Consider the following 115,343-nt stretch of genomic DNA (forward strand, 5'->3'; position numbering starts at 1 on the left):
TCCAGTATGCGGTGGGTAGCACATCGGATAAGAACAATAGTGCCTCGTCCTCCAATTCACATGATTCAGGAATAACAAATGGCATGAAATTCCCATACGGTACACGCAACAGCTCTGCCTGCCCTCCGGGATAATTACCGTAACGATCGGTAAAGCCGAGATAACCACCGGTATGAATTTCCGGATTCTGATTGGAATTATCGCATTGGCTCTCCATGTCGTGGTTGCAATAGAAGCAGTCTCCGCAGGAGACGTTAAAAGGCAAGACGACGCGATCTCCTTTTTTCACCTTCGTTACTTCGGAACCAACCTCTTCCACAATGCCCATGGGTTCATGACCGATAACGTAATCCTTTTGCGCGGGGAGAGCCCCCTGATAGATATGAAGATCAGACCCACATATTGCGGTGGAGGTAATGCGAACGATAATGTCATCCTTTTGTTCCAAACGTGGATCTTCAACCTGCTTCACCTGAATATCCTTAATACCTTGAAACGTAACAGCTCTCATTGCAAAATTCCTCCTTAAAGTTGATTTCTCTCTTCTTTACCCAATAATTTCTAATCTAAAAATAATATGATCGTTTAGACGACAGGCCATTTCTGTTTACGTAAAGCATCGAGCAGTTCAGCAGACGCATTCAGATTATCACGCACCAGTTCCCGCGGGGTTAAGGCCATCCATTGATTAAGCGAAATATCTTCGAAACGATCACTTCTGAAAATCTCCAAAAACCATAGTGTGTCCTTACCCGTATTTTGGATATAATGCCCCATGGCTACAGGAACATACCCTACATCGCCAGCCCGATAGTCAAATGTTCGAGCAATACCATTGCCTGCAAAAACCGTCATTCGTCCTTGTCCGGTCAAATAATACTGCCATTCATCTGCATTAGGATGCCAATGAAGCTCACGCATGCCTCCAGGCTTAATCTCAACAAGTGCGGCAGCTACCGTCGTGGAGATCGGGAAGTTGCTCGAATCCACGATACGTACACTTCCTCCAGGAGTGATGATCGGTGTCTGAGATAACAAGCGATGTTTGAAGGACAGAGGAACGGTGCCATAAGGTGACTGAACTTCCTGACTTGCGAGAGAACCGGGAACCTGATCTTGAAAAATGTACACCTGTTCTGCTGGCATGCCTTCAAATGCGGCTTCAGGTACACCGAAATTAAGAGACAATACATCAGGCGGTGTGTGTGCAAACCAATCGGAAATGGATAATGTGTTGAGATCTGAGAAGGCTCCATCATCGAATACGAGTAAAAATTCACAGCCCTCATCCAGTCCCTGAATGGAATGAGGTACACCCTTAGGAAAGAACCATAGATCGCCTGGACCAACATCAGCGATAAAGTTGCGCCCGTTCTGATCAACCGATGTAATCCGTGCGGTGCCTAGAATCATATAAGCCCACTCCGATTGTTGATGCCAATGCAGTTCCCTTACTCCTCCAGGGGTAAGACTCATATTTACTCCTGCAAGTGTAGTTGCAATAGGAAGATCCCGAACCGTGATCTCACGTGACCAACCGCCATGATTCAACTGCATATGTGTATCGGAGAAAGACATTCTCAGATTAGGTAACAATCCGTTATCTGTAGATGGAGGTACGAGCATATCCGGATTCTGCAGGTCTCGCACAACATCGCGCGGCCCCAGATCCGGCCCGCCTGCGCCATCTTTTCGTATCGGCTGAGGTACAATGAATGGCTTACCATGCTTCGGTGTTCCTTTGTTCATCACGTACAATCCCTCCTTGAAGTAAGCACATGGAAATGAAACGCTAAGAACCTCATATTCATCTGCTCACCATGTCTTTCTTACACCTATGAAGGAGAGCTTGTTGATTATGTAGGACATGAGTATAAGAATTGAGACACTGACCTCCGTAAAAAAAGTAGAGTTTACCCCAAATGTGATATATTAAGAAGGGACTCGAGCAAGGTTTAGATCGTATGTAGCAAGTAGATTGTAGACGGACAAGAATTCTAGAACAGAAGGGAACAACATCATGGATTACTGGGGCATACTTGGCATAGAACCTACCGAAGATTTGATTGCAATTAGGAAGGCGTACACGGCGCAATTAAAACACAATCATCCAGAAGACAATCCAGAAGGCTTCAAGGAGCTGCGGGCAGCTTATGAGCTGGCGAGAAAGATTGCATCTACGGGTATGATTGCTGCAACAACAGATACATATTTAGAACATGAACATAGAGATCATGTAGATTTAACGACACCAAATGAAGCACATTCACAGCAAAATATACATACGGAAAACCATTCACATGGCAATGTGAAGCAGGAAGATTCCTTGGTGGAAGCGGTGCATCAATTCATTGATCGAACGATCACGCTTTACGAAGATTTCGATTCAAGACTTCGCTACGATCTATGGTTGGAGCTAGTGGAAGATGAGCAATTCTGGAGCATTCAGATTCGGGAAATTTTGCACACGGAATTGTTAATGGTACTGAGTGAACGTAGCTGGCTGCCAATCTCGGTATGGAGGCTACTGGATGAGACGTTTGAATGGACAGAAAATGAATTTCAGTTAACTGAGCGATTTTCCTCGTCGTTCCTCAGTCATGTTTATTACCAGTGTCATAGCCCTTACGACTTGCAGCTCGAACACTTGCAACAGGCAGTTGCAGAGGGGCTACAGGTAGATGAATATCTATATCTCCGTGAATATGCAAGGCGGGCACTTATCCATCAAGACTTGAATATTGCGCATGAAATGCTGGGCAGAGCATACGAACTGTACGAACAAGATCCCGTATTGTTACGCTTAATTGGAAGATATTCGATCAATGTAGAGGACTGGGAGACTGCACTCCATATGTATTCTAGACTGGCTGTCACATTCCCTAATGATTTGCAGATTCTGCGCCTCTTGGCAGACATGTTACTGAAGAGTGGGCACACGGAAGAAGCATTATCTGTAAACATGCAATTATCCGAGGCCGCTGAGCCGGCAATCTACAGTCCTGCATTATCATCTGCAGCACAATGCCTGATTCTATTAGGGCGCCATCGTGAGGTTATCAATGTATATCAAGCAGCGTTAGAACGCTTCCCGGCGGATCTGGAGCTGCGAACTCGTCTATGGCTGGTTCGAAATGAATATGAGCTAGAACGCATTGCAAATTTGGAAGCTGAGCTTCAAGATAACCGTTTCTCTGTAACGGAGCAGGTTGAGGAGTTAATTGAGCTTTACCTTGAACGCAAACAATCAGATAAGGTTTTATCGATGTTTACTCAGTTTGGCTCCGAGGTGAAGTTGAGTAGTAATGCTTGGTTCCTGGCTGCTCGAGCTGCATATGCTACGGATCTTAATCTTGCTCTAACGTATCTCAATCAGGCTATACAAATTGCTAATGCGCAAGCTGTTGTCCATAAGGAAGCTTTGTATTTGCGAACAAAGATCAATTATAATCTTGATCGCTATGAGGAGATGATTCCTGACGGTTTAACTCTGAAAGAATACATGCCAGAGGAGCCGGAAATCTATTTTCATCTCGGTGAGGCCTATCGTATGGTGGAGCAGTATGAAGTGTCTATCACGAATTATTTACAGGCAAAATCAATCAAGGGTGGCGCAGGCTACGATTATGGGTTAGCGTTCAGTTACTATCACTTAGAACAGTATGATCATGCTATATCTTGTTTTGAGTCTTATAGGCATGAATTTGATGTGAGCGCTAGCCTGTATCATTATCTTGGAGTTTCATATATGAATGTTGACAAGTTCGAGGAAGCTGAGGCGTGTTTCGAAGCCTGTCTGAATATCGAAACTTATCCAAGCACGTTGTATCATTTATTCAATGCCTATAGAAGGCAGGGAAAGATTGACTTAATGCTGTCTACGATTGATCAATATTTGGAAACGGGAGACACTTCTTATCGAAGTGAAGCTCTTGGTGCAGCGGCAGATTTACAATTTGCGAGGAAAAACTGGAGCATTGCCCATGATTTCTTCATTGAATTTCATCATGATATCCCAGAGAGTCTTTATCTTCAGAAAATGATTGCGGTTTGCCTGCTTGCAGACCGTAAATTTGATGAAGCTGCGATATGGCTTCGAAAGATCCAACATCAGGAGCCTCAGAATCCGTGGGCACTCCTGCAGATGCTCCGCATTTTAGCGGAACAGAAACGTTGGGAAGAGTTTGATCATGCAATCGTGCATTATTATAAAACGGTAGAAACTACTAAGTTCGACGGTTACAGCTACTTTTATGGTGGCTTACACTTGTATGAGGCACGTAAATACGATGTTGCTCGAAAAATGCTCACTCGTGCATACGAATTTGGTTTGCGAGGGGATACCTGTAGTTTGCTGAGCCTAACCTATATGCATCTTGGACAAGGAGAACAAGCGCTTGCTTATGCGCAAGAGGCTGTAACGGATCGACCGCATCATGCGGATTATATTGCACGTCTTCAGGATATTGAAGAACGTCTGAGTCAGCGTGGAGCCTGGTTCAACAAGCTGAAATTCAATCTATTCCAGGGTGGACTGAAGCAAACGGAGCCTCTGCAATTCCCGGATCTTTTGAATGATGAAGAGCTTAGACCGTATTATAACGTGGAGGTATTCAACGATGCATTCTTTGCTTGATACAAGACAGCAGTGGACATTGGCAGCAGGCGCCATTTTGCTAGAAGCGAACCATTTGGAATTCGCTGCAGGATACGACATTGATTTGTTAGAGGGAAAAAGAGAAGGGATCACCGAAATGCTTGATCGAGCATGGAGCAGTCGAGATGAAGAATCATTTCGCAGGCAAGTGGAAAGTTTCCGTGAGAACAGGGGGCACGGGGCTGACTTTGACCAAGATCGAGCATTGCTATCTGTCATGAACTACGAGGAGCAGGAAAATTATATTGGTGGCATAATTGATGAGAAGCGCGCTGCACAATTTAGAGTGATACAATTCTATGACAGCCGCCTGAATACAGCAGGAGTCAGCGCTTGGGATTGGGGCAGAGCGATATCGATTACTCGAATGGCAATGCAGATCGGTTATATGGATGAGGAAATGGCCTGGGCATTTATGTTTGAAATGGCGCAGCGGATTCAACGGGCGTATTCAAGCTGGACAGAATTTGCACTCGCATATATCATTGGCCGTCAATATTGGTCAGAGGAGTTCGATGAGGATGGCGCCTTAGAGCACTTCTCTCTGATTGAACATTTATTTGAGCGACCAGACAGTCCTTGGAATCTGATGCATTGGGAAGAGGAGAGTATTGCTCTGCCGTTTGAATTAGAAAGAGAGGGGTGAAGCGTTGACACTTCAACAATTAAAATATGTGATTGAGGTAGCCACGCGTGGCTCCATGAACGAAGCGGCCAAACGCTTGTTTATATCACAGCCAAGTCTATCGAATGCGATCCGTGACCTGGAACAGGAACTGCGAATTACGATCTTTGAACGAACCAATAAAGGCATCTCATTATCCAAAGAAGGCGTCGAATTTCTAAGTTATGCGCGCCAAGTCGTGGAGCAGGCGGAATTGCTGGAGAATCGTTATCTTAATGCGAAGCCCTCTCCACAGCATTTTTCTGTATCCACTCAGCACTACGCATTCGCTGTGAACGCATTTGTTCATCTGGTTCAGCAATATGGTCAGGAGGAGTATGAACTAGCGTTACGGGAAACGAAAACATACGAGATCATTCAGGATGTCAAAAGTCTTCGCAGTGAAATTGGTATTCTCTATTTGAATGAGTTCAATGCGAAGGTCATTAATAAACTGTTGAAGGATGCAGGTCTCGTATTTACGAGCCTGTTTACTGCGAAACCACATATCTTCATCAGTGTGCAGAACCCGCTTGCGAAGCAATCCTCCGTTGCGATTGAACAGCTTCAGGACTACCCCTATCTGTCATTCGACCAAGGCGAGTACAATTCATTCCATTTTTCAGAGGAGATTCTGAGCACGTTATCTCATCCAAAAAGCATACAGGTTAATGACCGTGCTACGTTGTTCAATTTGTTGATTGGCTTGAATGGATATACGATCTCGACGGGTGTGCTTAGTGCGGACTTAAATGGTAATGAGATTATTCCAGTTCCGTTAGAGTGCGAAGAGACAATCAATGTGGGTTGGATTAGTCACAAAAGTACCTCCTTGTCTAATCTGGGCGTTGCATATGTGCAGGCATTACACGAAGCCATTGGACAAAATGAAGCTTAAGGTTCATGTAGGCGCTAAAACACCGTTACCGGAGCTTATCCGAGCGGTGTTTTTTTGTCTTTTAGTTTACTGGATTCGTGCGTTATCGTGATTTGATCTATAATAAGTATTTTATAGGTAATGGAAGGGTGGATATGTGGTGAGAGTTTTGTATCGCAATAAAAGTGAACAACATGAGCTGAAGGTCTACGACACGAAGCGTCTATATGAAGAGCAAGGACATTTTCGAGTGCTGGAGTTCTCCAACGAAGCTGTACAGGGGGCAATGGATCTTGATCAGCCTGCACGAATAGTGCTGGAATATCCAAGAGCTATGGTTCACCTGATGGAACATAATGCATCTAGCTATGAATCAGTGTATATCATTGGACACGGGATTGGTACGTTGCCTTCATATTTGTCGGGTAAGCAGGTGAAGGTAGCAGAGCTTGATGAAGAAGTGGTAGAGATTAGTCGGACGTTCTTTGGTTATGAGGGGGATCAAGTAAGTGTAGGTGATGGACGAGAATTGTTGCAGCAGGAGCGTTCTGGAGCATATGATTATATCATTGTTGATGCTTTTACATCTGAAGGAACTCCCAAACAACTCATCTCCATTTCTTTTTTTGAGATTGTTAAGATGAAGTTAAGTGCAGAGGGTATGGTCATAATGAATGTATTTGGCCGTGCAGGCAATGATAGGCTCGTGAATGCAATCCATACAACCTTATGTGAGTTATTTGAGTATACTCGTTCATTTGCATTGCCAGTTGAGACAGAAGACGAGCAGCAGAACAGAATCCTCGTAGCTAGTGATCAGCCAATTGCCTTTCAGGCCAGACACATGGCGGGATTTGTTGAACAGGAACTGGGAGAAGGATACGTGATTCAGGATTAGATTGAAGCCGCATGATCCATTCAATGATTGGATTGGGTTCATTAAATTGTCACTCATTCGTGAGTTATTGTAATTTCTTCACAAACTTTTTATTTCTTCTTAACATCATTCGTATAGAATGGTAGACATATGTCTTTTCAAGAAAAACCGGGGGAAGTAATAATGACCGCACAGAACAAAGTAGCAACATGGAGAAATAAAATAAGAAATGTGAAGAAAATTAGCCTGACGGCCTTATTGGGTGGGCTTGTTACCATTGCTGTTCTAATGACGCTAACCATCATATTTATTTCTTTTTATACATCTCAGAAACAGTCGCTAATTGATAACACACTGGCTAGTAATTATTCTAGTGCTACACAGATGAGTCAGACGCTTGATTCGTTGTTTCAATCGATGCAAAGCAGCCTGGAGTATGCAGCGCAATCGTTCTCGGATGTAGATTATACGGACACTGCTAAAATCGGAGAGACACTTGATCTGATTCGGGGCAGCAGTAACTACTTCAACTCGTTGACGTTTGTGGATGAAACGGGACTTGTTCGAGGTGTCTCGCCAATGGGAGCCAGACTGGGTCAACATATCAGCTCTACGGCAGCTAAGAATGCATTACACGCCAGAACGCCATATGTATCGGAGCCTTATGTCACGCCAATTGGCCAGCGCAGAATTGTATTTCTGAGTCAACCGATCTTTGGTTCGGATCGAACTTTTGAAGGTTATGTGAGTGGAAGTATTTATTTGCAAGAGGGCAACATTTTAAGTCATTCGTTTGGAAGTCAGTTGAAATCCAGCAACGGCTCCTATTTCTTTATCGTGGACTCGAAGGGCACACTTCTATTTCACCCCGATACGGAGCGGATTGGTGAGAATATCAGTAACAATACGGTTGTACATAAGTTGTTAGATGATCAACAAGGGAAAGAACGATACAAGAATCTGTCAGGTCTCGACTCACTTGCGGGTTATACTAAAGTTCCGACTACGGGCTGGGGAGTGGTAGTAGTTTCGCCAACCAAGATTGTATTCGACCAGCTTAGTCATCATATTCGCATGTTGCTGATCTATACATCAGTTCCTTTTGTGGTTCTGACTTTGATTGTCATTCGTGTTGCTCGTAAATTGGCCAGCCCTTTCGTCATTCTTGCAGATTTGGTTAACCGGGTGGATCAAGGCAAAGTGGACTTACCTGTGATGAAGCCACACTGGAATCGTGAGGCGGATCTGCTTACACAAGCTGTACTCGGTGCACTTGCGAGCTTTCGCAAGCAGACGGATCAGCTGACGTACGACGCTAGAACGGATGTACTAACAGGCATGACGAATCGCAGAACATTTGAAGAGGTCATTCAGCATTGGATCGATGAGGAGATTCCTTTTTCACTTATCGTTATCGATATAGACCGATTTAAGTCGATTAACGATACTTATGGGCACCATACAGGGGACATCGTTTTGAAGCATATTGCTGATCTGATCCGACAGGCGGTACGACCTCAGGATGTATGCTCCCGCTTCGGAGGAGAGGAGTTCGTTGTGCTGCTGCGACAAACGAACTCCAGTACTGCTTACCAGGTGGCTGAATATATTCGTTCCAGTGTAGAGAATAGTGCAATGCCTATCGATCGGACTGTCACAATATCGGCAGGTATAGCGGAATATCCTATTCATTCTGCGGCGTCGATGGAGTTATTTCATTTGGCGGACACGGCTTTATATCAGGCCAAAGAAGAAGGACGGAATCGGACGATCACTATTCAATCCGTAGAGAAATAATGCAAATAAAAGAAGCTGCTTCGTATATACGGAGCAGCTTCTTCGTTATTCCGCTTGCTGTGATTTGGCGATAACTTCGTTCGTGTATTGTTCTCCCCAGTCTCGCATGCTGTAAATAATCGGTTGTAGTGTTTCACCAAAGGGAGTTAACGAGTACTCCACTTTAGGGGGACTTGAGGATATACTTCTCGGTGTACGATACCGCTATTTTCGAGCTCTCTTAACTGTAAGGTGAGCATTCGCTGTGTGATATCAGGGAATAATTTGCGTAACTCATTAAATCGTAATGAGCCTGAGAACAGGTGATATAAAATAGCGCCTTTCCACTTTCCCCCAATGACACTAAGTGTGACTTCTACAGAACAGCCATATGGCTTGGGACAAAGGTTAGCGGAATTCTGTTTCATGGATTGCACCTCCGATTCAAGGTTGACGATGCAGTATCTATATTGATACTACAACCTTAAATAGACTGTATACTTCTAATGACAGCATATCATGGTTATGACACATTATAAACCCTATGATGATATTAAGAGAATGAAATGCTCCCCAATAAAACGTAGAAAAAAAGTCGAATAAACCTCGAAGATCGCAATGCGAAACATCGAGGTTTATTGAAAAGTTAGCTCTTAGTTGATATTGGTTTTTCATTGTTTTGTCCTTAATGAATAGCGTATAAACGTTATTTTAATGCAACAAGGATCGCGTCACATAAGTCCATGGTTTTAATATTATCTTGACCATTAGAACGTGGCTGAGAATAATTGCGGCAGCATTCCACAAAGTGCTCCATCTCACCGACAAACCCTCTTAAATAAAGGTCTCGATAGGCACCGGACATGGGAGAAGCAGAAGGGGTGTACACGATATCCTGCTCCGCTAGAGATTTCCAAGGCAGATTGTCGAAGGTCTGAGAGGAATGGATCGTAAGTTTAGCAAGTTCATCTGCTGACGCAAATCCGTTGTCGAAAGTTACTAGTACGTGTTCACTTTCACGTGACCATGCACTCATGCCGGCAAAATATGCACTGCCTACGATTCCGTTATCAAACAGGAAGGAAATACTCTGATTGATGTGCTCGCCATCCCTGAACGTTGTACCCGTAACCTGTACCATTTCACCGAAGAGGAACCGCATCAGATCTACCATATGAATAGCGGCGAGTTTGATGAACTGCTCTTCATCTTTGCAGAAGGGAGTGCTATCGACAGCGAATTTCATCTGGAATGACCGCACTTTCCCTAGATTCTCGCCATCGATCAATTCTTTTAATTTCAGATACACGGGGCATAACGTTTCATAAACCCAACCATAAGCAGTACACCTGCTTCATCGGCTGCGTCCGAAACCATCTTGGCTTCTGCAGCATTCCATCCCAGTGGTTTGTCCACATAGAAGTTTTTGCCTGCGCGGATACACGCCAGCGCTAAAGCGACTTGATCCTCTGGTTGTGCCACGACAACAACACCGTCACAGTCCTCATGCTCAAGCATAAGTTGTACATCGTCATAAGCCTGTCCCATGCTGCCGAAGCGAAGAAGAGCGGCCTGAGAACGCTCCAAACTCCGGGTTGCAATGCCTTGGATAACGGCTCCGGCTTCAATAGCAGAAGGATAGATATTAGTAGATGCATGAAATCCTGCACCGATAAAACAAAGCTTTATTGGATTCAACGTGACTCTCTCCTTCGTCGTAATTATGAATGCCCATATCATTAATGGATGGATTGGAATGAATTGTACGAGCTAATTCTGTCTTAACGATAGGAGATTCTATTCATTTAAAAAAGGACATATGTCCCAATAACTAGCCAAATGAAAACGTATTGCATTCTACTTCCATAACATGTATACTCTACATTACGGCACAACATCTTGTTGTTCGTCCGATTGCTTTTCATTGATGATGAAAAGATACATATTATGCGGTCGTGGCGGAATTGGCAGACGCGCACGGTTCAGGTCCGTGTGGGCTAACCCCCCGTGGAGGTTCGAGTCCTCTCGACCGCATCTAAGTTGATAGAAAGACCCGATCATTGCGATGAAGCAATGATCGGGTCTTTCTATGTTATGAGGCTGAATTCAGCCTTTTCAGCCATTCATACGATGCCTAGACTTGGCGATGACTAGTCCGGCAATGGCTCCAATCATTCCGAAGATTGCGACACTACCCATGACACCATAGCTTTGGAGACGAAAGAGAAATGCGACACCACTGCCAAATGTCGTTCCTGCTAAAAATCCGAGAGAAATACCAATATCCTTATCTAATTTCATTTGATCACCTGTGTTTTGAGAGTTGTTAGGGTATTGTGTGGATTTTCCAGTGAATCTATACAACGGATCTATCCAGAACAGGAAAACATGTTAAAAAGGCTCTGTATTCCTTAAGGAATAACAGAGCCTTTTGGTTGCTCGCTAATTTTAGTTATTGTGACGTTCTTTCAAGATGACATCTGCGAACAAAATGGTCTTCGGAATGCGGAAAAATTGCTCCGCTTGTTCTTGAAACGCGGCAGAAGGCAGCGTTCCCTGATGCAGCCATTTGCGGAAAGTGCCGGGGTGAACCCCGATCCAGTGGCTGACATCTGTCACCGACAAATCATGGACCATACACAAGCCTGTCAAGATACGGTTACTTACCGGAGAACGGGTCACCGTACGCTTCATGAAACGGGAAGGCTCGGGTTGACAAATAACTGGACTTTGGCGCACAACCTCTTCATTAAAAAGAATGTGTCGTGGATATCCAAGTAATTGACAAGCCTTGTCCAAATTCGTACTGCCGGGTATCCGCCCTTCATACACCCACGCGCTTACACTGCGTGAAGAGATGGACAAGTCTTCGGCGAGCTGGGACAACTTAATATCATTGGCCATCAGCACAGCTAGAAGAACACGGTTGCGGATTTGACAGCGTGTCGGTTTGCGGAACCGTTTAACACGGACGCCTTTTCCCAAATATTTACGGTTGATCAGAGACCACGCCTGGATGGAATGTTGTTCTGGTTGATTAGGCATATTTCCTCCGATTTTTTTAACCAAATACTACAATAAGAGTTGGGGTACTTTCAAGTGTCTGTTGAACTGAATCGATTTTGAGAGGAGAAAGAGTTGGTCTGGAAGGAGGAGTTACGAACTAGTGGGTGTGCAAATTGCATCCTAGTATATTCCTAGATTACAATGATTCACTAAATTTACGAGAACAAATGGAGTGTATTGAATAATAAAGTGATTCTTAAGAACTATTTATAAGACTATTTTACTTTTTCCTGTATTTTGTTGATGCGGTGCGGTTTATTTACCTTATTTCCCCAAGATTATTGGATTTTCGTTAATGACTTGTTTCAGCAATGTGCACAAATCTGAAATGGAAATCCGCAAGTTTAACTAGGTGGTTGGCTTGTCAAAATCTCGTATTCTTACATATCTTGTAGGATGACTACAGGGGAGAGAGGTGGGAAACGTGTATCCAGCCGTTAATACACTTGCTGCAATTTCGGGAGCGTTCGTGACGTTTGCTTTTGGAGGATGGGATCAATTGCTTAGTCTGCTTGCGATTGCGATGGCTGTCGATTATATAACGGGTCTCGCAGCCGCCGTGAGAACAGGGACAGGGTTAAACAGTAATATTGGATTCTGGGGCTTGCACGAAAGGGTTTGATGCTAACGGTTATTCTATTAGCGCATCGGATCGATCTTTTGATGGGAACGGATATTATTAAAGGCGGCGCGATATACTTTTATCTAGTGAATGAACTGATCTCGATTACTGAAAACTATGCCAAGATTGGTCTTCCATTACCGAACAAACTTAGACAGGCTATTGCTATACTTAAGAAACAGGAAGAGTTGTCTGATAAGGAGTGGGCGAAGCCTCGCAACACAGATAACCAGGAGCCCAAACCGGAGCAAGAGAAGCAGGATAAACCTGTCGATTCCGCCGATGAACCCAAAGAAGATCAATCCACAAAGTAAACATTGCTAGATCGTGTACTGCTTTATTTGACTCGTTCATCTAGAGAACGTTTTCAAGTATCCTTTCGTAATAGATGACGTTATGATATATTTTGAATACATGAAAAAACATTTATTCCACTAATAATTCACAAACGAGGTGTTTGTTCGATGATTAAACATATTGTCCTGTTCAAAATGAAAGATCGTTCACCAGAACGCATTGAAGAAGCTGCCAATGTGCTTCGCAATTTGCAAGGTAAAATCGATGTTCTTGTATCGCTTGATGTAGGTGTAGATGTGCTTCGCTCAGACAGATCTTTTGACATTTCACTAACTGCGGAATTTGCATCTCTTGATGATCTACAAGCCTACCAGGTACATCCACTGCATCAAGAAGTAATTAAATACATGAATGAGGTTAGAGAACAATCAATTGCTGTTGACTACGAATTTTAATTTAGGTATCTCATTCTAAGAGCGGTTAAAGGAGAGCGGGTATGAGCGATTTAAGAGACGTTATGGAATTTTTATATATTTTTATCGTGTTCCTGATCGCTTGTCCTGTGATGATATTTTGGTTGAAACGAAGAGGCAAACGGAACCGATAATTCACTGAACAGGAAGTGAAATGTATTGTATTACGTAAATAGAGAGCAGATTGCCCATCGGCTTGCTGCGGTACCGGAAGTAGCTGAGGGGCTACGACTTTCAACACAAGCCTGGGATGGCGGTCTTATGATGGGATTAGTGCAAGAACGTTGTCTGCATCTGGCGATTGAGATCGTCACCGATGTAGGAAGTTATCTCATCGATGGTTTTATTATGAGAGATGCAAGCAGCTATGATGATATTATCGAGATTAATCATGAAGAGAAGGTATTTGACTCCTCGATATACGAGGTGCTTCGTCAGCTCGTTTCTTTGCGGAAACCACTCGTACAAGATTATTTCAGTTGGAATCGAGCAGAACTGCATCCACTGAGTTCGGACCTACCCGAAATACTTGAACGCTTTGCAGACCAAGTGAGCGCTTATGTAGATCGAGAACTCGATCCTTTTACGAATCAGGCAGATCGAGGGACAGAGTAAGGAATGAGGGGAAGCAGCATGACAGATATTCAGAATGAACAATATAAAGAAAATGACAAACAGAATGCGCCGTCCGGATTTCATCCGGTTTATATGGTGGAGTTGTTGTTTAACAAGTTACCGGTAATTGATCATGTTCGTTTGCAGGAAGCATTAAGTCGTTATACGGGACAAGTTCGAGTGAATGTGAAGCAACAAACTGCAGACACGAATCGGGACAAGCAAACGCAAGAAACGAATCCGCAGGATGGGACAAGTGCTGTAGCTGAGGCAACTGCAGAAATGCTGGTTTTCTACCATCTGGATTATAAGGTTTCATTTCAGGAAGGGGACATCCCGGCACAAACCTGTATGCTGGCTGCCTCTGATGTGAAGGATCTCTCGCGCTTTGCAGGTGCACTTCAACAAGCCTGGCATTGGACAGAGGCGGAGCAGGTTGTGCGTGAAGCTAAGTATTCGATTAGGATTCATGATATGTTTACTGCAGCTATGCCACGCAAACAGCGTTTAGGGCTATTTCAGAAGATGTTGCAGGCAGTGCTTGAGGTCTTGCCGTGTGAGGCAATGTATTGGTACGGCAGTGATAAACTTGTTGAGCCAACAGCGTACAAGCTATCACAGGAGCGTGAAGAGCATCTTTACGCTGCGATGAACGTTAGAATGTACCAAGCTGGTGGAACAGAAGAACTGCGTGAACTTGTGATGGATACGGTTGGACTGTCCGCGCTCGGGGTTCCTGATGTCCAATGTCATTTCACTGGTCTTGACCCAGATACAGTGGCTCAAACCTTGCTTGGAGCAGCATACTACATATTCGATCAAGGTGATGTGCTACAGGATGGACAAACGCTCGGTTCCTCAGGAGGAAGACGCTGGCGATGTGAACATCAGGCCGCACTGATTGCTCCAGGACGTTATGTCATTGATCTTGATCCCGGGGATACTGTTGAAAATTCTCCGTTGGAGCCAGCTCAGCATAACCGTTAAGCATGACGGTAAGAGTATGACCATGAAAGTTTTTTTGAACTGAGGTGTGTCAGGTCAAGCCCTTGCTGACTATACTGCATCAACAGAGTAGGCATTCGCCCGGTTACTCAGTCACGACACCAGTGGTTGTAAACCGGACTTAACTCGAAGAAGAGGAGAGATGTTGCGTGAAGGATTCAAACAAAAGTTTATTGTGGGGCGCATTAATCGGCTCAGTTGTTGGTTCGGTAACCGCGTTATTGCTGGCACCAAAATCCGGACGTGAGCTTCGTCAGGATATTTCCGAAGGTGCACGTCAGGTGACGGAGAAAGGTCAGGAGTTGGCTGTCAAAGTTGGCGAGCAGAGCAGTCAGATCGTAACCAAAGTGAAAGAAACAGCTGACGTTGTCATCCAGGACATTCAATCATGGCGCAACTGTGCAGACGGTAAGGAGTTACGGGTTTCTGCTGTTATTACAGATTCGAATGCTCCAATTCAGTCTGACAGTGACATCGTCGCAAATGAAGCGGACAGCGACGTCGTAGCTAAATTGACTACAGATGATTCTAAGGACGATAATTAAGCCACGCTTGACATAAGCAGCAGGCTTTCCTCATGAAGATGGAGGAGAGCCTGCTTTGTTGTGTGCGCTAATCGCGAGAGAGGTGCACTGTGGGGTTTTTATTTGAACCCAGTGATAAAATCGGGTAAGATGGTGGTACCTTTTTGCCTGAAATGTCATACGGTAGGAAGAAAGCAATGGAACTTTATTAGATATCAGAACCAATTCAATGAAGAAGGAAGCGGTGTGTTCGTGCAGCAAGCAATCGCTATATTAGACTCAGGTGTAGGGGATTAACGGTCGCTAAGGAAGTGATGCGTCAACTCCCGCGGGAAAAGGTCATTTATTTTGGAGATACTGCCCGGACACCGTACGGACCCCGTTCGTCCGAACAAGTTAAACAATTCACGGAACAAATCGTAGATTTCTTAATCCAATTTGACCCGAAGGTTATTGTTATTGCCTGTAATACGGCTACAGCAGCAGCGCTCGACTATATTCGGGCGAAAGTGAATGTTCCAGTGATCGGCGTCATTCATCCAGGAGCGCGTGCCGCTATTACAGCTACACGCACAGGGCGCATTGGTGTCATTGGCACTGTAGGGACGATTGGAAGCGGTGCTTATACCTCCGCACTTAAACAACTGTCACCCTATATTGATGTAGTCAGTCAGGCTTGCCCGGCACTTGTACCATTAGTCGAGCAAGGTGAATTCCGTTCTGAACAGACGACATTGACGGTAGAGCATTCCTTAAGTCAGATCAGGCAACAGCCGATTGATTGTCTCATTCTAGGCTGTACCCATTATCCATTCTTGATGGATACGATTCAGGAAGTGATGGGACAGGAAGTGAAGCTCATCAGTTCGGCAGATGAGACGGCGAGGGAAATCAGCACGATTTTGTATGATAAACGGAAATTGGCGAGTGGAGATGAAACTCCAGTACATCAATTTTTCTGTACAGGGGATCCGCGTATGTTCCAAAATATTACAAGGCAATGGCTCGGTGAACAAATCTCAAAAACGCCTGTTGTATGGCAGGTCACGCAATTATCCTGATTATTTTCAGTGTAATCATATTTACATGACCAAATATAGTTTCTTATTCATCCCAGAGGCCGATGGCTCTGGGATTTTTGTCATCTATGGAGCGGTGAAGAAGACTGCGAAACATGTCACATGACGGACGAGCGGGTGAGCATACATATAACATGATCAGGACATAGAGGGAGAACAGCAGTCGTGAGAGTAGAAGCAAGAGGAATAGATCTGGCTCAGAGAAAGGAGATTGCCCATGGAAATACAGTGGATCATTGTTCAGCCTGGAGACACGTTGGCTCGTATTGCGTCAGCACATCACATGACGAACGAACTGCTTGCTGGACTAAATCCGGAAGCGGCGTCTCAGCCTTATTTGCTGGCTGGACAGATGTTACGAATCTTGCCCGGCACTGGGCGAAGATATGCGGTTCAACCAGGTGAGCAAGTAAGTACAATTGCAGCTCGTTTTGGTCTGAGCGAAGATGAATTACGTCAAGACAATCCTGAAATCGCCAACGTGATTGATTGGTGTGGTCGGTGCATTCATATTCCTGAATTCGGAGGAAAAACTATTGTCAGGTTGAAGGGAGAGTATGGCTTCCGTGAATTACATCGGGATATTGCATTACTGAGCAACCATTATCCCTTTGTGGAGACAGGTTCGATCGGCACAAGCGTGATGGGTAAACCTTTGCATTATTTACGAATTGGTCAAGGTTCGAGACATATCCATGTCAATGCTTCTGTACATGCCAATGAATGGCTAACCACAGCTGTTGTGATGCGTTTTATTGAAGAGTATGCTAGAGCCTACAGGACTCATACGCCGTGGCACCGTTTTGATCCTCAGCGTTGGATGAAGGAAACGACACTGTGGGTGGTTCCAATGGTTAATCCAGATGGCGTTGAATTGGTGCAGGAAGGTGTTGTGAACCAACATCCACACGCTGAACAACTGCTCGCTTGGAACGCAGATCGAGCTCACTTTACTCATTGGAAAGCAAACATAAGGGGGTTGATCTGAATGATCAATTTCCAGCTCACTGGGAGGAAGAGGCGGCGAGAAGGGGAATCACGTCACCTGGCCCTCGTGATTATGCAGGAACGGCTCCATTATCTGAGCCGGAGGCGCTGGCTCTAGCTGAGTGGACGGAGCAACATGAGTTCGATGTGGTTGTATCCTTGCATAGCCAAGGGCAAGAGATCTACTGGAACTATCGGGATTTGGAGCCTAGAGAGAGTGCGCCGTTGTCCAGAAGGCTCGCGAAGGTATCCGGATACAAGGCTGTAAAATTAGGTGGTAGTGATGCGGGGTATAAGGACTGGTTCATCCAGGAGTACCGCAAGCCTGGTTTTACAGTAGAAGTTGGCCTTGGAGTCAATCCACTACCCGTAGAGCAATTTAATGATATTTGTGTAGAGGTTGGTATGTTGCTGGCAGAGCTGCTATCCTATGAAACTAGTGATTGAGCCGACAGGAAGTGAAACGATAAGGTTGTACCGTTCGTATAACAGACACAGGTGTCGTTACTTGGCCTGTTTGCTAAGTTTGCTATAGAGTTAATTTCCGAAAAAAGTCCGCTTTTTGGCATTCGTTGTTCCTTCGGTCAATGGCTTCGGATCGAAGGAATAGCCATTGTGTCAGAGTTTTCACCTGTAATAAATAGTCAGCATGAGGAGGGATCGTATGAAGTGGAGAAGGTTGTTGTCATTTAAACGATGGTCGGAAGTGTTTAGAAGGCTACCGCGTCTATTACGGGCATCAGAAATTCCTTTACGTGAAAAGTTGTTATTTATTATTCCTGCGTTATTATACTGGGTTCTACCTGATGTGATGCCGTTCATGCCAATTGATGACATTGGGGTCACACTTATATTGATGAACTGGTTTGTAAGCCGTGCTGAACGTAAATATCCAGTGCTTCCGTCCAGTACACCATCATAAAAATATGAAAAATAGATCATTCTAGCACCTGTCTAGAATCATTGTTATTGCGAAGAGCCAAAACTTTCTTTACAATAGATGCTGGAGTTTAAGAATGCTGAAATTGTTGTAACCAGCAATTACGATATAGGAGATGAAGCACATGAACTGCAAAATCACTCGCAATGCTGCTAAAGTATTGAAACTTGAATTGGACAAGCCTGAGAACGAAGGCAAAAAATTGCGTGTTGTAATTACACATGCACACGGGGATCATGCTCACTATGGACTTGATCTGGATACGCCAAAAGAGAATGACACTGTGGTATCTACGGATAAAGACATCGATGTCATTATCGAGAATGATCAACCGTTGCTGGATGGCGTGAAAATCGATTACCTGTATCTTCCTCAAGAAGGCTTCGTTATTACGAATCCATCCAAAGGCAATCACGGCGATCACTAGGAACTTGAAGAAGGGGAAATCATGGCTAACGATATCCGCGTATGCGAAAAATGTAACCACATTCGGTTGAAATCAATCGTGCCTAAGCTGGAGAAAATGGCTCCAGACACAGAGATCAAGATTGGATGTAAATCCTATTGTGGTCCTTGTGCGAAACGTGCCTTCGTTTTCATTAACGGTCGGTACATCAGTGCTCCTTCAGAAGAAGAAGTGCTGGCAAAAGTAGCGAAGTTCGTCAAATAAACGATGTATAATTATGCGAGCATAATATGCTTGTTAGAGAGAGGCCACTGGCCTCTCTTATTTTTGTTTAAACTTGAAGTCCGGCTTCATTTCGTGTATTTCGAAGGTGTCTTCACGGATCTCAAGAGCAATCACACGATCTTCTTTTTGCAAAAAATGCACATGTCCTAATCGTTCGTTTTCGATTTCGCTCCAGCCTTCTTCGGCTAGTTTCTGAAAGTAATCGGATGGAGGATAGAGACCTTGTTCTCCGCCTATATTTTTCAGTTCATATGTAACAGCTACATTGACGTTCGGATTTCCTGAATTCGTTGTTAGTTTAATTTGTTTAGCATTGGCTGGAACGGGAAATTGGGCATTAATGGATGAAGCTGTATATCCGGTGATCTCATACCCTGCCCGATTGCAGGCAGTCATTAGACCCACAAGACATACGAAGATGAGCAACATAAGCCATTTACGCAAAAGTGATTCCTCCTCCTAAGGCGACTTATTGTCAATAACGGAATGAATAAGTATAAAGTTACGGTATTTCTACGTTTAAAAAGATTGTTTGTCTTAAGACAAAAGAAAAAGTGTATCCCTTTTTGCATGTGCCTGAGAAAAAGAGAATAAGGGAGCCTTGGGTTAACCATCCTATAGAGGTAACAGGAACATGATCCCAAGGAGGAATAATTATGCCGAAGCGTTATGATTCCAGTTTGCAGGCGGGTACAACCGTATCTCAGGCGCAGAATGCGGTGAACAAACTTCACTATGCTGTTTCTCAAGCAATGTCTCATCCAACAGAACAAACCATTGAACAGGCAAGTCGTCGTTTGGCTCACACCGAACAGGCGATGCGTCAAGCGGAGCGTTCCCTTGGTGGTCAAGGCGTAGAATTGGCGGAAGAAATGTTCGCCGAGGAGAAGAGAAGGTTGAACTCAATCCAGAATCACAAGCAGCCAAAGGATTTCTAGACGTTCCTGTCACCAAACGAACTCGCAGAGCCAACCGCTTTGCGAGTTTTTTTGTATGTAATCTCCGATTATTCCGCTTGAAATTTTGTCAGAAGGTTAATAGACCATGAGCAGGCAAATTCCAAACGGGAGGTAGACGATGACAAAACATATTACAGACTGCACGATACTGAACAACGGAGTGACCATGCCATGGCTGGGATTCGGAACATATAAAGCAAAGGGAAAAGAAGTTCAGCAGGCGGTTGAAACGGCTTTGGAGGTAGGATATCGGAGTATAGATACGGCTTCCATTTACGGAAATGAAGAGGAAGTAGGACAAGCCATTGCGAGCAGTGGTGTTGCTCGGAATGAATTGTTTGTCACTACCAAACTTTGGAATGAGGATCAAGGTTTTGACTCAACCCTACGCGCATTTGAGGCGAGCCAGAAGGCTTTAGGACTTAATGTTATTGACCTATACTTAATCCACTGGCCTGGCCGAGATCAATATAAGGATACGTGGAGAGCATTCGAACGTTTATATAGTGAGGGAAGTGTACGTGCCATTGGCGTAAGTAATTTTCAGGTACATCATTTGCGCGATATCATAGATGAAGGCGGCACAGTACCGGCCGTGAATCAGGTGGAATTACATCCCGGCTTGATCCAGCAGGAATTGCAGGACTTCTGCGGGGAGCAAGGTATTCAGCTTGAGGCATGGAGCCCAATTATGAAAGGCAAACTAAATAATGAATCCACGTTAAAAGGCATTGCCCAAAAGTATGGCAAAACGCCTGCGCAAGTAATTTTGCGCTGGGACATTCAGAATCAGATTGTGACCATTCCGAAATCCGTGACACCAGAACGTATTCGTGAAAATGCGGACATATTTGATTTTGAATTAACGCCGGATGAGCTACGACAGATTGATGCCCTTGATGCGGACAAACGAACAGGACCACATCCGGATCAACTTTTCTGGGATTAAGGAGTAGGCTCGGTTGTAATACGAGTGTTTAATCATTAGTTAGTGAGGATATGGAACGGATCGTTCTTCCGATCGCTGTTGTCTCCTAAGTTTCCTGATTATAGGTTTTTAGAGGTTGAAATTTGGGAGACAAAGGCGAACGCTTCGCTTCTACAGAATCGATTCCGTTTCCTTTTCCTTTGCTCTAACTGTTTACTAAAAAAAACTTATTACAATGAGCTGTGTGTATGTTATATATAAAAAGCAGCAGGATTGGGAGAATTCCCTTCATCCTGCTGCTATTGTGTTTATTTATTATTTTGAATCGCGTTGTGGAACTTCGCAGCCTTCTTCTGTACATACTCCGCTATTTTCATGGTCTGTTGCACTTGACTCAACCATCGTGAACGGGGAACGCTCGTCCCACGCTTTCTGAATCGCATCAAGGAACACCTCATCAGGCTGTGCACCGGAGATAGCGAATTTACGATCCAGCACGAAGAATGGTACGCCGCGGATGCCGAGCTGTTCGCCCTCAGCTTGATCTGCACGAACTTGTTCGGCAAATTGATTGCTCTCCAAGTTGACAGCAGCTTCGCTACGATCTAATCCTACTTCTTCAGCCAGTTGGAGTAATACTTCATGATCTCCAACATGTTTACCCTCGATGAACACAGCTTGGAATAACCGCTCACTCAGCTCAAGTGCTTTGTCTTGAGATTTAGCCCAGTGTGTCAAGCGATGAGCAGCGAAGGAATTGGTAGGAACCATTGCATCAATGTTGTACTCCAAACCTGCTGTACGAGCATTGGCATTCATCTGTGCATTCATGCCTTGTGCTTGTTCTTTACTAATGTTGTATTTAGATACTAAATAGTCGGTGTTGGTTTTGCCTGTGTGTACTTCAGCATTAGGATCAAGTTCGAAGCTCTTGAACTCGAATTTCACTTCATTCCGGTGTGGGAACTGCTCCAATACATTCTCTAGACGACGTTTACCAATATAGCAGAAAGGGCACATAAAATCAGACCATATCTCAATATTCATTCGAATAACCTCCATTTTTCTGTAAATCAGCTTTAAATGAAACTATCATAGTTACAATTATATAGCGACTTTATATTTTTCGCAAGGATGCATTTTGTATGGGATAAAAGAAAGAAGTGCCGAAGACGTATATACTCTCGCATCAGCACTTCCGTTTTATTTTACAGCTCCTCACGCAAGCGTGCGATTAAATCATACGTAATGACTGTGTCCGACACACGAAGTCGTTTCGAAGCTTCATCATGTCCTGCTCGGCAGGCAGTAATGTCCGTTTCCCCACGGGTGGACAAGTCATAACAGGAACCGTGCTCATAGATGTAATCATCAGACGGAATGTAGAACACAGAACCATCCGTAAACGCACCATTACGCAACACCACAGTACGACTAGAGCCATCGTAAACATCATTCCCCATATGGTAGTAGGATTGATCGGATAAGCCCAGTAAATGGAGTGCAGACGGCGTGATATCAAGCTGCCCTGCGGGTTCATCAATCGTTCCAGCTTCGGCTCCATCCGGTAGATGTACAAGCAGTGGCACCTCATTCATAATCTGCTCCATATCAAGCTGATTTAATGATCTGCCTAGAAATTTTTCGTATTGTGCCTGCTCCTTAATGGAATTATCGTGATCGCCATAGAACATAAATATGGTGTTATCCCATAATCCGCGATTTTTTAAATCCTCCACCAGACCACCCAGAGCTGAATCTACATAATGAACCGATTGCAGGTAATTCCCAAACATGGTCCCTTGGAATTCCCCACATCAAGCTGCTGTTTATCAACAGGTAGGGCATATGGATGATGACTGGAAAGTGTAATGAGGAAAGAGTAAAAGGGCTCGGAAACATCGTTATCCATTTTCTCAACAGACTGTCTGAAAAAAGAGACGTCGGATAAAGACCAGCCAAGCGGATCATCCTGTGCAAAATCATTTTTGCTATAAAATTTATCGTATTTCATCTGTTGATACATCGTATAGCGATTCCAGAATCCACTCTCATAGGCATGAAAGACATTCGTGCTGTATCCAGTGTCCTTCAGAATTGAAGGTAAAGAATCATAGGTATGGTCGGCGTAACGTACAAATGCTGAGCCAATAGGCAGGGGGTGTAACGAAATGTTAGCTCCAAAATCGGCATCCGATGTCCGACCCTGTCCTGTCTGGTGATAGAAATGACTGTAATACTGGCTTTCCTTCATCAATTCGTTGAAATGTGGCGTAATCTCCTGACCACCGATACTTTGGCCAATCATGAAATTCATAAATGCTTCGCCTTGAACAACGATAACGTTACTCCCTTTATATTTACCGAACAGTGGGCTATCAGTCTGTGGTAGTTGATTCTGTCTTTCGGCAAAAAAAGATTTGACCAGATCTACATCAGCAGGATCAGCCTCAGGTCCTGACCCAATCCGATCTTTGGCAAAGTTATAGAGATCATAACCGTGAAAAGCCAACAATCCAGTTACGTTGTACATGGATACATTCCACCAGTTATTATCGAACAGCCCTTTAGCCCAGGTTTTGCTGTAATAATAGATGGGACCGACCGCAAGGGATAATCCAAGCACTAGAGTGATGCCTCCGGCTGTAAACCGACGGCGTGTGCGAGCCTTGTTGCGAGTGTGTCCGTAAGGTTGATTACTGTATCCATACAGGCTTGTGCGGTTCGCACGTGTACGTCTGGTTAGGAGGCGTGCAACGCCATAGATTACGAATGCAATCCAGTCTGCAAAGAACAGTAGGTCACCAGGTTGAAGTAATGTGGCGATACTATCTCCTAGTGCATCCACCTGTTTAGCTTGCAGAAGCACGGGGATGGTAAGGAAATCCTGGAAATAGCGATAATAAACCATATCTGCATAGATGAGTGCTGTAAGAATTAGGTTTAGTGCGATCAGCGAGATCTTAAAGCCTTTACGAGGCAGCCACCATGTCCAAAAGGAGATGAGGAGCAGGGAGCCGATCGCGATAATTTTGTCCAGCAGTCCCATCGTAATGTTGTAAGCATGCAGGTTGTGGTGTAGCCACATTAATTTGAGCAGCATGAGTGCAATGAATAACAGATAGAGCGATAAAGGATGATGTAAAAGTCTGCGTAGCATGCTGCTACGTGAAGACGAAGTGAAAACCATGAATGATGTCTCCCTTTGTTAAAGTTTTGTTATCGGAATGTAAACGGAGCTTCATTCATTATAGCGTGGCTGGGTTGCTTTTCAACCAGAGGGGTTTGTCTAACCAGTGATTAAGACTAGTATTACGTTGTGTAGTATGGAAATTTCTAAGAGAAACCATACAATTAAGCATAAAAAAAGAGCGTCCACTCCTGAAAGGAGCGAACACTCAGATAACACATTTTGATTAAGCTTGGGTATATTTATTACGTGGAGGGAGTGGTCCCAAATACTGATAATATTGGGTCTCAATTCGTCCATTAAATAGTTTGCGGCGCTTGTCCGCTTTGTGCCCGAAATAATCTTCAAATGCTTTGGTGGAGGTGATTGCAAAGAACGACCATGTTGGCATCTCCAGGTAAGAACGTCCAAGGGAACGAAGTAACTTCTGCACTTCTTTTTCTTCACTCAAGCGTTCACCGTAAGGTGGGTTGGTAATGATTACGCCATATTCCCCTTGTGGTTTTGCGCGGTGGGCTGGCAGTACGCTGACTTCGATATCTTTGGCAAAGCCTGCACTTTTGATTGCCGCTTGTGCGACTTCAATCGCTTCTGGGTCGATGTCGCTTCCTGAAATCTGAAGAGGGACATCATCACGTACTGCATCAAATGCTTCCTCACGTGCTTGTTCCCATAGTTCAGCAGGAATTACGTCCCAATTCTCAGAATTAAACGTGCGACGAAGCCCTGGTGCGATATTCCAGCCAATCATTGCCGCTTCGATCAGCATCGTGCCTGAACCGCAGCATGGGTCGTAGAACGGGCGGGAAACATTCCAGCGGCTAAGCTGAATCAGAGCAGCTGCCAGTGTTTCTTTCAGCGGCGCTTCGGTAACAAGTTTACGGTATCCACGTTTGTGAAGTCCGGGTCCTGTTGTGTCCAGCGTAATGAGGGCGCGGTCATTCAGTAGAATAACTTCAACCACATAACGTGCTCCATTTTCGGGGAACCATTCGGTGTGATGCGTCAGCTTTAGTTTTTCAACAATCGCCTTTTTGACAATACCTTGTGAAGCTGGCACACTGCTTAGTTGTGATTTCTGCGAGCGTCCTTCCACCGGGAATTCACCATTTGCGGGAATCCATTCTTCCCATGGCAGTGCTTTGGTGCCTTCAAACAATTCATCAAATGTGGTTGCAGGGAATTCACCCATGTTAACCAGCACGCGATCCGAACTTCTCAGCCACAGGTTACAACGACAAATATCAATATAATCTCCTGTGAAAAATACTCGGCCATTATCGACCCTGGCATCCTCATATCCCAGCTGTTTCAGTTCCCGGGCAACAACGGCCTCAAGTCCCATTGCAGAGGTTGCGATCAATTGCAATCGAGCCATATGAATTCATTCAACTCCATTTCGAGCCGCAGGGGCTTGTCCTCTGGCGGCGATATAGTAACGGTGCGGCCTTGCCGCTTGCCGTGAAAAAACTTACAATGAGTAATGCGGTCTAACCCGCATAGACTTCAATGCAGATCATTCGTGTGTAATGCATGTATTACACTGTGTTGAATAACAAACATTCATTATAAAACATTGGCATCCATATGGAAAGCTATCCAAGGGCATTTATATGGAAAGCAGTCCAAGTATGCAAGGAGGAACTTCGTGGTGAATCTGACACCTGACGAATATGTAAATCAATTATTTCAAGAGGATGAGCTCTTGTTAAAAGTAAAAGAGGCCATTCGCGCGAATGGCATGCCGGAGGTTTCGGTGGCTGCGGCGTATGGACGCCTACTGACCTTCCTGGCAAAAACCTCGAAGGCGGAAGCTGTACTCGAAATTGGCGTGCTGGGCGGGTACAGCGGCATATGCCTGGCTCGTGGCTTAAGCGAAGGGGGAACCTTAACTTCTCTTGAGCTGAAAGAAGAGTACGCAGCGATGGCTCGCGGACATCTGGAGGAGGGTGGCTTCGGCGGGCAAGTCGAATACCGAATTGGTCCTGCGGCAGACAGTCTGGAGCAATTGGCTCAGGAAGAGCGTACCTTCGATTTCTTCTTTATTGACGCAGATAAGGAAAATTATCCGGTGTATCTCGATTATGCGATTCGTCTTGCACGTCCAGGTGCGGTTATCGTAGGGGACAACTGCTTCCTGCGTGGCCGTACACTTAATCCGGACAAGCAAGGTCCGGCTGTGCTTGCTGTACGTCGTTTTAACGAGCAGATGGCAAGTGACCCACGTCTTGTCACGACGATGCTGCCAGACTATGACGGCTTGGCGCTGGCTTGGGTGAAATAGATCCATTGAACTCAGTTGAAATTTGGTTGAAAGCGCAGGAAAAAAAAGGCTGAAGCAGGATGAACTCTGCTTCGGCCTTTTTCACGTACATCTGGCAAATATTCTTTTTGCTGACTTTTATACCTCTGGTGTGCCGTATGTTTCGAACCATTTTTTGATCGTGTCAAAATCATCACTGAAGGATAGTCCAAGCATTAATAGAATCCGAGCTTGTTGTGGGCTGAGATTATCCCCGGCAATAATGCCATTACCGCCGCCATAGACACTGCCCGAGCCTGTCCGTGTCGTCGTTACGAAAATAACTCCTTCTTCGATCGCTTTTGTACGAGCTTGCCCCATCGCTCTGGAGATACCGCCCGCCCCTGTACCCGAAGTAACGATACCTTTCACTCCGCTCTTCACGAAGCCTTCAATAGCTCCGCCGCCTGCTTCCTGATAGGAGATGGCAATCTCCACTTTGGCGAGATCGGTTTTAGTGATTTTACTTAGGTCGAATACAGGCTTCGCTGTACCATCCGGTTTCATCGCCCGAGCAGGAGCTCGGTAAATCCGAATGTTTTCTTCATCAATATAACCTACAGCACCAAGCATTGGCGTTTCAAAGGTGTCTGTCCGATAATCATTGCTCTTTGTTACACCGCGTGCGAGCTGAATGGTATCGTTAAGCATCAACACGGTGCCGAATGATTGGGTTCGACCGCTTCCGGCCAGTTTGATGGCATTGTAGAGATTCGCTTGGGCATCAGAGCCAATTACCGTCCAAGGTCGCATCGAGCCTGTGATGACAACGGGTTTATCGCTTTGAACCGTCATATCGAGGAAGTAGGCTATTTCCTCCATTGTGTCAGTGCCTGTAGTTACCACCACGCTATCATATTGAGCAAGGGCTTTATCTACAGTCTGAGACAAGTCGTACAGATCAGCCATGGTATAGGAGCCTGAACCTGAATTGCCAAACTGTAGTGTGTTTACATCCGCTATTTTCTGTTTGTCCGGCAAATCTTTGACCATGTCAGCAATGAGAAGTGTGCCTGCCTTGTAATTTTGGAAGCTGGTTGCGTCTTCCGATTGTCCGGCAATTGTTCCGCCTGTACCGATCACAAGCACATTAGGGAGTGAAGATTGTTTGGCAGATTCGGGTACTGCCGGGATGGTGGTATTGCGTGCTGGCGTGGCTGGAGCGCTCTGAACAGCGCCTGTTGTGCCGTTTACCTCTACCGTAGCGGCCTGAGCAGCATAAGTTCCAATAGGGGACAGAGTAAGGGTTAGTGCGGTTAATGCGGCAGTACTCCAAACGGCCCAAGGGCGAAGGTGAGATTGTTTTTTCATGCTGACACGCTCCTTCAAGTGATTTTGTGTGAGGTATTCTCTTTTTTTTATGTAAATAGATTGAGATGATTTTATTTTATGTTAGATAATATGACAAATAAAGGTTTTGGTAGAGATAACGATTACATTCATAGAATTATAGAGTAATAATGGTTTTTTGTACGGTAAATGACATAATGAAAAGTATTTAATTCCGGATAATGAATAATATTAGCTAGTTTATATATTTGATTTTGAGATATTAATGTTAATTAATATTACATATAATCTTTTCGACAAAATTAAGGTAGTTTGGAGCAGGAGATGGGACGAGAGGCTTATTTACGCTATTTGAGTTGGAATCGATATCCAGTTGTGGTTATAATGAAGATGAACATATATGTAAATAAATATATATTATTGATTGGAGGAAACACGATGAAACAAGCGCCCCGAAAATATGCCAACTATATTCCTATTCGGGAATTGCACAGCAAGGAGCGGCAACTATTTCCCTTTCAGGTGTATGCAGAGCTTCGTGAGAACACTCCAGTCCGATACGATGAGCATCGTGAATGCTGGGATGTGTTTCAATATGAAGATGTACAGTATGTATTAAAAAATCCTAAGCTGTTCTCTTCTGAGCGTAACCGCGCGAGTTCCAGCATGTTAACGACAGATCCTCCGAAGCACAAACAGCTTCGTGATCTGGTCAATCAGGCTTTTACCCCGAAGGCTATAGAGGCGCTGGCGCCGCGCATTCAGGTAATCACAGATGAGCTGCTGGCTCCGCATTTGTCCAAAGGAAGGATGAATCTGATTGATGATCTCGCAACACCGCTACCTGTCATCGTCATTGCTGAACTGATTGGGGTTCCGGCTACAGATCGGCGTGAATTCAAGCATTGGTCTGATGTGCTTGTGAAGGGCGCAAGCGATGACAGTGAAGAGGCATTTCAGGAGTTGGCCAAAGAGAAACAGCAGAATATGCAGGAGTTATACGCCTATTTCACAGACATTATGGAACAGCGCCGTTTAGAGCCGCAGGACGACCTAATCTCCTTGCTACTCGCTGCAGAGATTGAGGGTCAGAAGTTAACCGAGGAAGAAGTGGTCAATTTCTGTATTCTCTTGCTGGCAGCCGGGAATGAGACAACAACCAACCTCATCGCAAACGCAGTGCGCATCCTCTCTGAACAACCCGAATTACAGGTTGAATTGCGTGAGCATCCCGATCGGGTCGTGAGTGCCGTAGAAGAGACGCTGCGTTATTATCCGCCGATTGTGGCGATTGGACGTGTGGCGAAGGAGACGGTAGAACTAGGAGGCCATAGGATTAAACCCGGTGAACAGGTTATATCCTGGGTTGGTGCTGCCAATCGTGACGGTGCGCGGTTTGAACATGCGGATGAATTCGTATCGAATCGTAAGCCGAACCGACATATGGGATTTGGATTCGGAATTCATTTCTGTCTAGGTGCACCGCTGGCTCGGCTCGAAGCGAGAGTTGTGCTGCACACGCTGCTTCAGCGTATGGAACAGATACAATTAGTCCCTGATACGGTATTGGAGCCAATTCAAAGCGCCTTTGTTTTTGGCGTCAAGGAATATCCGATTCAATTTCACGAACGAAGATTATAAACGAAAATAAAAGAAAAGCCGCTCCCAGGCCTGAAATGGCGCTGAAGCGGCTTTTTGCTGCATGTTGTGCTCACATGCTGCGAACACTGCACATGGCTCTGCGATGCTACTGTACCAAACTTATATTATGTTCAGCTCTGTTCAATACGGACAGGTCTTTTGTACAATTTGAACCGCACCCAGACCATGTTGAGAAGTAGCAATCCACCAGAGACGATAAACAAACCTTCGATGCCGATAAATCCGGCCATGAAACCACCGATGATTGCACCTAGCATGTTTCCAAGCGCAAGTGTACTCGTATTGAAACTAAAAGCACGGCTGATCATCCCATCTGGTGTGTACGAACGTATCAGGGCATTCACGCTTGGTAACAATCCACCCATAAATACCCCCATTGCAAACCGAACTAAGATGAGCTGCCACACGCTCTGCACAAAGGCTTGGGGAATTAACATAAGCCCAGTCCCGATGAGAGAGAAGGTGAGCACCTTGTGTGCCCCGATCCGGTCACTTAATTTGCCTAGGAATGGTGACATCACCATATTGGACATGCCGGTAACTGCCCCTACAAGTCCTGCCCAGAACGCAACATTTAGAGCCGAACCATGAAGCTCCTGCACATATAGCGGCAATAAGGTCATTGGGCTAATCATGGCAAATTGTAGCAGGAACGTTACGGCGAAGAGCACAGGTAATTGTGGTGATTTATTCAGCTCCTTCAAACCGGACAATACGGATTGTTCAGGCAGCTTGGCTGCTTCTTGGCGATCAAACTTCTCTCTTACAAGGAACATAGCAAGCATAGAAGCGGCGAAGATTAATCCGCCTGTAATATAGAATATAGGCCGAAATCCTACAGCATCAGCTAACAAACCGCCCATGAGTGGACCTAAGATTGTGCCGGCAACTTGTCCAGACTGACTGATTCCCATGGCGAATCCCATACGATCTTTGGGTGTTGTTCCCGAAATGAGGGAGACTGCGGCAGGGTTGAAGCCTGAGATTGTACCGTTCAGAAGGCGTAATAAGAGCAACTGCCAAGGGTTTTGTGCAAGACCCATCAACGCGATAACGATCGCCATCCCGAACCCTGAGCGCAGTAGCATAATTTTGCGCCCGTATTTATCGGACAGCTTGCCCCATAAGGGTTGGAACAAAAAGGACGTGAGGAAATTGGCTGCAAAAATAAATCCCGCCCAGATGCCAATTTCATGCTCGCCCACCACGCCCAGATCCCTTGCGAGGTAAAGGGACAAAAATGGGGTAATCATGGTCATGCCCGAGTTGACCAGAAACTGTCCAAACCAAAGCACAATGAGATTAACTTTCCATGTTTTCAAAGTGCTTTCACTTCCTTTCAAAGCTTTTTCTGTAATTCTCGAAAAACACCATCTAACTATTATAACACAATTGGCATATGGATGAGGGGTGTAACGAATGTCATAGTATTGTCATTGGAACACATCTATACGAGGTTGTTACAGAACTTCAAAAAGGGCATAATGGTAATTATGAGTCCAAAAACTATTGGAGGCTTCTTACATGAGCTATAATGATCGTCTGATTCGGGCGAGTTTCAAACAACAAGTTGACCGTGTTCCAGTATGGTACATGCGGCAGGCTGGACGTTACGATCCCGAATATCGCAAAATTAAAGAAAAATATTCTTTGCTCGAAATTTGCCAGCGGCCCGAGCTCGCGGCTGAAGTAACCCTCATGCCCGTCCGTAAATTAGGCGTGGATGCGGCTATTTTGTATTCAGATATTATGAATCCGGTTGCTTCGCTTGGCATTGATTTTGATATTGTCAAAAACATTGGACCGGTCATTGATAATCCGATTCGGACAGCGGCTGATGTGGAGCGTTTGCGTCCCATTGACGTTGAAGGTGATCTGTCACATATATTAGAAACTATTCGAATTTTGGATAAAGAATTAGATGTGCCGCTCATTACGTTTGCCGGTGCACCGTTCACGATTGCTAGTTACCTGATTGAGGGTCGACCTTCAAAAGGCTACATTCGAACCAAAACGATGATGTATAGTGAGCCGCAAATGTGGCATCAATTGATGCAAAAATTAGGTGATATGGTAATTACATATGTTCGTGCACACATTGCCAACGGCGGTAAGGCATTCCAGTTATTTGATAGCTGGGTAGGCGCCCTTTCACCAAATGATTTTAGAACCTATGTGTTGCCTACGATTACTCGTATCTTTACCGAATTGTCCGATTTGAATGTACCGAAAATTTATTTCCCTGGTGTAGCCTCAGGCGAACTGCTGCCTACTTTGGTAGATCTGCAAGCAGATGTTATTGGATTGGACTGGAGAGTATCTATCTCAGAAGGCCGCAAAAGATTAGGTGGTAAGTTTGCCGTACAGGGTAATCTGGATCCGTATGTGTTAACTGCGCCGATGGAATTGCTTAAACAACAGGCAAAAGTAATCATTGATCAAGGTATCCAAGAGCCGGGTTATATATTCAATCTGGGACATGGACTCTTTCCGGAAGCATCGCTTGATAAATTAAGAGAGCTGACAGCATATATACATGAGTATTCAACAGAAGCTTTAAAAACTGAGGTGACTATTACTAATGACTAATACTGTAGGCGTACTCGTGATGTCGTATGGCACACCTGAAAATATGGAGAGCATCGAGGCTTATTACACACACATTCGAAGAGGCCGTGCACCTGAGCCGGAGCAATTGAAGGAACTTAGTGATCGCTATGAAGCAATTGTGGGGGCGTGTTCCCCCTTCGGGAAAACACCGACAATCAAGTTCGGGCGCTGCAAGAGACATTGAATAAGGACGAGCGTGCAAGTCAGGTAGAGTTCAAGTGTTATCAGGGGCTCAAGCATGCTTATCCTTTCATTGAAGATGGTGTGGAGCAGATGGCAAAGGACGGAATTCAGTCGGCTATTGGGATCGTACTTGCTCCCCATTATTCCACAATGAGTGTAGGCAGCTATATTAAGCGTGCGCGTGAGAAGGCGGAAGAAATGGGCATAAAGATGTCCTTTGTCGAGAGCTATCATCTGCATCCGAAGCTGATTCAGGCTCTGTCTTCACGCGTAAGTGCGAAGTTGGATATGTTCGAAGAGGCAGGAGCCAAACGTGGGGATGTTCGTGTATTGTTCAGCGCACATAGCTTGCCAGCACGGATTGTAGATATCGGTGACCCTTACCCGCAACAGCTATTGGAAACGTCTGAGGTCATTGCTTCCCGTTTGGGCATCACGAACTGGCAATTCACTTGGCAGAGTGCCGGTCGTACAGCAGAGCCTTGGCTTGGTCCTGATATTTTGGATACACTTCAGGAGCTTTCCCGTGAGCAGGTGGAGGATGTGTTAGTCGCTCCAATCGGTTTTGTATCAGATCATCTGGAAGTGCTGTATGATCTGGATATTGAAGCCAAAGCAATTGCTAAAGAGATCGATATGCGCCTCATGCGTACGGATTCTCTGAACAGTGATCCACTCTATATGGAGACGCTCAGTGACGTCATTCTAAGCCAGTGGCAGCAAGGAACGGATGTGTAATGGAAGATAAGAAACGGCGTGTCGTCGTTGTAGGCGGCGGACTAACCGGCCTCAGCGCGGCATTCTATATACGGAAACATTATCGGGAAGCGGGGTTTGAACCCGTGATCACTCTGGTGGAGAAAAGTTCCTCCATGGGCGGTATGATTGAGACTCTTCACCGTGACGGATTTGTTATCGAAAAGGGACCTGATTCGTTCCTTGCTCGCAAAACTGCGATGATTGATCTGGCTAAGGAACTTGAGATGGATCATGAACTCGTCAGTCAAAATCCGGAGTCCAAGAAGACATACATCATGCAGCGCGGCAAGCTTCATCCGATGCCGGCAGGACTCGTTCTGGGTATTCCAACGGAGCTTAGACCTTTTCTGCGGAGTGGTCTGGTATCCCCTGCAGGTAAACTGCGTGCGTTAATGGATTTCTTCATTCCTCCCAAACGTACAACAGAAGATGAGTCATTAGGCTATATGATTGAACGACGTCTAGGCACAGAGGTTCTTGAAAATTTAACAGAACCATTACTTGCAGGCATTTATGCAGGGGATATGCGCCGATTAAGTCTACAGGCTACTTTTCCTCAATTCGGAGAGGTTGAGAGGGACTATGGCAGCCTGATTCGAGGTATGATGACAGGTCGTAAGCCTGCAGAAACTCACACAGGCACGAAAAAAAGTGCTTTCCTTAATTTCCGTCAAGGCCTTCAAAGCCTGGTTCATGCACTTGTACATGATCTACAGGATGTCGAGCAACTGATGAATACTTCAGTACAAGCATTGAATGTTCAGGCTGGAAACGACGCTAGATATACGGTGCAATTGGACAATGGTAAGAGCCTTGATGCGGATGAGGTTGTAATTACAGTGCCTACGTATGTAGCATCATCGTTACTGCAACCCCATGTGGATACGGCAGCACTTGATGCGATCAATTATGTATCTGTAGCCAATGTGGTACTTGCCTTTGAGAAAAAGGATGTAGAGCACGTATTCGATGGTTCGGGTTTCCTCGTTCCGCGTAAGGAAGGCCGCAACATCACTGCCTGCACATGGACATCAACAAAGTGGCTGCATACTAGCCCAGATGATAAAGTGTTGCTGCGCTGTTATGTTGGCCGTTCCGGGGATGAGCAAAATGTGGAGCTTCCGGATGATGCACTCACTGAATTGGTGATGAAGGATCTTCGAGAGACAATGGGCATTGAAGCCACGCCGATTTTTGCTGAGATCACTCGACTTCGTAAATCGATGCCACAATATCCGGTAGGTCACTTAGAGCATATCTCTGCATTGCGTGAAGAGCTTGGCAAACAGTTGCCTGGTGTTTATATCGCGGGTGCGGGTTATGAAGGTGTGGGGTTACCTGACTGCATCAGACAGGCAAAAGAAATGTCGATGCTAGCGGTACAGCAACTTGCCGCGAATTAACAGAGATTGAATGTTCGAAAGAAACTCTTTTGAACCATCTCATAAAGAGCTGTCTTGAGCGTAGATTTTCTACAGGAAAGACAGCTTTTTTTATACCATTCCATACCATGGCTGGTATAATGGTTAAGATTGCTGTATAGAAGAGGAGTTGCCTATGTATCCGCCAAGATCTCAACGAAGTGAAGTAAAGAAAAAAACGAGACGTACTCGCAAACGGATCGTTTGGGTCATTAATTTGTTGCTGATAGTTATGATCGGACTTGTATGCTTGTATTATGCCATTGAAATGAGAGAGCAGGCAGATCGTGCGGTGGAGGAGACAACGGTCACTCCAGAGTCCTCCGGTGAGGTTGAACCTCAAGGAGGTGACTCGTTAACGACACCTGAGGCAACCCCTGAGACGGATGATACGGCAGAAGAGGAGCCGGCTGTGTCCAATGACCAAGATGCTGAAGAGACTAGTAATGACCAGACGGACAACACGGAAGAAGCCGCCAACACGGATACGAATAATACGTCTGGAACGGACGTAAAGCAGCCGGCCAAACCGTCTAAGTCAGACAGCTCTACAGGAAATGGGAGCTCGGCAGCAGCACCAGGGAACCAAGAGCCTGTTCATTCAGCTAATGATGTAACGATTCATTTTGTCGGGGACATACAGTTCTCGGGAAAAGTAGCTGAGCTGCTGGAGAAGAATGGATACGATTACCCCTTTCAGAAGTTAGGAAACCTCTTTAAGGATGACGACCTGACGATTGGAAACTTGGAAACACCGGTAACGACTGGTGGTACAGGTGCAGCGAACAAAACATATGTTTACAAATCCTCGCCCAAAGCGTTAGCGGCTATGGCAGATGCGGGATTTGATGCGGTTAATCTCGCGAACAATCATATTTTGGATCAGGGTGTAGAGGGTTTAGTGGATACGCTAGGTTATTTGAAGGAATATGGAATCGCTCACACCGGAGCAGGCATGAATCAGGATGAAGCATTTGCACCGGCATATTTGGAGCGTAAGGGAATGAAGATTGCATTACTTGGCTTCAGCCGTGTGGTTCCTGAAACCAGTTGGAAGGCGGAAGGCAATCGAGCTGGTGTAGCTGAAGCCTACAGTTCCACTGCCGCAGTAAAAGCCATTCAGGATGCGCGCAAAAATGCAGATCTCGTTATTGTCGTGGCGCATTGGGGAGTAGAGCGAGTAAGTACACCTAATGATGACCAGACGCGCTTGGCACATGAATTTGTAGATGCAGGAGCAGACCTTGTTATAGGGGGCATCCGCATGTGTTACAAGGTATGGAATACTATAAGGGTAAATGGATTGCATATAGTACAGGGAATTTTATTTTTTCCAAATCAACCACAGAGGAAACGTGGAAAACGGCTGTATTTCAAGCTCGCTGTAGTGCAGAAGCTAAATGCAGCATGAAGGTGATTCCTTACGAAGCTGCACTGGGTCAGGCTATTCCTATGCTAGGTGAAGCTAATAAGTTACTGCTACAGCAGATGACGGAGCTTTCGCCAGGTGTTCGATTTGATGCTAGTGGTATTGCTACCCCAAGTTAATTAGTATTGAGCATATTGATGAATGTAACTGTAAGTCATATATGAATGAAGCTAGAACGTTGCGGAGGAGTGGATCAGATTGAACAATAGCTGTGTCGCGCATCGTGGGTTTTCTTCCATTGCACCAGAGAATACGATGGCAGCCTTTGAACTGGCTATGGAGCAGCCACAAGTGCAATGGATCGAACTGGATGTACAATGTTCACGTGATGGTGTTCCTGTTGTCATTCATGACTTTACCTTCAATCGAACTACAGATGGAGAGGGTCTAGTACGGGAGACCGATTGGTCTGAGATTCAAAGGTTAGATGCAGGATCTTGGAAAGGAAAAAGTTATGCAGGAGAACGGATTCCCTCACTTGGCGAGGTGCTTGATCGTTGCTGTGGCAAGGTTCGACTGAATATTGAGCTGAAAACGCAAGGTGATATGTATCCTGATCTTCCTGCCGCCGTCATTCATGAAGTGCGACAAAGACATATGCAGCATGATGTGGTGCTGACTTCCTTTGAACCGAAAGCATTAGCTAAAGCGAAAGAGATCGCACCAGAGTTTCAAACGGGATTGATCATTGATGCTCGTCCAGGCGATCTGTTAGCTCGATTGAAACAATTGCAGTGCAGCTTCCTATCCATCGGTTATACGAATGTGGATAAATCCTTGATGCGTGAGATGCAACACGAGGAGATTCAGGTGATGGCTTGGACAGTGGATGACAAAACGATTATGAAACGCCTCGCGGCAATTGATCCTACGCTGATGTTATGTACGAATTGTCCTGATGTGTGGGAAAAGGCGTTCCACGAAACGACGCGTCATTTCTTCAGACCCTAATTTGCAATCATTTCGAAGTGAATTATAATATGTATTTATATGAAATAGTAAAATACATTCTTAATCTGTGCTAATGAATCTGGTAAAGGTGGTTATCTAAAGATGCTGACAAATATTCGTAACGTATACTGTGTAGGACGCAATTATAAACTGCATGCTGAAGAATTGGGTAACGCGGTACCAGATGAGCCGATGATTTTTATGAAACCTTCTCATGCGGTTGTGCCGCTTAATGGAGAAGCAATTGCATTGCCTTCTACCAAAGGTGAAGTACACTATGAAGCCGAATTAGTAATTCGGATCGGACAGAACTACCAGCCAGGAAGCTCTATTCTGGATCTGGTTGATGCGTATGCTTTCGGTATCGATTTTACATTACGTGATGTACAGTCGGTGATTAAGAAGAAGGGTCACCCATGGACTGCGGCCAAAGGTTTCAAAAATTCAGCGCCGATCACAGAGTTTCAAACCTTCACAGATGTAGATTCATTACAAAAGGCTGATTTTACGCTGAGTAAAAATGGTGAAGAGGTTCAGCGCGGTAATATTCGTAATATGATTTTCGATCTCCAGACGATTGTGGACTACGTGGGACAACACTACGGTCTTGGAGAAGGTGATGTCATTTTCACCGGTACACCTGAGGGTGTCGGATCAACTGTAGCTGGCGATGTACTTGAACTCACTTGGAATGGCGAGTCGGTTGGTAAGTGTACGATTGTAGCAGCTAATTAAACATAGAGCATTTGATTGAGAGTAACATGAATAACAAGAGGGGCGTGCAAACGCTCCTTTTTTATATGCCAATGAGATTGGGAGTGCTGTTCGAGCCCGCTAAATGTTTGCTGCACTTATATGGATAGGTATGAGGTATTAGCGCTCTCAGTTACCAATGATATGAGTTCTGATTGTTGTGCAGTATACTGTTCCAAACTGATACTTCCATTCGCAAGTCGCTCATCCAACTGTTTGCTAAGCTGGGTAACTTGTAGAGCGATGACCGCATCGATATCACCATCGTTTTCCTCAGCGATCATTCGTAGCGATTTACCGGCATACAAATCTCGAACGAATTCGGCGTCCGTAGTTTGATTAAGAGCATGAAGCAATGCATCCTCATTCTGTTCACTCTGATCCGTTGCATTCATACTGATAATAGACCATTTGGCAAGGGGAATCGGTGTAATGGCGGACTTACTCCAAGCTGTTCCGGCAAAAGACATCGTTACAATCATCGTACCAACAATGATTACACGTTTCATATTCATAAAGGTCATCCTCATTTCAATTTGGAATTATAGTTCATTTGGTATGTACTTGCTCTAGATATAGTGTAATTGAAGAACCTGAACTCAAACTTAAATAGAAATAAAACCTGTGTGGTAATGAATTCCATCTCGTGACCGAAGCTTCATCACGTAATTAGCTGATGAGTTCGTATTTCGGCATTAGGATCAAACCGTGGTATAATTAGATTTCAAAAATATAAATGACGTCATGTGGGCGCTGTGAGCTACCATGTGCAGGAGAATGTATGAACTGGATCATTGGCGCGGTGTGCGCTTTAATCGTAGCTGGAGCAGCCTACCGAAAAAAATCACTCACCCAATCTGGCAGTCTTGCGGCTGTGTTGATGGGAACGATTTATTATGGGGCAGGTAACCTGTTCTGGTTTGGAACGCTGCTATTATTTTTCATCACCTCAACGCTACTCTCCAAATATCATAAGGATCGCAAGCAGGAGCTGGAGAAGTCCTATGCCAAAACAGGAAACCGGGACGCTGGTCAAGTGCTGGCTAACGGTGGGATAGGCATGGTGCTATGTCTAGCAAACTGGATTGCTCCACATCCATTCTGGATGTATGCATTTATCGGTGTAATGGCTACCGTTACATCGGATACATGGGCGACGGAGTGGGGAAGTTTGAGTCGTAGACCACCACGCTCAGTAGTGACATGGAAGGTACTTACACCCGGTACTTCGGGAGGTGTATCCTGGCTAGGAACTATGGCTGCTGCTGTGGGTGGAGCCTTAATTGGATTAGGTGCGTTTTTCTTTTCTTGGATTGCAGGACTGGAAGGACTAGGCTTGTTCGGTTGGATGAGTGTTGGACTAGTCGGTGGTCTTGGAGGCGCATTTGCAGATTCTTATCTAGGAGCGACGCTCCAGCATATGTACCGTTGTACAGTGTGTGGACGCGAGGTGGAGGTTGCTGAACATTGCGGTCATTCTACAGTGCATTCACGTGGATGGTCATGGATGAGTAACGATCTGGTAAACGTGCTAAGCTCGCTTATTGGCGGATGTTTGGCTATTGTATTAGGGATTATTTTGGCGTTGTAGGGAGGGAGTACTGTTGAGTACTGTTCAAGGAGACAAATCAGAGGCTATTTTGGATGCGGCTTATGGTATCTTTGGTTCAAAAGGATTTTATGAGACCAAGATGTCCGATATTGCAGATGAGGCCGGCATTGCAAAGGGCACGATTTACTTATATTTCAAAAGCAAGGAACAATTATTTATTGCTGTATCGAAGCGGGACTGTAATAGCTTTATTAGCCGTCTTGATTATGCTTTGAAATCCAATGATAATACGGGTGACAAGCTTGGTGCTATCGCGAAAACGCACTTAACTTATTATTATGAGCGGCGTAATCATACGAAACTATTTTTTATGGCACCTAATAATGACCCTGATCTGATGAAGTTTATGAAGGGGTTCATGAATGAATATATGAGTATGGTATGTGAGGTGCTGAAAAGCGCCAATGTACCTGAGCCTGTGCTCTTAGCTGAGGCTTATATAGGAATTCTGGATCGGCTGAAAATGGACATTATGCTTAATCCTGAGTTTAACGAGGATGATCTGAACAAACGCATTTCCTTTGCGGCTGCACTGTTCTTGGATGGCTGCCGTTCGTTTATTCAAGTATAGAACGTAGTAACAAGATATATAGAATATCAATTTACAGAGAAGTAGGTACAAACGATGAACATAATGACTGTAGAGCAAATTTCCAAAAGCTATGGCGAAAAAATATTGTTCAAGGATGCCTCATTTGGTATGGGGGATCAAGATAAAATTGGTGTCGTTGGGGTAAATGGAACAGGAAAGTCAACGTTTCTACGTGTAATAGCAGGTATTGAACCTGCGGATGGTGGACAGATTGCCATCGGGAATGATGTACGCATTCAATTTCTCGCGCAAAATCCTCAATTTAATCCAGACAATACCGTACTGCAACAAGTATTTGAAGGCGATAGCCCTGAGATGAAGACAGTGCGTGAATATACCGAGACGATGGAATTACTGGAACTTAATTCTTCTGACCCAGCTTTGCAAGAGCGACTGATGCGTTTGAATCAACAGATGGAACACCTCCAGACTTGGCAGATGGAGAGCGAAGCCAAAAGCATTCTATCCAAGCTGGGCATTCGACAATTCGACGCACGTATGGGCACATTATCTGGAGGACAGCGTAAAAGGGTAGCTCTAGCTTCTGCGTTAATTCATCCGTGTGAGCTGCTTATTCTGGATGAGCCGACCAACCATATTGATAATGACTCTGTTGTGTGGCTGGAGCAATATTTGCAAAAACGGCGTGGAGCTCTCTTGATGATTACGCATGATAGGTACTTCCTCGATCGTGTTGCTAATGTGATGCTTGAGCTAGACCATGGACGATTATTCCGGTACGAAGCGAACTATACGCGTTTCCTAGAATTAAAAGCGGAGCGAGAAGAACGTGAGTCTGCATCAGAGCAGAAGCGGCAAAATCTGCTGCGTACAGAGCTTGCTTGGATTCGACGCGGTGCAAAAGCTCGTACGACCAAACAAAAAGCGAGAATTGATCGCTATGAGCAATTGAAGGATCAACAAGGGCTGAACCGCTCCGGTTCGATGGACGTTTCGGTTGGCTCGACCCGTCTAGGGAAGAAGATTCTGGAGATTGAGCATTTATCCAAATCAGTAGGTGGACGTAAACTGATCGAAGATCTGAGTTACATCGCTGTACCAGGAGATCGAGTGGGGATTGTTGGTCCAAATGGTAGTGGTAAATCGACGCTGTTACAGATGATTTCCGGTAAGCTGGAACCGGACGCAGGTGAGGTTTCTTTGGGGCCAACCGTTAATCTCGGTTACTTCACACAGGAACATCAGGAGATGGATGAAACATTGCGGGTTATTGAGTACATCAAGGAAGTTGCCGAGAACGTGAAAACGGCTGATGGCTCGCTAATTACCGCTTCGCAGATGTTAGAACGTTTCCTATTTACGCCAACAGCTCAATGGACGCCAATCTCTCGGTTGTCGGGTGGGGAGAAGCGTAGACTATATTTGCTTCGTGTATTAATGGCTGCACCTAACGTTTTATTGCTCGATGAGCCAACGAATGACTTGGATATTCAGACATTGGCTGTACTAGAAGATTATCTGGATGATTTCCCTGGCGTTGTCTTCGTCGTATCCCATGATCGATACTTCTTGGATCGTACGGTAGATAAGGTTCTCTCCTTTGAAGGTGAAGGTGCTGTAAGGGTTCATGTGGGCGACTATAGTGAGTATGCAGAATGGATGTTAAAAAACGTGACATCTAATACGGCTGCATCCTCTCAGACAAAAAGTGGGGCGGAGAATGTTGATTCCAAATCTTCAACGGATGAGCGTAAGTCGGCTACTTCTACAGCGAAGCCTAAGCTGAAATTCAGCTTCAAGGAACAACGTGAATATGATCAAATTGATGAGAATATTGAGAAGGCTGAAGCTAATCTGGCTCGAATTAATACCGAGATGGAGGCAGCCTTCAGTGACTCCGCCCGTCTGCAGGAGTTAATGGCGGAACAGGCAGAGGCTGAGCGTCATTTAGAAGAACTGATGGAACGTTGGACGTACTTGAATGAATTGGCAGAGCAAATTGAGCAAAACAAATCGTAAGATTGCTTTGCTTCTTAACTAGAATGGTAAGTGCAAGCTCATAGCTTGAAAGTTCAAACAAAAGTTGAATTAAACCCTGAAACTGTAGCCTTTTTTCAAACGCAACATGATGTTGCCTGTGAAAAAGGGCTTTTTCTATTCAGGCTAGGTTATTTAAGTCGGTTTAATTGTTTCATTTCCTTTTTCAGCTGATCTTTAATGCGAACGCATTTATTCAAATGTAAAAAATTATGTCTTGTCGCTGGCATTAGTACAAGTCCGGCGATTGTTTTCTTGCTCCAATATTCAGCAATATCACTTGCTTCTTGAAGAATAGCCTTTTCATCAAACAACTTTTTAATCCTACTATCTTGTACTTTATTTCTAAACTCGCCTGGCTGCAGTGACGAAACGATTTGTCGGGTTTGTTTTCCTACGGCGATCCTATATTCTAACAATGATTCTATATTGATCAGTGAACTTAATTCTGCAATATCATCATCACTCATACTGTTTCCGCTATGGGAAAAACGGATGTTCATTTTTTGTAGCCATTGATCAGAATGAAGTACCTGTTGACTGTCAGCAACTAAAATATTCATTGTTATGTCCTCAACTCTTGCGATATGCCAGAGATGCCATACGATTGAATTTTTTGTATCTCGAGCGCGTACGGGATACTTCCTTAAGTTACTTTCATGCATATGTTCTAGAACAATGTCCTCTAAGGTATGGATACGATCCTTACTCATTTTCGATGAGTATAACAAGGCATGGTGATCGAGAAAAAGCTTAATCGTTGGAACATGTTCATTTGCATTTAAAATGATTTCGGTTAATTGCTTATGGTTTTCGTTCCAAGTCCTTCTTTGCTCAATATTCATTAAAATTACCTCCAGAATAAAGTGGGAAGAAATTCAGTTGCTTCACAAGCAAACGATACCTCACCAAGAGCTGACCAAGATCGTCTCTATTTCAAGAAACAAACAGGAAGAAACTAACATATTATTTTTTTATTCGACGCTATGTTTCGTATTCCTTGCTGTCTAAATAACGAAATCATGACAAGTGATTGGCTGAATAATTGGCTGTCACACCGTTTAAGTACTCATCCATCGTTATAGTCGGAGGTGATCATTGTCCGCATTTTTGGATGAACTTATTTGATCTCTCCGAAAATGTGAATTGCATTATTATGAAACGTTTCTCCTTTCATTACGTTGTAATAAGTAAAGAATTCCATAGGAGGGAGCCGGTACCACATGAATTATAAAGAATTGAATGAGCAATTGGCGATTCTGAAGGAAAAGGGGAGAATTTACGAGAAGTGGAAGAGCAGGCTTGCGAAACTAAACGAGGAAGAGAACGAGTGGAAAGCCAAAGTAGAGCGACGCTTGGAGCATTTGAAAAAGGAACAAAGCGATGTAGATCGTTTAAATAGCATGACATTGTCGGCATTTTTCTATAACTTTATTGGTAAGAAACAGGAACGGTTAGAGAAGGAAGAGCTGGAGCTTATGGAGAGCAAAGCTGAGTATGACACGGCATGCCGCATGTTACAGGATGTGCAAGAACAGCGTTTACAGGTACAGCGTGAGCTGGATGGACAACGTGAACTTCAGTTCTGGGAAAGTGATTACAAGCAGCTATGGGGCAAGAAGGAACACCATTTACTAGCCAGAGATCATGAACTACAACAGATGGCAGAGGATCGCGAACATGTCATCGGGGAGTTGAAGGAGCTACATGAGGCGGAGCGAGAAGGTAAACGTCTAATGCTCGCCTTGGATCGTGCTGCAGAGGCTCTAAAGTCGGCAGGGAACTGGGGAGCGTATGATATGATGGGTGGTGGTATGATCTCCACTCATATCAAGCGTAGCCGAATGGATGATGCACAATCTGCCATCAATGAAGCTGGAAGACATCTGAAACGTTTTCAGAAGGAGCTGGATGATGTCAAAATGGCGGTCAAAGCCGACTTAGAACTCGGAGGTTTGTTATCGTTCGCTGATTATTTCTTCGATAACCTCTTCGTGGATTGGATGGTTCAGGACAAAATTCGTAAAGCTGAATCTCAGGTGCAGGAGGGACAAAGTACGATCCGCCGTACTATGCATGTTCTAAAAAATGAAATACGTGCACATCAGGCAAGCAAGGAGAGCTTGGAGCGTCGTTATCATCAACATATTGAGCTTGCCGATTAGCTTCATGCTTCTATATCCTATAAAAAAATCTAAAATAGGGTACGCCCTGCTATCCATGAAGTTATGGTGCAAGACGTACCCTATTTACGTTAAATGCCGGTTACTGATTATTCAACTTGATAAGACGGACAGAAGATGGTAAGTGCTTCTTTTTACATTATGAAATTGCCTATTGTATGACGTTTAGCTTATTTGGTTGTTATATATGCCGTGAGCAATCGCGCGGTGTTTAACACTGCGTCTTTATGCGTACGCTCCATGGAGTGAGAGGCGTGAACCCCTGGGCCAATGAGTGCAGCTCGAATGTTGTTGCCGGCACGTAACGCAGCGGAACCGTCTGATCCATATTGTGGATAAATGTCGATGACATAATCCATGTTGCTCACTTTTGCTAGCTCGATTAAGCGGCTTGTCATCTCATAGTCGTATGGACCCGAAGAATCCTTGGCACAGATCGATACATCGGTTTCTTTGCAGCTGAGATCATCACCCATAGCTCCCATATCTACAGCGATCATTTCGCTAATCTCGGCAGGGATATAGGATGCTCCGTGCCCCACTTCTTCGTAGTTGGAGATTAACAATGACACGTTATGTAGAGGCTTCCAGCCCTCGCGGTGAGCAGACTCCAGTATGCCAAATAAGGCAGCTACGCTGGCTTTATCATCAAGATGTCTTGATTTGATATAACCACTTGGTGTAATGACAGCTCTGGCATCGAAGGAAATGAAGTCTCCGACACAGATACCTAGTCCTAATACATCCTCCTTGGAATTAACGACTTCGTCAATTCGAACTTCCATGTTACTTTCTTTGCGTTCGAAGGTACGTGCATCGGGATAGACGTGTACAGAGGGATGAAGAGAGAGAATCGTGCCTGTGTAGCTTCTACCATCCCGAGTATGAATCGTGCAGTATTCATTTTCAATACTCTGCATGGAGAATCCGCCAACAGATGTTAGTTTCAAAGTGCCGTAGGAAGTAATTGAGCGTACCATTGCACCTAGGGTGTCAACGTGTGCGCTAAGTCCAATCGTTTTGGATGAATCTTGTCCAGCCAGCGTAAGGATCGCTCCGCCTTTATTGTTTAATTCAAAAGGAATGGATAATTTGTCTGCTTCCTCACGAATCATCTCGATGATGTGGTGTGTGTATCCACTTGGACTCGGTGTATCTAGCATTTTTTTAAGCAAAGTTAAGACATAGGATTCATTAATCGTAAAAGACATGGTATAACTTCCTCCTTAAAAATTATTGTTGTGGAACAAATACAGCCTGTCTGGCAGGAATGTTGGAGCTCACCCATTCCTTAGGCCAGCAGGCTGCCTGTTTTTTACAACGTACCTGTAGGATTTCCTTTACGCTGGCTTTCGATAGAGTCATTAGCAACAGAACTTTCCGGTTCAGTTGTTTCAAATGTATCCATTGAAGCGTAGGAATCGAACGTGTCAGTGCTTGATGTGGGTGCGGCATTCTCTAATTCAGCTACGCGTAGCTTCAACTGTTTGTTTTCACGTTGCAGTCGATATTGGCGATAGATGCCGTATGACCCTACAATAATTCCACCGATCAGTGTACAACCGAGAATCAGTAGAATTAGCGGGATTTGGAACGTGTTAAAGAGCAGGTTAACCTCCACCGAATTCACATTAATGACAGCAAATATTCCGGTTAAGAGTGCAAAAACAAGACCTGCAATAAGCGCCCATTGCATTTTCATGGTGGTGCCTCCTTGTTGAACAATTCAGGACTAAGATACATTACCCCATTAGCCTGAGGTTGTATCCTGCAATGATTATAAAATCCCCTGCCCGAATGGGCAAGGGATGCAGGTCGTAAGGATGGAACAACAACCTTATTTGGTTAATTCCTCCATCTGCTCGATCAGTTCTTTGAAGACGCTCATAGCTTCACGGATCGGCTGCGGTGAGGACATATCCACACCAGCTTTTTTCAAGATGTTGATGGAGTAATCACTACCGCCGCTCTTCAGGAAACCGAGATAGCGATCTACTGCAGGCTGACCCTCTTCCAGAATTTGCTTCGAGAAGCTTGTTGCAGCGGAGAAGCCTGTAGCATATTTGTACACGTAGAAGCTGTTGTAGAAGTGGGGAATACGTGCCCATTCCATTTCAATTTCTTTGTCTACCGCCATGTCTTTACCATGATATTGTACGTTCAGATCATAATAAATCTCGGATAGCAGTTGTGGAGTAAGCGCGTCACCTTGCTCCGCACGTTCATGAATGATCTTCTCGAATTCGGCAAACATCGTTTGACGGAATACAGTAGTGCGGAATTGATCTGCATAATAAGTTAGCAGATACAACTTCTCTTTTGGATCGGTTGATTTATTCAATAGATAATCCATCAACAATGCTTCGTTCGTGGTGGATGCAACTTCAGCAAGGAAGATGGTGTATTGCGCATCACGATACGGAAGCGTTGTATCTGAATAATGAGAATGCAGTGCATGACCCATTTCATGAGCAAGTGTAAACATGCTGTTCAGATTATCCTTGTGATTGAGCAGGACATAAGGGTGTGTGCCGTAAGCTCCCCATGCATAAGCGCCTGAGCGTTTATTTTCATTCTCATATACATCGATCCAGCGATTATCATAACCTGCCTGAAGTGTATCAGCATAATCCTGCCCCAGTGGCTTCAAGCCATCTTTGACGATTTGTTTGGCTTCATCATAGGTGATATCCATCTTGTACTCATCTACGAGTGGAGCGAACAGATCATACATATGCAATTGATCAACACCAAGCAATTTCTTGCGCAGATCCATGTAACGGTGCAGCAAAGGAAGGCTTTCGTGAATGGTATCCACGAGGTTTGTGTATACATCCTTCGGAATGTTGTCGCCGTAGAGGGACATTTCCAGAACAGAAGGATACTTGCGTACGTCTGAATAAAACATATTTTTGGTTACATTGGCATTCAGGGCAGCAGCAATCGTATTTTTTTGTTTGCCATATGTTTCATATACCGCCTTAAAAGCGCGTTCGCGAACTTCACGGTTCGGATTTTCTAGGAATTGAATGTAACTGCCATGTGTCAGTTCAACTTCATTTCCTTGCTCATCCTTAATTTTTGGGAATTTGAGATCGGCATTGTTCAACATGCTAAAAATCGTTTGCGGAGCTTGAGAGAGGTTACCCACTTGAGCCAGTAAAGCTTCCTCTGTTTTGCTCAGAACATGCGCTTTTTCCCGTTTCATTTCTTCTAAAGTGAACTTGTAAGCTTTAAGCTGCTCATCAGCAATTAATGCATCCAGTTGGTCGTCTGGAAGTGCCAAAATCTCAGGTGTTACAAACGAGAGGGCTTCCCCAACTTGAACACTCAGCTTTTGCGCTTTTTGGGAAAGGTTTTGATATGTAGGATTAGCTGTGTCTTCATCTTGGTGCATGCGTGCGTACACAAAAAGGCGCTCTATTTTGAGAGATACCTCATCTTCCAGCTCGAAACATGCGTTTAATGCTTCGGGTTTATCCAGTTTGCCTTGAAATTCGGAGGCTTTCTTCGTCAAAGAAGAGACTTCTTCATACTCTTGATCCCAAGCTTTCTGATCGGCAAACAAATCTTCCAGTTTCCAAGTATGTTCAGTTGGTACCTCGGAACGTTTCAATAATTGACTCATGGGAATCCTCCTTAATGGTAATGATGAATCTATGGATGAAACAGTCTTCGCCTCGACCGCTGAAATGGGCAGAGACGAAGGAATTAAGCTAAGTACCAGCAAAATAGCGAATGATCTGCGGTAGTTCAACGTATTTCCTCCTCAGTCATACCAATATTTCGTATAGTATGACCTGGTACACGTTGAAATATTTGAAAAGCTAAGCCCCCATATTGTAGAGGAAATATACAATTAGGAAGAAAGCAAAGCAAATCATGAGAGTGGCGATCAGGGCCATGCCTCTTCTCAGTCGATCCGGGATGGAATTACGTCCCAGAATCAGCACAATTCCTAGGGAAAAGGCGAGAATAATAAATATGACGACATTACTTGAATCGAGCTGCATCAATCTAGACCTCTTTGAAGGCAGCCATAAGCTGGCGCCATTCATCCTCACGGTTCTCGAAATCGGCTTTTGGGAAACGGCGTTCAGCCCAATGCATTAAGGCTGGACGGCTTAAGAACGTATGACATTCCTCGCCCCATTCTTCAGAGATTTCACGAAGCACGAGATACTTGCCTTGTACTTCCACAGTCATCATATTCCATTTGTCTGTTTTGTATATTTCATGTTTTTTTATCATAGGTAGTCTCCAAACTAACGGTTTTGGTAAAATGATACCGTACCCTTCGATTCAAAGCAAATTTTTTCGGGATTTATAAAAAAGAAAAATTGCAAAATGGAGGGGCTTACAGTATAATAAGGGTATTCGCCATAGATGGCGATATTTTTAGGAGGTTGTTCATTTGAAAGGTACAGTTAAATGGTTTAATGCAGAAAAAGGCTATGGCTTTATTTCAGTTGAAGGCGGCGAGGACGTATTCGTACATTTCTCCGCAATCCAAGGCGACGGCTTTAAAACATTGGAAGAAGGTCAAGCGGTAGAATTCGAAATCACTGATGGAAACCGTGGTCCTCAAGCAGCTAACGTAACTAAATTGTAAGAATCTTTCCGGTCAACGGACTTCTTATAAATGACTTATAGCTGAATATACGAACACAAGCACAGTCCCCATTTAGGAGGCTGTGCTTTTTTTGATGATTATTTATCATTATGTGTAGTTTGACGTATTTAATTCAGTTAGCCGAGAAGTTGGATGAATTCCATTTCATCAACCTGTTCGACGTGTGCCGCTGAATAATAACTTTAGGCCGAATCCAAGCAACGCAGCTAGAGAGAAAGCCATCGCGGTTAAATAAAAGGTTTGTCTACCAGCATGTTGAATCAGTAGTCCGCCTAGTGTTCCACTAAGCAAACCGGCTAAGCTTGACCATACGATCGTAAAGAGAGCCATGCCTGTGGCGCGGTATTCATCCGGTACAAGGTTGGTAATGTATCGAACTGCGGTAACGTAGAATATGCCGAACGTCACACTGTGCATAAATTGAATCGCAACCACTGCTTCAGGCGTATGAGAGATCGACATCAGCAATAGACGTAGGGCATACATTAGAGCAGCAAAGGCAATCAGCGGCAATTCCTTATACCGACTACCGTATTTGCTTAGCAACATGAAGATTGGAATCTCGCTTACAGAAGAGATCAGTAGTGACCAGCCAATTAAGCCTTCGCCAGCGCCCAATTCTTTGAGCGTAATGGTGAGAAAGGCTTCATTCATTCGATGACCCATGGCAAGCAAAAAAACACAGGCGAAAAAGCTCAGCACCTCTCGGCGTTTTAGAATAGCCCATAACCCCGAAAGCTCCATCTTCGTGCTACCACTGGAGGGTTGATCCTGTAAACGCAAACTGATGAGCAGTGTAGTTCCAGCTAAGACGATACATAACCACATGGTCCAACCTACTCCGAACGAACCGAGAAAGTAGCCGATGGTAAGAGCGAAGAAGGCATACCCAATTGAACCAAACACACGGATGGTCGTAAAATTTCTACCATATTTATTAGCGGTTGTAATCGCCATCGTGTCTGCAAGCGGATAGATTGGATAATAGAAAAAGTAAAATAAGGACACAAGTATAAATACTTCCCCAAATGTTGTTGCGTTGGCTAGCAAAATACCTGTAAGAAACTGTCCTGCGAGCAAGATGATCATGACTTTACGCACTGTTTTATATCGATCACTCGCCATACTCCAGAACATGTTGGAGAATACGGATACAAGTGGACCGATCCCGTACAAGTAACCGATCTCTGCGCGAGAAAAACCAAGGTGGCTAAAGAATAGCTGGAAATAAGAAACTACCAGTACTGTTGAACCGAAAATAGTGAACATCAGTGCCCGCAGCCAGGTTTGATCTGGGCGGGCGTTGTGACTTAATTTCATGTTGTGAAAACTCCAATCCTAAATAACTTTCCAGCACTAACCTTTGAGTGAAGTCGACTTCCTAGAAGATCGAGTAGACATCGAAGGTTCTTTGGTCGTACGCCGAATAACCAACCATACGATAACTAGTTCCGCGAGTAACCCCAGAGATTGTGCGACGGCTCCAATCATGCCATTCCACGCCGGGAAGATGCTTACTAGAATAAGCAGAACGATGATCGTGCAGATTGCATTGGCTGTTTGTGAGCGGAACATCGTTTTGGTCTGTCCTCGTAATAAAATGAGCCCGTTGCTGTAATCGAGAAAAGGCGAGATCAGAGGAAAGAGCACAAAGGCGCGCAAGGTCCATAGACTTTGCTCTAACAGAGTACCCTGAACACTCATGACATTTTCCATCACCCATGGACCTAGGGGTGTGTATGCAATCGATACGGTCATGGCAAAAGGGATAAATCCGGTGACGAGTGCAAATTTTTTGACTAGTTTCGCGTCAATCTCATAGAAATTGAGCACAATTTGGTGAATGTACGTAAAAAAGCTCAGCATCAGCTGCATCAAACTGCTGGCAATAGCAAAGGAAGAGATCGCTAAAGCAATACCCGTTGTTTTGCCAAGCACGATATTAATGACCGGTCCGATGAAGAGTGCGACAAAGCTGGAAAGCAATAAAGGTTTGTAGAATCGAAATACATCATTTCTCGTTTCGACGGGATGATCTTCGAGCTTTGCAGGCATATTTCGTTTAATGTTATTTCCCTCAATGAAGCTGACCAACGCCTCAATCATCATACCTGCAGCAAAAATGATCGCACCTACACGTCCGCTATTAATCGTATCAGTATATATAAAATAGAGAGACAGACCGTACATCCCGGCTAATCGAAAGATCATGCCGATGGTCAGCCACTTCGTTCGATTATTTGTTATGATAATGCCTTGATAAACGTTACGGATAACAGAGAAAATACTGACGTACATCAAAATTTCATAAACATCAATAACATGGGATAACAAATCAGGACTAACGCCAAATAAATATTTGAAAACACCTGTACCAATAGGGGAATAGACAATGGCGAATCCGATCAAAAGGACACAGGCGAGAAATATTTTGGTTACAAAGGTGAGTGCTTGAAAAGAAAGTCGGTCCCGAACGAGTGCAGAGCAAGTTTGCCGTAACAAGGTCGAGGGGCGTTCGGTGAGAGTAAGCAGGCTACCGGCAATGGCATAGCTTGCAATGATCGTCTCTGGGTGAGCAGAGCGGGCAAGCGTGCTATTGATGATAACGTGAGAGATGGTGACTAGAGAGGCAGATATGCCGAGTGGCACAAAAAAAGCAAATAACCGTCTCCACGAGAGCGGTTCACTTGACGTCATGTGAAGGACTCCTTTGATGATTCAAATAAAGCTAGTATATCACAAACCCTTGACAGTGTAAGCGATTTTTTGCCCTGATTATGCGCTACATCATTTGTACAATTAAGGGGTTCATATTATAATAGGATTGGTTAAAAATCGCTCTAATACGTATCAACCAAGTGGAGGCACATTTATTTTGAGCCAATCAAATCAGAGTCGTCATCAATATCCACGAAATTCATTGGATTTGATGAGAAAGGTGTACAAGTACACGATTCCGGAAACGCGGAAAAAATTAGATGAGTGGCGTGAAGAGGCTGAGAAGATTCCGAATGAGGAATTGCGCAATCAGGCACTCGCCAGCATCAGGGACAAGCAATTCCACTGCGAAGGCGGTACGGTCTATGCTTTGCCCGATATGCCGAAGAGGCATATCTTAATTCCGCTAATTGTTGCTTACCAAACAATCAGTGATTATTTAGACAATCTGTGCGACCGCAGCACATCGATGGATCCGAACGACTTTCGTCTGCTCCATCAATCCATGCTTGATGCGGTAGATCCCGAGGCGACACCAGTCAATTATTATGCTCTTCGTGAGGAGCAGGATGACGGTGGGTACTTGCGGAATCTGGTGACTACATGTCAGGAGTTGACTCGTCAGCTACCTGGGTATGCGTCCGCCAAGCCTCAAATTCAGGATCTGGCAGGCCTATACACGGACCTGCAGGTATATAAGCATATCAAACCGGAACTGAGAGAAACGGCTTTGCTCGAATGGTGGTCGGAGCATCGTCACCGCACACCTCAGTTTCGTTGGAACGAATTTGCCGCCGCTACTGGCTCTACGCTGGGCGTATTCATGCTGTTTTTGGCTGCGAGCGATGAGCAGCTGACTGAAGAACAGGCAGCCTCAATCCACACCGCCTATTTTCCGCATGTATGCGCATTACACATTATGCTCGATTATTTAATCGACCAGGATGAGGATCGTGTCGGGGGAGATCTCAACTTCTGTAATTACTATGAGAATGTAGAGACGATGCTGGACCGAATTGCTTTTATTGTGGAGATGGCGCGCAGTGATGTGCAGAACATTCCGGGAAGCTCCTTTCACCGAATGATCATTGAAGGATTACTTGCCATTTACCTGTCTGATCCCAAAGTAAGCGAACAACATGAAGTTCGCGCCATTTCCAAGCGTTTGATGAAGAATAGTCCAATGACAAGAGTGTTTTTCTTTATCTTCAGTCGCTGGATTCGAAAGCACATGTAAGTCAGGCGATTTGTTGCGGGAGCCTGAAGTGAAACTAGAGGAGGAAGAAACATCATGACAGCAGTAAAAAAAATCGCAGTTTTAACGAGCGGTGGCGACTCACAAGGGATGAACGCGGCCGTTCGTGCGGTGGTTCGCAGCGGACTATTTCACGGTCTTGAGGTATATGGTGTGCAGCGTGGTTACCAAGGCCTTCTGAACAACGATATTTTCCCAATGGATCTCCGTAGTGTCGGTGATATCATCCAACGCGGGGGAACAGTTCTACAATCTGCGCGTTGTAAAGAGTTCTACACAGCTGAAGGTCAGGAAAAGGGAGCGGATATTCTTCGTGCTCGTGGCATCGACGGTTTGGTTGTTATCGGTGGAGACGGATCATACAATGGTGCCAACAAGCTGAGTAAGCTCGGCATCAACACAATGGGTCTTCCAGGAACGATTGACAACGACATCTCATTCACTGATTACACTATTGGCTTCGATACAGCAGTAAGTGTAGTTGTTGATGCAGTTAACAAATTGCGGGATACGATGTCTTCCCATGAGCGTTCTTCTATTGTTGAGGTTATGGGTCGTCATTGCGGCGATATCGCTCTGCATGCAGGGCTTGCTTCTGGTGCGGAAACGATTCTCGTTCCTGAAGTACCGTTTGACATGGATGAAGTAGCAGATCGGATGAAAGCTAACTTCGCTCATGGCAAACGCCACAGTATCATCATCGTTGCAGAGGGAGTAGGTAAAGGTGAGGATGTTGCAAAAGAATTAATGGAGCGTTGCCCTACGTATGAACCACGTGTAACGGTGCTGGGTCACATTCAACGTGGAGGTACACCAACACCATTCGACCGTAACTTGGCAAGTCGATTGGGTGACTTCGCCGTTCGTAGCCTGATTGCAGGTGAGACGGATAAAGCTTGTGGTATTATCAAAGGTGAGCTTGTCCTCACTGATATTGATAAAGTTGTTAATACGAAAAAGATTTTGACGTGGAAACGTATGAACTGGCACAACGTTTGTCCCAGTAATAAATAAATAACAACAAAAGAGCACAGCCCTTATCGAGGGGCGTGCTCTTTTTGCGTTTGCACACTTATGCTTCAGTGGCAGCTTTTCGCTGTACCAAGAACAATCTCCAAAGCAGTGCTACTGCACCGACAGCCAGACCTGTAATCAATCCAATCCAGTAGCCAAATGCACCAAGTGACGTATAAGTAGCCGTAATATATCCAACGGGCAGTCCAATGATCCAATAAGCTATAAACGTAATGATTAGAGCAGGGTTCACATCCTTATACCCTCGAAGCGCTCCCTGTGTCGGCGTAGCAATGGCATCTGATATTTGAAAGAAGATCGCATAGATCAAAAAGTGCTGTGTTAGTGCAATAACTTGCTGATCATTCGAATAAAGACCGGCAATCTGTTCGCCGAACACAAGTAATACGACGGCGGTTAACAAGGACAGCACAATCGCGCCGCCAATGCCTAGAAGGCTATATTGTTTCGCGTCTTTCACTCGCCCTGCACCTGCTTCAAAGCCTACAAGGATCGTAAGAGCCATACAGATGCTTACAGGTAACATATAGAGCGTAGAAGCGAAGTTTAGGGCGGCCTGATGAGCAGCGATCGTAATGGTATCGAAACGGCTCATTAATAACGTAACAGCTGCAAAAATGGAGGTTTCAAAAAAGGTAGCGAATCCGATAGGAATACCGATTTTGAGCAGTTCTTTCCACTTCCCAAGAGATATTCTAGACATTTGACGGAAGATACCATACTGAGCGAATGGCTCTACCCGATGCACAACGAAAAGGCTGATTAGAAAGATGAGCCAATAGGTAAAGGCTGTTGCTACCCCAGCACCTACACCGCCTAATTGAGGGAAGCCCCAACGTCCGAAAATAAGCAGATAGTTCAGTAGAATGTTCACAGGTAATGAGGTCAACGTAATTAACATGCTAATTCGCGTCTGTCCGAGAGCGTCCATAAAGCTACGGAGAACGGTATACCCGAATAAAGGCGTAATTCCAAAGGCGAGAGCACTCAAGAAGTAAAAAGCAACCTGAGCCACTCGTGGTTCCAACGGCATAGCATTTAAAATTGGCTTCAGCAGCAACGCACCTGCGGCAAGAACGAATAAACTGACCGCAATACCAAGATACAAAGCCTGTATAACATTGTAACCGATCTGATCCTTACGTTTAGCACCGAGTAAATGGGAAACAACAGGTGTAATTCCGATTAGAATACCACTAAGGCCTGTCTGTACAGGCATCCACAGACTCGTACCAATGGCTACACCTGCTAGATCAGAAGGAGAAAATTTGCCTGACATGTTGGTATCGAAGAATGACATGGCAGATAAAGCGATCTGTGTGGTGAAGATGGGTAGAAATATGATCAAAAATTGTTTTGCTTTCTGCGAAAAGCTTGTTGTGGTCATGTTCACGTGAAATGCCTCGCTATTCTCATAAAGTTATCATCATCGTGTTATTTCTGGACAGCTACTTATTGTAGATGATTTTATTGCGTTTGAACAGAGAAGAGCAGAGCGGCATGAAAAACCCGCTTCGTCGAATACGGAGCGGGCTGTATTTTATATTATTTATATAATGATTTAGAATAAGTGCCTTTCCAGATATCTATTCGTAATTAACTCCTGGCGTATAACGATTGGATGCATTCCAGAGCAGATATTCATCCACATTCATGTCTTTCATGGCTTTGATCTGGTCTTCGACTTGTTTCTTCCCGTATTTCACGTAATGCCCACTGCCTAACCAGCTAGCCGTAAAATCTTGAATCCACGGCCGTATGATCGGTTTAAGCTCCTCGGTTGGATCCAGTTTCTTATGTGTGTCTTCCATGGATCCTTTGATCGTTGTGTAGGGGTCTTTATCTGGATCCTTCACACCATACCAGCCTGTAGAGTAATGACTAGGATACACCATGGGTGAGATGACATCTACATTCTCTGATATCTTCACAAAATCCTGTCCAATCCCTTCAGCAGCAGGGACAGATGCAGCATATCCGAAAATATCGACAGATACTCTAACGCCTAATGGAGCAAGCTCCTTGCGAGCGTATTGCACGAATTCAGCTACAATATCAACCCGTGATTTGTCTGTTTTCGTATATTTTAACGTATCCGCGCGATTTTCAAAGCCTTCCGGGAACCGAACATAGTCAAATTGAATTTCCTTGAATCCAAGTTTGGCTGCTTCCTTGGCAATTGCAACATTGTAATCCCACACCTCTTTGCTGTAGGGGTTCACAAAGCTATCGCCCTTACTGTTAGCCCAGACGCTTCCGTCTTTGTTCTTGAATGAAAGTTCTGGATTCTTTTCGGCCAAAATCGTATCTTTGAAAACGACGACTCGCGCGATGGGATACACGTCATGTTTCTGTAGTCTTTTCATTAGTGCATCAATATCCCGAATGAAGGGTTGGGATGTACCCATTTCAAGTAACGTTTTATTCTCTGTCGGGTATGTAATATATCCTAGATCGTCTTTGATATCGATGACCATGGAATTTAACTCTGAATTGTCTATTAGCTGCAATAATTCCTTCATGCGTGCTCCACCAGCGCTATAGGCAGTGACATAGATACCTTTGACAATGGGTGCATCGGGTTGAGGGTCGATTTTAACCGGAGGATTGTCTGCGTCGATTACCACTTGATCTTGTTGAGATTGAATAATTGCTGTATTGAAGTTATTCGTTATCGATGGAGATGCCTTTACTCCCTGATCTGACGTTACCGAAGAGCCGCTGAAGCTTCCCAAGGCCATGGCAAGTAAGGCCCAAAACATATTCATTGCATTCCACTCCCTTTATGTGCTTCCGTATCTGTATTATACAGTGAACCCCTCCCGGATTTTAACCTTATTATCCAAGTGATGAAACATGTGTAAAAAATGAAAACCGCTTCCTGATAGGGGATAACCCTCACAAGAAGCGGCATGAACAATCTAAAAATTATTGAATGTAAATATCGTTCTGATGCTCACAAATACTGTACTGAATGATTTCTATTGCATCTCCCTGCTCCAAGATGCCCAGCCCATCTCGGAGAACAATCAGTGAGTCGAGCTCATTCGGTTTCAAGAAAGGGAGCATTTCCGGGCACCATTTGTTGACGATCTCAAACAGTTTTACCGTTTCCATATCCACAATAATCACCCTTTCCTACTCGAATTCCAAAATGGTAAGTCATTCGGCGCGAATCGGAAAAGCAAAGTGCCTGTGAAATTGAAGGGCAGATCCTGCTATACATCATATTTAGGAGCCGTGCACGATTATTATACCACATTTATGATAATTGTTAACCGTACAGGTGTCTTAACTTCGACGGAAGGAACCCATAACGCCAACCGTTTCTACAATATTCACAAATGCTTTTGGATCGGTTTCTTTAATGATTCGTTTGATCTCAACCAGCTCATATCGAGTCGTTACAGTCATTAACATGTCCTTTTCGATATCGGTATATGCTCCTTGGGTTTTGATCTTCGTAACACCCCGTGGACGAACAAGCAATTTCTTCAGCATCGCTTCGGTTTCGTTCGTAATAATGTACAGTGTTACTTTGACATGGCTGATATGGATCAGATCCAGCACTTTACCCGTGATATAGATGGATACCATAGATGCCAGGGCAATTGTCCAGTTATCACTCAAGTAACCTGCGAGCATAATGATCGCTCCGTTCATACCCGCCATAACGGTACCGATGGGAAAGTCGCGGTTGCGTGTGAAAATGGAACCGACAATATCAAGCCCGCCAGTTGAACCACCCACTCGGAACGAAATGCCTGTGCCCAATCCAACAAGAATACCACCAAACACACAGCTAAGCAGTGGATCTGGCGACACAGCAAAAACAGGCAGCAAACCGATAAACCAGGAGGTCGCTGCTACAGATACAATACTTAATATAATGAAACGTCGTCCAAGAATAAACCAACCTGCGATGAGCAAGGGAATGTTAAGAACAAAATACATTATACTAAGATTCAGGGTTGTGAAATAACCCAGAAGCATGGAAATACCGGATACCCCGCCGCTAAGCATTTGATGGGGAATTAAGAACCAGTTGAAGCCGCAGGCAATAGCTGCAGCACCCAAAATGATCACTAAAGAGTGCCAAATTATTTTGGGCAATTTAATCACCTCATTTATATTTAAAACCAGATTGCTGGTAATCTTGAATTGTTTTGTGATATAATGATTTGTGGATATTCTTGAGTAGGAAACTTTTTCCAAATGTATCAATAAAATTTGAAATGTTTCAAACGCATGTGTGTAGTTTTAGTCTTATGTTGGGGACCCATACACGAATTATAATGAATTGTGATAATAATTTGACGAGATGGGATACCCTATAAATATTAACGCTACTTAAGAATACAGACAACAAAGTGGATTGTCCACCATGTCCACCATATAGAAGGAGTATGAATAATTTTGACAAATTTAAATTTCGCAGATTTCAATCTTGAACCACTGGTGCTGCAAGCCATCACTGAGCTCGGGTTTGAGGAAGCAACACCGATTCAATCCAAATCGATTCCTATCGCACTTCAAGGCAGAGATTTGATCGGTCAAGCTCAAACAGGTACAGGTAAAACAGCAGCATTCGGTATTCCATTGATTAGCAAAATCTCCAAGACTGACGACAAAATCCGCGCCCTCATCATGGCACCTACACGCGAACTTGCGATTCAAGTTGCCGAAGAAATCGAAAAACTCACTCGCTTCAAAGGTTTGCGCTCCCTGCCAATCTACGGAGGACAAGATATTGTTCGCCAAATCCGTGCACTGAAAAGAAAACCACAGATTATCATTGGTACACCTGGACGTCTCCTAGACCATATCAACCGTAAAACAATCAAACTTGATGATGTACAAACTGTTGTATTGGATGAAGCAGATGAAATGCTCGACATGGGTTTCATGGAGGACATTCAATCCATCCTGAAACAAGTTCCAGACGACCGTCAAACAATGCTGTTCTCAGCAACAATGCCTCCTAACATTCAAAAATTGGCTCAACAATTCCTGAACAACCCTGAGCATGTGTCCGTAATTCCAAAACAAGTTAGTGCACCTCTGATTGACCAAGCTTATATCGAAGTGCCTGAACGTCAAAAATTCGAAGCGTTGAGCCGTTTGCTTGATATGGAATCTCCAGAACTTGCAATTGTATTCGGACGTACGAAGCGTCGTGTTGACGAATTGGCTGAAGCGTTGCAAAAACGTGGATATTCTGCTGATGGTCTTCATGGTGACCTTTCTCAAAACCAACGTGATACAGTAATGCGTAAGTTCCGTGACGGCAGCATTGACGTACTCGTTGCAACTGACGTTGCTGCTCGTGGTCTCGACGTATCCGGCGTAACACATGTTGTGAACTTTGACCTTCCGCAAGATCCTGAGAGCTATGTTCACCGTATCGGACGTACTGGCCGTGCTGGTAAAGAGGGTGCTGCTTGGTCATTCGTTACACCGCGTGAGATTGATCACTTGCACTTTATTGAGCGTGTAACGCGTCATCGTATCCCACGTAAACCGTTGCCAACTTTGGCTGAGGCTGTTGAAGGTAAACAACGTTTGACGGCTGAGCGTTTGCTTGAGATCGTACAATCAGGTGAATTGAACGAGTACAAAGGTATTGCAATTCAAATGCTTGAGCAATATGATTCTGTGCAATTGCTGTCTGCTGCTCTGAAACTTTTGACAGGTGACAAAAAAGATGCACAAGTGGATCTGACTCCAGAAGATCCAATCCGTGCTAAACGTCGTAAACCAGATGTTCGCTCCGGCGGACGTAAACCATCAGGTTACAGTGGTAACCGCAGTGGCGGTGGTGGCGGCTACAACCGTGATCGCAACAGCAGTGGCGGTGGACGTGGTGGCTACAACCGCGATCGTAACAGCGGTGGCAGTGGAAGCAGAGAAGGTGGTTACAACCGTGACCGCAAGCCTCGTCCAAGCAACAATGAAGGACGTCGTCCTGCCAAAGATTCATCTTTTGAATAACATTTAATCAAATAACATAAAAGCATGATCTAAAGAATGGGGCAGGTGACTGCCTCATTCTTTTTTTGTAAGTCACAGAAAGTAGGACGAGATCAGGTGAATCATCTCTTTTCCGGAAGTACTGGCTTTTACTATATAAAATAAGGTATATTAATATTAGACTTCAGGTTACACGCAAGGCTGCGGAGGAGGAGAAATGTTTGGAATTTAAAGGAGCTATGGGCGGGATATACAGGCTTACAGAGTGGATTACACGACTTGCCGCAACCAACTTGTTGTGGGCTATTTGCTCGTCTCCATTCTTGTTTTTCATGATTATGAAGGTCTTAGTAATGCAACAGAACTTGGCTAATGAATCGTTGCAAATGAACTGGGCTATGGCGATTGTGGCACCGCTTACACTGTTCCCGGCAACCTCAGCTTTATTTACGGTTGTACGTAAATGGAATATGGGTGATACGGATGTGCCGATTTTCCGCACGTTCTTTGTGGGTTACAAAGAGAATTACAAACAAAGTTTGATCGGCGGTATATTCTATACGCTGCTTTTTGCCATTATGTATCTAGATTATACGGTTTACATGACACAGTTCAAAAATATGCAGCTCGTAGGTATTATTATGCTAGTGTTGCTGCTGTTGTTGTTCGTTTCACTGTTTAACTTTTTCTCAATGGTTGTGCACTATCATATGTCGATTGGATTGATTATCAAAAATGCAGTTTTGTTAACACTGATTAGACCGTTTCGTGTATTTTCGACCTTGCTGGGAAGTGGGTTGTTAATTTACATCGGCTCTAGATATCCAGTATTGTTTGTCTTCTTTATTGTAAGTATTATCGCTTGGTTCGCGTTCTTCAATTTCTATGCAACCTTCATGAAGATGCAAGAGCAAATGGAGAAAATGCAGAAGCAGAAGGAAGAAGAGGAAGCAGCACAAGCTGGAGAGTCTGTCGAAACAATTGAGGGTGCAGACCCTGCGGATGACAAAAACGAAACACTGCGAAAATAAAACATGCCCTGTCGGCATTTACTTTTTACACAGTTAGGGATATAATAATTGTACATCCTGCGATGTACGTTTCGGTTATTCGTTGTTTTGAACCAATGATGATGTCTTCGGGAGATCAATACAAAATGTTGCTGAAACGCCCTGTCTATACGACATGGGGACTTCAAATTCATTTTTGCGGCCACCCACCTGCCAAGCAGGTTCATAAGACAATGTAGCCGGACGGCATAGGCGGGTTTCTATGTTACAAGTACAGCACCCTGACAATTTCCTCTAATCCAGGAATATCAGGGTGCTTTTTTGTGAGAAGAATCGTATTTTTGTTAAAAATGCGGGTTACCCTTTTGTTACATCTTGAACAATGTTACACTAGAATACATAAATGGAACGGTTACACTCAAAGGAGGAAGGGTCTTGACCTTAAAGAGAACGCTCGTAGGTATCATCCGAAGCATGGAGGGAACCAGCGATCGAGCCAAGGATCCCAAATTAAAAACACGGTATTATAACCTATCTAAAGAGAGAGCGTGGGAAGAGGTTTCTTCTACACTTAAGAAAATTCCGGGTTATAAAGTGCTGCATGAAGTACCATCTGTTGGAGAGATCATCTTGGAGAAACGTACGACGTTTGGCCGAACAATGGATATCACCGTTTCTATTATTTCAGTTAGCCCTGTGCGTAGTGCGGTAGATATGTATTCTGCTTCACGTGGTTCACTTGGAGACCTGGGATCGAACTATCGTACCATTATGAATTTATTCTCTGTGCTTGATAAGAAGCTGGTAAAATACAAAACGAATGATTAGAGCGTGTCTGAAAACTCCGAAGGAAGCAGATATTGCCGAATTTTTGTTCCGAGTAAGGACGTTTTCCGCAGGCGTGCCGGGGCGCATCAAGGGAAAGTGACACAGTAGGGGCGAAAAGGTGAACTTCAGCGAGTTTTCAAACACGTCCTATATAGATGATGGCAAAACAAAAAGCGAGAGAAGGTGAGCCTTCCTCGCTTTTGTTCTGGGACGTGTATGACTTCTACAGCAGAGCTTTTACTGCAGCAATGGCTTGCTCGAAGTTAGGGGATTCTGTCATTTCAGGCAGATACTCCACATATGTAATCTTATCTTCGGCATCCACTACGAAAATGGAACGCATGTCCAGTTGGAATTCCTTGATCAGAACACCGTAGTTTTCGCCGAATGAGCGTGTTTTGTAATCAGACAGAGTAACAACGCGGTCTACGCCGGCTGCTCCGCACCACCGTTCCTGTGCGAACGGAAGGTCTACGCTTACAGTCAGGACAACTACGTTGTCTCCGAGTTCTCCAGCTTCAACATTGAAGCGACGAGTCTGCGCATCACATACGCCGGTGTCCAGGGAAGGAACAACGCTAATCAATTTAATTTTGCCTGCATAGTCTTTCAGGGATACTTCTTCAATCAGGTTTTTGCTGAGTGTAAAATCAGGAGCTTGGTCGCCTACTTTCAGTTCAGGTCCGATCAATGTGATAGGGTTACCTTTGAATGTAGCTGCGCCTGTACGTTCTTGTGCCATAATAATGTTCCTCCTTATTAATTGGTGATCCGTGCCAAAATCCATTATAATCTTTTATGAAAGACATTGTCCAATGTGGACGTAGTTTATTACGATGGATCAGATGAAAGCCGATCTGACAGGGTGGAGTGAAAGTAGAGTCGTATGATATTTATTAGGTATGAAAATTGGAAGAGTTATTTGAAGTTTTTCCTTTGACGTCAATGTTATTAGTTGCAAACGTAGTGATGTTCATTCTGTTGAGTTTAAACGGTGGTTCAACCAATCCTGTAACCTTGGTCGAGTGGGGGGCGTTAACGAACCTTCCAGTCTACTCGGAGGAGTGGTGGCGGTACTTTACGTCCATTTTCCTACACGCTGGATTCAGTCACCTGTTATTTAACAGTTTTGCTCTCGTTGTGTTTGCGCCTCCGATGGAGCGAATCCTCGGGTCAATCAGGTATGGTGTGTTGTACCTTGCCAGTGGTGTTCTGGGTAATGTACTTGCAATTGCTTGGTACAATTCAGTAGGACAAACAACCATATCCGTTGGCGCTTCTGGTGCGGTGTACGGTATTTATGGGGCGTTTCTGTATGTCGCGTTGTTTCAGCGAACGATCATGGATGAATCGTCGCGCAAAACGCTATATACGCTGCTTGTATTCGGAATTATATTCTCGTTCGCGATGTCGGGGATTAACTGGATGGCTCACTTGGGTGGATTGTTAGGTGGATTCTTTATCTACGGACTTATCATTCGGTTATGGCGTCCGCGGATGTTGAAGAGGTAATAAAGGGTGTTTCAAATGATCTGTAATCTTGGTATGCATGTAAGGATAAGTAGGGTATAGCAGAATGGAGCGATCAGGCTAGTGGAATTAAGACAGTTGCATTACTTTTTGAAAGTGGCACAGAAGGAGCATGTTACCCAAGCGGCAGAAGAATTGCATGTCGCGCAGTCTGCGGTAAGTCGTCAAATTCATCAACTGGAGGAAGAGCTCGGTGTTGATCTGTTTATGCAGAAGGGGCGGAATCTGCAATTGACTGCTGTGGGACAGCTCTTCTGTAAACGCATAGAAGGAATTTTAAAGGATTTGGACAAAGCAGTTGGAGAGGTCCATGAATTTTTGGATCCTGAGCATGGTGAGATTCGAATTGGCTTCCCGCACAGTCTGGGTATACATCTAATTCCTTCTGTGGTGGCCGCATTTCGCCAGCGTTATCCTAATGTTAAATTCCGTTTTAAGCAAGGCATGTTTCCTACCCTAATTCGTGACGTGCTATCGGCAGAAGTGGATCTGGCATTCATTTCTCCTTTTCCGGAGAAGCATGATCAGGTTGCAGGGGATATTGTACTTACGGAGGAATTGCATGCAATCCTTCCACCGAACCATACACTTGCCAATGAAGAAACGATTGCATTAGAGCAGCTGAAAGACGATAAGTTTGTGTTATTCAGCAAAGGCTACTCGCTGAGACCGATTGTATGGCATGCTTGTCTCGAAGCTGGATTCACACCCAAAATTGCCTTTGAGGGTGAAGAGACGGATACGATTCGTGGATTAGTTGCAGCAGGTATGGGAGTCAGCCTTCTTCCTGAGATGGCTCTGTTTCAGACCAATCCTTTGCAGCCTGCCCACGTAGCGATCTCCCATCCAAAAGTGACGCGTACGATTGGATTAATTCATCGAGCAGATGATAAGCTTCCGCTTGTGGCGCAGTCGTTCCGATCATTTTTATTAAATTATTTCGGTTTACAACAAAACAATACCCCATCCGGTTAACGGTGGGGTATTGTTTTGTTTATGTTAGATATTTGATTAGTCACGGCTGTTGAAAATACCGATGTAACGGATCAATTCAAGTAAGGAGATTAATGCTGCAGCAACGTAAGTCAGAGCAGCGGCGTTCAGTACCTTTGCTACACCTTTTTCTTCCTCGTTCCGAATATATCCTTCAGATACCATAATCTCACGTGCACGGTTGCTGGCGTTGAATTCTACCGGCAGGGTAATCAGTTGGAAAGCAACGGTAACGGAGAAGAAGATAATCCCAATCCCGACAAGATTCATAGCGTTGAAGAGGAAACCTGCGATAAGCAAGAACGGAGCTAGACCGGATGCAAAGTTCACGATTGGGAAGATCCGGTGACGCAATGCAAGCATTGGGTAGCTTTCTTTATGTTGAATCGCATGTCCAACCTCGTGACACGCTACCGAAACGGCTGAGATTGAATTTTCGTAATAAACGGGCTCTGACAAGCGAACGACCCGGTTCATTGGATCATAGTGGTCAGAGAGGGTTCCGCGAACAGGTTCAATCGGAACATCGTGCAAGCCGTTAGCGTCAAGCATGTGACGAGCGGCATCATAACCAGTCATTCCATTCAAGTTGGGTACTTCAGCCCAACGCCTAAAGGTACTTTTTACGCGGAATTGAGCCCATAAAGAGAGCAAAAACGCGATAATGATCAAAACGAACATACCGTTATTAAAACTCATATTCATTCCTCCACTTTCTAATAATAAGTTACATCATGGTGTTTTCGAGCAGAATTTTAAGTGCTTCCATCGTACCTGCGCTTTTCGTGAGCAGCCCTGCCATCATTTTGCGTGCTTGTACAGGTTTCATCTCGCCAAGGAGAGGTTTGAGCTCGTTAACCTCGCGCTCAAGCTGCTGCACGTGAAGTTCTAAGGTAGTCAGTTTATGGGCAACCTGCTCTTCAGTACTCACCAGACTCCACTTCTGAAGAGATTGTTTAATCTCGTCGAGACTATACTTCTCTTGTTTCATTTGTACAATACGTTCAAGTCTGGTTAAGGTTTCACTACTATAGAGACGATAATTTTTCTCTGTACGCTCTTCAGGGTCAATGAGCCCTAGTTTTGTGTAATAGTCAATCGTCCGTTCGCTTACACCCGCGGTCTTGGCAAGTTCGCCAATTCTAAATAGTTTCATATCCCCAATGATATTCACCTCGCTTGCAAGTTCAAATGTAGGGAATTGTAGATTCCACCTGCGGCTTAATACAGTTCGCCCAGTTTTTCTTACTAATAGATATGATACATGATCTTTAACCATACAGTCAAACGTTATGCTTTGAAGATGAGAGGTGTATCGGTCTATATCTATGTGCTCATGCCCCATGATTATGTACTTAAGTGCAAGAAAAAGACGTATGACTTTATTCCCAGAAATAATTTTCAATTTTGTTGAAAATACTCTTGTCAACTTTCCTGTCTTCTGCTTATAATGACATTAAGAGTTTCACGATGTGTGAAGAAACTTAACATGTGAGGGAGTGGGGTTCATGAGAAAGAAATGGTTGGTTTCGGTGTTAGTAATGCTTACTTTATTGGCTTTTCCGGTCAGCGCATTCGCTGCTGCTGAGGGGCCGACTAATATCGAGCTTCAAAGTGGTTTGAACTCAGCCTTTACGTTCTTGGCTGTTGTGTTGGTGTTCTTGATGCAAGGGGGATTTGCTCTACTTGAAGCAGGCTCAACACGAATGAAAAACGCAGGACATATTGCGGGTAAAACGATCCTGACGTTAGGAATCTCAGTAATTGCGTTCTGGGCACTAGGTTTCGGCCTTGGCTTCGGTAACGGTAACGCCTTCTTCGGAACAACAGGATTTTTCCTGAGTGGGGACAAAATGGCTGCTTCCTTCGAGTCATTGGCATTCTCGGATGTTCCACTGACCGTTAAATTTGTATTCCATCTTGCTTTTGCTGCGGTATCATTAGCCATTGCTTGCGGTGGTATGGCTGAACGCGCAAAGATGAGCGTATATATCGTTTTCGGTACTCTTTATACTATTATAATGTATCCTGTTGTTGCTCACTGGGTATGGGGCGGCGGCTGGCTCGCAGAGCTGGGTATGCAAGACTTTGCAGGTTCGACAGTCGTTCACTTAACGGGTGCGACAGCAGCATTGGTTGCTACAATCTTGTTGAAACCTCGTATCGGTAAATATAACAAAGACGGCAAACCTAACATTATTCCAGGTCACAACCAAGTGTATTCTGTACTCGGGTTATCATCCTCTGGATTGGTTGGTTTGGTTTCAATCCAGGTAGTACATTAACAGCTCTGGATGATGGATTCTTCGGTTATGTTGCTTTGACTACAAACGTAGCTGCGGCTGCTGGTGGTGTAGCTGCACTCTTGATCTCTTGGGCAGTTCTTGGTAAATCCGATATTCCTAGTATGTTGAACGGTGTGCTTGCGGCACTCGTTGCAATCACTGGTGCTTGTGCTTTCGTTGAGCCTTGGGCAGCTTTGGTAATCGGTGCTTTGGCAGGTATTATCACATTCTTCACAGCTCAATACTTCGATCGTAAAGGTATTGACGATCCAATCTATGCTTTCTCTGTTCACGGTGTTGCTGGTATGTGGGAGCGATCTCTACAGGATTGTTTGCTACACCAGAGCTTGCTGAGCATGCGGGTGTAGGTCAAGCGGGTCTGTTCTATGGTGGCGGATTCCACCAATTGGGTGTACAGCTTCTCGGTCTTGTAGGCGCATTTGCCTTCGTACTTGTTGTATCCTTCATTATCCTGGGCGGTATGAAAGCTATTATGGGTATCCGTGTTACGGAAGAAGAAGAAACAATGGGTCTGGATATGAGTGAGCATGGTACTTACGGGTATCCTGAGCAAATGAAACATGCGGAAAGCAAATCCAACGGAGGCGGTACGTTCAGCTCCTAAGTTGAAGATTGCTGAATCATGCTTCAAGGAGGCCGGACATGATGGAACCCATCCCGTTTATCAACCATTCCTGGTCCTATACGGAAATAGATGTTGCAGCATCTGTTGAAGAATTACGCCAGGCACGTATCGTATTACAGAATGAGCTCCAGGAATTGTTGTCCGCTTCCTTGTCGAAGGTTGAATGGTACCAAACGGTAAATGAGCTGCATGACCGGATTGCTCGGAAGGCAGTAGAGTTGTGCATCCAGGGGATGGTAGAGGAAGGCTTCGGCCAACCTCCCGTCCCCTATGCCTTTATCGTTTTTGGTAGTTCAGGCAGGGAAGAGTCAACATTATGGAGTGATCAGGACAATGGCATGATCATTAGTGACATGCCGCATGAGGAAAAAGAATCCTATTATGCTGAGCTCGGTCAGCGGATTACAGATGTGTTAGAAGAGCTTGGTTATGCCAAATGTGAAGGTAAGGTCATGTGTTCTGAGCCGTTATGGAGGAAGACGCTTGAAGCTTGGAAGCAGCAGTTGCTGGAATGGCGTTCAGATCTAGCGTGGGAGCCAGTTCGTAATCTCATAATTGCCTCAGATATGCGCTTTATTACAGGGATCATCAACTTGCGGAAGAATGGATTGCTGAATTTTACGAAGGGTTCAGGCAGGTTCCTGAACTGTCCGATGCTGTTCTACGCAACACGGTTAAACATAAAGCTACATTGAATATTCTTGGGCAAGTGGTCACAGAGCGTTTTGGTGAACATGCTGGAGGATTTGATGTGAAATATGGTTTATACATTCCTCTAGTAAATAGCGCAAGATTTTTGGCATTACAGCATGGCATCAAAGAAACCTCCACACTCAAGCGAATAGAGCGATTAGTTTCGCTAGAGGCTGTACCGCTTACCTTACTGGATGCAGCTGGCAGAGCTTTTGTATCCGCACTTGAATTTCGGCGGAATACGCCGGTTGTGCTCAAAAATGATTTACAGCACAGCAGTGGATTTTTGGATGAGAAACAAATGAAGCAAAAGCAAGTGCATTATGAACTGAGGAATACATTAGGGCTGGTACGTCGTGTGCACCGAGCACTGCAACGACAGCTGCGTTTCGCGGAGAGGAGACGTCCATGAGAGAGCCGGCACGGGGCAATACAGGATTTTGGAATTCGCTGCGTCAGGGAGGGGTTCCTTCCGCCATCGCTTCCATAATGGGAGCCCCAACGGCGCAACACATGGCTTTTATCCGTTCCATGATGAGAGAGCAACGTAGACCAGAGGTGCTTCATACCCCGTTGAATGAGTTGGACGCAGTTGTGTTCGACCTTGAAACGACGGGCTTCTCGCCTCAACATGGAGATGAGATTCTTTCGTTTGGAGCGGTACGGATTAATGGCGGTGTCATCGTGGAGGGGGAACAGTTCTACACATTGGTACAATCCAAGACGTCCGTTCCAGAACATATCACTGAACTAACGGGAATAACGCAGGAGATGACATTGGATGCACCCTCCCTTTTGGAGGGTTTGCATGATTTTATGTCATTCGTTGGTGGTAGTGTGCTTGTTGCACATGCGAGTGGGCATGATCGTGCTTTTTTGAATGCAGCGTTATGGCGTACCACTAAGGTAAGGCTTACGCACCGATTAATAGACACGATGATGTTGGCGCGATGGCTGGAGCCTGGTAGACCTGGTTATGGGCTGGATGAACTACTGGAATCAAGAGGTATTACCATTCAGGGTCGTCACCATGCTCTGGAAGATGCAAAGATGACGGCACAACTATGGTCTTGTTACTTGGAAGATATGATTCAGCATAATGTAGAAACGTTGGGGGATCTATACACGCAGCTAAGTCATGCATAATTGTAGTGGCTGTAATGTATGTTTGATTCTTTCATTAACTTGGTTAGCTGTCTTTGCCTCGGATTGAATCTCGTAAGCATGCAAGTTCATCTTGTTATGACTTGTCGTATCACTGGGATGAATGGGAGATCCAATTAGATATACATTCAACATACCGGCGAAAGTCGGAAGGGAGTGGATGTCCTCTAGAGATGGTAACGGCTCTGTTCGAGGATGCGAATGGAACACACCAATAAGGGTAGGTTCTTGAAAGATGCAACGGATCCATTCCACTTGCTCCAGTTGGAAGTGATGCAGCGGGTCAGGTGCTACGTTACGAATGGGCTGAAACCGACTGATTCGTATGCCGCCCGCTGCAGCTTCACCCAGCACAACCCCGCAGGCTTCCTGCGGCAGCGAATGGAACATGTACTCCGACATTTCTTGCTCCACGGAGGAAGGGATGTAGAGTGTGTTCTGCTGTCCACGAAGTGCTGCCATTTGTATTCACCCCTCTCTCTTTGGCTCCTGCTTCGGCAGGAGTCCTTTTTCATTTTATTTTATAGAAGCTGTTTAAAAAGTCCAATTTCTATGGATTCAGATTGTAAAAAATTTGAGGAAAAGGGTACAATATGTGAGAGGATCTGGTTTTGTACCAATATGAATGTTAAAATCATGCGGGATACTGACGATAAGAGGGTGAATAACCGTGAAAAGAAATCTATACATACTGTTTGTTGCTGTATTACTCGTTGGTTTTGCATTAGTGCAAAATGCAGGAGATGGAATTGCAGCGGTATTCAAGCAGGAGGAACCTCTTCCTACGGAGACTGGGCCTCGTGCAGGTCTGCTTGCTCCTGGATTTTCTCTTACAGCTATGGATGGGAAAACCTACAATGTAGGTGGAGCTAAGGATAAAGCAATATTTGTGAATTTTTGGGCGTCTTGGTGTGAACCTTGCAAACAAGAGGCGCCAGAGCTCAATACATTAGCAGCAAAGTACAAAGATAAACTAGACGTGTATGGTGTTAATGTGACATCTTACGATAAGCTTAAGGATGCCAAAGCCTTTGTTGATGAATATAAGCTTACCTTCCCGATCTTGCTAGATGAAGACGGAGCGACTTATGCGAAGTATAACGGTGTGGCATTTCCTACAAATGTACTGATTGATGCTAATGGCGTTATTCAGGAGGTCATTCTCGGTATTTTACCTGAGGAAGAGTTGGAACGTAAAATCAAGGCCGTGATTAAAAAGTAACTGTATTAAAAGAGAAACTCGATTATGTTTGCATTAAGTTAGCAGATGATAAGTGTAATCCAAAAACAAAGCGCCCATTCTCCGTAGATGGAGAAGAGCGCTTCTTTTATTTTCCGGGAAATATGAGTTTAATGATTATTTAGCCCAAGTGCAGCAATCGAAACGATGCTAGGCTCGTCCTGAATGTTTTCCTGAAGTAACGCGTAGCGGAAACTATGCACGAGTGCTTCCCAGCTCGCTTCAATGACATTCTCGGATACACCAACCGTATTCCATGTGTTTTCCGTATTTTTGGATTCAATTAGAACGCGTACTTTGGCTGCTGTAGCATCTTTCTCATCCAGAACACGCACTTTATAGTCAGAAAGGTGCATGTTGCCGAGGGAAGGGAAATATTGTACAAGCGCTTTACGAACAGCATTATCGAGTGCGTTGACAGGACCATTACCTTCAGCAGCGGTGTACACACTGTTCCCGCCCACATTCAGTTTAACAAAAGCTTCGGAAACAACGGGTTTTCCAGCTGTTTTCTCTACAAGCATTTTGAAAGACTCGAAGGTGAATAGTTCTTTCATGTCTCCATTTGCCTCACGAATCAATAGTTCGAGTGAAGCATCCGCACCTTCAAACTGGTAGCCTTGGTGCTCCAGATCTTTGATTTTCTCTATAATCTGACGAGAATTCTCGCTACTAGGGTCGAACTCAAGCCCAAGCTCTTGAGCCTTGGACACAATGTTACTTTGTCCAGCGAGTTCAGAGACAAGCACACGCTGTTTGTTACCCACAAGTTCTGGCACGATATGTTCATACGTACGGGAATCACGCAAGATGGCGGAGACGTGAATTCCACCTTTGTGAGCAAATGCAGCATTACCAACATAAGGTTGGTTAATTGGCATGTTCACATTCGCGATCTCACTCACGTAGCGGGCTACGTTGGTCAGTTGTTTCATCGAATCTTCAGACACGCACTCATAGCCAAGCTTCAATTGTAGGTTAGGGATAATAGAAGCCAGGTTGGCGTTACCACAGCGTTCTCCGTATCCATTCATTGTACCCTGTACTTGTCTTGCCCCGGCTTGTACAGCACTTAATGTGTTGGCAACCGCCAGTTCACAGTCGTTGTGCGTATGAATACCAAGCTGAGCGAGGGGCAGTCCGCGGTATAGCGTTGAAACAATCTCATGCACCTCGTGGGCATCGTTCCACCGTTGGTGTCACACATAACCAGCCAGTCCGCTCCGGCTTCATGTGCTTTGGTTAACACCGCTTGTGCATATTCGGGATTATGTTTGAAGCCGTCGAAGAAGTGCTCAGCATCAAAAATGACTTCCATTCCGTTTTGTTTAAGATAGGCGATAGAGTCATAGATCATGGACAGGTTTTCTTCCAAAGTCGTTTGCAGTGCAGTGTGCACATGGAAGTCCCATGACTTCCCAACGAGTGTCGCTGCATGAGCACCTGATTCAAGGATTCGTTGTAAGTTTGCGTCCCCACTGGCGACAGAGCCTTTCCGACGTGTACTGCCAAATGCAACCACCTTGGCGTTCAAGTTCAATTCCTTGACTCTTTTGAAAAATTCAATGTCCTTGGTGTTGCTGCCCGGAATTCCGCCTTCAATATAATGAGCACCCAGGTCATCGAGCTTTTTGGCAATCTTAAGCTTGTCATCTGCCGATAAGCTGACACCCTCCCCTTGTGTGCCGTCACGTAAAGTCGTATCGAAGATGGAAATGGCCTTTGACATGAAGATCCTCCTTTGAGATAAAGCGCTTTTTTAAAAGTTTATTGGTTAGTTGGGAAAGTAAAAAAAACCTAAGTTGAATCGATCCTTCGATTCTGCAACGCTACACTGTGTTAAACTGGCTGCGTTGATTTGTCCTAAAGTCGTGAATTTGTATAATTAATTATTATAGCACCATTATAGCCAAATGCTACATAGAAATCGCAGTTTCATGTAACAAAAATAGGATTTTTGAGTTGTAGTACAGCGTGAACGACTGAGAAAATTATGTTATGCTTGTTAGAATTGGATAAAGGAGGGAGATAATTTGAACTTTGTTTGGGAAAATAACATTATTTCATTAATAGTTACAATTATATTTGGAGTTGGTATATGGGCAATTGTTCGAATGATCATCAAATTCTTTCAGAAATAAATGGGATCTAGCTCGTGATGAAAATATGTTAGGTATGATGGAATTCATTATAACGATAAGCCTTTTGAATTCCATGATGATGATCAACGGGATGCAAAATGCTTGTATAAATAATTTTACATAAGAAACTGGAATATTATAAACTATAGTGTGTGGGGTGTAAGGTTATAGCTTTTGTTGGCTATGAATCGATATACGAAAGGGCGGAGGTTGAATATGTCTTCAGACGGCACGCATCATACCCATGTTGAACAATATTATCCTGCCGCCGGGCGGGTCATTTTGCATGTGGATATGAACGCTTTCTACTGTTCTGTGCATGAAGCGGAGGAGCCTGAGTTATATCGAGGTAAAGCAACGGCTGTGGCTGGCAGCAGTGAAGTGCGAAAAGGGGTTATTGTAACCTGCTCTTATGTAGCTAGAGGCAGAGGAATATCAACAGGCATGGTTGTGCACCAGGCCATGAAGAAGTGTCCTGACTTAATTGTGATTCGACCTGATTTTCATTTATATCGAAAGTATTCCAGAGCATTCATGCAGATCGCGTACAGCTATACACCGCTGCTTGAGGCAACCTCTATAGATGAGTGTTATCTTGATATCACGGGTTCTAAACAGTTCGGCACACCAATAGAAATTGCAGCCAGCATACAGGATCGAATTCGGGAGGAGCTAGGATTGCCTTGTTCTATCGGAATCGCACCCAACAAATTGCTGGCAAAGATGGCATCGGATCTGAAAAAGCCAAATGGAATATCCATTCTGCGGATGAGGGATGTTCCGAATGTGCTGTGGCATAGACCTTGTCATGAAATGTTTGGCATAGGTAAGAAAACAGCGGAGAAGCTAAAGAAGATCGGTATTGAGACGATTGGACAACTTGCTCAATCTGATGAGCGGATGCTTACCGATCTATTTGGTGTCAATGGAACCTGGTTGAAGAATTCAGCTAATGGAGTTAATCACTCACCTGTGCAAGCTGAGCGGGAAGCGAACAAATCCATTGGGCATACAACAACACTGCCAGCGGACATATCAGATATGAATGATGTGCAGCGCGTTCTATTAAACATTAGTGACCAGGTCGCCAGAAGGTTACGCAAGCATGAAATGTTAAGCCAGGGTATCCAGATCACCATTCGCACGCCGGACATGAAGACCATTACCCGCTCACGGATGATGGAAGTCCCTACAGAGGATTCATCCATCATATATCGGGAAGCTTGCGCATTGTTCGCTAAACATTGGGGCAGTGGGAAGCCGGTTCGAATGTTAGGTATCACTTTACAAACGTTGATCCCGCGTGAGGAATCTGCCATTCAGATGGATCTGTTCGAATATGAGCAGAAACCGAAGAAAGAGAGCTTGATTCGGATCATGGATCAGTTACGTGACAAATTTGGGGAAAATGCGGTTGTAACTGCGGGCATGATCGGTGACGATCCATCCGTACTACTGCGCGATCATAAAGTACGGGGAACTTCCTTGCAAAAAGATAATTTGCAAAGTCTTGATTAAATAAGGCATAATAGAGACTTGCGGTTATAAAATTATTTGTAATTACTCTTACTTTGTATTAATATGTTTCTAGATAAAAATACTGTACGTTTGTGAATTTTTAGGAGGAGAGATTGTAATGAGTAAATATACTTGGGTTGAAAAAGATACATGTATCGCATGTGGAGCTTGCGGAGCAACTGCACCTGACATCTACGATTACGACGATGAAGGTTTGGCAGAAGTAATCTTCGATGGTGATGCAAATAAAGGGATCAAAGCTATTCCAGATGAGTTCTTCGATGATATGCAGGATGCTTGCGACGGTTGCCCTACAGATTCCATCAAAGTTGCGGATGAGCCTTTTAACAAAGAAGGTTAATTCATTATCCATATTGTACATGCTAAGCACTTTCTGCTGTCTTCCACAGTGGGACGTGCTTTTTCGTTGTTTACACGGATTTGCCCGAAAATGATGAGAAGTAATCCGAGGACTCAAGTCCTATGGATTTCAAGCGCCAATCTGCCGATATATTAGGAAGAAACGGAAAACGGCGAACTGATGGAGGATCGGATGCAAAATACTCATTTACGTACATATGTGAAGAAACACCCCGATAATAAAATGGCTTGGTATTTACTTGGTAAGGAATACTTGAACGAAGGGCAAGAAGCCAAAGCCAACTACTGCTTTCAACAGGCTGGAGAGGTATATGAAGCTTTCGAGCGGAGTAAAGCACCAGCAGACATATGGGTGGACTATCAGAATAAACTCGTGGAGATGGGTGAGCAAAAAGAGAAGAAACAACGGGTTCGCAAGTTATGGTTAACCTTGTTAATGCTACTGGTGCTTGCGTTAGTTCCGCCTGCTGATGCACCTGGCTTCAGTCGTGATACAGCCAAAGCACTCACAGATGCACTGGCAGCAACGGAGGATCAGGAAGAACAAGCTGATCAAACATCGCTTGTAGAGCCAGAAAGCAACGATTCCAGTGTGTTTACTGCCGGCGCCTTCGGGGGTGGGAGTCAGGGGGAAGCTGCGTTAGCTGCGGCCTGGGCTGGGGCTGGATCGAATGTGCAGACGTCCGCTGTTCTCGGTATGCAGGTATCGGATCAATGGTCGTTATGGAAGCGTAAAATGCCAGTGAAATACATCATACAGACCAACAATAAGGGGAGATTAACAGCCCAAAGTTATGATGCAAAGCAGTGTGATTGCGAGCCTCCAGAGGTTTCAGTGGAAGTGAAACAGTTGGCAGCGGCTTGGACAGCCAAACAAGAGGTAGCGGTGTCACTGTCCAGTGCGATTGGAGCTTATCGGAAAAAGAATGGAGCTTGGCCGAAAAATGTGAGCGAGCTTGCTCAGCCGTTTCCTAATAATGTAATAGGTGAGACCTCACCCGGCATGAGTCAGATGTTCCCTGTTCTACTGGCGATGCATCAACAAGGTAAGGCTACTAACGCCCAAGCGGGTAGTGCCGCTGGCGATAACGCAGCGAATTCAGCCGATGTGTTTGGTGATACGTTAGGTGGCGAGCCTTTCCTGAAGGAACCATTGGAGATTGTTGTGGATAAGAAGAATCATAGACTTGCGCTCCTCAGTGGGAACACGATTATTCGCAATTATGAGGTGGGGCTAGGCGGGGATCGAACTCCAGAAGGCAAATTTGTCATTAGTGATAAAGTGGTTAATCCGAATGGTCGCTCTAACGGAGAGTTTGGATCAAGGGGAATGCAACTCTCGGATACCAATTATGCCATCCACGGGACCAACGAGCCGGATAGTATCGGACTAGATGAATCCCTTGGATGTGTGAGGATGAACAAGGCGGATGTAGAAGAGTTATTCGCACTTGCTCCTCAGGGTACTCCCGTGCGGATAGGGAAGGATCTGCTTCCAGATACGACGGTTGTTCCAGAAGCGAAGGATCGTTACAAGTACACGCTCGTACCTAAGCAGAATAATCCGAACAAGACGTATCACTGGTTGAACTAGATACATACATCGCATGATTACGCACCTATCAACATCGAACTGATCTTACACAGCCTGCTTAATCATTATGTAGAATGTAAAGCATGGGTTGGTTCATTTACATATTGGCGATAATAATCAGTGCGCTGATAATAATGATTAATCCGACTACACTGGCTGCTGTCCAAATGATAGCTTTACGATTAACTTCTTCTTTTTTCTGCTGAAGTGTTGGTGGTTTACGTTTCGGAGCCATGAGCTGTTCCTCCTTTACCATCGAGCTGTTATTCATGTGACTATGGTATCATTGTAAAGAATTCCCCTTCTCTTTTCCAGTATGCATGTGGATTTCTTATGACGCCATTTTGAAATGTCTAATCTAAGGCCATGTATAAGGTTCTGATCGTAGCATTCTGCGGAAAGCGGATACTTCCGTTCGTTCTTTGGATGATCTGAATAAATGATTGTGTCTATACGTAAATTACTTTCCTTTTGAAGAAGAAACGGATAGACTTGTGTATAGAGTGTTTTTTTACATATGAAAAGACGGGAAAGCCTTTTTTAAAAGCGTACCGGACGAGAACGGAGTGAACGATTTGTTATATAGAAGTCTTGCAAAACCGCTATTGTTCAAAATGGACCCAGAGCAGGCTCATCATCTCATTATTGGTGGCCTTAGTGGTATGGGGAGCATACGCCCGGTGCCTTCCGGTTTACGTGTGATGTACGGTGTGCGTGAAACGGCTGATCTCGCAGTAGATATGTTTGGTTGCCACTTCCCTACGCCTGTAGGATTGGCAGCAGGCCTGGACAAAAACGGACAAGCCGTAACGGGTTTTTCTTCGATTGGATTTGGGTTCATGGAGGTCGGTACTGTGACGCCTCTAGCACAGCCAGGCAATGATCAGCCGCGATTGTTCCGTTTGCCTCCCGATGAGGCACTAGTGAACCGTATGGGATTTAATAATCTGGGCGCGGAAGCGATGGCAGGTGAGCTATCCCGTCTGAAGGAACGTCGTATTCCAGTTGCTGTGAATATCGGTAAGAACAAGGCAACACCGAATGAAGAGGCTCATCTGGATTATGCGAAGTGCATCCGAGCACTGTATACATATGCCGATCTATTTGTCGTGAATATTAGCTCACCAAATACACCGGATTTGCGTAATCTGCAACATGGGAATGAATTAAAAGAATTGCTTGCTGCGGTTATGAATGAGATGGAAGCTCAGCGAGCGAGCATTGGTGGCTCCGCCAAATCCGTTCTTGTCAAAATTGCACCAGATGTTAATGACCAGGAGCTTGAATATATGGTGAGCACGATTGCGGACAGCGGTGTAGCCGGCATTATCGCAACCAATACGACAATTAGTCGTGAAGGGTTGTCTCACCAGCATGCAAAGGAAACAGGTGGACTAAGCGGTAAGCCGCTCCGTGATCGCTCTACGGAAATCATTCGCCAGATCTATCGCCAGACCGAAGGCAAGCTTCCGATTATCGGCTCAGGTGGTATTTTTACAAGCGAGGACGCTTATGAGAAAATTAAGGCGGGAGCAAGCCTTGTGGAAATTTATACAGCCCTGATCTATGAAGGGCCAGAAGTAAACCGCCGCATCCATGCAGGATTGCGCGAATTGTTGCGCCAAGATGGGTATAGTCATATCTCGGAAGCGGTGGGCGCAGAGCACAAGTAAGAGAGAAGGAAGTTCCCCAACAGCAAAATATAGAAGCTTGGAAGAGGTTAAGTGTACGGGACTCTTCCCCCCGACGAACATCATGTATAATAGTGAGTATAGGGGACGCTATAGAGACAGGAGGCATAAGCATGGACGGTAGAGACTGGGGTACATTTTTACTTCCTTATGAACAAGCGGTAGAGGAATTGAAGGTTAAGTTCAAAACGATGCGGGCGGAGCTGAAGAAAAGGGAAGAATACGCTCCGATCGAATTCGTGACGGGTCGTGTCAAAAAAATATCCAGCATTTTGGAGAAGTCCAGGCGTTTGAATGTGCCGCTGGATCAGGTAGAAACCGGGATAGAGGATATTGCAGGCATCCGGATTATGTGTCAGTTCGTGGATGATATTCGCCGAGTAGCTGAGTATATTAGGGCACGCAAGGATCTAACGGTTCTCATTGAAAAAGATTATATTACGAACTTCAAAGAGAGCGGCTACCGTAGTTTCCATATGATCATTGAATATCCTGTTCAGACGGCACTAGGACAAAAGATCGTGTTGGCGGAGATACAGATCCGGACATTAGCGATGAATTTCTGGGCGACCATCGAACATTCCCTTAGTTATAAGTTTCGGGAGAGTCTTCCCGATGATATGCGAGCTAGGCTGAAGAAGACGGCGGAAGCTGCATTTGTACTCGATAACGAAATGTCTGCAATTCGATTGCAAATCCTAGAGGCACAGAAGGCGTTTGAGGATGACTCTAATATCGTATCAAGAACACTGAACATCATCCATCAGTTGTATTTCTACCACCTGGTGAATGAAGCAATTGAAGCCCAGAAGCGTTTCAATGATTGCTGGGAGCGCCATGACATGGAAGGGCTTAAAGACCTTTTAGATGATGTGAAGGAACTTTTGAACAATGCGAGGAAGGGCGAGAACCCAGATGAACAGCTATGAGCCGCTGTACATCGACTACTTAATCTACTTTAATCGCGATCAGGATTATTTTGAATGCCATGAAGTGTTGGAAGAACTCTGGTTGAAATGTGATCGTGATTCATTTTATAAAGGTATGCTGCAAATTGCCGTTGGTCTGTATCATTTTAGAAACGGCAATCTCCGTGGAGCGCGAATGATGCTTCAAAGTGCAGTAGAGCTTCTGGAGCCATATCCTTCTATTACGCAGGGAATTGAGCTTGAACGAATAGTCAAGGAAGTGCGTGAGCTGTTAGAGGGACTGACAGACGCAAATTCGGACAGCTTCCCTTATCGTGATCTCACGATTGTGATCCAAGATGAAGTGTTGATTCAAGCTGTTAATTTAAGAAGCCAGCACGTGAAACCCAACATACCACAGCGGCGGAGTCCAACACGTGGACGGATCTATGAAGAGAAGATGAGAGCGTTGCAGCAGAAACAGCAATAAAGCCGAACAGTAACCAAGCGGAATACATGATCTTTCATGCATATCATTATTTCTTGGATTGTGATATCCTGCAGGAGAAAAATAAAAAACACCCCGATCATGCCTTACAGGCTATCGGGGTGTTTCGTATTGTACCGATGGATAATGGAGGGGCACAACAACATTACAACTAGTACAGCCTCTGTGTGCTCTATGCTTGTCCCACCATCAACAACATGTTCAAGCAACAGTTCCATAACACCGAACTTGTGCTTAGCTTGCTGCTGGCGTTGCGCTATCCTTATATTTGTCAAAGAATTGTTTGTAGTCATCCAGGGTATAGCCGTTATCACTGCCATTCTCTTGAAGTCCGCCAACCATGCGATCCTTCTCAACACCGTCTTGGTAATAAACAAGCGTCGGTGTGAACTCGATATTGTAATCTGTCCATCCAGCGTCAAACTCACGAAGATTGAACTGTGGCAATTGAATACCTTCTTGATCCACCAAAGGCATCAATTGAGGTGTTGTAGCACGGCAGTGCGAGCAATCCGATGCGAAGAAATAAACAAAAAAGCTTTCTTTGTTATCAATCTTAGCTTTCATATCAGCAGGCAAAATAATTTGTTGGTAATTCGGATCATCGAGCAGTTCCCGAGTAGCTGAAGTGAGCTTGGAAGCCGGAATACCGTATGCGTTCTCTACAGAATCCATCTGCTTCTTGGATTGTTGATTCACCAGTACAAGTGCAGCGAGCAAAATGACGAAAATGCCTAGGAAAATAAGGATCGTGGCACTTTTCTTTTTCTTAGATTTCATTGAACATCCCCCATTATTCATATCGTGATATGGCTTTGGCAAAAATAGAGTATGGGATAATATGCATAATACACCGAATTTTTGCTCAAGAATTAACCTACTTGTCATTATACAACATTACAGGCTGTAGTGGAATATCTACTGAACCGATAAGACAGCAAAACTCGGATATGATAACATAGAGCAAGATGTAGGCATTCTAAGAGATGCTGGTATTTTAACAGAACAGGATGAGTGGAATTATGGCTGTACAGCTACCTTTGAAATTTACTGAGCGAATGAAAACGTTGCTTGGCAATGAATTTGAACAATTTATGTCATCATATGATCAGTCCCCACATGCGGGGCTTAGAGTGAATACGTTAAAAATATCCATGAAGTCTTTCGAGCAGCTTGCTCCATTCAACTTGCGTCCCATTCCTTGGTGTGGGACAGGTTTTTATGTGCCTCACGGGGTGAAGCCGGGATTGCATCCGTATTATCATGCGGGTCTGTATTACATTCAAGAACCAAGTGCGATGGCACCTGTTGAATTATTAGGTGTGCAGCCAGGAGACCGAGTGCTGGATCTGTGTGCTGCGCCAGGTGGGAAATCTACCCAGATTGCAGCCAAACTGCAAGGTAAGGGTGTGCTTGTGACCAATGATATTCATGCTGAACGAACGAAGGCGCTTGCCAAGAACGTGGAATTGTACGGGGTTCGAAATGCAGTTGTGTTGAACGAATCTCCAGAGCGCATTGCGGGTGCGTTTGAGCATTATTTTGATAAGGTCTTGATTGATGCACCATGTTCAGGGGAAGGCATGTTCCGCAAGGATGAGGATATGGTGAAATCATGGGAGGATCATTCCATTGATAAGTGTGTTCTGATGCAACGAGATATTCTAGAGACGGCTGCAAGACTGTTAGCTTCAGGCGGCACCATCGTTTATTCAACATGCACATTTGCACCTGAAGAAAATGAAGCGATGATTGCAGAGTTTCTGAAGCTGAATCCTGATTTTGTTGTGAAAGACATCCCTAGGGAAACAGGTTTTCAGCCAGGTAGACCCGATTGGGTGCGTCAAACTATGCCAGAAACAGCGCAGGAGACTGCATTGGTATTGGATCAAGTGGCTGGAACAGCGAGATTATGGCCCCATTTGTTAGAAGGGGAAGGTCATTATGTGGCAGTACTGCAGCATCGGAGTCAATCCTCAGCTGGACAAGTTATGTTGGATAGAGAGGCGCACGATACTGCGGAGGGAGCGGTAGAAGAGAGCGCGCAAGTCGATTATGAGCGCGATTCAGAGCAAGAGCGTTTCGTTGCAGCGTCCGTACCGCTCAGCAAGGCCGATCGTAAACGAGAGCGTCTACTGAGAACAGAGGCAAGGGAGAACAAGCCTAGGCAGGACTACGAGGGCAAATCGAAGGGGAAACAGGTGAAAGGGAACGAACGTGGCGGACGCAAGGCCGATCGGCGTGGACAAGGTCGTGGAACGGAGCAAGTGGAACCGGAGGTCATCTACAAGCAGTTTGTACAAGATCATCTGGAGATAGAGCTTCCCGGAGAAACGGTGTATTACGGTGATCGTGTATATCAATCCGCAGTAGGTGCTGAACGTCTGGAAGGACTTAAAGTCATCCGTCCTGGATGGTTCATGGGAACCGTGAAAAATGGGCGATTTGTGCCATCTCATCCGTTAGCATGTGCGTTGCAGGGTACAGAGGCAGTACGAGTGATCAACCTTAACTCTGCAAATGGTGAAGCGGTGAGGTATCTAAAAGGAGAGACCTTAAATATAGAGGAATCTCGGGTGCAGCTTAAGGCGGGAGCAGTTGCCAAGGGTTACGCTTTAGTGTGTGTTGATGGTTATGCCGCTGGATGGGGAAATGGCTGGATGGTGTGCTGAAAAATGAATATCCGGCAGGCTGGAGGTGGACATCGGTATGAGTGGAAAGGGAAAACAGACTTTGCGTCTGGACAAGATCTTGAGTCATATGGGTGTGGGTACACGAAGTGAACTCAAAAAATTAGTGAAGCAAGGCCGCATTCTTGTGGATGGCAAAGCGGTCAAAGATAGCGGATTACAGGTGAATCCAGACTTAAATGTTATCGAGGTAGATGGCGAACGGATCGTATACCGGGAAATGATCTATCTGATGCTGCATAAACCTCCGGGTGTTGTGTCAGCTACCGAAGACAACAGAGATCGAACGGTATTAGATATACTGCGTAAAGAGGACCGTGTCTTCAACCCGTTCCCGGTTGGGCGTCTGGATAAAGACACGGAAGGTCTGCTGATTCTAACCAATGACGGGCCGCTTGCACATGATCTTCTGTCCCCTCGTAAACACGTGCCGAAGACGTATGAAGCTCGTGTGTTAGGAAGAGTGGATGAAGAGGATATCCAGAAATTCAAAGCAGGCGTGCAACTGGATGATGGATACGAAACCTTACCGGCTGACCTAACGATTCTGAACCACGAAGAGACGGATGAAGGCGTATATTCATCCATATCGTTAATCATTCATGAAGGCAAGTTCCACCAAGTAAAACGTATGTTTCAGGCTGTTGGCAAACGAGTGGTCTACCTTAAACGCGTAGCCATGGGTGACCTGCAGCTCGATGCGGATCTACCGATCGGCAGCTACCGCGAACTTTCCGCAGAAGAGCTGAATATTCTGCGGAAATAAACTCCCGCCCTTCGCGGAGCGGAGCAGGGAGCCCCGGGCAAGGGGCGAAGCCTTACCCCTAGCGCCAAAGGCGCAAAAGCTCCCGCCCTTCGCGGAGCGGAGCAGGGAGCCCCGGGCAAGGGGCGAAGCCTTGCCCCTAGCGCCAAAGGCGCAAAAGCTCCCGCCCTTCGGGAAGCGGAGCAGGGAGCTCCGGGCAAGGAGCGAAGCCTTGCCCCAGCGCCAAAGGCGCAAAAGCTCCCGCCCTTCGGGAAGCGGAGCAGAGAGCCCCGGGTTAGGGGCGAAGCCTTGCCCGAAATGGTCCCCGTAAGCTTGGGCAGGATTACCGCTATATTAGCGGTGACCCTGGCAGACAAGCGCTCCCACACCAACCGATACATAGCAAGACCCGACCCACCGTCGCTTCCGCAAACGGGAGTCCAGAGGGCAGAGCCCTCTGGGGCCCTCCCTCGGAAGGGAGGGTTTGGGTGGGTGCGATCCCCCCTAAGGAGTGAATACGATAATGACATATAAATTAATTGCACTAGATGTAGATGGAACATTGCTGAATGATCACCATGAATTAACCCAGATGACACAAGAAACCTTGATTCGTGCTTCTCAACAAGGGATAGAGATTGTACTTTGCTCAGGCAGAGGACCAGCCAATACAATTCCTTTTATGGAGAAGATGGGGTTGGCTGGATATGTTATAACACATAACGGAGCGGTAACTGCTGAAGTAAGCACTCGTGAAATTGTTCATCGTTTTGCTATGGAGGGTCAGGGGTTAGAGCCGTTCATCACGTATTGTCGGGAGAATGGAGTCCATTTTGACATTAACACAGCGTTTGGATTGTATGTGGATCAGCCGGAGGGGCTTGGATTGCAAGTCCAAGAGATGTACCGCAATTTCCTAATGAAACCACAACAGTTGCCCCAATGGGCCGATCTAAGTGAACCGCTTGTCAAATTTACAGCCTTTGGCCCACTGGAGCAAATGAACACAGTACAGCAAGAGTGGGGGAACTGGAACCTTCCCTACTACATGACACGTAGTGGAGATTTTTTCATTGATCTAATGCATCCCGAAGCAACCAAAGGTACAGCATTGAAAAGACTAGCTGAATCGAAAGGTATTAAACCCTCTGAGGTAATGGCTATAGGCAATTATTATAATGATCTAACGATGCTAACCTATGCAGGCAAAGGAATTGCGATGGACAATTCTCCTGAAGAAGTGAAGGCCGCTGCAGATGAAGTGACACTTTCGAACAATGAGCAGGGAGTAGCGCATTCAATCCGTAAACATGTACTAGGTGAATAGAGACGAGTTCAGCTTACGATCAGGGAAGCTCTACGTTTGATCTGATAATCTACTGTCTTCCTGGGTAACCTAAGAGAATAATCTTAGAAGACCAAGGAGGACGGATTCATGAAACTACATGTGGAGCTCATTCCGAATCTGCGAACAATAGGCGGCGAAGTACTGGATGTTATGGTACATGGTCAATATGTAGGTTCGCTCTTAGTCGTGTATAGAGAGACAGATCGGTTGTCGGGAAGTCTTCAATTGGAACGTGGATCGCTTACGGAAGAGTCTGAAGAAGTCGTTATGGAGAAGGTACATGAATATGTTCGTTCACTTGTTGATGCAGTGGAAGCTGAGTATTACGAAGTGTTAGTCAATTGTGGAACACTACGTTCGGTGTTGCTGAAACCAGATACTGAGGTTGAGGTGGAATGGTACGAAGATGAGAGCATATGTGATAGGGATTATGATGATACAGTGAGTGCGATTCAAGTCATTCCCGGTTCGCAAGATGAATCTTTTACATATGAAGATCAGGAACATCTGCTGGAGATGGAGCTAGTGACAGCGGGGCGCAACATATCGACGTACGTATTCAACGATGTACAAGGTCAGGAACTTGCCGAAGCTACACTGAAACAGTATGGAGCAGATGTCCAAGGTGAAATTCACTGGTATGACGAACCGGATGAACATCAGCAAGAGATTGCTGCCGAGTTACTTGTGCGAGAGTTGGATGAAGAGCTGATTGATACAATCACGATTCATTATTGGCATCAGGGGAACCATTTAGATTCGATAGAGTGGGTACACCGTGATTTTGCTGGGGATGATGAGGAAGATAATGTGCATGAGGAATACAACGCAATTGGTGTTCTAACCAATGCCTCTCATTATGATACATCAGGAGTTGCTCGAACGAATGAGCTACAAGATCGAGATGAACAAGAGGATGCGGAGGACATCTCTTATGTCATGCTTGTACGCAAGGATCGAGAGTTCCGTGAGTACGAATTGTTTCTTCAGGAACGTGGTGGATTGCCTGTAGGAACGGCTACGATTGACACTTCACATCCTGATCTGACCGGATATATGGATTACCAGATTCCAGGTACCAATGTGCAGCGACAGAGCTTGGTTGAAGTGCTTTTGAAGGAACTGGACAAGGAGCTTGAGTTCGATACGTTGCATCTGACGATGTTATATCGTAATCAGATTATTGATGAAGCGAGGATTGACAGGTAAAGGGCTGAGGCTCTTTACTTTTTTTTTTTGTAATTTTGACGAAATAATCATTTCCGGGTATAGTTCGATTATTCATAAGAGATAAAGGAGTGCGGAGTAAGATGCAGCAATCATTTACAATGATTCAAGACACTATAAACGAAGATTTTCGAGCTGTATTGGCAGAACAAGAAGATACGGAAGTAGTAATGGCTCTTCTCACAGAAACGGCTGAATGGCTGCAGAGTCAAGGTTCATCTCAGTGGAGTGCCTTGCTGGAGGGCGAGGATTCGCATGATACTGTAGGCGCCATTCTGCGTGGTGATGTTTTTGTGTTCAAAAAAGGCGCTGATGTCGCTGGAATGGTCATTCTGATGCGCAAACCGAGTGCTTGGGATGTTAAGTTATGGGGAAGGAGAGCGCATGCGGAGGATGGTGCGGTTTATTTACACCGATTAGCTATTCGCAGAAAATATGCTCAGACGGGTCTTGGACGCAGTATATTGGACTGGGCGACTCAAGGCATTCAGTTTGATGATAAACACACGATGCGATTGGATTGTGGTGCTGACAACGCCACGCTCAATGCGTTTTACGCTCGTCATGGATACACATTTGTAGGAGAGATCGAAGGATACAGCACGTACGAGAAGTCATTAGTATCAAATTAATGTTAAATGGGTTACGTATTGAATAAAAATAATGATGTGGAGCCGGGAGTGTGAATTATAGCTCACCGGCTCTTATTATGCGCTTTTTTTCTACCAATCTGGTGCTTTCTTTGTCATCAATCTATTGATACATGCACTCATGGTGGTACTTGATCACATTCACACCCGAACAGAAAAATAAAACAAACGTATACTGATGAAGAGAGAAATGACCAAACATGTTATCCCAATGTAAGAAGAATGGAGAGGAATTGTTCAGTTATTGCTTTACTGAAACATACGTTCTAATATATCATAATTGAAGATGGATCAATAAGATCGAAGCAGGAAAGGGGGAAACTAACGGTGAAATTGCTGCAGGCGCTATTCTTTCCTCCGGAGCAGCCCGGAGGTGTATCCTCTATGATACCGTATATGCAAGAGAGGTTTACAACTCCACGATGGGAGATGGATCTATTCTCGCTACCCAAGCGTATTCGCAACAAAGGTAGAGAAGACGTAGCTTTTGATACGTTCGATTGGACGCTGTATCAGGGCAGCCCGATCGTTCAGAAATATATGCAAACCTATCGAGATTACTTATGGTGGACTAAATTACGGATTCAAAAGCCGTATGATCTTATTCACGCACATCATCCAATTGCTGGTCTTGCGATGAAAAAGGTTTTCCCAGATACACCCCTCATTCAGACGATTCACTCCAGTTATGAACGAGAACTGATTTTGAATGGTCGGATCGAGCCAGATGGATTGGAACACCAATTCCTGGTAGCGATTTACCGTGAGCTAGAGCATCAGGCAGAACGGTTGTTAACCGTGTCTGATTCATTCCGTCGTTATTTGGGCTCTTATGTTCAACAGCCGGATGCGATCAGCATTATACCGAATGGATTCGATGAAAAAAGGTTTAAACCCATTGCGCATGACAATGCTATTCCACAGTTAGTTACCGTATGTCGTCTTGTTCCGGCCAAAGGTCTGGATATTCTGTTTAAAGCGTGTGCGGAACTTAAGGAGCGAGGGCTGGATTACGTTCTTCATATTATCGGAGATGGTCCAATTCGTCCGGATCTGGAGGAATTGGCTCAGCGGCTGGGCATCTATAATGAAACGATATTTTATGGCTACACGCTGCATCCTGAGGAATTTATGCCTTTCTTTGATATTTTTGTACTGCCTTCACGTGCGGAGGCCTTTGGATCTGTATTTGCAGAGGCTGCACTGAGCTGTCTAGCGTTGGTTGGTACAGATGTCGGGGGAATCCCTGAACAGATAGAGAATGGCAGTAACGGACTTCTGGTCCCTGCTGAGAACCCGTCTGCGCTTGCAGAAGCTCTAGAGAAGGTAATGGTCGATCCGGCATATCGTTATGAGCTAGCCCGCTCGGCATGCGAGAAGGCGAAGACTCATTATTCTCTAGGCAGATCAGTCAATGAACTGAAAAAAATGTATTTACAGTTTGCGAAATCATCTTTAACGTAATGAAATAACGATATTTTAGAAGAACATACCATTAAATAAAGAACACAACATAATTGCTGTTACATAAGCAGTTATGCTGTGTTTTTTCATTTTTTAGTTTCTGGTTAAGTTAGAATAGTAGCAATTAGAGCTTTTAATCAGAGAGGGAAATGTAAATTAGGGACTACAAATGAGATGTGTAATGCATGAAATATTGGATTAGAAGGAAAGGAGAAGGGAAGTTTGAAGAAGTTTGCTAAACCTCTTATAGCCTGCGCGAGTATAATACTGTTTCTCATTGCTGGCTGCACTGATCTGAATCATCGTGGACTAGCGAAGGAATTAAGTGATATGGAAAGCAAGATTGCGTATCAGCCTGAAGTGTTCTTGACGGATGTGATGAATGATCATTTCAACATTATAGCTACGATCAGCTATAGAAATAAGGAAAATGTGGAGCATATCATTTACGAAATGTTCATTGAACAACCCAAAGTGGAGGTGGAACAGCTGCAAATGAGCTTTCATCTTCATCCACAAATGCTGAGTAAAATAGGTACAACCAACATTTTCGAATCAAATGTCCTCTTTGATAACCTGCCAACAATTGCACCACATGGCACAAGTACAGGAGCATCCCTATTTAGGGCGTTCTTGTTAGATCCATCGAAGGTAGATCGTGAGACATTGGAGATTTATACAGATCTGTACGTGAAGGTAAGCTATCAAGTAGATCGAGAAGAGTATGTTCATTATTTTAAGTTAAACGCAGAGCCCTCGGAGGAGCTTGTGAATGTTCTTCATAATACAGCGATGACGCTGAATTGACCTTTTAAAACTAAACGATCGAAAAAAATAAAAACCGACTCTTAAAATAAATGAATTATCCTAGAGTCGGTCTATTCAGCTCACATTGTCACAAAGTGAACTAATATTTTTCTTTTGTTCCTCGAAAGCTGCCCCAACGATCCATAATTAATTTAAAAGCCCAGATGAGTGCCAAACATCCGAAAATGGGGTAAAGAATAGATAATAGGGAGCTGAAGCCAAATTGACTAAGTGAGTAACACAACAACATAATAACCAGCATAATGACCCGCGGATGTAAACGAACGTGTTGTCTAACCTGTAGTGTCATTCCATAAATATCCGCTACAAAGGTGCTGAATATTTCCATGAAAATCAGGGATACATAAACGGACTGAACCATCCAACCAAGCTGAAAGGCAATGCTGCCCATCGGAATTTCAAATTGTGTTATTCCCGGCATTTGTGCAGACATCGCAAAATGAGCTGCGAGTAGCATAAAGCCAACTCCAATTCCGCCTAGTACGCCGCCCCACTTCAGCATGTTTCGACTATGAATCTGGTTACCTAAAGGTACGAGTACAGCTTGGGCTAATACCAGATTAAATGAAGTGTATAAGAGTGGGGATAGCCATACCTGTATCAGACTTTTATCGGTCGTTAACGTGATAAATCTAGAAGCACCAGGTTGATGGAGTGTGCTGGTAATCATAAGCAGCGAGAGCAGCAGCATCATGGGCACAACGATACTATTCATCTGCATAATGGCTCGGATACCTCGTCCCAGAAGAAGATAAGTACCGACAAGCGTAACAAGCAACCCAGTCTGGTAATGCATGCCGAGATGTTCAACAAAGACGGAGCCTGCTCCGGCCAACATGACGCTGTTCACTCCAATGAGAATGAGAAGGGTAATCCAAGTGATCCATCTGCCTGCCTTGTGGCCGAATAAATGCTTATTAAGATCTTCGTAGGAGCGGGAGCCAGTATCGTGAGCAATGAGCATCATTTTGGTGCCTAGCCAGACAAAAAGTATAGTGGATAGGCCAATGGTGAGCGTTGCCCATTTGCCATACTGGGTAAAAAACTGCAGGATCTCCTGGCCTGTTGCAAAGCCGGCACCTACCACCGTCCCAATGTATGTAAATGCGATCTGCAGCACCCGAAATGCCTGTTTCATGCGTTTCCCCTCTCAGGCCCCGGTATAGTTTGGACATGTGGGTGCCATGGTACAAGGTATGCTTGGCCATTGGAACTCATGACAATGAGCTCACTCTTTGGGGTTCATTTCTAAGGCAGAGTAACAATAAAGCTGATTTCGCTTGAATTGACAGTCATATCTATGATACTTTTACGTCATAGGATAGGCTTGGGAGGTCAAATCATGGAATTATTGAAACAACGTATTTTAGAAGAAGGAGTAGTCATCTCCGATCAAGTGCTCAAATTGGATGGACTACTGAATCATCAGATTGACCCTGGTTTGACAATGGAAATGGGACGTGAGTTTGCCTCACGTTTTCGTGAAAGTGGTGTGACACGCGTGATTACGGTGGAGTCTTCTGGCATTCCAGTTGCTTTTGCTGTTGCACATGAGCTAGGAGTACCTCTTGTATTTGCTCGGCGCAAAAAAACGCTTCTGGCTGATCCTGATGCCTACTGTGAACGTGTACCGTCCTTTACGAAAGGGATTGTGACCGATATTATGGTATCTCGCGAATATATTCATGAGAATGATCGTATTTTGTTCATAGACGATATTATTGCTAATGGGGATGCAGCTCGGGGCGTTATCAAAATTATTGAACGCTCTGGCGCTGAATTAGTTGGCTTCGGTGTAGTGGTCGAAAAATGTTTTCAAGCAGGAGCACGAACCATCCGTGAACAGGGAATTCCTGTTGAAGCCCTGGTACGTATCCGTTCCCTGAACGATGGAAGCATTCAGTTTGACGATAACGAAATGTGACATTTTAAAGGAAAAGGGCCTATTTTTTGAACAATGCCTTTGCATGACCGCAGAATTCATTTATAATGGGGTTATGTTAGGGAGAGGAGGCAACACCATGGGGAACCAAGCGGCAACAGAACAATTTTTTATTGATAAGCTGGCGGAATCGAAAGTTCATTTTGAACGTGCCCTGGATTGTAAACATACGGAATTCGATGACCTTTATCCCTATATGATTGAACATCCTCAATTTTTCTGGTACAAACGCTATGTTGCCTGGTCAGAACTTCTGACGATTGTAGGCTTGTGTGAAGAGTTGTCCTTCTCTTGGAAAGAGCAATTTACACCGCATCAAGTGGAGTACCTTGAAGAACGTGTGATGTCCGCCAAAGTGCTTGATTTTTGGTTTGAGAAGAATGACAGCAAAGAGCACGCGCAGCGGTAAATTTCAGTCGGGACATACATTTCGTATGACATGACAGTCCAATACAGTCACGTGAGACCTAAATGAGTTGTCATTTAGGTCTCTTTTTGTAAATTAATTTGGAACATAGGAGCTATAGACATGATTAGTGATACAGAGCTGGATGCCCTGCGTTTGTCAGGTGAAAAGGTTAGAGTAGTAAGGGACGAGCTGGAGTCCAATGATGTAACAGGAATTGTTGTTGCTTGGGATGGAGAGCAGGTACTCATTCGTCGGCAGAATCGGCGTGTGGTTAAGCTCGATCGTAGTTATCGCTATCAGTTGTTCAGCGAGCCGCGCCAGAGTCCACTTAGCGATTAGAAAGAAAGTTAACGGGATTTACCATCATTCCATAGGCATAAACGAATCGCTCAGGAGAAAGGATAGTTACAGTGAAGGAATTGGGAACTATCTTTGAGAGGGCGTGCAATGATATGACATTGATGAATGAGAAGGTTCATGCGTATAAAGATCAGATTGGTGAATTGAGCGATGTGTTACCAGGAGTGGTGAAGTCTTACCATGAGTTTACCGGAGAATGCTTTCAACCTGGAGCCATTGATGCCAAAACAAAACAATTAATTGCCTTGGGCATTGGCTTATTTGCCAATAACGAAGTGTGTACCTTCTATCACGTGGAGGAAGCTCGTGCGAAGGGCGCTACTGATCAGGAGATTATGGAGACTATAGCTGTTGCAGGAGCCGTAGGCGGTGGACATGCACTGTCTCAGGGGGCAATGCGCGTACAAAAGGCGCTGCACTAAAGCAGGATGAAGTTAAAGAAATGAAAATAAGGACTTATTCCTTGGCATAATGCTACGGAAATAGGTCCTTATTTATGTTTACAGTAAGTTGTATTATATTTTTCCAATCATTTTATTATACATAAACTGCCCAGTTACCCGGCGGGCTGTGACATAACGGTCTTTGAAGTAAGGGTTGGACAATTTGGTGATGCTAACCCCTTTGCTGCTTGAAGCATGTGCGAATTTGCCGTCACCGATATAAACGCCTGTGTGTGAAACGCCATTGCCCATTGTGTTGAAGAAAACAAGATCTCCTGTGCGAAGGTTCGCTTTGGATACTGGTGTTCCTGCTTTGGCTTGCTGCTGGGAAGTGCGAGGTAAATTGATACTATATTTATCAAAGAGATATCTCATGAATCCAGAACAATCGAAGCCGGCCATGGTTGTACCGCCCCATTTGTACGGAATGCCTGTCATGTTATTAACAACTGTATTGATTGTGCTTGCCTCTGTACTTGTTGCACCTGAAGTAAATAGTACTGCTGCTCCAAAAATGGAGATGATAAGTTTTTTCAAAATCAATGTTCTCCCTTCGTTGCCTACGGAGTTAGCTAAGGGTTCGGTAGAAGGTTCCCTATATTTCCTATGTATAAGAATAATTCACCCAAAATGGTTCCCCCGTTTTCAAACATGAAACTCGGCAATTGAATAATTAAGTTTTTGTAACCTTTTGAAACTATATTGCATATATGCGTAAATGTCAAACCCTTCTTAATACCTTCTTTATCGCCCAATGTTAACGGAACTATCGATTTTTATGAAGAAGAAACACGAAATAAAGATGCAACTGATTACAAAAAAGTAATATGTGTTTCAAATCCAAACAGGGTTGTATATCATTCGAACTTTGTCATGTGCAGTTTGAACTATTCTCATAGATACAATAATCGAGGAATGTTACAAGATGTTGCATTAATTGACAAAGATATTTTTTTTGCATAAGATCGTTCTATCCAATCCACATATTGGATAAAAATATAGTAGTTATATTTTAATTCAAATTAAGGTGGTGGTGGATGGTCGTGTAATTAGAAGGAAAGTAGTAAGTAGAATGATGGAAAATGAATGATTCTAATAAAAGGGAGTGTGTTATCATTTTGAGTACAAAAACAAAGTTAGTCACATTAGTTTTGGCATTTTCGATGGTATTTTCTGCGGTAGGTATGGTAATCCAACCCGTTAACACTGTATCTGCTGCTGATGCTTCAGGAACGACAGCAAGTATATCTGATATCTTGAAGAACCAACAAGCGGACGGTGGCTGGAGAAAAGAATATAAGCAAACAACGGGTGAGTGGGCGAAATCTACAATCGATAATAAAGCTACATACTCAGAAATTAGAAGATTAGCCAAAGAGTTTAAAAAGACAAACGACCCACGTTATTCTGCTGCGGCGATTAAAGGCATTAACTTTTTGCTGAATATGCAGTATTCCAATGGTGGATGGCCTCAAGTTTATCAAAGTTCCGGTTATCATAAACATATCACTTATAATGACGATGCAATGATAAATGTAATGTACATGCTGGATGAAGTAGCGACACGCAAAGGTGACTTCTCGTTTATCGACAGCAATCTCGCCAATCGTAGTAAAAATGCGGTTGCTAAAGGTGTAGATGCTATTTTGAACACTCAGGTGGTTTCAGGTGGCAAGCTGACAGCGTGGGGACAACAACATGATTCCAGCACACTCAAGCCTGCAGGTGCAAGAATCTATGAAGTGCCATCATTAACTGCTGGAGAGAGTGTAACAATTGTTAAATTCCTGAAAACGAGACCTTCCAACGCCAAAATTACTGCATCCATCAAGGGAGCAGAAGCTTGGTTTAACAAGGTGAAAATTACAGGTTACAGGTATGAGAGAGCTAATGGGGACAGCAAAATCATTGCTGACTCCAAAGCTGCACCGATCTGGGCTCGTTTCTATGAAGTCGGAACGGATAAACCGATCTTTATCGGTCGTGACGGTATCGTAAAATATAAATTAAGCGATATTGACAAAGAAAGAAGAGGCGGTTATGCATGGTATGGCAACTGGCCATCCAAGCTGTAACTTGCTTTAACTTCTAAACGGGCACGAATTAGTGCTGAGATCCCAATCACGAGAAGCCCGATCCGGAATGGAATATCTGGATCGGGCTTCTTTATGAGCATTTCATGTTGACATGTAAGTGCTTGCGTGATATATTATTTTTTGTCGCCGAGATACATAGTCACGGAGATCATCATATGCGGTCGTGGCGGAATTGGCAGACGCGCACGGTTCAGGTCCGTGTGGGCTAACCCCCGTGGAGGTTCGAGTCCTCTCGACCGCATCAAATAAAAAGGTTCCCTGTTAGACATTCGTCTAGCGGGGAACCTTTTTATATTTTTTATTTACGGACTGATATGCGGATCTCACAGCTTGTCCATCCATGCTATCGCGTACTACAACAATCGATCAAAATGGAGGATTGGGCAATTTTTTGCCACATAAGTTGATCCAAACCCGTATTATGATGCCGTAACTGTAATATTATCGATATTTGGCCCCTCGGTGCCTGTCGTTACGATTTTTATGGTATTCGAGCCTGAATTCATGGGTACCTGAATGGTTTTCTCACCCCACGTAGACCAGCTTCCCGTTGCTGAAAAGGGTGTATTGCTGATCACTTTTGTGCCGTTTACGAACACATCAAGGTTACGTGTACCACTCTCTAACGCATAACGAAACTTTACGTTTTTGGTGCCACTTGTAGCATTGTTGATGTTACTCCATTCAATGGCAGAATTCGTCAATGCGTTGAAATTAACATAGCCAGAGCCTGTGTAACCAGGGTAGATTGTTTCAATTAGAGCATCAGTTAACGTAGTTCCCGTTTCAGCTTCATACGTTGTGCCACTTGTGTTACCACTACCTGATCCGGTGATATCCGCTACAAATGTGGTTACACTTTGGGCAGGAAGCTGTGCAGTAAATGCACCATTAGACACATTGATCGGTGCTCCGCTAGCCAGGTTACGGCTGCTATCCGTTACCCATGAGGATACAGTAGACGCGTTACCATTTTGCAGGACAAATCGCTGACTGGTCGCAGAGGTTCCTTTGTTAATCGCTACAACGACGACCTTGTTATCTCCTTTGTAAGCAGATACAAACGTATTGGTATCGGGGTTTTTCGTTGCATCCACTCGCAGATAGCCTGGACGTACAAATTTGGAGAAATGAGCCATATTATAACCGCGTTTGCTAATCGTGCCATCCTCTTTCATCGGTCCGTACTGTCTACGGATGTACCACCATACATATGCTTGAAAATCTGCCTCTACCATTGCATTGTGCATGTGATGGGAGACTTCCAAAGCTTCCGGCCAGCGGTCAGCAGAATTGTTATCACTGTTTGGATAATAGACTTCCGTCATCCACAGTTCTTTGCCGGCACCTTTTTGCTTGAAGAGAGGGTATGCAAAATTATTGACTTGAGTACCATATAAATGCGCTCCTAAAATGTCCATATTAGCAAGCGCTTGTGGATCATTCAGGATTGGGTCAGATATGTTTTTTAGGTATTGAAAGGACTCTGGAGCCATGACTTTGGTGTTCTGGATCGATCCTGCATTTTCTTTCATGAAACGAAGGATCTCCTGTGGTGTCCACCAGGTCCAATCATGCGCGTAATCCGGTTCATTTTGTACCGAGATCGCATACAGGTTGACACCGTTATCTCTCATGTACGTAACAAAGTCATTCAGATGCTGAGCGTACGCAGCATATTTGTCATATCTAAGACGTTTAGCATTGGTGTCGCCATTCCGGTTGAACGTCTCGACCATATCACTTGGCGGATTCCAAGGAGAGGCAAATACTAGAGCGCCTTGCTCTATTGCTCTTTTGGCGGTATCTATTTCTCTCGACCAATTACTTCGATTCGGATCGACACTGATCCTCAGAATGGAGAAGCCCAATTGATTTTGCCCGTTGCCAAAGGCTGTGTCACGTTGAGCAGGTGTCAAGTCACCGATCCAAACCGGGTGATTAATTCCTCCAAAGCCCTTGATGAGCTGCTTCTCCGAGGATAAATTGATGGTGGCATCACTTGCTGCTGAAGCTTGTGTGGGCGTTAACATCAGTGGCAGAGCCGTTAAACAGGCGAGTAAAACGTTAAAGGTCTTTTTTAGTTTAAATTTCACTGCGATCATCCTCCTCGAAATGGTTATTCTGAGAACTGCTAAATCAATGAAATAGTACTTTAATAGACTACGATGTAAGCCCTTACACAACCTCCTTTCGAAAATAAAAGGAAAGAAAATCAATTTATTCTTTCTTTTGTTTATTTTAATAAAATATTGTTGAACTGAATACCTGACAAATTTCAGGTCTTTTACTAATTTATCTCATTTTAACGAGAAACCATGACATTTTTATCCTAAATTCAGAATCTCATACGACAAGTAAATTACTTAAGAGATGTATTCCTGTGTTGGTGCCTTTTGGATATACAAATTTTCCTTTAGGCTCGTCAGCCCATTTCTTACATAGAACACCCTACAATATCAAACAATGAGAACACAGATCTAAGGAGGGAATCAGCATGGAAAACCAAACAAAAAGCAAGAGATACACACGAATAGCGGGGTTCCTTATTCTTTTGCTACTTATTAATGTGGTGAGTCTGACAGGTGGAGGGATAACCGCAGCATCTGAGATGAAAAGAGAAGTTGGCAAGGTGAATACTCAAACACAGTCGAACCAGGATACTCAACCCGCTGTCGGTCCTAATCGTATGGCCATCATTATAGACGATGTTGGTAACGATATGAAGGGAACCGCAGAGATTTTGGAGATGCCCATTAAGTTGACGGTTGCGGTAATGCCTTTTCTGCCAACAACTCAAAAGGATGCCATTGCCGCACATGAGAAAGGGATGGATGTGATCGTACACATGCCAATGGAGCCCAAGAAAGGCAGACCAGAGTGGCTTGGCCCAGGAGCGATTACGTCCAACTTGACAGATGAAGAAGTTCGCGTACGCGTGGAAAAAGCGATTGATGATGTCCCGTACGCCATTGGCATGAACAATCATATGGGCTCTAAGATTACTTCAGACAAACGGATTATGTCGATTGTGCTGGATGTATGCCGGGAGCGGGGACTTTTTTTTGTAGATAGCAGAACCAATTTTCGCTCGGTTGTCGGGGAGATAGCCACGTCCAAAAATATGCCTCCGATCGGTAATGACATCTTCTTAGACGACCAGAACTCTAAGCCGCATATCCGCAAGCAAATGGAACTGGCCGCTAAGCATGCCATGGACAAGAAAAGCTGTGTAGTTATCGGCCATGTTGGTCACACCGGGTTAAATACATCATCTGTTATTCGTGAATCAGTCGCGCATCTTAAGGGACAGATCGAATTCGTTGGCGTTGGTGATCTGGTGCGGGAGGTGTGGGATTGGCATACTGCTCCTACACTACCGACAGATAATAAATAATGCCATTTGCGATGGACTCGGCTATGCGCTTTTGCTCGGCTGGATCAGTAATTTTGGCTCGGTCTGCCGCATTACTCAAAAATCCGGTTTCTACAATGACTGCTGGATGCTTCACATAATTCAACAAATAAAAGGGTTTACCCACACCACTTCCCGTTTAGTTCCATACAAGTCATTCATGGCATTTTGGATCGATTGTGCTAGAAGGTAACTTCTACCTTCCTTTTGGTGCAAAACCACCGGGCCATGGGAAGTGGACTTTGCACTCCAATTGGCATGAATACTTACAACAATATCTGTACTCACTTCTTCGCTAAGGCTTTTGCGTTGTGCTAAATCTCTGCGATGCCGGGATCGGCTGTTAAGCCAGCGATTATCATCACTGAGCGCGTAATCACCAAGTCGATTGATGATGACTGCGTATCCCTTACTCCGCAAGAGAAGATAAACTTTTTGACTTATAGCCAGGTTAATGTCCTTCTCCAGCACGCCTTGGGCTGTCGTTCCTCCATCAATTCCCCCGTGACCTACATCAAGTAGAATTACGGGTGCTGCAAAGGCGTGATGGCTGGAACGATAAGCTTCACCGTCGATTATTGGTAACATGGACGGACTGTTCGTTGAGGGGCTTGCTTGAAATGACTCAACAGATCTAACTTGATGGGGGTCTGTCCCTGAGCAAGTGGAAGAACCGGAAGATATAACAAGCTACCTAACAATGCGGTCGAAGCAAGCAGTACCTTATACATGGAACATACACTCCTTCATGATCTAGGTGGTTGATGTAGATTTGGGATGTCATGGATACCTTTGGCATTAGACTGTGCATTCTGTAGATTTTCATACACTTCCAAGGCAAAAATGTTTAGCCTGAACACTTCCTGAGCACAATAGAATTATCGTACGCTTCGTTATGTGACGGAGCCAGGGAGGCAGAGGTTATGGCCAAAAGTGATGAATTGGTAAAATATATAACACAACGTGTGGTTCATTATATCGATACTCCAAAGGATGAGCGAAAAGGACGTACCAAACTGAAGGAGCCATGGGCGATGAAGTGGTTTGGCATGATTCCGTTTGCCGTGTCGCTATGGGTTGGCAAGAAGGGGAGAGCGGGCGATTCGAAATTAGGTAAACGAAGCTCTTCAGACAAGGAATAGATGGATGGAAGCAGTTATCGTTTAAAGATCGAATAGGTTATATACAATCCTGTATCTACAAAGAGACTCACCAACTAAAATAGACGCACTTCCTGTATGGTCAGGAAAGGCGTCTATTTTGTATGGAAATTATTAAGGAACAATCATTTCAGGGATTAGTGACGTAGAATTGCCCATCTTTCAAAAGCGTGTCTAATGGGACGAATCGTTGCGTGGAATTATGTCCACCAATGGCTATATAGAGGATGGATTGAACTTTAGTGCTGTTATGCCATAATTGATAACCACCAATAGGTAACGGGCCACCATAGGATACATTACGATCATTCGCTGAATAAACAATTCCAGACTCCTTATGAAGCTGAGTCCAATCTTGTACACGGGTGAGCTTCACTGGTTTGGAGGTGATCCATAACAGGTTGTTCATAGGATTAAAGGTAGGTCGCCTTTGTACAGAATCGACAAGCCAGGATGAATTCACAGAAGCATCGGTAACACTGGATATCTTTGGTTTGATAGCAGTCTCGATCTGTTTCACCGTCGCTGAGGGCAATAGATCACCATTCGTAGCATCGATATAAAGCGCTTGGTGATTCGGTCGTTCTACCTTCCAGTAAGCGAGTAGAGGAAGAGCATAACGAAGCTGAATCTCTCCTCCATCGGCTTGAAGCATCGTAAGGCCCAGGTGTTGTCTTTCTAACGCATGGCTTAGCAACTCACGATCATAGGGAGAGTGTTCTCCCAACCCGTACTCGCTGAGCATTAACTCTCCCTGATCTGTAGCTGAAATAATCATATAACCAATTAATTTATCTTCAAAAGCAGCCTGCACGAGCCAGCTATGCGTACCTGGGCCAAGTGGAGTGAAACTTAGTTCTGCCTTTTTCCAGTTGGATTCTCCGTGAGCCGAACTAAGTGAGATTGCGTGCTGATGAGCAAACTCCTGTACAGCCAGAGGAGCAAACTTGTCGTGCTGGAGAGCAGTGCTTTCTTCGAGATCAGTTAATGACGTAAGTGGAAGTGGAGGGACGCTTCGATCCTCGGCACTTGCAATCGACCAGAAGGTAGATAAGGCTGCACAACTGAGCATAGCTAGAGTGATTGTGGCTATTCTCCGTAGTAAAATCCATTGCGTAGCGTTTCGTTCCAAATAAACACCTTCTTCTTCGGGATACTTTGAATCAAATTTATCTATGACATATTGGTTACGTGAGCGACGCTAGTATTCATTCTAGGGGACAAGTTATGCAAAGGTTGCTGTAACCTGTCGGGCAACTGAATATGAATAAACACTACTTTTGCCAGCATTTGCAGGAAAAGTAGTGTCTTCGTCTATCTTAAGTGAAACATGCCGCTGCTGATAGCGGTAACCTTCACTTTGGGTTCATATTGCCAGATCATTTCCGTTCGGCGTGTCTCATATTGCAGTTTCATCGCCTCACGATCCATAACCGCTTGTTTTGCTTTTTCTTGCTCTGGATCTGCTTCGGTTTCTAACGGAAAGGCTGGCTCAGCTGCCAGTTCTACATCCTCTCGAATACGATTATTCGTCACCATATCATCAGTCGTTACACTTGTTCGTAAATGAGAAGGTTTGAGTGCTGAAGAGACATGTTGAATGTTAGCGTCAGGTGTGCTCGTAGCATCTACCTCAGGCATGTCCTCACGCAATACAGCTTCGTAGTACGTATCTACGACGTCAAGCTCCAGTGCAAGCCTCTCTTTAGCCTGTTCTGCCCAACCGTAATCAAGCTGAAGCAAACGGTTGGTAAGATGGGATTCTAGCGCTGCTCCAGCAGCAGATAATGAAATTTTTGCCGCCTGCGCATGCATGTTCTCTGCCAATCGTGGGCTAAGGTCGCGACGGTTAAGCTTTGCCCCGAATTGCTCAATAATCTCACCGGAGCGAAGAGAAATGCCGAGAAAATGAAGCTCCTCCCGTTTCAGATCACAGGCGAATTCCACCTTGAAGCAAACACCAAGCCAAGGTTCATAGACGGCTGGCGCTGTAGCTCGCAACTGTCGTTTGGCCGCCTGTTCGAACAGGTTAACGAAAGCCCCGCCTTCACGTGCCGCATCAAAAATTTGCTGAAGTCGGCGGCTGCCATAAACGACATCTTCACGCAAAATACGTCCTGGCCCCAGTTGCGGTAGGGAAGGGGTGATACCGAAGTAACGTCCCAGAATGGTTTCTTTCACAGGCTCAGCACCTGGGGGACTTGTACTGGCTCCGCCACTGGCTGTACTAGATCCAACTGGAGGATTCGCCTGGGCTGCAGTGGCTTCCGCTGCCTCGATCGCTTGCTTGTAAGCTTCCGGGTCAAATACAAAAGTAAATGACATGGTTTCTGCCGGTGCACCTGTACGTTCTACAAATCCCCAATAATACGGTCGGTTCGTCAGCGCCTTATCGGCTTCGGGGGAAAGTTTAACCGTCACATGGGCGGGAGAGCGCTCTATGATCTGACAGTCCATGGCTTCAAGATAGGTGAGCACATAAGCCTGAATCTCGTGCGGTGACATGGTCATAGGTTAGCTTCCTCCTTTACGAAGATCGAGCTTGGTAATCAGAGGTACTTCATCTGCGACCTCGCGCTGAATGGAGTTCAATGATTGTCCTAGTGAATCCATCTTGTGACGCAGGTCCTCTTCATTTTGAGATTCCAACAAAATTTTGGTTAAGCTTTTCTCGATCGACTCCTTCTTCTCAAGCCGCTCCAGAATAACATCCAGTCCACCGATAACCATCTCGAACATGTTGATTTTCTCATGCAGCAGATGCAGAATATGCTCTTCAATGGTACCTGTCGTGGATAGATTGAAGATATTAACATCGTTTTGCTGTCCCAATCGGTGTACCCGTCCGATCCGTTGCTCCACCCGCATGGGGTTCCAAGGCAGGTCGAAGTTAATCATATGGTGACAGAATTGCAGGTTGATACCTTCACCACCAGCTTCGGTTGCAATCATGGCCTGAACGCGTCCGCGGAAGAGATCCATCATCCAGTCTTTTTTCCCGCGGTTCATGCCGCCTCGGTAGGGTACAGCAGTAAGTCCATTATTGCGAAAATAGTTAAGTAGATACTCCTGCGTTGCCCGGTATTCTGTGAAAATAATGACTTTCTCATTCATATTGCGAATAAGTTCCATCGTTTTCTCGGCTTTGGTATTCTCCTTAATCGCTTTGATATGGGCTACAAGTTCCCAGATGGTATCCCGAAGAGGCGAGTCAAGCGGAAGCTTCTTCGACAGGTTGACGAGTGTTACGAATACGGCATCCCTACTGCTGCACACTTCTCGCTGCAACGTAACGAGTGAGAGCATGCTGCTCAGATTGCCACCAGTTTCCTGATACTGATCCTTTACAAATGAGGTTACACCGTCATATAGTGCCTGTTCTTCGGGTGAAAGTTGGAGGTTGACGTTCGAGACGTTTCGCTTCGTAAACTGAACAGGTCCTTCGCCGCGTCGGTTGCGAATCATGACTTTGGACAACTCATCCTTGAGCTGTTCCTGGTTTTTCGGAACCCTTTTATCAACGACGAAGTTGGCGGCAAAATCACCTTGACGGCCAAGTTGACCTGGTTTCAGCAGGTTAATCAGATTGAACAGCTCACTCATATCATTCTGTACGGGGGTCGCTGTAAGCAGTAGACAGTATTTTTTGCGCAATTTCAGCATGAATTGATAGTTTGTTGTTTTCTTGTTTTTGAGCTTATGAGCCTCATCAATAATAATCATGTCATAATCGATATTCAGTAACATGTCTTTGTGCGGATCACGTTTGGCAGTGTCCATGGAAGCAACAACGACCTCGTTTTGCCAGGAATATGCCTTTTTCTGAGCAACGGCAGGAATGCCGAATTTCGAATTCAGCTCTCTTACCCATTGCAGTACAAGGGAGGCAGGGACGAGGATAAGCACTTTGGATACAAGGCCACGAACCATATATTCTTTGAGGATAAGGCCGGCTTCAATCGTTTTACCCAGTCCTACTTCATCAGCGAGAATGGCTCGGCCAGACATTTCAAATAATACTTTACGCGCAGTGTCCATCTGGTGAGGAAGCGGGGTCAGACCTTGTAAATGCTTCAAACACTGGATTTCATCAAAGTTCGGAATCAGATTCGTCTGTTCGGCCTGAATCCCTAATTGAAAGAGTCGATAATCTCCCCAAGGTCCCCCTTTATCCAAACGAGACTCAAGCTGGGTAAGCCAGCTTCGATCAAACTCCAGTGGTACGGGCATTTCGGATATAGGCTGTTTGATGTGATGCGGATTGTTCCGGTTCATGCTGCTACCTCCCATGCCATTCAAGATGACGTTTAATTTCGTAGGTAATAGTATGGACGAATGAGAGACAGTTCATAACCGGATTCATATTTCGATCTGTACGGCTGTATCTTCCCAGAAAGTTCACAGAGTACATATACATGCGTCTGAGGGCGTGTGGTGAAGCTTGTCCGAGTATAGATAAGTACGAGAAACGACTATGATATAAATCACATGGAAAATCAATATATAGTGTAATATACTGAATTATAATCACTATATGTGGTGTTTAGTCATAATTTAATCGTAGAGCAAAATTGAACCGTTATTCCGGGGAGGCTGAGCGTGGCGATGAAAACGAACAAACAATCACACAAGTTGGAAGGACTAAGCGAAAAAATATTTCTGGACCGGTATGCCTGGAAGAACGCAGATTCGAATCATGCAAAGGTCGGGGATGTTGTATTGGTATTAACGAAGGATGATCCCAAATTTCCAACGAAAGAAGTTGGGGAAATTATAGAACGTGAGGGTCAGCTGGTACAAGTGAGAACCCGAAGCGGAGAGATCGTTAAGACAGATGTAGAGAAGCTGACGCTTAATATAGAAAAGACACCTGAAGAGATGTGGGATCGTCTGGCTAAAGCGATGGCCTCCGTTGAATCAACCGCTGAACAACGAACCATATGGGAATCTCGATTCCGTTCGGTATTGGAGGATTGGAAGCTTGTACCGGGAGGTCGAATTGCTGCGGGTGCTGGTGCGAGTGATGAACTAACGCTATTTAATTGTTATGTTATTCCTTCGCCGCAGGATAGCCGCGGTGGCATTATGAAAACGCTGACCGAGATGACTGAGATTATGGCACGTGGAGGAGGCGTGGGGATTAACTTGTCCTCTTTACGTCCTCGCCGCGCCGTTGTTAAAGGGGTCAATGGGTCATCGAGCGGTTCTGTGTCTTGGGGTGGCTTGTTCAGTTATACTACCGGACTGATTGAGCAGGGAGGAAGCCGGCGAGGTGCCTTGATGCTGATGATGAACGATTGGCATCCTGACGTACTTGATTTTATTACGGTGAAACAAACCATGGGTCAAGTAACGAATGCGAACCTATCTGTGTGCGTAAGTAACGGATTTATGGAAGCTGTTAAGCAGGATGGTGACTGGGAGCTCGTATTCCCAGATACAAGTGATCCAGACTATGACACGGAGTGGAACGGAGATCTACAGCAATGGAGAGATGCTGGTCGCTCGGTCATTCCATATCGCACGGTTAAAGCGCGGGAAATTTGGAGTACCATTATTGAATCTGCTTGGAAATCCGCAGAACCGGGTGTTGTATTTATGGAATACTATAATCAAATGTCGAACAGCTGGTATTTTAACCCGATCATCTGCACTAATCCGTGTGGCGAACAAGGTCTGCCAGGATGGGGTGTATGCAATCTGTCCGCGATCAATCTATCCAAATTCTATGATGCAGAGGCAGACGATGTAGCTTGGGGAGAACTGGCGGAGACGACACGCGTTTCGGCGAGATTTTTGGATAATGTAATTGATGCGACGCCATATCATTTTGAGGAGAATAGACAGAATCAGCAGCATGAACGTCGGGTAGGTCTTGGTACGATGGGACTGGCGGAGCTGATGATCAAACTTCGCATTCGATATGGGAGCCCGGAGTCACTGGAATTTCTGGATAAACTGTATGGATTCATGGCGAAGGAAGCCTATCTGGCATCGGCGGAGATTGCGGCTGAGAAGGGCTCGTTTCCTGCATTTGAAGTAGAGCCATACCTACAGAGTGGTTTTATGAAAAATATGGTTGCGACGTATCCGGAAGTGGGAGAGGCTATACGGAAACAGGGCGTTCGTAATGTCACCCTCATCACTCAAGCTCCGACTGGAAGTACAGGCACGATGGTGGGAACATCAACAGGTATTGAACCCTATTTTGCTTTTAAATATTTCCGTCAGAGCCGGCTTGGTTATGATGAACAGTTTGTACCGATTGCCCAAGAATGGCTGGATGCCCATCCAGGCGAGCCACTTCCAGCTTACTTTGTAACCTCGATGGATCTATCCGCTGAGAATCACATTCGCGTGCAAGCGGCCATCCAGCAGTGGGTGGATAGCTCTATATCCAAAACAGCCAACTGTCCAGCCGATTTTACGGTCGAAGATACGGCTCAGCTCTATGAGCTTGCCTACGATCTGGGGTGTAAAGGGGTAACGATCTACCGAGATGGCAGTAGGGATGTGCAGGTGTTATCCACTTCGAAGAAGGAAGAGGTAAAGGAAGAAGTGCAAGAAGGGGCAAAAACACAAGAAACATATGCAACGCAAGAAGAGGTATTGAAAAAACAAGAATCTCCGCCAGCGGCAGAAGTAGAACCAGCGGCAATAGCAGGATCAGATGTAGCAGCCACCTCTGCCAAAGTGCTGGATAAACAGTACAGAAGCCGCCCTCAGGTTCTGCGTGGAGCCACTTACAAAATTAATACGCCATTTGGAATGGCTTATATTACAATCAATGACCTAGACGGCATTCCAGCCGAGATTTTCCTGAATGTGGGTAAAGCAGGTTCAGACGTATTTGCCATGGCAGAGGCACTTGGACGGGTATGCTCTCTGTTCCTTCGGTATGGGGATCATGGACACAAAGTGGAACTGCTCATTAAACACTTGAAGGGCATTGGAGGCTCAGGAGCCATTGGCTTTGGCGTGAATCGGGTCGAATCCATTGCAGATGCAGTTGCCAAAGCTTTGGAGAGTCACGTACAGAACGAATCTTTAGAGAACGCGCCAAAGTTAAGTGCTGTTCACAATCACACAGGTCCCCTCCATGCGGATGAAGGGAACGAAGAAGCGTGGAGAGAGGCATTGAGGAAGGATACGAACCATGCTGCTACGCATGAACCAACAGGAGGAATTGGACGTCCTTCTATCGCTGAATCAAGAGACTTATGTCCTTCATGTGGTTCAGCAAGTCTGATCAATCTGGAAGGATGCAAAACATGCAGCAATTGTGGATACAGTAAATGTAGTTGAGTAGTTGACTTGATATTTATTAAATAATGCAATACGATTTTTCATACAAACGATTAGTGAAATTTTCCGATTTCATCGACTAATCGTTTGTTTTTTTGTTGTTAGGGCGTATGATGAGAAATACATGTGAAACGCATGGAGGTAGGTTTTTTTTGCGGATATATAGAATAGGACATTATAGGGACGTTAATTAGGAGGGCTTTGATGCTATCATTAATTTTTGATATGGATGGAACGTTGTTTCAGACGGATAAAATATTGGAATCTTCGCTGCATGACACATTTGAGCACCTTAGGTCACAAGGGTTATGGGATCACGGGACACCTATAGAAAAATACCGCGAGATTATGGGGGTTCCACTGCCGGTCGTTTGGGAGAACTTATTACCTGGTCATTCTGACAAAATTAGAAATCAGGCCAATGAATGGTTCCATGCGAGATTAATAGAACATATCAGTTCAGGTAAAGGGGCGCTATACCCTGGTGTAGAAGAATTCTTTCAGTTGTGCAAAGACAGAGAAATTCCGATATACATAGCAAGTAACGGACAGATCGAATACTTGGAATCCATCGTTAGCTACTACCATTTGCATGAATGGGTTACGGAAACCTTTAGCATACAACAGATTGAATCGCAGAATAAGTCAGATCTTGTACGAACAATCATACAGAAGTATAAGATCACCCAGGGGATTGTCATTGGCGATCGATTGTCCGATATCAAAGCAGCCAAGGAAAATGGATTGAGGTCTATTGGGTGCAATTTCGATTTTGCTCAGCCTGATGAGTTAGCACAAGCCGATCGTGTGATTAATAGCCTGATGGAATTAAAAACCGAAATAGATAAAGCATAGAACAGGAACGATGCAGTAAATAGATTAAAGGAAAATGGAAATGCAAATGTTGGATTGTCAAGAACCCTAATGATTTAAGCTCTGTTATAGTTATTAATTGTAAAAAATACCCTATTCAGCGCTTGAGTCCTAGGCTTCGAGATGCATTTATGAGCAAAACTTTCAATCCGGCGAAAGATAGGTTTATAATGGTTAGTGGCTGCTGAGTAAGTCGGCAGCCTTTTTCCATGGATTACATGTTTCATAATCGTAAAGTAGAGGGAACCTCTCGTCTGGCGATGCAAGGTAATATTCTCCAATCTAATAAAAGCACTGTATTAAGCTACAAATATAGAGTATGATTTTACAGCTGTAGAAGCTTGGGAGGTAAAGTTACATCGTTTTAATCTGTTGTAACTGTTCTTGTAAATTCTGCCGAATGGATCGAGCGTATACTGTTAGGTAAACGCATTGCACGATCAGACGAATCTGACTATGTTATCCACGTCGTGGATTAATAATATTAATAATATAGATGCAACGAAGAAGACACGTTACACGTCTTCTTCATGTGGAAATGAAAGATGAAAGGTGCAATACGTATGTTAAAGACAACGAGAACCAGTACCACTGCGAGCTTCAAATTGCCCCAGACAGCGAAGATGTCAACTTGCATAAGTAAGGAGGGGCACAGCATATGTCACAACCTTTGAGTAGCAAGCGCCATATGAATGGATTGGATGGTTTACGAGCCATCGCGGTGCTTGGAGTAATTGCGTATCATCTGAATTTAGATTTTATCCCTGGTGGTCTGCTCGGTGTGGGGATATTCTTCGTACTATCGGGTTACTTAATCACAGATATTCTCCTGACACAATGGAAAGAGCATGGCCGTATTTTACTCGGTGATTTTTGGATAAGACGGGTGAGGAGGCTGTTGCCCGGCATGCTGACGATGACAGCGGTTGTAATGATCTGGCTGCTCTGCACCGATCCTTCCCGATTGGCCGCTCTTCGTGGCGACATTGTCGCAGGGGTGTTATACATAAGCAATTGGTGGTATATCTTTCATCATGTATCCTATTTCGAAAGCTTTGGGCCACCGTCCCCATTTGGTCATTTCTGGTCATTAGCTGTAGAAGAGCAGTTCTACATTGTGTGGCCTTTATTGATGGTCGCGGCAATTGTTTTATTCAAACGTAAGGGATGGCTCGTTGTCTTTATTGTGGTATTGGCTGAATTATCAGCGGGGGCAATGGCAATCATGTACAACCCGGATTTGGATCCGAGCCGTGTCTATTATGGAACGGATACACGTGCGTTTGCACTATTAGCGGGTGCTGCTCTAGCTGTAGTCTGGCCGAGCCGGAAGTTGTCTTCGTCACTTGCCAGTGGTAATCGAGTAGGCATGGATGCTGCAGGTATCGCTGCTCTGTTGCTGTTAATCTATATGATGCTGAATACGAGTGAGTACGATTCTTCGCTGTATCAGGGGGGAATGATTATTCAAGCGATTGCAACGACGATTTTGGTTGCTGTACTCGCACACCCTTCGTCGTTCCTAGCACGGATCATTGGTGCTAAGCCATTACGATGGATCGGTGAGCGGTCATATGGGTTATATCTATGGCATTATCCGGTTATCGTGCTGACGACTCCATCGATAGATACAGGTGGTGTGCACCCTGTGCGCATGACTCTACAGGTGCTGGCAACCGTAGTTCTGGCATCACTATCTCTTAAATATATTGAAAATCCTATTCGGTATAACGGATTTCGTAATGCGTTATCCAATATGTGGGGAAGAGGTCATCATAGGCATGGAGTTTCCCATGTGTGGTGGAAACGGTCAGCTCTCGTGCTCTCCACGCTTCTAATCGTTGTAACGGTGTCACAGATGATGATTACCTCTGAAGCGAATTCAGATTCCCATTCGGTGTCCATGTCGACCACGCTCAACAGCGATCATTCGGTTACGGAAGAGAAGGGACAGGATGTCGTGCCAGCGACGGTTGCTCCGTCAGATACAGGCAACAAGCATGATCCGAAGACAGATAAGCCGGCTACAGGGGCGGACGATCATTCAGGCAAGAATGACACACCAGCCCAATCGCCAGATTCGTCTTCCAAGCCTGAGGAGCAAGTAACGGATGGCGGCAAAGAGACACCTCAGGATCATCAAGCTAGTGCTGGAGATTCCGCAGACGATACGGGAGATTCTACCGATCAAGCTACCCCGTCACCCGAGGAATCGGATCATACATCCGATGAACCGAAAGGCGAAACAGATTCACCAGCTACAGATGAGAAAATCCGTTATACAATCATCGGAGATTCAGTCATTCTTGACGCCAAGCCTTATCTGGAACAGACGATGACAGGTGTGCATGTAGATGGTCATGTGGGTCGTCAGATGTGGCAGGCTGCGGATGTATTAAGTGAATTGAAAAAGAACAATCAAATGGGCAGCCAGGTTGTATTGGAACTTGGCACGAACGGGTCTTTTAACTCCAAAAATCTAAAGTCAGTTCTTGAATTTTTGAAGGACGAGGAACATGTGTATCTAGTTACGGTACGCGTGCCTCGACCTTGGGAGCGGACAGTGAATAAAGCATTGAACGAGGCGGCGACAGAGTATAACAATGTCTCGCTCATTGATTGGAACGCAGCGAGTGAAGGGCAAGATGCTTATTTTGAAAAAGATGGCGTACATCTCACGGCTAAAGGCTCAGAAGCCTTTGCTGCACTCGTGAAAAATAGCATCAAATAATTGGCTTGAATGAGCCGATCTGCTTCATATAGGCACTTATTCAATTATTATTTATCTATCATCATTAACCAACGTATCATCGAAAATATACAAGAAACAGTCCTCCTCGTGAGGGCTGTTTTTTTTGTCAATCAGACGGAAGATAAGTTACATTTCAGCTGTCCATAACGGCAAAAATGGTATTCCTTTACCTGTAGAGAAAAAGTAAAAATGCACGTCGGAATAATTTTTACTTAATATAAGTAAAAATTTATTGATTTTTTACTAAAAATAATGATAAATTAGTGGTGTTCAATTGTAAACGTTCTCATAAAGTAATCAGGGAGGTTCGTTCATGAAAGATACTAGATCCAAATCCAAGAAAGCTAAGAGAAAGACGATACCCATCGCTGCTTTATCAGCAGCACTGATGTTAACCTCATCGCCGAGCTTTATTTATGCGGAAACAACAACTGCTGTGCAGGAGGAAACTGTGCAGGGAGAATCTGTACAGGAGGATGCTACGCAGGAAGAATCGATACAGAGTGAACAACAGGAAGCTGTGGTCAATGATTCATCTGAAACGTTACCCGTTGAACAAGAGTCTGCTACACCTGTCACTCCGCAGAACACCCAGCTGAGCAGTCAGTTACTCTCCAGCACTCCGGAGAGCTCACCTGAAGCACAGCAATCTAGATTCTACACAGCAACTTATGTGTCCGAGAGCATGAATCAGAAGGAAATGACTTACCGGGTGTACCTTCCAGAAGGATATTACGATAGCACAAGAACGTATCCTGTCGTCTATTTGCTTCATGGAGAGAACAATACCAGTGAGCAGTTTGAGTCCAGTGGCATTGCAAACAAGCTGGATCAGTGGATGAAGGATGGAACACTTCAGAAAATGATTGTCATTATGCCAGACTCCAGCAGAGGCAGCTATTTCGTCAATCAGACGGAAGGTGATGATCAAGGAAACTGGGAAAATATGATTGTGGATGATCTGGTTTCCGTAGTTGATGGAAAATTCAGAACGATTGATAAACCACAGTACAGAGCAATTACGGGTATTTCCATGGGTGGGTTTGGTGCATTTGTCGTTGGACTTGATCATCCGGAGGTGTTTGGTTCCATTGGAAGTCATCGAGCCCCGCTGGGCATGACCATCGCAGGCAAAAATCCAATGGAGCTAATGAAGAGCAAATCAGATGACCAATTGAAAGCGTATTCCATGTATCTGGACGGTGGTGCGGATGACCCTAATACATATGCAGATAATTCCACGAATGCTATTCACGCTCATCTGCGCTCCAAATCCATCTCACACGGCTACCAGATGCGTCCGGGTGATCATACGACGAATCCGCTCGTGGATCTGAATCGTTCTTTGGGTGCTTTCAATTCTAAGTTTGCCAAAGGCATTCTAACAGGTAGCTTTACGGCTACGCCTCAAGCATTGGGTACCGATACGAATGAGGTTCGTGTAGCCTACACGACTCAACTGGATCGGGCTGCGGCGCAGCTTTTCCAGAATAATGATACAGATCAGGACTTTGAGTTATCTGTATCCTTGAAGGTGACTAATCCAGCTGGCGAAATCTTGTACAGTGATACCAAAAACGCGGGAGACATCGTTACCGGTTCGACTGAATCTAATTTTAGTGACAGTTTTGATATTCCAGTGGATCAGCTGGGGAGCAGCAAAAGTACTACCGTTTCTCTCCATGCCTCTTTACTTGGCTCCACAATATCCCTGGGTTCCAAACCTCTGATTCGTGTCACGCCAACAGGTACGTTGCCTGAAGATATTCAGATTGATCTGCTTGGGGATTGGAAATTCAAAAAAGATTCGTATCCAGGGCCATCCCTACATGGAGAAGCTGAAAATGTGGACACGACGGATTGGGCAACAGTGCAACCAGGTCTGGATTGGTGGACAGACGGCTTCGGCGGTTATGAGGGGCTGAATAATTACTTTGGAGCTGCTTGGTATCAGAAGACATTTTTTGTTCCTGAAGATTTCCCGGATCAGGATCTGACCTTGATGGCCGGCAAAATCGATGATGCTGACATCACCTATATTAATGGAGTTAAAGTAGGAGAGACGGGATTCGTGAACGGTGTCTATAAATCATCTTTCTGGGCAGCATCGCGTGAATATAAAATCCCGAGTAATCTGCTGAAACGGGGTCAGGTCAATACGATAGCCGTGTACATGCTTAACGATAACGGCGGCGGGGGCTGGTATTCCGGGCCGATAGGCATTTACACGAAAGCGGCGATGCAAAAAATTAAAAACTTACCTTCTGAGGTACCTAGTGAGAACGAAGTAACGACAGTGAAGGCGTTTGCGGCTAAGCAGTACCAGGCAATAGATCAGAAAAATCTGACTGTCTACGCAGAAACATTGTCGGCTAAATATTTTGAGAAAGGCGTTGATAAACTGAAGCTACTGGAACAACGGCAACAGTGGACCAAAGATTATGCAACAATCAAAACCAAGATCAACAATCCGTATGTGTTTACACTGGATAACCGTTACTTGTATACGGCTGAAGTTGTCATAACAGGAACCACAGCAGATGGAACCGAGAAGATACTTCAACAGGGAACGATATCTCAATATTATCAGCAGGAGCACGGTAAACTTCGAGAAACAGGTGATCAGAAACTGTTCTTCGTGACTGAGTTTTATTCAGAAAGTGCGAAGCGGACGGTTAAATATAGAGTCTATCTGCCGCAGAGCTATTTGACGAATCCAGACAAGCGTTATTCTAGTGTGTATTTACTTCACCAGTTCAACAGTGATAGTGAGTCCTATGAGATCGACAAAATCGATCAGATTTTGAACAAGGAGATCGCTGCAGGACGATCCAAGGATATGATTGTTGTTATGCCTGACTCTTCCGGAATGAGTTGGTGGGTAAATGGTGCAGAGCCTGATGGTGTGAAATGGCAGGATATGGTGGTTAAGGATCTGGTACCGCATGTAGATCAGAAATTCAGAACGATTGATGATGCGCGTTACAGAGGAACCTCCGGTGTGTCGATGGGTGGATTCGGCTCCTTCGCGATTGGTTTCCAATACCCGGATCTGTTCTCTTCAGCAGCTAGTCATATGGGTGCAATTAACTTCACTCAAGCAGGTCAGAATCCAGTTAACATTATTAAATCTTACCCTCTTGAAGCGTTGAAACGATATTCCATTTACTTGGATTCAGGTAATGAGGATGGGTACAAGTTTGACGTGCCAGTAACGACACTTCACAAGTATTTGAAGGATAATAATGTCGAGCATTATGCCGAGATTCGTGACGGACTGCATGACAGTGCGTTCTACACGAAGTCGATTGACTTGTCGTTCGCTCAGCACAGCAGACACTTTGCTGATGCACATGTTGCAGACGGAGTTTTGGCGGGAAGCCTTAATATCCAGAACGGAAATAGCAACAAAAAAGTGGCATACCAGGTGACAGCAAAAGACGGATTGAACGCTTATGTAGATAACATTCCGACTTCACCTTATGTGAAAAATCAGACCCCAGATCTGCACATCCCTGTCATGCTCGAGCTCGTGAATCAGGCTACAGGGGAGCGAGTTGCCATCCAGCAGGATGTACTTCAGGCTCGTAATGGTGGTGTATCGAAAGATGGTACATTAATCATTCCTGCTCTTCAAGATGGGAATTATAGCTTAAAACTGAAAGCTTCGGTACTAGATCGCACGTTTACACTTGCTACGGCGAATTATAAGGTGGGTGGTTCAACCGGAGGATCTTCCGGTGATACTGGGGGTAGCTCCACAGGAGGCTCTTCATCTGGAACACCAGCAGTCACGCCGACTGCACCTGTTATCACACCAGGAGTAGGCACGAGTCCAGGCAATAATGTTAATGGAACAACTACAGTAAGTCATGAAGAAGTTGCTGCTGCCCTGGAGAAGCAGACGGATCTGCCGATCAAACTCGCAGAGGGTATCTCACTTGTGCTTCCATATGATGCTTTGAGACAGATTGCGTCAGAGCTGGGTTCTGAGTTCAAGTCGTTGAATCTGAAATCAATACCTGTTGCATCCACGGATCAAAATTCAAAGATTGCATCAGCTGGACAGCGTTTGGGCGGTCAGCTCAAGTCTGCCGGATCGTTCATCAGCTTGGAGATATCTGCTACGCTTGAAGACGGCACAGTGCGCCAGCTGAATCCTACGTTTAGGCAGCCAGTCCAAATCGAACTTGCAGCGGATGCTGGTACCGATCACCAGCTCGTAGGTGTGTATTACTGGAACGAGAAGGGTGAAGCAGAGTTTAAGCGCAGCACATGGAATAGCAAGACGGGCATATTTGAAACCCAGATCAACCATTTGGGAACCTATAGCCTGATGACTTTTACGAAGCCATTCAATGACGTTCAGTCCTCCTCATGGTATAACCGTGCTGTCGAAGTGATGGTTGCTCAGCATATAGTTAAAGGAATCGACGATACGAATTTCGCACCACAAAGTCCTGTGACGAGAGCAGAGTTCGCCGCGCTGCTTACCCGTATGCTGGGGCTGGAAGAGACTTCGACTACACCGTTTGCTGATGTGTCTGAGGACAAATGGTACGCTTCCTCGGTTGCAGCTGCTCACCAAGCAGGTATTATCAACGGTATGTCTGATGTGGCTTTTGAACCAAACAGACAGATTACACGAGAACAGATGGCTGTAATGACCTATAATGCACTGCAAAAGCTGTACCCAGACGAAAGTGGAACCGGTAATCATGCATTGGCTGGATTCACAGATGGAGAAGATATTCAACCATGGGCACAACAGCAAATGTCTGCACTTGTACAGCTTGGATTAATTAAGGGTAATGGTAAGTCTATCAAGCCTCAGGGTGCAGCAACTCGGGTTGAAGCTGTGCAGGTGTTATTGAACCTAATGGAACATAAGCGTGAGTAGAAGCCTAAGTAGTTGCCTATGTAACAGCCTACGTAACAGCTAATTAATAGCTAGGTCATAATCTAAAAGCATCAAATAAGTATAACCTTCTGCTCGCGACTAACGCGGGCTGAAGGTTTTTTTCATCACATTGAAAATTGCTACTGTGGATGGATACCTGAGAATCTATATGTAATTGTTGGGCATCGAAGCAGACATCTGATACACTAATGAACAGGTAAATTGAAATTGTGATGATCTCGCTGAATCAGCAACAGGCTGACATAGTCGGAAGTTGCAGGGGTGTTCTTGATGAAGCGATGTGGGTCATAGCTGGAAGAAAGGAACGTTATGAATTATGGCAACGATTAAGGATATCGCGGGTCAGGCGGGTGTTTCTATTGCTACAGTCTCTAGAGTGCTGAATTATGACCCAACCCTCTCTGTATCAGACGAGACACGTAAACGAATACTCGAAATTGCTCAACAATTAAATTATCGTACGCCAAGGGAGCGTAACGGCAGTGCGGCAGCACATGGAGTTCCCAAAGAAACCCGGCGAATCGGACTGATGAACTGGTATACAGATCAGGAGGAGATGTTGGATCCGTATTACCTGGCTATTCGGCTTGGCATTGAAAGGGAATGCTTCAAGCATCAGTTCGAACTTGTGAAGATGTACAAGCACAGTACCGGAGAGGGCATTGACTGGAATGGCGAAGCACCTGATGGAATTATTGCTGTTGGAAGGTTCGAGCAGAAGGATATCGATAACTTTCCAACTAATCTAGATGCGATTGTATTTGTCGATTCATCACCGGATGAAGAGCATTTTGATTCGGTTGTTTTTGATATGCGTCATGCGGTTCGGGGAGCGCTGGATTATCTAAGCAGCCTCGGTCATAGCAGAATTGGTTATATCGGAGGGCATAATGAGTCCTATGCCAGAACGACGCGTGATGAGAGAGAGATTGCTTTTGGCGAATGGCTTCAAGAACAGAATCTGCAAGAGTCTACCTTCATGTATATGGGGAGTAACTGGTACCCAGAGGATGGATATCAGCTGATGCAACGTGCTTTGGAATCACAGGCGTGCCCAACCGCTTTTTTGGTGCAAAATGACTCGATGGCTGTCGGGGCTCTTCGCGCCCTACATGAAGCAGGTGTTAAAGTGCCTGAAGAGATATCTATTATCGGCTTCAATGATATTGCGATGTCGGCATTTATGCAGCCACCGTTAACGACGGTAAAGGTACATATGGAGTACATAGGCGAGACTGCCGTAGAACTAATTGCCGAGCAGTTTCTCTCCAAACGCGATATACCCAAAAAAGTAGTGCTTCCTACGAAACTGATCATCAGAGAAAGCTGTGCTAAAGTTAAAGGTTTGTAGTATGAAATCAACAATACCTCGAGTTAATCTCATGATATGGTTGATCTCTTGATTAGAATGAATACCACCACAAGAAGCCATGAACTCCGATCTGGAGGGTCATGGCTTCTTGTGGGTATAACGTAATGATGATTGTATGAGGCGGTGCTGCCGTATTCAGCTCGTAATAGACCAGCAGACCGTCTTACTCCCTTATTCAAAGGAAGGATTCATAGCGTTGCTGGAAGGAGACCTCCATCTCGATCTGTTTTGCAAGCTGCTGCTTCACTTTATCTCCGCGTAGCAACTGCAACTCTTGCAAGGGCTCCATCGAAACGAACTGATCCTGTGCCATATGGGTTAATAGTTCTGCAAGTGTATCCGCATCCTCCAGTGCGGCATTTAGTCCGAATGCTCCTGTTGGCGTCATCGTATGAGCAGCGTCACCAATGAGAACGATATTATCCTGCGTCCATGTCTCCGAATAACTGCTTTCCACAGATAACAATACAAAGTCACTCCAAGTTTGGATGTGCGCTTTAACCGAATCAGCCAAACAAGGGAATGCCGTAACCAGTTTCTGAACAAAAGGTGTAAAGGGTAGCTCGCGCAACTTGGAATAAGATCCTTGTGGGATGTTCCAGCCGATCTGAACATAGCCACCAAATTGAGAGA

The 115,343-nt window shown here is 44.8% G+C and carries 97 protein-coding genes, 2 tRNA genes, 1 other RNA gene, 13 pseudogenes and 1 riboswitch (2 of these 114 running past the window's edge); of the genes and pseudogenes, 70 read left to right on the top strand and 43 right to left on the bottom strand.

Annotated elements, in window-relative coordinates; translation table 11 throughout:
• Both DMB88_RS09905 and DMB88_RS09910 read right to left on the bottom strand, forming a co-directional pair.
• Nucleotides 1-511: the beginning of a zinc-dependent alcohol dehydrogenase gene (locus tag DMB88_RS09905; RefSeq protein ID WP_128101222.1), read on the bottom strand. The gene continues 629 nt to the left of window position 1, outside the view; 511 of the gene's 1,140 nt are visible here — the first part of the coding sequence; the start codon lies at nucleotides 509-511; the stop codon falls past the left edge of the window.
• A gap of 74 nt (nucleotides 512-585) precedes the next feature.
• Nucleotides 586-1,749, bottom strand: coding sequence for an oxalate decarboxylase family bicupin (locus DMB88_RS09910; RefSeq protein ID WP_128104392.1), 1,164 nt, complete (start codon nucleotides 1,747-1,749; stop codon nucleotides 586-588).
• 271 nt (nucleotides 1,750-2,020) lie between these two features.
• On the opposite strand from DMB88_RS09910, the gene DMB88_RS09915 reads away from it, so the two are divergent.
• The 5 genes from DMB88_RS09915 to DMB88_RS09935 all read left to right on the top strand — a co-directional run bounded on the left by DMB88_RS09915 (nucleotide 2,021) and on the right by DMB88_RS09935 (nucleotide 8,872).
• On the top strand, nucleotides 2,021-4,636 hold the full coding sequence (locus DMB88_RS09915; protein ID WP_128101223.1) for a J domain-containing protein: 2,616 nt from the start codon (nucleotides 2,021-2,023) through the stop codon (nucleotides 4,634-4,636).
• Nucleotides 4,620-5,303 (top strand): DUF1266 domain-containing protein, encoded by a 684-nt coding sequence (locus DMB88_RS09920; protein WP_164848662.1) that lies wholly within the window; start codon nucleotides 4,620-4,622, stop codon nucleotides 5,301-5,303. The genes DMB88_RS09915 and DMB88_RS09920 overlap by 17 nt, the downstream gene beginning before the upstream one ends.
• 4 nt (nucleotides 5,304-5,307) lie before the next feature.
• Complete coding sequence (locus tag DMB88_RS09925) at nucleotides 5,308-6,219, top strand: LysR family transcriptional regulator (RefSeq protein ID WP_128101225.1); 912 nt, start codon at nucleotides 5,308-5,310, stop codon at nucleotides 6,217-6,219.
• 139 nt (nucleotides 6,220-6,358) lie between these two features.
• A complete protein-coding gene (locus tag DMB88_RS09930; RefSeq protein WP_128104393.1) occupies nucleotides 6,359-7,096 on the top strand; it encodes a spermidine synthase in 738 nt (245 codons plus the stop codon).
• Nucleotides 7,097-7,258: 162 nt separating this feature from the next.
• Nucleotides 7,259-8,872 (top strand): sensor domain-containing diguanylate cyclase, encoded by a 1,614-nt coding sequence (locus tag DMB88_RS09935; RefSeq protein ID WP_128101226.1) that lies wholly within the window; start codon nucleotides 7,259-7,261, stop codon nucleotides 8,870-8,872.
• 45 nt (nucleotides 8,873-8,917) lie between these two features.
• Here DMB88_RS09935 and DMB88_RS09940 read toward each other — a convergent pair.
• Both DMB88_RS09940 and DMB88_RS09945 read right to left on the bottom strand, forming a co-directional pair.
• A pseudogene (locus tag DMB88_RS09940) lies at nucleotides 8,918-9,279 on the bottom strand (winged helix-turn-helix transcriptional regulator).
• A gap of 278 nt (nucleotides 9,280-9,557) precedes the next feature.
• Nucleotides 9,558-10,549, bottom strand: a pseudogene (locus DMB88_RS09945) (Gfo/Idh/MocA family protein).
• A gap of 251 nt (nucleotides 10,550-10,800) precedes the next feature.
• On the opposite strand from DMB88_RS09945, the gene DMB88_RS09950 reads away from it, so the two are divergent.
• Nucleotides 10,801-10,885 (top strand) — tRNA-Leu (locus DMB88_RS09950).
• A gap of 81 nt (nucleotides 10,886-10,966) precedes the next feature.
• Here the strand turns inward: DMB88_RS09950 and DMB88_RS09955 are convergent.
• Nucleotides 10,967-11,152, bottom strand: coding sequence for a hypothetical protein (locus DMB88_RS09955; protein WP_128101227.1), 186 nt, complete (start codon nucleotides 11,150-11,152; stop codon nucleotides 10,967-10,969).
• 147 nt (nucleotides 11,153-11,299) lie between these two features.
• Nucleotides 11,300-11,896, bottom strand: a complete 597-nt coding sequence (locus DMB88_RS09960) for a helix-turn-helix domain-containing protein (protein ID WP_128101228.1) — start codon at nucleotides 11,894-11,896, stop codon at nucleotides 11,300-11,302.
• Between the two features lie 436 nt (nucleotides 11,897-12,332).
• Between DMB88_RS09960 and DMB88_RS09965 the strand changes: the two are divergent.
• The 10 genes and pseudogenes from DMB88_RS09965 to DMB88_RS10010 form a co-directional block, all read left to right on the top strand.
• Nucleotides 12,333-12,724: pseudogene (locus tag DMB88_RS09965) on the top strand (holin family protein); the annotation flags it as partial.
• Nucleotides 12,725-13,003: 279 nt separating this feature from the next.
• Nucleotides 13,004-13,291 carry a Dabb family protein gene (locus DMB88_RS09970; RefSeq protein ID WP_128101229.1) on the top strand — a complete coding sequence of 96 codons (288 nt, stop codon included), beginning with the start codon at nucleotides 13,004-13,006 and terminating at the stop codon, nucleotides 13,289-13,291.
• Between the two features lie 177 nt (nucleotides 13,292-13,468).
• Entirely contained in the window at nucleotides 13,469-13,924 is a 456-nt protein-coding gene (locus DMB88_RS09975; protein WP_128101230.1) for a DUF86 domain-containing protein, read from the top strand.
• Between the two features lie 18 nt (nucleotides 13,925-13,942).
• Complete coding sequence (locus DMB88_RS09980) at nucleotides 13,943-14,911, top strand: DUF4261 domain-containing protein (RefSeq protein WP_164848663.1); 969 nt, start codon at nucleotides 13,943-13,945, stop codon at nucleotides 14,909-14,911.
• Nucleotides 14,912-15,078: 167 nt separating this feature from the next.
• Nucleotides 15,079-15,474, top strand: a complete 396-nt coding sequence (locus tag DMB88_RS09985) for a YtxH domain-containing protein (RefSeq protein ID WP_128101232.1) — start codon at nucleotides 15,079-15,081, stop codon at nucleotides 15,472-15,474.
• Nucleotides 15,475-15,705: 231 nt separating this feature from the next.
• A pseudogene (gene racE / locus DMB88_RS09990) lies at nucleotides 15,706-16,514 on the top strand (glutamate racemase).
• A gap of 241 nt (nucleotides 16,515-16,755) precedes the next feature.
• A pseudogene (locus DMB88_RS09995) lies at nucleotides 16,756-17,966 on the top strand (M14 family metallopeptidase).
• A gap of 217 nt (nucleotides 17,967-18,183) precedes the next feature.
• Entirely contained in the window at nucleotides 18,184-18,441 is a 258-nt protein-coding gene (locus DMB88_RS10000; RefSeq protein ID WP_128101233.1) for a hypothetical protein, read from the top strand.
• A 142-nt stretch (nucleotides 18,442-18,583) separates the two neighbouring features.
• A complete protein-coding gene (locus DMB88_RS10005) occupies nucleotides 18,584-18,886 on the top strand; it encodes a hypothetical protein (protein WP_056695357.1) in 303 nt (100 codons plus the stop codon).
• 21 nt (nucleotides 18,887-18,907) lie between these two features.
• Entirely contained in the window at nucleotides 18,908-19,129 is a 222-nt protein-coding gene (locus DMB88_RS10010) for a YuzB family protein (RefSeq protein WP_056695355.1), read from the top strand.
• Between the two features lie 57 nt (nucleotides 19,130-19,186).
• On the opposite strand, the gene DMB88_RS10015 is transcribed toward DMB88_RS10010, so the two are convergent.
• Nucleotides 19,187-19,594: a hypothetical protein gene (locus DMB88_RS10015; RefSeq protein WP_128101234.1), complete on the bottom strand. Its 408-nt coding sequence runs from the start codon at nucleotides 19,592-19,594 to the stop codon at nucleotides 19,187-19,189.
• A 212-nt stretch (nucleotides 19,595-19,806) separates the two neighbouring features.
• Here DMB88_RS10015 and DMB88_RS10020 point away from each other — a divergent pair, with 212 nt between their 5' ends.
• A complete protein-coding gene (locus tag DMB88_RS10020) occupies nucleotides 19,807-20,088 on the top strand; it encodes a hypothetical protein (RefSeq protein WP_128101235.1) in 282 nt (93 codons plus the stop codon).
• A gap of 139 nt (nucleotides 20,089-20,227) precedes the next feature.
• A complete protein-coding gene (locus tag DMB88_RS10025; RefSeq protein ID WP_128101236.1) occupies nucleotides 20,228-21,058 on the top strand; it encodes an aldo/keto reductase in 831 nt (276 codons plus the stop codon).
• 294 nt (nucleotides 21,059-21,352) lie between these two features.
• On the opposite strand, the gene DMB88_RS10030 is transcribed toward DMB88_RS10025, so the two are convergent.
• The 4 genes from DMB88_RS10030 to DMB88_RS10040 all read right to left on the bottom strand — a co-directional run bounded on the left by DMB88_RS10030 (nucleotide 21,353) and on the right by DMB88_RS10040 (nucleotide 25,605).
• Nucleotides 21,353-22,084 carry a DsbA family oxidoreductase gene (locus tag DMB88_RS10030; protein WP_128101237.1) on the bottom strand — a complete coding sequence of 244 codons (732 nt, stop codon included), beginning with the start codon at nucleotides 22,082-22,084 and terminating at the stop codon, nucleotides 21,353-21,355.
• A gap of 161 nt (nucleotides 22,085-22,245) precedes the next feature.
• On the bottom strand, nucleotides 22,246-22,833 hold the full coding sequence (locus DMB88_RS31960) for an LTA synthase family protein (protein WP_368028329.1): 588 nt from the start codon (nucleotides 22,831-22,833) through the stop codon (nucleotides 22,246-22,248).
• The gene (locus DMB88_RS10035; protein ID WP_368028330.1) at nucleotides 22,797-24,227 is read right to left on the bottom strand and encodes an LTA synthase family protein; all 1,431 of its coding nucleotides are present in this window, start codon (nucleotides 24,225-24,227) and stop codon (nucleotides 22,797-22,799) included. Before DMB88_RS10035 ends, DMB88_RS31960 begins: the two co-directional genes overlap by 37 nt.
• Before the next feature lie 226 nt (nucleotides 24,228-24,453).
• A complete protein-coding gene (locus tag DMB88_RS10040) occupies nucleotides 24,454-25,605 on the bottom strand; it encodes a THUMP domain-containing class I SAM-dependent RNA methyltransferase (protein WP_128101238.1) in 1,152 nt (383 codons plus the stop codon).
• A gap of 273 nt (nucleotides 25,606-25,878) precedes the next feature.
• Here DMB88_RS10040 and DMB88_RS10045 point away from each other — a divergent pair, with 273 nt between their 5' ends.
• Entirely contained in the window at nucleotides 25,879-26,511 is a 633-nt protein-coding gene (locus tag DMB88_RS10045; RefSeq protein ID WP_128104394.1) for an O-methyltransferase, read from the top strand.
• Between the two features lie 117 nt (nucleotides 26,512-26,628).
• Here the strand turns inward: DMB88_RS10045 and DMB88_RS10050 are convergent, their stop codons facing one another.
• Complete coding sequence (locus DMB88_RS10050; RefSeq protein WP_128101239.1) at nucleotides 26,629-27,840, bottom strand: asparaginase; 1,212 nt, start codon at nucleotides 27,838-27,840, stop codon at nucleotides 26,629-26,631.
• 417 nt (nucleotides 27,841-28,257) lie between these two features.
• On the opposite strand from DMB88_RS10050, the gene DMB88_RS10055 reads away from it, so the two are divergent.
• A complete protein-coding gene (locus DMB88_RS10055) occupies nucleotides 28,258-29,460 on the top strand; it encodes a cytochrome P450 (RefSeq protein ID WP_128101240.1) in 1,203 nt (400 codons plus the stop codon).
• A 131-nt stretch (nucleotides 29,461-29,591) separates the two neighbouring features.
• On the opposite strand, the gene DMB88_RS10060 is transcribed toward DMB88_RS10055, so the two are convergent.
• The gene (locus tag DMB88_RS10060) at nucleotides 29,592-30,803 is read right to left on the bottom strand and encodes an MFS transporter (protein WP_128101241.1); all 1,212 of its coding nucleotides are present in this window, start codon (nucleotides 30,801-30,803) and stop codon (nucleotides 29,592-29,594) included.
• 202 nt (nucleotides 30,804-31,005) lie between these two features.
• Between DMB88_RS10060 and hemE the strand changes: the two genes are divergently transcribed.
• The 7 genes and pseudogenes from hemE (at nucleotide 31,006) to DMB88_RS10090 (ending at nucleotide 37,569) form a co-directional block, all read left to right on the top strand.
• Nucleotides 31,006-32,070 carry a uroporphyrinogen decarboxylase gene (gene hemE / locus DMB88_RS10065; protein ID WP_128101242.1) on the top strand — a complete coding sequence of 355 codons (1,065 nt, stop codon included), beginning with the start codon at nucleotides 31,006-31,008 and terminating at the stop codon, nucleotides 32,068-32,070.
• Nucleotides 32,063-33,012 (top strand): annotated as a pseudogene (hemH, locus tag DMB88_RS10070) (ferrochelatase). The gene hemE and the pseudogene hemH overlap by 8 nt, the downstream one beginning before the upstream one ends.
• Entirely contained in the window at nucleotides 33,012-34,436 is a 1,425-nt protein-coding gene (hemY, locus tag DMB88_RS10075) for a protoporphyrinogen oxidase (RefSeq protein WP_128101243.1), read from the top strand. Before hemH ends, hemY begins: the two are co-directional and overlap by 1 nt.
• A gap of 286 nt (nucleotides 34,437-34,722) precedes the next feature.
• Nucleotides 34,723-35,729, top strand: a pseudogene (locus tag DMB88_RS10080) (CapA family protein); the annotation flags it as partial.
• A 132-nt stretch (nucleotides 35,730-35,861) separates the two neighbouring features.
• Nucleotides 35,862-36,002, top strand: coding sequence for a hypothetical protein (locus tag DMB88_RS30980; RefSeq protein WP_254438679.1), 141 nt, complete (start codon nucleotides 35,862-35,864; stop codon nucleotides 36,000-36,002).
• A gap of 79 nt (nucleotides 36,003-36,081) precedes the next feature.
• Nucleotides 36,082-36,834, top strand: coding sequence for a glycerophosphodiester phosphodiesterase (locus DMB88_RS10085; RefSeq protein ID WP_128101244.1), 753 nt, complete (start codon nucleotides 36,082-36,084; stop codon nucleotides 36,832-36,834).
• A 102-nt stretch (nucleotides 36,835-36,936) separates the two neighbouring features.
• Nucleotides 36,937-37,569, top strand: coding sequence for a fumarylacetoacetate hydrolase family protein (locus DMB88_RS10090; RefSeq protein ID WP_128101245.1), 633 nt, complete (start codon nucleotides 36,937-36,939; stop codon nucleotides 37,567-37,569).
• Between the two features lie 116 nt (nucleotides 37,570-37,685).
• On the opposite strand, the gene DMB88_RS10095 is transcribed toward DMB88_RS10090, so the two are convergent.
• Nucleotides 37,686-38,102 carry a hypothetical protein gene (locus DMB88_RS10095; RefSeq protein ID WP_128101246.1) on the bottom strand — a complete coding sequence of 139 codons (417 nt, stop codon included), beginning with the start codon at nucleotides 38,100-38,102 and terminating at the stop codon, nucleotides 37,686-37,688.
• 266 nt (nucleotides 38,103-38,368) lie between these two features.
• Between DMB88_RS10095 and DMB88_RS10100 the strand changes: the two genes are divergently transcribed.
• From DMB88_RS10100 to DMB88_RS10110, 3 genes are read left to right on the top strand one after another with little or no spacing between them, the layout of a single operon-like run.
• Nucleotides 38,369-39,178 carry a DUF92 domain-containing protein gene (locus tag DMB88_RS10100; protein WP_128101247.1) on the top strand — a complete coding sequence of 270 codons (810 nt, stop codon included), beginning with the start codon at nucleotides 38,369-38,371 and terminating at the stop codon, nucleotides 39,176-39,178.
• Between the two features lie 13 nt (nucleotides 39,179-39,191).
• Nucleotides 39,192-39,770: a TetR/AcrR family transcriptional regulator gene (locus tag DMB88_RS10105; RefSeq protein WP_128101248.1), complete on the top strand. Its 579-nt coding sequence runs from the start codon at nucleotides 39,192-39,194 to the stop codon at nucleotides 39,768-39,770.
• Nucleotides 39,771-39,824: 54 nt separating this feature from the next.
• Complete coding sequence (locus tag DMB88_RS10110) at nucleotides 39,825-41,771, top strand: ABC-F family ATP-binding cassette domain-containing protein (RefSeq protein ID WP_128101249.1); 1,947 nt, start codon at nucleotides 39,825-39,827, stop codon at nucleotides 41,769-41,771.
• Between the two features lie 149 nt (nucleotides 41,772-41,920).
• Here DMB88_RS10110 and DMB88_RS10115 read toward each other — a convergent pair whose 3' ends face one another.
• Nucleotides 41,921-42,634 carry a DinB family protein gene (locus tag DMB88_RS10115; protein ID WP_128101250.1) on the bottom strand — a complete coding sequence of 238 codons (714 nt, stop codon included), beginning with the start codon at nucleotides 42,632-42,634 and terminating at the stop codon, nucleotides 41,921-41,923.
• Nucleotides 42,635-43,012: 378 nt separating this feature from the next.
• On the opposite strand from DMB88_RS10115, the gene DMB88_RS10120 reads away from it, so the two are divergent.
• Complete coding sequence (locus DMB88_RS10120) at nucleotides 43,013-43,954, top strand: hypothetical protein (RefSeq protein ID WP_128101251.1); 942 nt, start codon at nucleotides 43,013-43,015, stop codon at nucleotides 43,952-43,954.
• A 188-nt stretch (nucleotides 43,955-44,142) separates the two neighbouring features.
• Here DMB88_RS10120 and DMB88_RS10125 read toward each other — a convergent pair whose 3' ends face one another.
• The 5 genes from DMB88_RS10125 to DMB88_RS10145 all read right to left on the bottom strand — a co-directional run bounded on the left by DMB88_RS10125 (nucleotide 44,143) and on the right by DMB88_RS10145 (nucleotide 48,223).
• Entirely contained in the window at nucleotides 44,143-45,183 is a 1,041-nt protein-coding gene (locus DMB88_RS10125) for a M42 family metallopeptidase (protein WP_128101252.1), read from the bottom strand.
• Between the two features lie 104 nt (nucleotides 45,184-45,287).
• The gene (locus DMB88_RS10130) at nucleotides 45,288-45,674 is read right to left on the bottom strand and encodes a LapA family protein (protein WP_128101253.1); all 387 of its coding nucleotides are present in this window, start codon (nucleotides 45,672-45,674) and stop codon (nucleotides 45,288-45,290) included.
• Between the two features lie 135 nt (nucleotides 45,675-45,809).
• A complete protein-coding gene (pepF, locus tag DMB88_RS10135; protein ID WP_128101254.1) occupies nucleotides 45,810-47,600 on the bottom strand; it encodes an oligoendopeptidase F in 1,791 nt (596 codons plus the stop codon).
• Between the two features lie 199 nt (nucleotides 47,601-47,799).
• Nucleotides 47,800-47,985: a hypothetical protein gene (locus tag DMB88_RS30985; RefSeq protein ID WP_056700245.1), complete on the bottom strand. Its 186-nt coding sequence runs from the start codon at nucleotides 47,983-47,985 to the stop codon at nucleotides 47,800-47,802.
• 4 nt (nucleotides 47,986-47,989) lie between these two features.
• Nucleotides 47,990-48,223: a hypothetical protein gene (locus DMB88_RS10145; RefSeq protein WP_056700248.1), complete on the bottom strand. Its 234-nt coding sequence runs from the start codon at nucleotides 48,221-48,223 to the stop codon at nucleotides 47,990-47,992.
• A 163-nt stretch (nucleotides 48,224-48,386) separates the two neighbouring features.
• Between DMB88_RS10145 and DMB88_RS10150 the strand changes: the two genes are divergently transcribed.
• Entirely contained in the window at nucleotides 48,387-48,584 is a 198-nt protein-coding gene (locus DMB88_RS10150) for a cold shock domain-containing protein (protein ID WP_056700251.1), read from the top strand.
• Nucleotides 48,585-48,752: 168 nt separating this feature from the next.
• Here the strand turns inward: DMB88_RS10150 and DMB88_RS10155 are convergent, their stop codons facing one another.
• Together DMB88_RS10155 and DMB88_RS10160 are read right to left on the bottom strand one after the other, a co-directional pair.
• Nucleotides 48,753-49,925, bottom strand: coding sequence for an MFS transporter (locus DMB88_RS10155; protein WP_128101255.1), 1,173 nt, complete (start codon nucleotides 49,923-49,925; stop codon nucleotides 48,753-48,755).
• A 36-nt stretch (nucleotides 49,926-49,961) separates the two neighbouring features.
• Nucleotides 49,962-51,302 (bottom strand): polysaccharide biosynthesis protein, encoded by a 1,341-nt coding sequence (locus DMB88_RS10160; protein ID WP_128101256.1) that lies wholly within the window; start codon nucleotides 51,300-51,302, stop codon nucleotides 49,962-49,964.
• Between the two features lie 178 nt (nucleotides 51,303-51,480).
• On the opposite strand from DMB88_RS10160, the gene DMB88_RS10165 reads away from it, so the two are divergent.
• Nucleotides 51,481-52,560 carry a tetraprenyl-beta-curcumene synthase family protein gene (locus tag DMB88_RS10165; RefSeq protein ID WP_174715278.1) on the top strand — a complete coding sequence of 360 codons (1,080 nt, stop codon included), beginning with the start codon at nucleotides 51,481-51,483 and terminating at the stop codon, nucleotides 52,558-52,560.
• 54 nt (nucleotides 52,561-52,614) lie between these two features.
• Nucleotides 52,615-53,585 (top strand): annotated as a pseudogene (gene pfkA, locus DMB88_RS10170) (6-phosphofructokinase).
• A 65-nt stretch (nucleotides 53,586-53,650) separates the two neighbouring features.
• Here pfkA and DMB88_RS10175 read toward each other — a convergent pair.
• From DMB88_RS10175 to DMB88_RS10190, 4 genes are all read right to left on the bottom strand, one after another.
• The gene (locus tag DMB88_RS10175; protein ID WP_128104396.1) at nucleotides 53,651-55,000 is read right to left on the bottom strand and encodes an MATE family efflux transporter; all 1,350 of its coding nucleotides are present in this window, start codon (nucleotides 54,998-55,000) and stop codon (nucleotides 53,651-53,653) included.
• A 199-nt stretch (nucleotides 55,001-55,199) separates the two neighbouring features.
• A complete protein-coding gene (locus DMB88_RS10180; protein WP_128101257.1) occupies nucleotides 55,200-56,381 on the bottom strand; it encodes a putative glycoside hydrolase in 1,182 nt (393 codons plus the stop codon).
• A 160-nt stretch (nucleotides 56,382-56,541) separates the two neighbouring features.
• Nucleotides 56,542-56,730: a hypothetical protein gene (locus DMB88_RS10185; RefSeq protein ID WP_174715279.1), complete on the bottom strand. Its 189-nt coding sequence runs from the start codon at nucleotides 56,728-56,730 to the stop codon at nucleotides 56,542-56,544.
• 174 nt (nucleotides 56,731-56,904) lie between these two features.
• Nucleotides 56,905-57,726, bottom strand: coding sequence for a YitT family protein (locus DMB88_RS10190; protein ID WP_128101259.1), 822 nt, complete (start codon nucleotides 57,724-57,726; stop codon nucleotides 56,905-56,907).
• 303 nt (nucleotides 57,727-58,029) lie between these two features.
• On the opposite strand from DMB88_RS10190, the gene DMB88_RS10195 reads away from it, so the two are divergent.
• The 4 genes from DMB88_RS10195 (at nucleotide 58,030) to DMB88_RS10210 (ending at nucleotide 61,421) form a co-directional block, all read left to right on the top strand.
• Nucleotides 58,030-59,604, top strand: a complete 1,575-nt coding sequence (locus DMB88_RS10195) for a degradosome RNA helicase CshA (RefSeq protein ID WP_128101260.1) — start codon at nucleotides 58,030-58,032, stop codon at nucleotides 59,602-59,604.
• Nucleotides 59,605-59,804: 200 nt separating this feature from the next.
• Entirely contained in the window at nucleotides 59,805-60,614 is an 810-nt protein-coding gene (locus DMB88_RS10200; RefSeq protein WP_128101261.1) for a YesL family protein, read from the top strand.
• Nucleotides 60,615-60,665: 51 nt separating this feature from the next.
• Nucleotides 60,666-60,856: non-coding RNA, 6S RNA (gene ssrS / locus DMB88_RS10205), on the top strand.
• Nucleotides 60,857-61,028: 172 nt separating this feature from the next.
• The gene (locus DMB88_RS10210; protein ID WP_128101262.1) at nucleotides 61,029-61,421 is read left to right on the top strand and encodes a DUF1499 domain-containing protein; all 393 of its coding nucleotides are present in this window, start codon (nucleotides 61,029-61,031) and stop codon (nucleotides 61,419-61,421) included.
• Nucleotides 61,422-61,644: 223 nt separating this feature from the next.
• Here the strand turns inward: DMB88_RS10210 and tpx are convergent, their stop codons facing one another.
• Complete coding sequence (gene tpx, locus DMB88_RS10215) at nucleotides 61,645-62,163, bottom strand: thiol peroxidase (protein ID WP_056700278.1); 519 nt, start codon at nucleotides 62,161-62,163, stop codon at nucleotides 61,645-61,647.
• Nucleotides 62,164-62,307: 144 nt separating this feature from the next.
• On the opposite strand from tpx, the pseudogene DMB88_RS10220 reads away from it, so the two are divergent.
• Together DMB88_RS10220 and DMB88_RS10225 are read left to right on the top strand one after the other, a co-directional pair.
• A pseudogene (locus DMB88_RS10220) lies at nucleotides 62,308-62,933 on the top strand (rhomboid family intramembrane serine protease).
• An 81-nt stretch (nucleotides 62,934-63,014) separates the two neighbouring features.
• Nucleotides 63,015-63,926 carry a glutamate biosynthesis transcriptional regulator GltC gene (locus DMB88_RS10225; protein WP_128101263.1) on the top strand — a complete coding sequence of 304 codons (912 nt, stop codon included), beginning with the start codon at nucleotides 63,015-63,017 and terminating at the stop codon, nucleotides 63,924-63,926.
• A 36-nt stretch (nucleotides 63,927-63,962) separates the two neighbouring features.
• Here DMB88_RS10225 and DMB88_RS10230 read toward each other — a convergent pair whose 3' ends face one another.
• On the bottom strand, nucleotides 63,963-64,643 hold the full coding sequence (locus tag DMB88_RS10230; protein ID WP_128101264.1) for a zinc metallopeptidase: 681 nt from the start codon (nucleotides 64,641-64,643) through the stop codon (nucleotides 63,963-63,965).
• 28 nt (nucleotides 64,644-64,671) lie between these two features.
• Nucleotides 64,672-65,100 (bottom strand): MerR family transcriptional regulator, encoded by a 429-nt coding sequence (locus DMB88_RS10235; RefSeq protein ID WP_128101265.1) that lies wholly within the window; start codon nucleotides 65,098-65,100, stop codon nucleotides 64,672-64,674.
• 352 nt (nucleotides 65,101-65,452) lie between these two features.
• Between DMB88_RS10235 and DMB88_RS10240 the strand changes: the two are divergent.
• The 3 genes and pseudogenes from DMB88_RS10240 (at nucleotide 65,453) to DMB88_RS10250 (ending at nucleotide 68,714) form a co-directional block, all read left to right on the top strand.
• Nucleotides 65,453-66,854 (top strand): annotated as a pseudogene (locus DMB88_RS10240) (ammonium transporter).
• A gap of 41 nt (nucleotides 66,855-66,895) precedes the next feature.
• Nucleotides 66,896-67,980: pseudogene (locus DMB88_RS31965) on the top strand (DUF294 nucleotidyltransferase-like domain-containing protein).
• Nucleotides 67,977-68,714, top strand: coding sequence for an exonuclease domain-containing protein (locus DMB88_RS10250; RefSeq protein ID WP_128101266.1), 738 nt, complete (start codon nucleotides 67,977-67,979; stop codon nucleotides 68,712-68,714). Before DMB88_RS31965 ends, DMB88_RS10250 begins: the two are co-directional and overlap by 4 nt.
• Here DMB88_RS10250 and DMB88_RS10255 read toward each other — a convergent pair.
• Nucleotides 68,700-69,194 (bottom strand): M67 family metallopeptidase, encoded by a 495-nt coding sequence (locus DMB88_RS10255; protein ID WP_128101267.1) that lies wholly within the window; start codon nucleotides 69,192-69,194, stop codon nucleotides 68,700-68,702. The genes DMB88_RS10250 and DMB88_RS10255 overlap by 15 nt on opposite strands.
• A 208-nt stretch (nucleotides 69,195-69,402) precedes the next feature.
• Here DMB88_RS10255 and DMB88_RS10260 point away from each other — a divergent pair, with 208 nt between their 5' ends.
• Nucleotides 69,403-69,954 carry a TlpA family protein disulfide reductase gene (locus tag DMB88_RS10260; RefSeq protein ID WP_128101268.1) on the top strand — a complete coding sequence of 184 codons (552 nt, stop codon included), beginning with the start codon at nucleotides 69,403-69,405 and terminating at the stop codon, nucleotides 69,952-69,954.
• 245 nt (nucleotides 69,955-70,199) lie between these two features.
• Here DMB88_RS10260 and cimA read toward each other — a convergent pair.
• Nucleotides 70,200-71,701, bottom strand: a pseudogene (gene cimA, locus DMB88_RS10265) (citramalate synthase); the annotation flags it as partial.
• Nucleotides 71,702-72,329: 628 nt separating this feature from the next.
• On the opposite strand from cimA, the gene DMB88_RS10270 reads away from it, so the two are divergent.
• The 3 genes from DMB88_RS10270 (at nucleotide 72,330) to DMB88_RS10280 (ending at nucleotide 75,606) form a co-directional block, all read left to right on the top strand.
• Nucleotides 72,330-73,631: a DNA polymerase IV gene (locus DMB88_RS10270; RefSeq protein WP_128101269.1), complete on the top strand. Its 1,302-nt coding sequence runs from the start codon at nucleotides 72,330-72,332 to the stop codon at nucleotides 73,629-73,631.
• A 118-nt stretch (nucleotides 73,632-73,749) separates the two neighbouring features.
• On the top strand, nucleotides 73,750-73,992 hold the full coding sequence (locus DMB88_RS10275; protein ID WP_056700300.1) for a ferredoxin: 243 nt from the start codon (nucleotides 73,750-73,752) through the stop codon (nucleotides 73,990-73,992).
• A 192-nt stretch (nucleotides 73,993-74,184) separates the two neighbouring features.
• Nucleotides 74,185-75,606 carry a L,D-transpeptidase family protein gene (locus DMB88_RS10280; protein ID WP_128101270.1) on the top strand — a complete coding sequence of 474 codons (1,422 nt, stop codon included), beginning with the start codon at nucleotides 74,185-74,187 and terminating at the stop codon, nucleotides 75,604-75,606.
• A 97-nt stretch (nucleotides 75,607-75,703) separates the two neighbouring features.
• On the opposite strand, the gene DMB88_RS30215 is transcribed toward DMB88_RS10280, so the two are convergent.
• Nucleotides 75,704-75,841: a hypothetical protein gene (locus tag DMB88_RS30215; protein ID WP_164848664.1), complete on the bottom strand. Its 138-nt coding sequence runs from the start codon at nucleotides 75,839-75,841 to the stop codon at nucleotides 75,704-75,706.
• 340 nt (nucleotides 75,842-76,181) lie between these two features.
• On the opposite strand from DMB88_RS30215, the gene DMB88_RS10285 reads away from it, so the two are divergent.
• The 3 genes from DMB88_RS10285 to DMB88_RS10295 all read left to right on the top strand — a co-directional run bounded on the left by DMB88_RS10285 (nucleotide 76,182) and on the right by DMB88_RS10295 (nucleotide 78,695).
• Nucleotides 76,182-77,279, top strand: a complete 1,098-nt coding sequence (locus DMB88_RS10285; protein WP_128101271.1) for a quinone-dependent dihydroorotate dehydrogenase — start codon at nucleotides 76,182-76,184, stop codon at nucleotides 77,277-77,279.
• Nucleotides 77,280-77,410: 131 nt separating this feature from the next.
• Nucleotides 77,411-78,226: a GTP diphosphokinase gene (locus DMB88_RS10290; protein ID WP_128101272.1), complete on the top strand. Its 816-nt coding sequence runs from the start codon at nucleotides 77,411-77,413 to the stop codon at nucleotides 78,224-78,226.
• Nucleotides 78,213-78,695: a DUF309 domain-containing protein gene (locus tag DMB88_RS10295; RefSeq protein WP_128101273.1), complete on the top strand. Its 483-nt coding sequence runs from the start codon at nucleotides 78,213-78,215 to the stop codon at nucleotides 78,693-78,695. The genes DMB88_RS10290 and DMB88_RS10295 overlap by 14 nt, the downstream gene beginning before the upstream one ends.
• 252 nt (nucleotides 78,696-78,947) lie before the next feature.
• Here the strand turns inward: DMB88_RS10295 and DMB88_RS10300 are convergent, their stop codons facing one another.
• Nucleotides 78,948-79,493: a thioredoxin family protein gene (locus DMB88_RS10300; protein ID WP_128101274.1), complete on the bottom strand. Its 546-nt coding sequence runs from the start codon at nucleotides 79,491-79,493 to the stop codon at nucleotides 78,948-78,950.
• Nucleotides 79,494-79,735: 242 nt separating this feature from the next.
• Between DMB88_RS10300 and DMB88_RS10305 the strand changes: the two are divergent.
• From DMB88_RS10305 to DMB88_RS10335, 7 genes and pseudogenes are all read left to right on the top strand, one after another.
• Nucleotides 79,736-81,426: pseudogene (locus DMB88_RS10305) on the top strand (RsmB/NOP family class I SAM-dependent RNA methyltransferase).
• A complete protein-coding gene (locus tag DMB88_RS10310) occupies nucleotides 81,423-82,169 on the top strand; it encodes a pseudouridine synthase (RefSeq protein ID WP_128101275.1) in 747 nt (248 codons plus the stop codon). The pseudogene DMB88_RS10305 and the gene DMB88_RS10310 overlap by 4 nt, the downstream one beginning before the upstream one ends.
• Nucleotides 82,170-82,668: 499 nt before the next feature.
• Complete coding sequence (locus DMB88_RS10315; RefSeq protein ID WP_128101276.1) at nucleotides 82,669-83,472, top strand: Cof-type HAD-IIB family hydrolase; 804 nt, start codon at nucleotides 82,669-82,671, stop codon at nucleotides 83,470-83,472.
• A gap of 108 nt (nucleotides 83,473-83,580) precedes the next feature.
• The gene (locus DMB88_RS10320; protein WP_128101277.1) at nucleotides 83,581-84,702 is read left to right on the top strand and encodes a hypothetical protein; all 1,122 of its coding nucleotides are present in this window, start codon (nucleotides 83,581-83,583) and stop codon (nucleotides 84,700-84,702) included.
• Between the two features lie 101 nt (nucleotides 84,703-84,803).
• Complete coding sequence (locus tag DMB88_RS10325) at nucleotides 84,804-85,352, top strand: GNAT family N-acetyltransferase (protein ID WP_164848665.1); 549 nt, start codon at nucleotides 84,804-84,806, stop codon at nucleotides 85,350-85,352.
• A 345-nt stretch (nucleotides 85,353-85,697) separates the two neighbouring features.
• The gene (locus DMB88_RS10330) at nucleotides 85,698-86,834 is read left to right on the top strand and encodes a glycosyltransferase family 4 protein (protein ID WP_128101278.1); all 1,137 of its coding nucleotides are present in this window, start codon (nucleotides 85,698-85,700) and stop codon (nucleotides 86,832-86,834) included.
• A gap of 222 nt (nucleotides 86,835-87,056) precedes the next feature.
• Nucleotides 87,057-87,641 (top strand): hypothetical protein, encoded by a 585-nt coding sequence (locus DMB88_RS10335; protein WP_128101279.1) that lies wholly within the window; start codon nucleotides 87,057-87,059, stop codon nucleotides 87,639-87,641.
• 100 nt (nucleotides 87,642-87,741) lie between these two features.
• Here DMB88_RS10335 and DMB88_RS10340 read toward each other — a convergent pair whose 3' ends face one another.
• Nucleotides 87,742-88,800: a YkvI family membrane protein gene (locus tag DMB88_RS10340; RefSeq protein WP_128101280.1), complete on the bottom strand. Its 1,059-nt coding sequence runs from the start codon at nucleotides 88,798-88,800 to the stop codon at nucleotides 87,742-87,744.
• Between the two features lie 204 nt (nucleotides 88,801-89,004).
• On the opposite strand from DMB88_RS10340, the gene DMB88_RS10345 reads away from it, so the two are divergent.
• The 4 genes from DMB88_RS10345 to DMB88_RS10360 all read left to right on the top strand — a co-directional run bounded on the left by DMB88_RS10345 (nucleotide 89,005) and on the right by DMB88_RS10360 (nucleotide 90,795).
• Nucleotides 89,005-89,586 carry a xanthine phosphoribosyltransferase gene (locus DMB88_RS10345; RefSeq protein WP_128101281.1) on the top strand — a complete coding sequence of 194 codons (582 nt, stop codon included), beginning with the start codon at nucleotides 89,005-89,007 and terminating at the stop codon, nucleotides 89,584-89,586.
• 97 nt (nucleotides 89,587-89,683) lie between these two features.
• Nucleotides 89,684-90,013 (top strand): hypothetical protein, encoded by a 330-nt coding sequence (locus DMB88_RS10350; protein ID WP_128101282.1) that lies wholly within the window; start codon nucleotides 89,684-89,686, stop codon nucleotides 90,011-90,013.
• Between the two features lie 120 nt (nucleotides 90,014-90,133).
• Nucleotides 90,134-90,352 carry a hypothetical protein gene (locus DMB88_RS10355; RefSeq protein WP_128101283.1) on the top strand — a complete coding sequence of 73 codons (219 nt, stop codon included), beginning with the start codon at nucleotides 90,134-90,136 and terminating at the stop codon, nucleotides 90,350-90,352.
• A gap of 113 nt (nucleotides 90,353-90,465) precedes the next feature.
• A complete protein-coding gene (locus DMB88_RS10360) occupies nucleotides 90,466-90,795 on the top strand; it encodes a carboxymuconolactone decarboxylase family protein (protein WP_128101284.1) in 330 nt (109 codons plus the stop codon).
• A gap of 93 nt (nucleotides 90,796-90,888) precedes the next feature.
• Here the strand turns inward: DMB88_RS10360 and DMB88_RS10365 are convergent, their stop codons facing one another.
• On the bottom strand, nucleotides 90,889-91,353 hold the full coding sequence (locus DMB88_RS10365) for a C40 family peptidase (protein WP_128101285.1): 465 nt from the start codon (nucleotides 91,351-91,353) through the stop codon (nucleotides 90,889-90,891).
• A gap of 5 nt (nucleotides 91,354-91,358) precedes the next feature.
• Nucleotides 91,359-91,490, bottom strand: a riboswitch (cyclic di-AMP (ydaO/yuaA leader).
• Between the two features lie 444 nt (nucleotides 91,491-91,934).
• Here DMB88_RS10365 and pelA point away from each other — a divergent pair.
• Both pelA and DMB88_RS10375 read left to right on the top strand, forming a co-directional pair.
• The gene (gene pelA / locus DMB88_RS10370; RefSeq protein WP_251382983.1) at nucleotides 91,935-92,891 is read left to right on the top strand and encodes a pectate lyase; all 957 of its coding nucleotides are present in this window, start codon (nucleotides 91,935-91,937) and stop codon (nucleotides 92,889-92,891) included.
• A gap of 178 nt (nucleotides 92,892-93,069) precedes the next feature.
• A tRNA-Leu gene (locus tag DMB88_RS10375) sits at nucleotides 93,070-93,153 on the top strand.
• 178 nt (nucleotides 93,154-93,331) lie between these two features.
• On the opposite strand, the gene DMB88_RS10380 is transcribed toward DMB88_RS10375, so the two are convergent.
• Nucleotides 93,332-95,017 (bottom strand): glucuronoarabinoxylan endo-1,4-beta-xylanase XynC, encoded by a 1,686-nt coding sequence (locus DMB88_RS10380; RefSeq protein ID WP_128101286.1) that lies wholly within the window; start codon nucleotides 95,015-95,017, stop codon nucleotides 93,332-93,334.
• A gap of 392 nt (nucleotides 95,018-95,409) precedes the next feature.
• On the opposite strand from DMB88_RS10380, the gene DMB88_RS10385 reads away from it, so the two are divergent.
• Complete coding sequence (locus DMB88_RS10385; RefSeq protein WP_254438521.1) at nucleotides 95,410-96,309, top strand: divergent polysaccharide deacetylase family protein; 900 nt, start codon at nucleotides 95,410-95,412, stop codon at nucleotides 96,307-96,309.
• On the opposite strand, the gene DMB88_RS31970 is transcribed toward DMB88_RS10385, so the two are convergent.
• From DMB88_RS31970 to DMB88_RS30220, 3 genes are read right to left on the bottom strand one after another with little or no spacing between them, the layout of a single operon-like run.
• A complete protein-coding gene (locus tag DMB88_RS31970) occupies nucleotides 96,284-96,454 on the bottom strand; it encodes an N-acetylmuramoyl-L-alanine amidase (protein WP_368028331.1) in 171 nt (56 codons plus the stop codon). The two genes, DMB88_RS10385 and DMB88_RS31970, sit on opposite strands and share 26 nt — an antisense overlap.
• The gene (locus DMB88_RS10390; RefSeq protein WP_368028332.1) at nucleotides 96,430-96,915 is read right to left on the bottom strand and encodes an N-acetylmuramoyl-L-alanine amidase; all 486 of its coding nucleotides are present in this window, start codon (nucleotides 96,913-96,915) and stop codon (nucleotides 96,430-96,432) included. Before DMB88_RS10390 ends, DMB88_RS31970 begins: the two co-directional genes overlap by 25 nt.
• Nucleotides 96,903-97,058, bottom strand: a complete 156-nt coding sequence (locus DMB88_RS30220; protein WP_164848666.1) for a hypothetical protein — start codon at nucleotides 97,056-97,058, stop codon at nucleotides 96,903-96,905. The genes DMB88_RS10390 and DMB88_RS30220 overlap by 13 nt, the downstream gene beginning before the upstream one ends.
• A gap of 192 nt (nucleotides 97,059-97,250) precedes the next feature.
• Between DMB88_RS30220 and DMB88_RS10395 the strand changes: the two genes are divergently transcribed.
• The gene (locus DMB88_RS10395; protein ID WP_128101287.1) at nucleotides 97,251-97,469 is read left to right on the top strand and encodes a YqzE family protein; all 219 of its coding nucleotides are present in this window, start codon (nucleotides 97,251-97,253) and stop codon (nucleotides 97,467-97,469) included.
• A 148-nt stretch (nucleotides 97,470-97,617) separates the two neighbouring features.
• Here the strand turns inward: DMB88_RS10395 and DMB88_RS10400 are convergent, their stop codons facing one another.
• The 3 genes from DMB88_RS10400 to DMB88_RS10410 all read right to left on the bottom strand — a co-directional run bounded on the left by DMB88_RS10400 (nucleotide 97,618) and on the right by DMB88_RS10410 (nucleotide 101,762).
• Nucleotides 97,618-98,619: a hypothetical protein gene (locus DMB88_RS10400; protein ID WP_128101288.1), complete on the bottom strand. Its 1,002-nt coding sequence runs from the start codon at nucleotides 98,617-98,619 to the stop codon at nucleotides 97,618-97,620.
• Between the two features lie 182 nt (nucleotides 98,620-98,801).
• The gene (locus tag DMB88_RS10405; protein ID WP_254438522.1) at nucleotides 98,802-99,998 is read right to left on the bottom strand and encodes a YqhG family protein; all 1,197 of its coding nucleotides are present in this window, start codon (nucleotides 99,996-99,998) and stop codon (nucleotides 98,802-98,804) included.
• Nucleotides 99,999-100,001: 3 nt separating this feature from the next.
• The gene (locus DMB88_RS10410) at nucleotides 100,002-101,762 is read right to left on the bottom strand and encodes a DEAD/DEAH box helicase (protein ID WP_128101289.1); all 1,761 of its coding nucleotides are present in this window, start codon (nucleotides 101,760-101,762) and stop codon (nucleotides 100,002-100,004) included.
• Nucleotides 101,763-102,092: 330 nt separating this feature from the next.
• On the opposite strand from DMB88_RS10410, the gene DMB88_RS10415 reads away from it, so the two are divergent.
• The 5 genes from DMB88_RS10415 (at nucleotide 102,093) to DMB88_RS10435 (ending at nucleotide 114,689) form a co-directional block, all read left to right on the top strand.
• Nucleotides 102,093-104,792, top strand: a complete 2,700-nt coding sequence (locus DMB88_RS10415) for an adenosylcobalamin-dependent ribonucleoside-diphosphate reductase (RefSeq protein WP_128101290.1) — start codon at nucleotides 102,093-102,095, stop codon at nucleotides 104,790-104,792.
• Nucleotides 104,793-104,993: 201 nt separating this feature from the next.
• On the top strand, nucleotides 104,994-105,647 hold the full coding sequence (locus DMB88_RS10420) for an HAD family hydrolase (protein WP_128101291.1): 654 nt from the start codon (nucleotides 104,994-104,996) through the stop codon (nucleotides 105,645-105,647).
• Between the two features lie 676 nt (nucleotides 105,648-106,323).
• A complete protein-coding gene (locus DMB88_RS10425) occupies nucleotides 106,324-108,396 on the top strand; it encodes an acyltransferase family protein (RefSeq protein ID WP_128101292.1) in 2,073 nt (690 codons plus the stop codon).
• A gap of 334 nt (nucleotides 108,397-108,730) precedes the next feature.
• Nucleotides 108,731-113,317: an alpha/beta hydrolase-fold protein gene (locus DMB88_RS10430; protein WP_128101293.1), complete on the top strand. Its 4,587-nt coding sequence runs from the start codon at nucleotides 108,731-108,733 to the stop codon at nucleotides 113,315-113,317.
• Nucleotides 113,318-113,654: 337 nt separating this feature from the next.
• On the top strand, nucleotides 113,655-114,689 hold the full coding sequence (locus DMB88_RS10435; RefSeq protein WP_128101294.1) for a LacI family DNA-binding transcriptional regulator: 1,035 nt from the start codon (nucleotides 113,655-113,657) through the stop codon (nucleotides 114,687-114,689).
• 196 nt (nucleotides 114,690-114,885) lie between these two features.
• Here DMB88_RS10435 and DMB88_RS10440 read toward each other — a convergent pair whose 3' ends face one another.
• Nucleotides 114,886-115,343 carry the final stretch of an FAD-dependent monooxygenase gene (locus tag DMB88_RS10440; protein ID WP_128101295.1) on the bottom strand. 667 nt of this gene lie beyond the right edge of the window, so 458 of the gene's 1,125 nt are visible here — the last part of the coding sequence; its start codon lies off the right edge, out of view; the stop codon is at nucleotides 114,886-114,888.

The organism is Paenibacillus sp. DCT19, assembly GCF_003268635.1.
In the GTDB taxonomy this organism is placed as follows: Bacteria; Bacillota; Bacilli; order Paenibacillales; family Paenibacillaceae; genus Paenibacillus.

Excerpts from the sequence above, each read along its gene's own strand:
- DMB88_RS09910 (WP_128104392.1), bottom strand. The coding sequence starts at position 1,749 with ATGAACAAAGGAACACCGAAGCATGGTAAGCCATTCATTGTACCTCAG.
- DMB88_RS09915 (WP_128101223.1), top strand. The coding sequence starts at position 2,021 with ATGGATTACTGGGGCATACTTGGCATAGAACCTACCGAAGATTTGATT.
- DMB88_RS09920 (WP_164848662.1), top strand. The coding sequence starts at position 4,620 with ATGCATTCTTTGCTTGATACAAGACAGCAGTGGACATTGGCAGCAGGC.
- DMB88_RS09935 (WP_128101226.1), top strand. The coding sequence starts at position 7,259 with ATGACCGCACAGAACAAAGTAGCAACATGGAGAAATAAAATAAGAAAT.
- DMB88_RS09955 (WP_128101227.1), bottom strand. The coding sequence starts at position 11,152 with ATGAAATTAGATAAGGATATTGGTATTTCTCTCGGATTTTTAGCAGGA.
- DMB88_RS09960 (WP_128101228.1), bottom strand. The coding sequence starts at position 11,896 with ATGCCTAATCAACCAGAACAACATTCCATCCAGGCGTGGTCTCTGATC.
- DMB88_RS09970 (WP_128101229.1), top strand. The coding sequence starts at position 13,004 with ATGATTAAACATATTGTCCTGTTCAAAATGAAAGATCGTTCACCAGAA.
- DMB88_RS09980 (WP_164848663.1), top strand. The coding sequence starts at position 13,943 with ATGACAGATATTCAGAATGAACAATATAAAGAAAATGACAAACAGAAT.
- DMB88_RS10000 (WP_128101233.1), top strand. The coding sequence starts at position 18,184 with ATGAAGTGGAGAAGGTTGTTGTCATTTAAACGATGGTCGGAAGTGTTT.
- DMB88_RS10005 (WP_056695357.1), top strand. The coding sequence starts at position 18,584 with ATGAACTGCAAAATCACTCGCAATGCTGCTAAAGTATTGAAACTTGAA.
- DMB88_RS10010 (WP_056695355.1), top strand. The coding sequence starts at position 18,908 with ATGGCTAACGATATCCGCGTATGCGAAAAATGTAACCACATTCGGTTG.
- DMB88_RS10020 (WP_128101235.1), top strand. The coding sequence starts at position 19,807 with ATGCCGAAGCGTTATGATTCCAGTTTGCAGGCGGGTACAACCGTATCT.
- DMB88_RS10025 (WP_128101236.1), top strand. The coding sequence starts at position 20,228 with ATGACAAAACATATTACAGACTGCACGATACTGAACAACGGAGTGACC.
- DMB88_RS10030 (WP_128101237.1), bottom strand. The coding sequence starts at position 22,084 with ATGAATATTGAGATATGGTCTGATTTTATGTGCCCTTTCTGCTATATT.
- DMB88_RS31960 (WP_368028329.1), bottom strand. The coding sequence starts at position 22,833 with ATGTTTGGGAATTACCTGCAATCGGTTCATTATGTAGATTCAGCTCTG.
- DMB88_RS10035 (WP_368028330.1), bottom strand. The coding sequence starts at position 24,227 with ATGGTTTTCACTTCGTCTTCACGTAGCAGCATGCTACGCAGACTTTTA.
- DMB88_RS10040 (WP_128101238.1), bottom strand. The coding sequence starts at position 25,605 with ATGGCTCGATTGCAATTGATCGCAACCTCTGCAATGGGACTTGAGGCC.
- DMB88_RS10050 (WP_128101239.1), bottom strand. The coding sequence starts at position 27,840 with ATGAAAAAACAATCTCACCTTCGCCCTTGGGCCGTTTGGAGTACTGCC.
- DMB88_RS10055 (WP_128101240.1), top strand. The coding sequence starts at position 28,258 with ATGAAACAAGCGCCCCGAAAATATGCCAACTATATTCCTATTCGGGAA.
- hemE (WP_128101242.1), top strand. The coding sequence starts at position 31,006 with ATGAGCTATAATGATCGTCTGATTCGGGCGAGTTTCAAACAACAAGTT.
- hemY (WP_128101243.1), top strand. The coding sequence starts at position 33,012 with ATGGAAGATAAGAAACGGCGTGTCGTCGTTGTAGGCGGCGGACTAACC.
- DMB88_RS30980 (WP_254438679.1), top strand. The coding sequence starts at position 35,862 with ATGAAGGTGATTCCTTACGAAGCTGCACTGGGTCAGGCTATTCCTATG.
- DMB88_RS10090 (WP_128101245.1), top strand. The coding sequence starts at position 36,937 with ATGCTGACAAATATTCGTAACGTATACTGTGTAGGACGCAATTATAAA.
- DMB88_RS10095 (WP_128101246.1), bottom strand. The coding sequence starts at position 38,102 with ATGAATATGAAACGTGTAATCATTGTTGGTACGATGATTGTAACGATG.
- DMB88_RS10100 (WP_128101247.1), top strand. The coding sequence starts at position 38,369 with ATGAACTGGATCATTGGCGCGGTGTGCGCTTTAATCGTAGCTGGAGCA.
- DMB88_RS10110 (WP_128101249.1), top strand. The coding sequence starts at position 39,825 with ATGAACATAATGACTGTAGAGCAAATTTCCAAAAGCTATGGCGAAAAA.
- DMB88_RS10115 (WP_128101250.1), bottom strand. The coding sequence starts at position 42,634 with ATGAATATTGAGCAAAGAAGGACTTGGAACGAAAACCATAAGCAATTA.
- DMB88_RS10120 (WP_128101251.1), top strand. The coding sequence starts at position 43,013 with ATGAATTATAAAGAATTGAATGAGCAATTGGCGATTCTGAAGGAAAAG.
- DMB88_RS10125 (WP_128101252.1), bottom strand. The coding sequence starts at position 45,183 with ATGTCTTTTACGATTAATGAATCCTATGTCTTAACTTTGCTTAAAAAA.
- DMB88_RS10130 (WP_128101253.1), bottom strand. The coding sequence starts at position 45,674 with ATGAAAATGCAATGGGCGCTTATTGCAGGTCTTGTTTTTGCACTCTTA.
- pepF (WP_128101254.1), bottom strand. The coding sequence starts at position 47,600 with ATGAGTCAATTATTGAAACGTTCCGAGGTACCAACTGAACATACTTGG.
- DMB88_RS30985 (WP_056700245.1), bottom strand. The coding sequence starts at position 47,985 with ATGCAGCTCGATTCAAGTAATGTCGTCATATTTATTATTCTCGCCTTT.
- DMB88_RS10145 (WP_056700248.1), bottom strand. The coding sequence starts at position 48,223 with ATGATAAAAAAACATGAAATATACAAAACAGACAAATGGAATATGATG.
- DMB88_RS10155 (WP_128101255.1), bottom strand. The coding sequence starts at position 49,925 with ATGAAATTAAGTCACAACGCCCGCCCAGATCAAACCTGGCTGCGGGCA.
- DMB88_RS10160 (WP_128101256.1), bottom strand. The coding sequence starts at position 51,302 with ATGACGTCAAGTGAACCGCTCTCGTGGAGACGGTTATTTGCTTTTTTT.
- DMB88_RS10175 (WP_128104396.1), bottom strand. The coding sequence starts at position 55,000 with ATGACCACAACAAGCTTTTCGCAGAAAGCAAAACAATTTTTGATCATA.
- DMB88_RS10180 (WP_128101257.1), bottom strand. The coding sequence starts at position 56,381 with ATGAATATGTTTTGGGCCTTACTTGCCATGGCCTTGGGAAGCTTCAGC.
- DMB88_RS10185 (WP_174715279.1), bottom strand. The coding sequence starts at position 56,730 with ATGGAAACGGTAAAACTGTTTGAGATCGTCAACAAATGGTGCCCGGAA.
- tpx (WP_056700278.1), bottom strand. The coding sequence starts at position 62,163 with ATGGCACAAGAACGTACAGGCGCAGCTACATTCAAAGGTAACCCTATC.
- DMB88_RS10230 (WP_128101264.1), bottom strand. The coding sequence starts at position 64,643 with ATGAGTTTTAATAACGGTATGTTCGTTTTGATCATTATCGCGTTTTTG.
- DMB88_RS10235 (WP_128101265.1), bottom strand. The coding sequence starts at position 65,100 with ATGAAACTATTTAGAATTGGCGAACTTGCCAAGACCGCGGGTGTAAGC.
- DMB88_RS10250 (WP_128101266.1), top strand. The coding sequence starts at position 67,977 with ATGAGAGAGCCGGCACGGGGCAATACAGGATTTTGGAATTCGCTGCGT.
- DMB88_RS10255 (WP_128101267.1), bottom strand. The coding sequence starts at position 69,194 with ATGGCAGCACTTCGTGGACAGCAGAACACACTCTACATCCCTTCCTCC.
- DMB88_RS10270 (WP_128101269.1), top strand. The coding sequence starts at position 72,330 with ATGTCTTCAGACGGCACGCATCATACCCATGTTGAACAATATTATCCT.
- DMB88_RS10275 (WP_056700300.1), top strand. The coding sequence starts at position 73,750 with ATGAGTAAATATACTTGGGTTGAAAAAGATACATGTATCGCATGTGGA.
- DMB88_RS10280 (WP_128101270.1), top strand. The coding sequence starts at position 74,185 with ATGCAAAATACTCATTTACGTACATATGTGAAGAAACACCCCGATAAT.
- DMB88_RS30215 (WP_164848664.1), bottom strand. The coding sequence starts at position 75,841 with ATGGCTCCGAAACGTAAACCACCAACACTTCAGCAGAAAAAAGAAGAA.
- DMB88_RS10290 (WP_128101272.1), top strand. The coding sequence starts at position 77,411 with ATGGACGGTAGAGACTGGGGTACATTTTTACTTCCTTATGAACAAGCG.
- DMB88_RS10295 (WP_128101273.1), top strand. The coding sequence starts at position 78,213 with ATGAACAGCTATGAGCCGCTGTACATCGACTACTTAATCTACTTTAAT.
- DMB88_RS10300 (WP_128101274.1), bottom strand. The coding sequence starts at position 79,493 with ATGAAATCTAAGAAAAAGAAAAGTGCCACGATCCTTATTTTCCTAGGC.
- DMB88_RS10310 (WP_128101275.1), top strand. The coding sequence starts at position 81,423 with ATGAGTGGAAAGGGAAAACAGACTTTGCGTCTGGACAAGATCTTGAGT.
- DMB88_RS10315 (WP_128101276.1), top strand. The coding sequence starts at position 82,669 with ATGACATATAAATTAATTGCACTAGATGTAGATGGAACATTGCTGAAT.
- DMB88_RS10320 (WP_128101277.1), top strand. The coding sequence starts at position 83,581 with ATGAAACTACATGTGGAGCTCATTCCGAATCTGCGAACAATAGGCGGC.
- DMB88_RS10325 (WP_164848665.1), top strand. The coding sequence starts at position 84,804 with ATGCAGCAATCATTTACAATGATTCAAGACACTATAAACGAAGATTTT.
- DMB88_RS10340 (WP_128101280.1), bottom strand. The coding sequence starts at position 88,800 with ATGAAACAGGCATTTCGGGTGCTGCAGATCGCATTTACATACATTGGG.
- DMB88_RS10345 (WP_128101281.1), top strand. The coding sequence starts at position 89,005 with ATGGAATTATTGAAACAACGTATTTTAGAAGAAGGAGTAGTCATCTCC.
- DMB88_RS10350 (WP_128101282.1), top strand. The coding sequence starts at position 89,684 with ATGGGGAACCAAGCGGCAACAGAACAATTTTTTATTGATAAGCTGGCG.
- DMB88_RS10355 (WP_128101283.1), top strand. The coding sequence starts at position 90,134 with ATGATTAGTGATACAGAGCTGGATGCCCTGCGTTTGTCAGGTGAAAAG.
- DMB88_RS10360 (WP_128101284.1), top strand. The coding sequence starts at position 90,466 with ATGACATTGATGAATGAGAAGGTTCATGCGTATAAAGATCAGATTGGT.
- DMB88_RS10380 (WP_128101286.1), bottom strand. The coding sequence starts at position 95,017 with ATGATCGCAGTGAAATTTAAACTAAAAAAGACCTTTAACGTTTTACTC.
- DMB88_RS10385 (WP_254438521.1), top strand. The coding sequence starts at position 95,410 with ATGGAAAACCAAACAAAAAGCAAGAGATACACACGAATAGCGGGGTTC.
- DMB88_RS10390 (WP_368028332.1), bottom strand. The coding sequence starts at position 96,915 with ATGTTACCAATAATCGACGGTGAAGCTTATCGTTCCAGCCATCACGCC.
- DMB88_RS30220 (WP_164848666.1), bottom strand. The coding sequence starts at position 97,058 with ATGTATAAGGTACTGCTTGCTTCGACCGCATTGTTAGGTAGCTTGTTA.
- DMB88_RS10395 (WP_128101287.1), top strand. The coding sequence starts at position 97,251 with ATGGCCAAAAGTGATGAATTGGTAAAATATATAACACAACGTGTGGTT.
- DMB88_RS10405 (WP_254438522.1), bottom strand. The coding sequence starts at position 99,998 with ATGACCATGTCACCGCACGAGATTCAGGCTTATGTGCTCACCTATCTT.
- DMB88_RS10410 (WP_128101289.1), bottom strand. The coding sequence starts at position 101,762 with ATGAACCGGAACAATCCGCATCACATCAAACAGCCTATATCCGAAATG.
- DMB88_RS10415 (WP_128101290.1), top strand. The coding sequence starts at position 102,093 with ATGAAAACGAACAAACAATCACACAAGTTGGAAGGACTAAGCGAAAAA.
- DMB88_RS10425 (WP_128101292.1), top strand. The coding sequence starts at position 106,324 with ATGTCACAACCTTTGAGTAGCAAGCGCCATATGAATGGATTGGATGGT.
- DMB88_RS10430 (WP_128101293.1), top strand. The coding sequence starts at position 108,731 with ATGAAAGATACTAGATCCAAATCCAAGAAAGCTAAGAGAAAGACGATA.
- DMB88_RS10435 (WP_128101294.1), top strand. The coding sequence starts at position 113,655 with ATGGCAACGATTAAGGATATCGCGGGTCAGGCGGGTGTTTCTATTGCT.